Genomic DNA, 109,617 nt, shown 5'->3' on the forward strand with positions numbered 1-109,617 from the left:
GTCTCGCAGAGAGCTTTGCCCTGCTGTACTGCCCCACCCCCAACCCCTCCCCTGAAGGGGAGGGGCTTGAGACAGAAACACAAAAAAGGCCGGGGATCGCTCCCCGGCCTTTTTTGTATCCAACGCTGGCTGCCTTACCGCAGGTGCGGAGGGCTTACCGGTTCGCGGTCATCATCGTCGAGGCCCTTGGCAAGCCGCGAATTGTGCATGCCGTACGCGAAGTACAGAATGATCGCCGCCAGCGTGTACCAAGCGAAGAACACCAGCACGCGAGTCTCGACCGTGAAGATCAACGCGATGCACGCGACGATCCCGAAGGCCGGCACCACCGGGTAGAGCGGCACACGGAAGCCGCGCGGGATCTCAGGGTGCGTCCGCCGCAGCCAGATGACCGATAGGCAGACGATCGCGAAGGCCGCCAACGTCCCCACCGAGGTCATGTCCCCAAGCGTGTTGATGTCGAAGAACGCTGCTGCCACCGCAGTGATTAGGCCGACGAGCAACGTGTTGACCCACGGTGTCTTGAACTTGGCATGGACCGTCGCGAAAACGCGCGGAAGCAAGCCGTCGCGCGCCATCGTGTAGAAGATGCGCGTCTGGCCGTACATCAGCACGAGCACGACCGAGGTGAGGCCAACAATCGCGCCCGCCTTTACCAGCTTGGCGAACCACGCCCACTGCGGGCCAAGCGCATCGACCGCGACCGCAACGGGATCCGGCACGTCGAGCGTCTTGTAGTTAACGATCAACGTCATCACGATCGAGACCAGAATGTAGATCGCGGTGCAGACGAACAGCGATCCGAGCAGACCGATCGGCATGTCCTTCGCGGGGTTCTTGGCTTCCTGTCCCGCGGTCGAGACCGCCTCGAAGCCGATGTAGGCGAAGAACACGATCGACGCAGCGCGCAGGATGCCACCCCAGCCGAACTCGCCCTTGTCGCCGCTGGCGGGCGGGATGAAGGGCTGCCAGTTGGACTTGAGCGTGTCGAAGTGTGCGATCACGAACGCACCGCAAATGATGATGAAGGCGATGATCACGGTCAGCTTGATCGCGACGATCACGTTGTTGACCTTGGCACTCTCCGACACGCCGATGATCAGCAACGCAGTCATCGCCCCGCAGATCAGGAAGGCGGGCAGGTTGAACAGATAGGTCAGCGGCGCGCCGTTGACGATCACCGGGACAAGCTCGCCTCCCACTGCATGCTTGACGACATGGCCGGTCGGGCCGGTCAGCTCGACCGGAATGACGAGCCCGAAGTCACCGAGGAGGCTGACCACATAGCCCGCCCAGCCGACTGCAACGACCGAGGCGGCGAGACCATATTCGAGCAGCAGCAGCGCGCCCATGATCCACGCTGCGAACTCGCCGATAGTCGTGTAGCTATAGGTATAGGCCGAGCCAGAGACGGGCAGCGTCGAGGACAATTCGGCATAGCACAATCCGGCGAGCGCGCAGACGAAGCCCGCGATCAAGAACGAGATCAGCACCGCAGGACCGGCATGAAGCGCGGCGGCATTGCCGGTCCGGACGAAGATGCCCGCGCCAATGATGCAACCGATGCCGAGGAACACCAGGTTCCATGGGCCGAGCGTGCGCTTGAGTTGGCTGGTCTGCGTCTCGCGTTGTACTTGCTCCACGGTTTTTCGCAGAAGCATACGGTTGAGAATACCCGTAGTGGGCTGTGTCGCCATTCGAAAAGTCCCCGGGGGGCCGGTCAGCGCCGGCGTAAAAGATGGATCGACCGGAAACCTAACCGCAAATCAGCGACACGCAATCCCCCTTTAACGCAGCAGCATCGGCCCGAGCGCACAGCCGGCGAAGATGTGGACGTGCAGATGCGGAACTTCCTGCAGCGAATCGGGTCCGGCGTTCGCGAGCAGGCGGTAGCCGCTCGTCACCAGCCCCGCGTCGCGCGCGACGGTGCCGACCGCGCGGACGAAGCCCGCGATCTCCGCGTCGGTGCCGCGCGCGCTGAAATCGTCCCACGAGACATAGGCGCCCTTGGGGATCACCAGGATGTGCGTCGGCGCCTGCGGGTTGATGTCGGGAAAGGCGATCGCGAAAGCGTCCTCGTACAGGCGCTTCGCCGGAATCTCGCCGCGCAGGATCTTGGCGAAGATGTTCTGGTCGTCATAGGGTAGCGTTGCGTCGACGGGCATGATGCTCTCCTCAAGGATTGGCGCGCGCGGCCTTTTCGGCAATTCCGGACATGCCTTCGCGGCGCGCGATCTCGGCGCGGACGTCGTCGAGCGAGACGTCGCAATCCGCCAGCAGCACGAGCAGGTGGAACACGAGGTCGCTCGCCTCGCCGACCAGTGCCGCTCTGTCCTCGGTCAGCGCGGCGATGACGGTCTCGACCGCTTCCTCGCCGACCTTCTGCGCGATCTTCCTGCGGCCCTTGCCGAACAGGCTGGCGGTATAGGAGGTCGCGGGATCGGCACCCTTGCGGGCAAGGATCGTCGCGGCGAGCGTATCAATGGGGTCTTCGGCCATGCGGTCCGGGCTGGCGCAGTTGCGCTTTCGCGTCAATCCTTGGGCGGGCGCTTGGTGAAGCGTTTGCGCAAAGCGCGGCGGACGACGAACACGCCGAACGCCGCGAGCACGAACAGCGCGATGTCGGAAAGCGCAGGGCCGGTGCGCGGGGTGGCGACGCCGCTGTGCGGGGTGAAGGTCGCGTTCAGGCCCGATGGCATCGTCACGAGTAAAGCTACAAATGCCGCACCACCCCGGCGGAGGCCGCCGCCCAATAGCGCAGGTTCGTGAAACCAGGGACGCCACCCTGATACCAGCCGCTTGGCCGTCGGCCCCCGGCCTTCGCCGGGGTGGTTCCGCGACGGAGGCCTCACGCCACCGGCCGCCGCACCGGGATACCCGCCGCCGCGAGCGCGGCATGCGCGTCGGCGATGCTCGCCTCGCCGAAGTGGAAGATCGACGCCGCGAGCACCGCGCTCGCATGCCCTTCGGCAATCCCGGCGACGAGATCGCCAAGCCCGCCGACCCCACCGCTCGCTACCACCGGCACGCGGACCTGGTCCGCGATCGTGCGGATCAGCGCGAGATCATAGCCACCCCGCGTCCCGTCGCGATCCATCGAGGTGACGAGCAACTCCCCTGCCCCGAGCTCCGCCAGCCGCAGCGCATGTGCGACCGCGTCGATCCCGGTCGCGCGTCGGCCGCCGTGGGTGAACACCTCCCACCCGTCCGCGACGCGCCGCGCATCGACCGAGGCGACGACGCACTGGCTGCCGAACCGGTCCGCCATTTCGCCGACCAGCTCGGGCCGCGCGACCGCCGCGCTGTTGACCGCGACCTTGTCCGCACCCGCGAGCAGCAGCGCGCGCGCATCCTCGACCGAGCGCACCCCGCCGCCGACGGTGAGCGGCATGAAGCACACCTCCGCGGTGCGCCGCACGACGTCGAGGATCGTCCCGCGCGCCTCATGGCTCGCGGTGATGTCGAGGAAGCAGAGTTCGTCCGCGCCCGCCGCATCATAGGCGCGCGCCTGCTCGACCGGGTCGCCCGCATCGCGGAGTTCGACGAAGTTGACGCCCTTGACGACGCGGCCGTTCGCGACGTCGAGGCAGGGGATGACGCGTGCTCGGACGGTCATCTTCTCCCTCTCCCCGCTGGCGGGGAGAGGGCAAGCGAGCGAAGCGACGCGCGGGAGAGGGGCATACCAGCAGCGCTGCGCTCGATACTGCCCCTCTCCCCGGCCCTCTCCCCGCAAGCGGGGAGAGGGAGAAAACCCACCCCCCTCACGCCGCCTTCGCCACGGCCAGCGCCGCCGCCAGATCGAGCCGGCCGTCGTACAACGCCCGTCCCGTGATCACGCCCTCGACCCCATCCCGGTTATGCAGCGCAAGCACATGGATCTCGGCAATCCCCTTGACGCCCCCGCTCGCGATCACCGGGATCCGCACGTTCCGCGCGAGATCGACCGTCGCCTCGACGTTGCAGCCCTTGAGCATCCCGTCGCGCCCGACGTCGGTGAACAGCAACGCCGCGACGCCCGCATCCTCGAACCGTCGCGCCATGTCGATCACCTCGACGCTCGAGACATCCGCCCAGCCCTTGGTCGCGACGAACCCGTCGCGCGCATCGACCGCGACGACGATCCCGCCCGGGAAGTCGCGCGCGGCCTCGCGCACCAGCTCGGGGTTCTCGAGCGCCGCCGTCCCGATCACGACGCGCGACACGCCGAGGTCGAACCAGCGCTCGATCCCCGCCCGGTCGCGGATCCCGCCGCCCAGTTGCACATGCCCCGGAAATTGCGAAACGATCGCGCGCACAGCCTCGCCATTGACCGATTCCCCCGCGAACGCGCCGTCGAGGTCGACGACGTGGAGATGCTCCGCGCCGGCTTGCGCGAACACCATCGCCTGCGCGGCGGGGTCGTCGCCATAGACCGTCGCGCGGTCCATATCGCCCTCGGCGAGGCGGACGACCTGGCCGGCCTTGAGGTCGATGGCGGGGAAGACGATCAGGCTCATGGTTTCCAGCTCAAGAAGCGGGTGAGAAGGTCGAGCCCATAACGCTGGCTCTTTTCGGGGTGGAATTGCACGCCGAGCATATTGTCACGCCCGATCGCGGCGGTGACCGGCCCGGCATGGTCGGTCCCCGCGATCACATCCGCCCCGTCATACGCGAAGGAGTGGAGGAAATACGCCTCACCGGGGACGATCAGCGGATGCGCGACGCTCGGCACCACGTCGTTCCAGCCCATGTGCGGCACCTTGGCGGCGGGATCGGCGGGCGCGAGATGGCGGACCGTGCCGCGCATCCAGCCAAGCCCGGCATGAGTCCCGAGTTCCTCCCCGATCTCCGCCATCAACTGCATTCCGACGCAAATCCCGAGGAACGGCACGCCCTCCCCCCGCACGCGCCGTTCGAGCGCCTCGACCATCCCGTCCACCGCGCGGAGCGCCGCCGCGCATGTGCCGAACGCACCGACGCCCGGCAGGACGATCCGATCGGCCTTTGCCACCGCTGCCGGGTCGGCGGTGACGAGAATATCCAGCGCCCCTGCCGCCTTCAGCGCATTGGCGACCGAATGAAGGTTGCCCGCGCCATAATCGATCAGCGCGAGCGTCATGCCAGCAACGCCACGATCTCGGGCGCGGCGAAGCTCGCGTTGAACTGGATCACGCGCGTGGTCGCGACCCCGCTCGTAACGAACGGATCGGTCGCGGCGAGCGCCTCCGCCTCGGCCTTTTGCCCCCGCGCGACGATCACCCCGCCGGTACGCGGGTTTTGCCGTCCGGCGACGAGGAACACACCTTCCGCGAACCCCTTCTCCAGCCACGCGACGTGATGCGGCATCTGCGCATCGATCGCCTCGACCGATTCGCCATAATCGAGCAGGATCAGGCACAACGGACCGTCGGCGCGAAACCCGCCCGCCATCTCAGAGCGTTCCCTTGGTGCTGGGAATCGCATCCGCCTTGCGCGGGTCGATCTCGACTGCCTCGCGCAACGCGCGCGCAACGCCCTTGAACGCGGCCTCGGCGATGTGATGATTGTTGCTGCCGTACAGCGTCTCGATGTGCAGCGTGACCCCCGCGGTCTGCGCGAACGAATGGAAAAAATGTTCGAACATTTCCGTATCCATCTCGCCCAGGCGCTTCTGCGAGAATGCGGTCTTCCACACGAGATACGGCCGGCCCGAAATGTCGATCGCGACGCGCGTCAGCGTCTCGTCCATCGGCGACAGCGCGTCGGCATAGCGGCGGATCCCGCGCTTCTCGCCCAGCGCCTTGAGCACCGCCTCGCCGATCGCGAGCCCGGTATCCTCCACCGTATGATGTTGATCGATATGAAGATCGCCGACCGTCTTGATATCCATGTCGATCAGCGAATGGCGCGAGAGCTGTTCGAGCATGTGATCGAAGAAGCCGACCCCGGTGGAAACGGCGTAGCGACCAGTGCCATCGAGGTTGACGGTGACGTCAATCGAGGTTTCGCTGGTGCGGCGGGAGATCGTGGCGGTGCGCATCGCCTTCCCATAACGGTTCTTTACACCCGTGCAATCTTGACCCGAAAGCAAAGGGCGCTACCCAAGGGCAGATGAGTGATGGTCTTCCCGATAGCCTGATTCCCTATGACGATATCGTCCAGGAAGCGCTGCGTGCCGTGGTGGGCCGCGTCCTCGGTTCGGTTGCCGAAAGCGGCGGATTGCCGGGCGAGCACCATTTCTACATCACCTTCAAGACCCAGGCCCCCGGCGTCGACATTCCGACCCGGCTGATGGAGCGCTTCCCCGACGAGATGACGATCGTCATGCAGAACCGTTATTGGGATCTGCTGGTCGACGAGACGAAGTTCTCGGTGGGCTTGAGCTTCAACCAGGTGCCGTCGAAGCTGGTGATCCCCTATTCGGCGATCACCGGGTTCAGCGATCCCGCGGTCAATTTCGAGCTGCGCTTCCAGGCGGCGGAAGGCCCCGAAGGCCCCGAACCGCACGAGGAAGCCGAGAATGACGGCCCGACCGCAACCCCGATCGAGGACGGGTCGAACGTCGTCGCGGTGGATTTCAAGCGCAAGAAATAAGCCCTCCGGTCCCCGCTGATGGGAGCGGGGGCAATGGAGACTGGCGATGACCGACACCCGTACCGAAACCGATTCGCTCGGCCCCGTCGAGGTTCCGGCGAGCGCCTATTGGGGCGCGCAGACACAGCGCTCGATCGAGAATTTCCCCTTCCCCGCGACCGAGCGGATGCCGCTCGCGATCGTCCACGCGCTCGGAATCGTGAAACAGGCCGCCGCGCGGGTGAACCGCGCGCACGGGCTTCCCGCGGACATTGCCGAACAGATCGAATCGGCCGCCGCCGAAGTCGCGGCGGGTACGCTCGACGATCAGTTCCCGCTGGTCATCTGGCAGACCGGGTCGGGCACCCAGACCAACATGAACGTCAACGAGGTGATCACCGGGCGCGCCAACGAGCAACTGACCGGCACACGCGGCGGCAAGACACCGGTCCACCCCAATGATCACGTCAACAAGAGCCAGTCGTCGAACGACAGCTTCCCGACCGCGCTGCATATCGCCGCGTCGATCGGCGTGACCCAACGCCTCTTCCCCGCGCTCGACCGCCTGCATGCAGCACTCGACGCCAAGGCACGCGCCTGGAGCGGGATCGTCAAGATCGGGCGGACGCATCTGCAGGATGCGACGCCGGTCACGCTCGGGCAGGAATTCTCGGGCTACGCCAACCAATTGTACCGCTGCCGTCGGCGGATCGACCCGGCGGTGACGCATGGCACCAACCGGCTCGCGCAGGGCGGGACCGCGGTCGGCACCGGGCTCAACGCGCCGGAAGGGTTCGCGCGCGACATCTGCCTGGTGATTTCGGAGATCACCGGCCTGCCGTTCCACCCCGCGCAGAACCCGTTCGAGGCGCTCGCGTCGAACGATCCGATCGTGCAATTGTCGGGGACGCTCAATACGCTCGCGGTCGCGCTGACCAAGATCGCCAACGACATCCGCCTGCTGGGCTCCGGCCCGCGTTCGGGGCTAGGCGAGCTGCACCTGCCCGAGAACGAGCCGGGCAGCTCGATCATGCCGGGCAAGGTCAACCCGACCCAGTGCGAGATGCTGACGATGGTCGCCGCCCAAGTGATCGGCAACCATCAGGCGATCACGATCGGGGGCTTGCAGGGGCATCTCGAACTCAACGTGTTCAAGCCGATGCTCGGCGCGGCGCTGCTCCGCTCGATCGATCTGCTCGCAGTCGCGATGGAGAGCTTCGCGGAGCGCTGTGTCGAGGGGATCGAACCCGACGAGACGCGAATCGCCGAGCTGGTCGACCGCTCGCTGATGCTCGTCACCGCGCTCGCGCCCGAGATCGGCTATGACAATGCCGCGAAGATCGCCAAGCATGCGCATCACGAGGGGCTGACGCTGCGCGCGGCGGGGGTCGCGCTCGGGCTGGTGGACGAGGCGATGTTCGACCGGCTGGTGCGGCCCGAGACGATGGTCTGATCGCGCGGTGTTCCGGCGCAGGCCGGAACCCATTTGGAACCAACGTCGCGCCCGAACGCTACCGCTCCCGACAAAGGAGACTATCATGAGCGTAACGAGCCTCATCGGCGCCGCCATCGGCGCAGCCATCGACGGGTCCAGCGGCGACGACAGCAGCATCGACGGTGCGCTTGAGGGTGCAATCGCGGCCAAGGTGATCACCGCGATCATTCCGCTCGCGCTCACCTTCGCGACCGGCTGGTTCGTCCTGCGCGGCATCGGCAAGCTCAAGGATGGCGTGTTCGGCACGGATGCCGCGCAGCGCTGAACGTCGGATGGGTTGACGCATACCCCGTGCCCGCGCCACTAGCGGGCATGCCCGACCATCGTTCTTCCCAGCCCAAGAGCTTCAAACGCCGCGGACTGATGTTCGTCCTGTCCTCGCCTTCGGGCGCAGGCAAGTCGACGATCGCCAATCGCCTGCTCAGGGAAGAGCACAACAAGCTCAAGATGTCGGTGTCCTACACGACCCGCCCGATGCGAAAAGGCGAAGTCGAAGGCAAGGACTATCATTTCGTCGATAAGGAAACCTTCCGTCACATGGCGGAGGACGACCAGTTCCTCGAATGGGCGCGCGTGTTCGACGAGCGCTACGGCACCCCGCGCGACACCGTGTTCAAGGATCTCGAGAACGGACAGGACATTCTGTTCGACATCGACTGGCAGGGAGCGCAGCAATTGTTCCAGCTCGCGGGCGGCGACGTGGTGCGCGTGTTCATCCTGCCGCCCGGTCTGAAGACGCTGCGCGACCGGCTCGAGAAGCGCGCGACCGATTCGCAGGAGGTCATCGACCGCCGCATGGACCGCGCGCTCGCCGAGGTGAGCCATTGGGACGGCTATGATTACGTGCTGGTCAACGACGACCTCGATGACTGTTACGAGTGCGTCCAGACCATTTTGACCGCGGAACGGCTGAAGCGCTCGCGGCAGCGCGGGATGATCGGGTTTATTCGCCGACTGCCGGAAAAGTAAGAACGGTTTGGGCGAGGGGTATCCTCTCCCCCATCCCGTCATTCCCGCATAGGCGGGAATCCATTAGCACCGTCCGACGTATTCTGCGCCGTCAGCCAGGTATGGATCCCCGCCTCCGCGGGGATGACGGGCAAGGGGGCGGCGTAGCCAGCGGCGTCAGCCCCCCAGCAACTCCAGCATCTGCACGCCGCCACCGTAATCGCGCTGCCGCGCCGCGATCCCGGCCTCGGCGAGCGGATCGCGCCCCCAGCGTTCCGCCTGATACTCCTCGTCGAGCGTCACCGCGTCCCACACCTGTTCCGGAGTCGCGGCCTGCTCGGCCAGCGCCAGCGCCGCGATCAGCGAGCCCCCGATCGTCACCACCGGCGACAGCGCCGCCAGCGTGAACGCATCGCGTGCCGCAATCGCCTCCGCCAGCCGCGCCAGCGTCAGCGGCGGCTGCGCGCGGTGCAAGATTCCCGTCGCGACCTCGATATGCACGTCGTAGCGCGCACGCGCCCAGTCGAGCAGCGGATCCCATGCCGCCGCCTGTCGCGCGACCAGATCCGCGGGTGAATCTGCGCGGTAACAGAGCAGGTCGCTCTCGCCATACTGCGCGAGCCCCGCCGCGAAGAGCGCGGGGTCCGCGCCGACCCGGTCGATCGCGGCATTGCCCAGCCCGGTCAGCGGCATCGCGCGCGGGTCGATCTCCGCCCCCTCCTCGACCGAACGCCATTCTTCCGCAACGGCTTCCGCCAGTGCCGCGGTCGGCAGCGTCAGCGGCACGCGCCCCGGCGTGCGGAGCGGACGGTCGTCGAGTCGGATCCCGCGCTCGGCATCGACCGCGACCTCTTTCCAGAACCGCTTCATGGTTGCTCCGGGCTCCGCCAGCGCCGCGCGAGCGCGCGCGGGACGATCGCAATCAGCAACAGCGCGGAAATCACCAGCGCGGTGCCGATCGCCTTGGGCACGGTCGAATCGCCGCGCGCGATCAGGATCAGCCCGAGCAACGCGCCCGCCACCCCCAGCAGCCGCGTGCCGATCATCGTGAAATAGCGGTTGCGCGCGGTGGTATCGGGGTCGGTCATCGGGGCTCCATCAATCCGGGGAGCGACGCGACGGTCTGCGCGACCGCATGCGCGCCCGCGTCGGTGAGTTCCTCCGCCGGGTGATAGCCCCACGCCACCCCCAGCGCGCGAGTCCCCGCCGCGCGTGCCATCAACATGTCGTAGCTCGTATCGCCGATCATCACGGTCGTCTCGGGCACCGCGCCCGCATCCGCCATCGCGGTCTCGATCATCGAGGGATGCGGCTTGGACGGATGCCGGTCGGCGGTCTGGAGCGTGATGAAATGCGCGGCGATCCCGTGATGCGCGAGGATATGCGCAAGGCCCCGGTCGGACTTGCCGGTCGCGACGCCGAGCTTCCAGCCATCCGCCGCGAGCTGGTCGAGCACATCGAGGATGCCGTCGTACAGCGGCTCCGCGCTCATCGCGCCCGAGGTCCGCATCTTGAAGAACGCCGCCTTGTAATCGTCGGCCAGGCTGCGGTGCAGCGCAGCGTCGCCCTCGGGCAGCAGCATCTGCATCGCCTCGACCAGGCTCAGCCCCACGATCCGACGGATCGCCGTGCGATCGGGCGCGACGAGCTTTGCGCCGGTGAACGCTTCCTCGACTGATCGGCAGATATTGTCCTGGCTGTCGACCAGCGTGCCGTCGCAATCGAACAGCGCGAGGCGGGCGGGGGAGAATATTCTTGTCATGATAAGCTTCCTTCCCCGCCGAAGGGCGCAAGGGGATGCGACGCTAGGTGCATCATGCGTTCCGCATCCAATGCGCGATCCCGCGACGGCCCGCCGCCTCGATCCCGTCCGCCGCCGCCAAGCGCGCCGCTTCCGGCTTGTTCTGCCCGAGCTTCGTCGTGCCTCGCCACGCCTGCACGGTGAGCGTGAACCCGATGATCCCGCGCGTCATTCGGTCGAACAGCGCCGGGTCCATCTTCGCGCGGGTCCACGGCGTCTTGGGCGCGAGCCGATCCTCCTGCAGCGCCGACACCCGGTCGACCTGATCGACCAGCCCGTCGTGGTCGAGCCTTGCCATGCGGCCTTCCAGTTCGACCGCGACGTAATTCCACGTCGGCACCTGATCGGGGCCGAGGCCGTACCAGTCGGGGCTCACATAACCGTCCGGCCCCTGCACCACGAAAAGCCCCGTCGCGCCGTCGAGATGCCGCGCGATGCCGTTGCCGCGCGCGACGTGGAAGGCAAGCGTGTCGTCATCGCGCCAGACCACCGGAATATGCGCCACGCGCGGACCGTCCGGCGTTGCCGCGAACAGCGTGCCAAACCCGAGTTCGCCCACGAGCGCGCGCATCGCGGTGCGATCCTCCCAGCGAAAGGCCGGATCGGGATGCATCAGCCGAACGGTGCCTGCGCAGCCGCGCACACCATCCCGTCACCCCGGCCTCGTGCCGGGGTCCACCGTGCAGCTCGTCCAACGGCTCCGGCGAAAGGTTCAGCGGTGGCCCCCGGGACAAGCCCGGGGTGACGGTCGATCGTAACCCGTCCGATCCCGCTCACGTCGCCGAACCGCGCCGCCGCCGTTCGCCCTTGCGATCCTTGCGGTAGGTCTTGGCGTGCTGGCGCGCTTGCTGCTTCTTGACCTCGCGGCTCGGCGGCGGGGGCGATTCGAGCGGCATCATGTTGCCGAGCATCTCGTCGAACCCGAGCTGCTTGAGGCTCTCGGAGAAATGCGTCGGCAGTTCGGCCTGGACGTCGATCGCGCCGCCATCGGGGTGGTCGATCCGGATCCGGCGCGAGTGCAGATGCATCTTGCGCGAGATGTTGCCGGTCAGGAACGCAGCCTGCCCGCCGTACTTGCCGTCACCGACGATCGGATGCCCGATCGCTGCGAGATGGACGCGCAACTGGTGCGTGCGCCCGGTGTGCGGGATCAGCTCGAGCCACGCGGTGGTCGTCCCCGCCATCTCGATCACGCGGTAGCGCGTGCGGGCGGGGCTGCCCTCCTTCTCGTCGACGTGCATCTTCTCGCCGCCGGTGCCGGGCTGCTTGGCGATCGGCAGTTCGATCATCCCGTCCTCAATCGACGGCACGCCGACGACCAGCGCCCAATAGGTCTTCCGCGCAGTGCGCGAGGAGAAGGACTTGGAGAAATACGCCGCCGCGCGCGCGGTCCGCGCGATCAGCAGCGCGCCCGACGTGTCCTTGTCGAGCCGGTGGACCAGCTTGGGGCGGCCCTCCAAGTCGTCCTGCAACGCATCGAGCAGGCCGTCGACATGCTCGATCGTCTTGGTCCCGCCCTGCGTCGCGAGGCCGGGGGGCTTGTTGAGGACGATCGCCTGCGCATCGCGGTGGATCACCATTTCGCGCGCGAAGGTAATCTCGTCGTCGCTCAGCGGCGGACGCTCGCGCTTGACCGGGGCGTCGACGCGCACCGGCTCGGCCGGGGGCACGCGGATCGCCTGGCCGGCGACGACATGGTCGCCCGGCTTGGCGCGCGCGCCATCGACGCGGAGCTGCCCGGTGCGCGCCCATTTGGCGACCGTGGTATAGCTCGTGTCGGGCAGATGCCGCTTGAACCAGCGATCGAGCCGGATCCCGTCATCGTCGGCACCCACGCTGAACTGGCGGACGTCGCTGGTGGCCTTGCTGGGTTTTTCGGGAGTTTTCGTGGTCATGCTGCGATCCGGGTAAGCCAGAGGCCGGCGAACAGCGCCAGCACCGCGCCGAGGACCGACGCAAGGACATAGCCGAGCGCGGTCATCCACGCATCGCGCTCGACCATCGTCACGACCTCGAGCGAGAAGGAAGAAAAGGTTGTAAAGCCGCCGAGAACCCCGACGCCGAGCAACAGCCGCGTATTCTCGGTGCCGCCGACGCGCGCGAGCACGCCCATCAGCACGCCCATCGCGAACCCGCCGATGAGGTTGACCGCAAGCGTGCCGTACGGAAAGAGCGGGCCGAACGCGGCGACCGCGCCACGCCCGACGAGATAGCGCGCCGCGGTGCCGACAGCACCGCCCGCCATGACAAGAAATAGCTGAACCATTGCGGCTGCGTTAGCGCGGAATGACGCCTTCGTCACCCCGGCAGCGGAACGCGGGGTCAGGCGCCGTCTTTCGCGACCGGATCGCCGTCGATCCCGACCCGCGACCGGACGTTGCCCTTGCGCAACCATTCCCCATTCATCATGTTGCCGGGATGGGTATGATCGTAAATATCGTTTCGGTTCTGTGCGGGCTGTGCGCGCTGCCGGTCGCGCTCGTCGGACTGATCCCCTTCTTCGGGATCGCCAATTATCTCGCGATCCCGATCGCGGTCGTCGGCGTGGTGCTCGGCTTGCTGTCGGGGCACAGGAGCGGGCGCAACTTCAATATCTTCGTCCTGATCGTCGCGGTCGTCCGCCTGATGCTCGGCGGCGGGCTGATCTGACGCGACGGGACCGCAATTCCTGTCGCGGCGGATCTGCGCTAGACGCTGCCCATGTTGCGTGCCTTCCTCCTGTCGCTCGGCCAGCTTGGCGACCGCAAGATTCTTGCGGTGTTCGTCAAGTCGCTCCTCGTCACCGTCCTGCTGATCGCCGTGCTTGGCGCAGCGCTGTGGTATGTTGCAGCACGGCTTGCCGCGCGCTGGGGATGGGATTCGACCGCGGGCGGGCTGCTCGGCGCAGCGGCGTTGCTCGCGGCGTTCGGGCTGAGCTGGCTGCTGTTCCGCGCGATCGCGATCGGGGTGATGGGCGCGTTCGCGGATGACGTCGTGATCGCGGTCGAGGCGCGGCATTATCCCGCAGCCCTCGCGACCGCGCGCAACGTCTCGACCGCGCGCGGGATCGGGCTCGGGCTGCGCTCGGCGGGCCGCGCGATCCTCGTCAACCTCGCGCTCGCGCCGATCTATGTCGCACTGCTCGTCACCGGGGTGGGCACGTGGCTGCTGTTCTTCCTCGTCAACGGCTGGTTGCTCGGGCTCGACCTCGGGCAGATGGTCGCGGCGCGCCACATCCCGTCTGCGCTGATGCGAGACTGGCGCAAGACCGGTGCGGTCGAGCGGTTCGCGCTGGGGGTTGCGGGGACCGCGCTGTTCATGGTTCCGGTGCTCAACCTGTTCGCGCCGATCCTCGGCGCGGCGATGGCGACGCATCTGTTCCACGAAGGACGTTCCGCATGACAAAACTCGCCGGATCCGCGATTGCGCTGGCGCTGCTCGGCGGCTGCGTGTCGGCGACGCCCAGCGTCCAGACCTCGCGCGCGCCGCTGATCCCGATTCCCGCCGGGACCGGGCTCGGCCAGGTCGTCGGCGCGACCGCGGCGAGCCTGACGCGGATGTTCGGCACGCCGCTCGCCGACGTGCGCGAGGGCACCGCGCGCAAACTCCAGTTCAGCAACGCGACCTGCGTGTCGACACGTATCTCTACCCCAAGGGCAATGGCGAGCCGGTGGTGACCTATCTCGACACGCGCCAGACCGACGGCTCGCCGATCGACCGGGCGAGCTGCGTGGGGGCGTTGCAGATCGGGCGGCGGAAGTAGAGGGGGCGGAGGAAGCGTTTAGAGGGCGGCCTTCTTCTTGCCCCTCCCCTTCAGGGGAGGGGCTAAGTAAGGCGCTCCAGCGCCCATGCCGCTGCTTCCGCCACCACCGGATCCGGGTCATCGAGCAACGCCCGCACCGGCCCCGCCAGCCCGGCATCCCCGCTGTTCCCCGCCGCGATCAGGCAGTTGCGCATCATACTGTTGCGCCCGATCCGCTTGATCGGCGAGCCCGAGAAGACCTGCCGGAACCCCGCATCGTCGAGCGCGAGCAGATCCCCCAGCGCGGGCGCGACCAGCTCCGCGCGCGGCAGGAACGCGCGGTTCGCCGCCGCGCTTTCGGCGAACTTGTTCCACGGGCACACCGCGAGGCAATCGTCGCAGCCGTAGATCCGGTTGCCGATCGCGGCGCGGAATTCGTGCGGGATCGGCCCCGCATGTTCGATCGTCAGATACGAAATGCACCGCCGCGCATCGAGCCGATACGGCGCGGGGAAGGCATCGGTCGGGCAGGCGCGCTGGCACGCGTCGCACGATCCGCAACGGTCGATGACGCGGGCTGCGGCGCCAACTTCCCCCTCCTGCTTCCCCGGCGAAGGCCGGGGCCCAGTAGTGATGTCGCTGGATATCAAGCGCTGCGCTTCGCCATGATCGGCCCGCGACTGGGCCCCGGCCTTCGCCGGGGAAGCGAGAGAGGTGGCGAACACTTCCGCCTCGAGCGTCGTATAGATCGCCCCCAGGAACAGCCACGAGCCGTGCTCGCGGCTGACCAGATTGGTATGCTTCCCCTGCCACCCCAGCCCCGCCGCCGCCGACAGCGGTTTTTCCATCACCGGCGCGGTATCGACGAACACCTTGAGGTCGGTTCCCGGCACTTCCGCCACCAGCCAGCGCGCGAGCGCCTTGAGCGCGCGCTTGACCACGTCGTGATAATCGCCCCCCTGCGCATAGACCGAGATCCGCCCGATCCCGCCCTCCCCCGCCAGTGCGAGCGGGTCGGTCTTGGGCGCATAGCTCATCCCCAGCGCGATCACGCTGCGCACTTCGGGCCACAGCGACGCGGGCGTCTGGCGCTGATGCGCGCGCTCCTCCATCCAGATCATCCCGCCGTGCAGCCCGGCATCGAGCCATTCGCGCAGCCGCGCGGCAGTCTGCGGTGCGGCATCGGCGCGCGTGACCCCGCAGGCGACGAAGCCGAATTCGGCAGCCTTCGCCTGAAGCCTTTGCAACAGCGTCTTGTCTTCCTGCATCACACCCCGCTACCACGGGGACGGCTATCGGGGGAATTGGCGTTGGGGCAGGAACGCGCGGTAGACGCATCGGGGCTGGTCAAGCTGTTCGGCGGGCGACGCGTCGTCGACGGCGTCGACATCGTCGTGCCGAAGGGCGCGATCTACGGGGTGCTCGGGCCGAACGGCGCGGGCAAGACGACGACGCTGCGGATGCTGCTCGGGATCATCGAACCCGACGCGGGAAGCCGCACGCTGCTCGGGCATGATCGCCCGCGCGAGGTGAGCGACCGGGTCGGCTATCTCCCCGAGGAACGCGGGCTTTATCCCGCGATGCGCGCCAAGGATGCGATCGCTTTCATGGGCGCGCTGCGTGGGCTCGATCTCAAAACCGGGCGCAAGCGCGCGGTCGGGCTGCTCGAGGCGGCGGGGCTCGGCCATGCGGTCGACACGCGGATCCGCAAATTGTCCAAGGGGATGGCGCAACTCGTCCAGTTGCTCGGCTCGGTCGTCCACCAGCCCGACCTGCTCGTGCTCGACGAACCCTTTTCGGGGCTCGACCCGGTCAACCAGGAACGGCTCGAGGCGCTGATCCTCGCCGAACGCGACCGTGGCGCGACCGTGCTGTTCTCGACGCACGTAATGGCGCACGCCGAACGCCTGTGCGACCGGCTCGCGATCATCGCGGGGGGCAAGCGCCGGTTCGAGGGGACGGTCGCCGACGCGCGCGCGCTGCTCCCGATGCGCGCGCTCTACACGCCGACGCGCGACGACCCCGGCGTCGCCGCGCATCTTCCCGCCGATGCCGAGCATGTCGGCGATGGCTGGCGCTTCACCGTTCCCGACGACGGGGTCGAGCGCGTGCTCGCCACGCTGATCGCCGCGGGGCATGGCATCTCGGGCCTGTCGATCGAGCGGCCGTCGCTCCACGACGTGTTCGTCAAGGTCGTCGGCAAGGCCGCGCTGGAGGGCAAGCAATGAGCCGGTTCCGCATCCTGCTCCGCCAGATCTGGACGATCGCGCGGCGCGACTTCGTCGCAACGGTGTTCACGCCGACCTTCCTGATCTTCCTGCTCGCGCCGGTGGTGATGGGGTCGTTCGGCGCGATCGGCGGGCTTGGCGCGGATGCCGCGCAAAAGGGCGCGGACGCCAAGACGCGGATCGTCGCGATCGTCGACCCGGCACGCAGCGCCGATATCGCCGCGCTCGACCTGCGGTTGCGGCAGCTCTACCGCAACCCGGACGAGGCACCGCCGCTGCTCCAGACCGAAGCGCCGGGCGCCGACCCGGCCGCGCAGGCGCGCGCGCGGTTCGACGACACCCGAATCGATGTCGTGGCGGTGCTCTACGGCCCGCTCGCCACGCCGCAGGTGCTCCACACGCCGACGAGTGCCCGCGCGGGCGACTATCTCGCCGCGCTTGCCGAGCAGATGCTGCGCGCCGACCGCAGCGGCGTGGCTCCGCTCAGCACCGTAACCAAGACGATCGTCTCCCGGCGCACCTCGTCGCTGCGCGGCGCGAACGCCTCCGGCTTCTTCGCGGTGTTCGCCTTGTTCTTCCTCACGCTGCTGCTCGCGGGGCAGGTCGTCAGCGGGGTCGCGGAGGAGCGTGGCAACAAGGTGATCGAGGTGCTCGCCGCCGCGGTCCCGCTCGAATCGGTGTTCTTCGGCAAGCTGCTCGGCACGTTCGGGGTCGCGGTGCTGTTCCTGCTGTTCTGGGGCACGCTGCTCAGCCAGGCGACGCTGCTGCTGCCGCCGACCTTCGCGACGGGCCTTTCCGGGCTAACCCCGACGATCGGCCTGCCGCTGTTCACCCTGCTGTTCTTCGCCTATTTCACGATGGCGTACATGCTGCTCGGCGCGGTCTTCCTCGGGGTCGGCGCGCAGGCGGCGAGCGTCCGCGAAATCCAGTTGCTGTCGCTGCCGATCACGCTGATCCAGGTCGCGATGTTCGGGCTCGGCGCGGTCGCGGTGTCGAAGCCCGACAGCTGGATCAGCACCTTCGCCGCAATCTTCCCGCTCAGCTCGCCTTATTACATGGCGGGCCGCGCGGCGCAGTCGGCGAGCCTCGGCGTCCACGTGCTCGCCTTGCTGTGGCAGGCGCTGTGGGTCGCGATCTTCATCGCCATCGGGGTCCGCGCGTTCCGGCGTGGCGTGCTGCAATCGGGGAGCGGAAGCTTCCGCTGGAAGCGCCGCCGGGCCGTCCAAGAGAACGCTGTTGACATGGGTGTCAGTTAGAGGTTCTCTTCCCCAAAAAGGGAGAGAGCCTATGGCGACCGCAGCGATCGAGTCGGATTCCGTCAGCGTGATGCCGGTGGACCCTTTCGATGTCAGCCGACCCGAGCTGTACAGCGACGACCTGTGGCACGCGCCGTTCCGCGAACTCCGCGCGACCAGCCCGGTCCACCGTGTCGAACATTCGGACTTCGGGGCCTATTGGTCGGTGTCGAGCTACAAGCCGATCGTCGCGGTCGAATCGCTCCCCGATCTCTATTCCAGCCAGGCGGGTGGGATCACCATCGCCGATTTCATCGAGGATCGCGGCGACGTGAAGATGCCGATGTTCATCGCGATGGACCGGCCCAAGCACACCGGCCAGCGCCGCACGGTCGCCCCCGCCTTCACCCCTTCCGAAATGGTGCGGCTGACCGAAACCATCCGCGCGCGCACCGCCGAGATCCTCGACGGGCTCGACTGGAACACCCCGTTCGACTGGGTCGACCGCGTCGCGGTCGAGCTGACCACACAGATGCTCGCGATCCTGTTCGACTTTCCGTGGGCGGACCGGCGCAAGCTCACCTTCTGGTCGGACTGGGCGGGCGATGTCGAACTCGTCAAGACCGCCGAGCTGCGCGCGCAGCGGTTGCAGCACATGTATGAATGCGGCGGCTACTTCCAGAAACTGTGGAACGACAAGGTCGGCAAGGAACCGACGCCCGACCTGATCTCGATGATGATTCACTCCGACGCGATGGCGGAAATGGACCAGCTGGAGTTCCTCGGGAACCTGATCCTGCTGATCGTCGGCGGCAACGACACGACGCGCAACACGATGAGTGCGGTCGCCTACGGGCTCGACCAGTTTCCGGACTCGCGCGCAAAGCTGGAGGCCGACCCCGGCCTGATCCACAATGCGGTGCAGGAAATCATCCGCTGGCAGACCCCGCTCGCGCACATGCGCCGCACCGCCACCACCGATACCGAACTCGAAGGCCAGCGGATCGCCGCGGGGGACAAACTGATCCTCTGGTATATCTCCGCCAACCGCGACGAGAGCGTGTTCGAGGATGCCGACCGCATCCTGGTCGACCGGCCCAATGCGCGCCGTCACCTCGCCTTCGGGCACGGCATCCATCGCTGCGTCGGCGCGCGGCTGGCCGAGCTGCAGGTTTCGGTGCTGCTCGAGGAAATGGCGAAGCGGCGGATGCGGGTCAACATGCTCGGCGCGCCGGAGCGGGTCTCGGCATGCTTCGTCCATGGCTATCGCAAGCTGCCGGTGGAGATCACCCGCTATTGAGCTGCGTCCGCTTGGCGACGGGGCGCGTAGCTCCCACATGGGGTGTACCGGGCCCCGTTACCGAGCAGGACATTTTTCGATGCATGACCGCCGCCATTTCCTGACGCTTGCCGGATCGGGCGTCGCCGCCTTCGCGCTGTTCGGCTGCAAGGGCGCGACCGCGAGCCCGCCCGAGACGTTCGAAGTCACCCTCAGCGACGCCGCGTGGAAGAAAAAGCTGTCGCCCGCCGCCTATCAGATCCTCCGCCGCGAAGGGACCGAGACGCCCTATACGAGCCCGCTCAACAACGAGCATCGCGCGGGGACGTTTTCCTGCGGCGGCTGCGCACTGCCGGCATTTTCCGCCAAGACCAAGTTCGACAGCGGCACCGGCTGGCCGAGCTTCTGGGCACCGCTGCCGAACGCAGTACGGACCCGGGTCGACGGGTCGTTCGGCATGGCGCGGACCGAAGTCCATTGCCGCCGCTGCGGCGGGCATCTCGGGCATGTGTTCGACGACGGCCCGAAGCCGACCGGCAAGCGCTATTGCATGAACGGCGCAGGCATGACGTTCGCACCGGGCAAGGCATAACGGTCCAAACACACCGCTTGCCGACGGAGACGAGACTCCTGTGCCCTGCGAAGGCAGGCGCACAGGAGTCTTGCGAAACTGGAGACGGCATTTTGCTTGCCCCGGAGGGGGTAGTGCGGCGGCGTCCCCGGGGTCGGACTCCCCCGCCCCGGCGAAGCGCCGCAACCTTCAGGCGTCGATGCTCGTCCCGAGCGCGGCGTGGACCAGCCCGCCGTCGACCGTGATCGTGTCGCCGATCACATAGTCCCCCGCGCGGCTCGCGAGGTAGATCGCGGCACCCGCCATGTCCTCGTCGACGCCGATGCGCTTGGCGGGGATGCTCCGCGCGATCGCCTCGCCATGGTCGCGCGCGGCCTTGTTCATCTCGCTCGCGAACGCGCCCGGCGCGATCGAGGTGACGTTGATGTGGTCGGTCACAAGGCGCGCCGCCATCCGCTTGGTAAGATAGATCAGCGCCGCCTTCGACGCCTGATAGCTATAGGTCTCCCACGGGTTGAGCCGCTGTCCGTCGATCGAGGTGATGTTGATCACCTTGGCCGGGCGGCCTGCGCTCGCGGCGGCCTTGAGCGGTTCGTGGAGCGCCTGCGTCAGGAAGAAGGGCGACTTGACGTTGAGGTCCATCACCTTGTCCCAGCCCTTTTCCGGGAACGCCTCGAACGGCTCGCCCCACGCGGCACCCGCATTGTTGACGAGGACGTCGAGCCGGTCGGTATGTTCCGCCAGTTGCGCGGCGAGCGCCTTGCAGCCCGCGACGGTCGACACGTCCTGCGGCAGCGCGATGCAGTTTTCGCCCAGTTCCTTGGCGGTTTCGAAGCAGACTTCGGCCTTTCGCGCCGAAATATAGACGGTCGCGCCCTGCGCGATGAAGCCCGCCGCGATCATCTTGCCGATCCCGCGCGAGCCCCCGGTGACGAGTGCGATGCGGCCATCGAGCCGGAACAGGTTGGTCGTGTCCATTCTTCTTCTCCCTCTCCCGCTTGCGGGAGTTTTGTGGAACGGCGGGTCGGTCGGGTCCCCCGGACCCGACCTGCGGAATGCCGGGGGCATTCCGCTCCCGCCGTTCCACAAAACTGGCCGGGGAGAGGGCAGTCTCTCCACGACCCTATCGCTGGTTGTTGCCGGACTGCCCCTCTCCCCGACCCTCTCCCCGCAAGCGGGGAGAGGGAGATTTACCCCCCCCGCTTGATCGTCTCGCGCGCGATGATGATCTGCTGGATCTGGCTGGTGCCCTCGTAGATGCGGAACAGCCGGACGTCGCGGTACAGCCGCTCGATCCCGTAATCCGCGATATAGCCTGCACCGCCGAAGATCTGCACCGCGCGGTCGGCGACGCGGCCGACCATCTCGCTCGCATAATATTTAGCAACGGCGGATTCCATCACCACGTCCTTGCCCGCATCCTTCGCGGCGGCGGTCTCCAGCACCATCGCGCGCGCGACCAGCGCCTCGGTCTTCGAATCCGCGAGCATCCCCTGGATCAACTGATGCTCCGAAATCGGCTTGCCGAATTGCGTCCGGCTGGTCGCATAAGCGACGCAATCCGCGATCAGCCGCTCGGCGACGCCGACGCAGACCGCCGAAATGTGGAGCCGCCCGCGATCGAGCACGCGCATCGCGATCTTGAAGCCTTCGCCCTCCGCCCCGAGCCGGTTCTCCGCGGGCACGACGACATCGTCGAAATGGACGTCGGCGACCTTCGCGCCCTTCTGCCCCATCTTCTTCTCGGGCTCGCCGATGCTGACCCCGGCGAGATCGCGCGGGACGAGGAAGGCGGACACGCCGCGCGCGCCGGGCTGTTCGCCGGTGCGCGCCATCACGGTGAACAGGTCGGCCTTGTCAGCGTTGGTGATGTAGCGTTTCGTCCCCGACAGCCGATACGCCTGCCCGTCGAAGGTCGCGCGAGTCTTCACCGCGCCCGAATCGCTTCCGACTTCGGGCTCGGTCAACGCGAAGCTGGTGATGATCTCGCCGCTCGCGATGCGCGGGAGCCATGCCGCCTTCTGCTCGGGCGTTCCCGCCATCACGAGGCCCTGGCTGCCGATCCCGACGTTGGTCCCGAAGGTCGAGCGGAACGCGGGCGTAGTGCGACCGAGCTCGATCGCGACCTTTGCTTCCTCGAGCATCGTCAGCCCGAGCCCGCCATACGCTTCGTCGATCGACAGGCCGAACAGCCCCATCTCGCGCATGTCCTGCACGACGTCGGCGGGGATCGCGTCATCCGCCTCGACCTGCGCCTCGAGCGGGCGGAGCCGTTCGGCGACGAACCGGCGGACCGTGTCGATCAGCGCATCGAAGGTTTCGGGGTCGAGTGCCATGAATCCTCTCGCATCGTATCTGGGGGCGAAGTCGTGCCGACGGCGATGCCGCAAACCGCCGCCGCCCGCAAACCCGAAATTCCAAAATCATCATCAACGTGGCGCATTGACCAGCTAAACCCCCGTACTAGTATGACCAAAAGTACAGGAGAGCAGGATGCGTTTTGCGGGCAAGCGGGCCGTCGTCACCGGCGGGGCCTCGGGAATCGGCCGCGCAACCGCGCTTCGGCTGGCGCGCGAGGGTGCCGAGGTCTGGATCGGCGACATCGACGAGGCGGGCGGCGCGGAAGTCGCCGACACGTCGAACGGGCGAATCCACTTCCAGCGGACCGACGTGCTCCAGGCGGGTGAGATCGAGGCGCTGATGCACGCCGCCGATGCCGCGGGCGGGCTCGACGTGGTGTTCAACAATGCGGGCGCGGGCGGGTCGCGCGATTTGATCGATGCGATCTCGCCCGAGGATTGGGACCGGACGCAGGCGCTCTTGCTGCGCTCGGTCGCGCTCGGGATCCGCTATGCCGCGCCGTTGATGATCGCGCGCGGGCACGGCGGGGCGATCGTCAATACGGCGTCGGTGGCGGCGCTCCAGACCGGCGCGGCGCCGACCGCTTACTCGGTCGCCAAGGCGGGCGTGCTCCACCTCACCACGCTTGCCGCCGCCGATCTCGCGCAGCACCGGATCCGCGTCAATGCGGTGTGCCCGGGGTTCATCACGACCAACATCTTCACCTCCGCGCTCGGCATCGCAGGCGAGAAGCGCGATCTGGCGAACGGGATGATCGGCCAGGCGGCCGCGCAGGCGCAGCCGCTCCAGCGCGCGGGGACATCGGACGATATCGCGGCGGCGGTCGCCTATCTCGCAAGCGAGGATGCGTCGTTCGTCACGGGAACGCGGATCGTGGTCGATGGCGGGCTGACGATCGGCCCGCGGCACAGCTGGGACCCCAAGGCCCCCTCGATGTTCGCCGCGCTGGAGGCCTTCGCTTCGTGACGCCCCAGATCGTCGCGCCCCCCGCGCGACGCCTGTCGCTGCGCAGCCGCCTGTCGTTCGGGATCGGGTCGATCGCGTATGGCGTGAAGGACAATGGCTTCGCGACCTTCCTGCTGTTGTTCTACAATCAGGTGATCGGCCTGCCCGCCGCCTCGGTCGGGCTTGCGATCATGGCGGCGCTGGTGGTCGAGGCGTTCGTCGATCCGCTGGTCGGCTATCTCTCGGATCATACGCGCGGGCGGTGGGGCCGGCGGCATCCGTGGATGTACGCCTCGGCGCTGCCGGTCGCGATCGGCTGGCTGTTGCTGTGGAACCCGCCCGCTTTGTCGCAGGGCACGATGCTGCTGTACGTGTTCGGCAGCGCGTTGCTGGTGCGGGTCGCGCTGTCGATGTTCGAAATTCCGGGCGCGGCGCTGGGGCCCGAACTGACCGCGGATTATGACGAGCGGACGCGGTTGTTCTCCTACCGCTATCTGTTCGGCTGGGGTGGCGGGCTGGCGATGCTCGCGCTGGCGTATGGTGTGTTCCTTGTGCCCGATGCGACGCATCCGGTCGGGACGCTCAACGCGGATGGCTATTCCCGGATGGCGGTCGTGGCGGCGCTGGTGATGGCGACGTCGATCCTCGTCTCCTCGGTCGGGCTGCACCCGGAGATCCCGCGCCTGCCGCAGGTGCCGCGCTCGGACGAGACGTTCGCGGAGCATCTGCGCGATTTCGGGCGGACGGTGTGGAACCGCGGGTTCCTGTGGCTGATGGCGGCGGGGTTGTTCGCTTATACCGCGCAGGGGATCTCGTTCGCGCTCTCGCTGTACATGTACCAGTTCGTCTGGGTGTTCGCGCAAGGGGATTATAATTATCTGTCGATCGCGCTGATGGCGGGGGCGCTCGGCGCGTTCTTCCTCGCGCCCGCCTTGACGCGCGGCGGGGACAAGCCACGCAGCGCGATGGCGCTGTCCTTCTGCGCGGGGCTGTTGCTGACCGCGCCGTATCTGCTGCGGTTCGCAGGCGTGTTCCCCGAGCCCGGGTCGCCGCTGCTGCTCCCGGTGTTGCTGACGATCTTCGCCGCCAATACCGCGTGTGGGGTCTCGGCGTTCATCCTCGGTGCGGCGATGCTGTCCGACGTGGTCGAGGATTCGGAGGTCCGGACCGGCAAGCGCTCGGAGGGGGTGTTCTTCGCGGGCGGGTTCTTCGTGCAGAAGCTGGTCGGCGGGCTGGGCATCTTCGTCGCGGGGCGGATCCTGGCGTTCGCGGCGTTTCCGGCGGGGGCAAAGCCGGGGCTGGTGCCGGTCGCGACGATCGACCGGCTGACCGTGGTGTTCGTGGTGCTGGAGTTGGGGTTCTACGTCGCGGCGGGGCTATGCTACGCGCGCTTCCCGTTCGGGCGGGCGGAGCATGATGCGCGGTTGCGGGCGAGTTCGGCGGCGTAACCGCCGGGCACCCGCCGCGTTCTTACCGCCGGATAGCCCTAACCCGCAATCGGCCGGATGAACCCGGTCAGCGCCCAGCCCGACTTGCACGGCCCGGCATAAGGGCGGGGCGCGGCAATCGGGGCGGCGACGCCGCACTCCGATCCATCGGCGGGCACCACGACGACGCCCTGCCAGCGCTGGTCGAGCGAGCGCGTGCAGCGGAACACCCGCGTTCCCGCGCCGAGCCGCGCGACTTCGTCCGCCTCCGCGAAGGGGGCGGCGCGCAAGGGGAGATACGCCTCGCCGCCGGGCGACAGGTTGACGACCTCGCCCAGCCCCGCGCACGCCTGGAACGCGGAGCCGCCCTCGCCGATCTGGACCGGTTGTACGCCGGGCGCGGGCGCGGTGGTGTTGGTATCGTACAGGCCCGCATCGTTGCCGAATCCTCCGCCGGGCGAGCAGGCGGCAAGCAGCAGGCATAACGCCGTAGCGGTTCGGTTCATGGCAATGATTCCTAGCCCCGATCCAGCCGCTTGGCGAGCAGGATCGTGTTTCGCGGGGCTGTCGACAGGCCGCGAAATGGCAGTCACCGCGCGCCCAACTCGCTTCATCGGAAAAGGTTCCGTTCATCGGGGAGCAAGGGTTTTCATGCGGCCTGCGACCTGCTTTGACAGGATCAACGACGACCTAGACCAGTTTCAAGACCGTGGGGGTCCCATGAATTTCAAGGCTTTGACAGCGCGCTTTGCGCTGATGGTTGCGTGCGGCCTGATGACGGCGACCCCGGCGATGGCGCAGTTCTGGCAGTGCGCGCCCTACGCCCGGCAGATTTCGGGGATAGAGATCCGCGGCAATGCGAACACCTGGTGGTCGCAGGCCGCCGGCCATTATGCGCGCGGCCACGCCCCCAAGGTCGGCGCGGTCCTCGCCTTCACTGCAACCAACCGGATGCGCCTCGGCCATGTCGCGATGGTCAGCGAAGTCGTCAGCGACCGCGAAGTCCTGCTGACTCACGCCAACTGGTCGCACCGCGGCGGGATCGAGCGCGATGTCCGCGCGATCGACGTTTCGCCGGGCGGCGACTGGAGCATGGTCAAGGTCTGGTACGGTCCGCAGGGCGACCTCGGCACCTCGGCTTATCCGACCAGCGGCTTCATCTATTCCGATCATGCCCCGGCTGGCGACGATGCGGTCGAGCAGCAGACCAAGGCACCGATCGTGCTCGCGTCGCTCGACATGGGGACGACGGTCAGCTTCTAAGGCGACCCTCAGCAGCGGCCTTCGGCTCACCCCTGCGGGTGATGCGGCTGCAGGATCAGCACCCCGTCCTCGACCCGCCACGATTTCAGGCGCGACAGGAAATTCATCCCCACCACGTTCATGTCGCCAAAGGCGGGGGACACCACCACCGGCACGTCGCGCGCGACGACGTTGCCGATCCGAATCTCCGGCACGGTCGCGGTCTGCGCGGCGACGGTGCCATTGGCGGTCTGCATCATCACCGGCATCATCGCATCGCGCGGTTCGATCCCCGCCGCGGCGGCGGTATCGGCGCTGAGCGCAGTGACGGTCGCGCCGCTGTCGACGAGCATCCGCTTCTCGTAATCGCCGATCTTCACGCGCACCCAGAAATGCCCGTCGGGCGACATGTTGACCCGCGTTTCGCCACCGACCGCCTGTTGCTGCCCCATCTGGAAGCGCTGCGCCATCCGCGCGAACATCGGGTCGAACTGCGCGCGTTCGGACAGGATGACCAGCACCAGCACGATCGACCCGGCGGTGAACGCGAACGACACCAGCCGACCGATGAACGGCACCCGCCGCGCGACGATCATCACCGCGACGACACCGGCGATCAGGAGATACAGCGGCGCGTGGCCGCCAAGGTCAGGGAGCGCGTTCACGTCCGAAAGATAAGAACCCGCCCTGGCTTTCGAAAGACCGGGCCACCGCCCCTTCGCGCTATTCCATCGCCGCACGCGGCCGCTCGACCCCGGGGGTTGGCGATCCGGCGGAGGTGCCGACACGCCGGATCATGCCCCGATCCGCTATACCCCCGGTCAAACCATCGCGACGCTGCCGAGCGCGCGGGACAGGCCGGCCACCCGCTCGCACCGGGATCGACCACGTCCCGCGGCGGGGCAGGTTAGCGATCGGCCTTGAACGCCAACGGGATATTGCTGCGAACTCAACGGTCAGGCACCATCGCACGATCATCCCGTGGCAAAGGGGACACCACGACGTGCGCATGATTTCTCTTCTGGTTGTTCTGGCGGCGACGGCAAACATCGGTGTTGCCTGGGGACAACAGACAGATCCCCAGCCGCTCCCGAGCGACCAGTCTGCGCTGCCGGTGCTCGCTCAATATGGCACGGCGCCGAGTCAGGCGGCCGGTCTGGCCATCCTCGATCGCGCGCTGGCGTTGCTGCCACAACCGACCGCGTTTCGCGGTCAGGTGGTGTGCACGCGCGCGGCCCTGCTGGACGCGATGGAACGCCCGACGGAGTCGCGGGCGGGGTATGACCAATGCCGGCAATTGCGTCCGGACGACCCGAATGTCCTGATTCCGATCGCTCTCGACGAATCGACCCACCAGCGACCGGTCGAAGCCGCGCGGCTGTTGATGCACGCCGCCGCCCAGCATGCGTCCGGGCTCGATGCGGTCGACCCCGGAACAATGGGCACCATCGACCGGCGGCTCCGGTACATCGACCAAGGCAGCGTCGCGAACGACCTGATCGCCGGGCTGGTAGCCGCCGGATACCCGCGAAACGACCCTTCCACGCTCTCGAGATACACCACGATCGCCATCGTGAACCGGTTGCGCGCCGCCGATACGGCGGGCGCGACGCAACTCCTGCCGACGATCCTTTCGCCGAGCGACGGGATTGCCATGCTGATCGATCGCAAGTTCGCGCCGATCTGGCCCGCGATCGAACAATGGGCGGGCAGCGACCTGTCGGTCCAGCGGCGCGCGCTGCTGTCCGCGACCCGCGCCGCGTTCGAGATTTCGAACACGGACGAGGCGCGGCTGCGCTTTGCCGACGCATTGGTGGAGACGGGCCACGACCGGGAGGCGATCGATCTCATCGAAGAATGGCTGTTGACCCCGGCCACGCCGGATACTGCGTGGGACCGCAACATGGCGATCATGCATCAGGGGCGCTGGCTGGCCGAGCAGGGCAAGCACGCCGAGGCCATCAAGCGGATGCGCGCCGCCCTGAACGTTCCGGCTCCGCTCGCCGTCGGCAGCGAGAATATCACGCCGAACCTTGTCAGACACCTCCTGTTCGTGCGCGATTATGCTGGCGCGATCGACGTTCTCGATCACCATATGCCGACCAGTGACCACGTGGAGAGCCCGGCGACGATGGGCTATTTCGTCGCGTTGCGCGCGTGCGCGCTGGAGGGTCTGGGAAAGCACGCGAAGGCGGTTGCCGAACATCAACGGCTGGATGCGCTGTACCGGGGCAATCTCGGCGCCCAGAACCTCGCCGTCGCATGTCTGGGCTCGGTCGAGGAGCAGGCGCATTGGTGGCTGAAACGCGTGCAGCAGCAGGACCATACCGAAACGCTGGTCAGCCTGGCTGCGGCGCGATACGCCAAGGCGAACCATTTGCCGCCGGTGTCGCTCGAGGACGACATGTTGCGCCGGATCGAGAACCGGCCCGACATACGGCGGGTCTATCTGGAACTGGGCCGCGACCTGCCCGAACGCTACGCGCCCGGCCTGGACGATTTCAGGGCGGCCCCGCTCCCGCCCCGGCGGACACCCGCACCGGTGTCCGCCACCTGACGGAGTCGCTCAGCGCGCAATCCCGCCCGCCGCCAGCACCGCGAGCGTCACCAGTTCGCTCGCGGTCGAGGTCATCGGCGCGATCTGGACCGACTTTTCCATGCCGACGAGCATCGGCCCGATCACCGCGTCGCCGCCAAGCTCGCGCAGCAGCTTCGCCGAGATGTTGGCGGATTGCAGCCCCGGCATGATCAGCACGTTCGCTGGCCCCGACAGCCGCGCGAACGGATAATTCGCGAGCTGCTTCGGGTTAAGCGCGACGTCGGGGGCCATTTCGCCCTCATATTCGAACCCGACCTGCCGCGAATCGAGCACGCCAACCGCGGCGCGGATGTTCTCGAGCCAGTTGCCCTCCGGGTTACCGAAGGTCGAATAGCTGAGGAACGCGACCCGCGGTTCATGCCCCATGCGGCGTGCGACCAAGGCGGTCTGTTCGGCGATGTCGGCGAGTTCCTCGGCCGACGGACGCTCGTTGATCGTCGTGTCCGCCATGAACACGGTGTGGCTCTGCCCGACCATCAGATGGATCCCGAACGGGATCCGCCCCTCGGCGGGGTCGATCACGCGGCGCACCTCGCGCATCGTATGCGCGTACGTGCGGGTGATGCCGGTGATCATCGCATCCGCCTCACCGAGCTGGAGCAGCACCGCGCCGAAGATGTTGCGATCCTGGTTGATCATCCGCTCGCAGTCGCGGCGCAGATAACCGCGCCGCTGGAGGCGTTCGTACAGGAAATCGACCATCCGCGGGACGAGCGGCGAATTGCGGCTGTTGTGCAATTCGTAGCTGTCGGGATCGGCGACGCCGAGCGAGCGCAGCCGGTCCGGCACGTCGTCGCGCCCGACCAGCACCGGCGTGCCATAGCCGCCATCCTTGAACGCGATCGCCGCGCGCAGCACGACTTCCTCTTCGCCTTCGGCGAACAGCACGCGCTTGGGATGCGCCTTGGCGCCTTCATAGGCGAGCGTCAGCACCGACGTGGTCGGGTTGAGGCGGGCCTTCAGTTTATCGCGATACGCTTCGAGATCGAGGATCGGCTTGGTTGCAACACCCGAATCCATCGCCGCCTTGGCGACCGCGACGGGAATGATCTCCATCAGCCGCGGATCGAACGGCGTCGGGATGATATATTCGGGGCCGAAGGTGTGGTGCACGCCGTACGCGACCGCGACTTCCTCGGGCACCTGCTGCCGCGCGAGTGCCGCCAGCGCGCGGGCGGCGGCGAGCTTCATCTCGTCGTTGATCGTCGTCGCTCGCACGTCGAGCGCACCGCGGAAGATGAACGGGAAGCACAGAACATTGTTGACCTGATTGGGGAAATCCGAACGCCCGGTGCGATGATCGCATCGGGTCGCGCCGCCTTGGCCTCGGGCGGCGTGATCTCGGGATCGGGATTCGCCATCGCAAAGATGATCGGCTTGGGCGCCATCTTCATCAGCTCGTGCGCGGGCAATGCGCCCGCCGCCGAAACCCCGATGAACACGTCCGCTCCGTCGAGCGCCTCGGCGCGGGTCCGCTTGGTCGTGTTGACGGCATGCGCCGACTGCCACTGGTTGATGTCCTCGCGACCCTGATAGATCACCCCGCCCAGGTCGATCATCGTCAGATGGTCGCTCGGCAGGCCCATCGTCTTGATCAGCTCGGCGCAGGCGATCGCCGCCGCGCCCGCGCCGTTCATCACGACCCGGGTCGTCTTGATGTCGCGCCCGGTCAGGAACAGCGCGTTGATGAGGCCCGCCGCGCAAATGATCGCGGTGCCGTGCTGGTCGTCGTGGAACACCGGGATGTTCATCTTGGCGCGCAGCGACTGCTCGATGATGAAGCATTCGGGCGACTTGATGTCCTCGAGGTTGATGCCGCCGAAGCTCGGCTCCATCAGCTCGATCGCGTCGATCAGCCGGTCCGGGTCCTCGGTCTTCAATTCGATGTCGATCGCGTCGACGTCGGCGAAGCGTTTGAACAGGACGGCCTTGCCCTCCATCACCGGCTTGGACGCGAGCGCGCCGAGATTGCCCAGCCCGAGGATCGCGGTCCCGTTGGAGATGACCGCGACGAGATTGCCTTTTGCGGTATAATCATAGGCAAGGCTCGGATCGGCGGCGATCGCGAGCACCGGGACCGCGACCCCGGGCGAATAGGCCAACGCAAGATCGCGCTGCGTCGCCATCGGCTTGGACGCGATGATCTCGATCTTGCCGGGCCGCCCTTCCGAGTGGAACAACAGCGCCTCGCGCTCGGAAAACTGGACGTTTGATTCTTCGGACATGGGGGGCGCACTCCTGAATAGCGCTGCCTTAAGCAGAGTTTGCCCGGATGGGAACGCCTTCAGTCGACGCTACGGCGATCGAGGCTGGCGCGCGAGGCAGGCAGGTCGGCCTTGTGATAGACCATCCAGGCCATATCTGCAGCGCTATAGTCGCGCAGGAGACGCCGCATGAAGACGACCGGTAACACCCTTCTCATCACGGGCGGCGGCTCGGGGATCGGCCGTGCGCTTGCCGAACAGTTTCACGCGCGGGGAAATCGGGTGATCGTTGCCGGCCGCCGCGCGGAACCGCTCGCGGCGCTCGCCCGCGACCTGCCCGGAATCGCCACGGCCCTGCTCGACGTCGCGGACGCGGCGGACATCGCGCGTTTCGCGGCGCAGGTCGTCGCGGATCATCCCGCGCTCAACGCCGTGATCCACAACGCCGGGATCATGCGGCCCGAGAACATGGCGGCCGACCGCTATGACCTGACCGACGCCGAGGCGATGATCGCGACCAACCTGCTCGGCCCGATCCGGCTGACCGCGGCGCTGCTCCCGCACCTGCGCAAACAGGCGAATGCCGCTATCCTGACCGTCTCGTCCGGGCTGGCGTTCGTCCCGCTGGTCGTCACGCCGACCTATTCGGCAACCAAGGCGGCGATCCACAGCTGGTCGCAGTCGCTGCGATCGCAGGTGGCCGGGCTCGGGATCGACGTGATCGAGATCGCCCCGCCCGCGGTCGCGACCGACCTGATGCCGGGGCAGGCAACCAACCCCAATTCGATGCCGCTCGATGCCTATATCGCGGAGACGATGGCGTTGCTCGAGGCGAATCCAGAGGGGCCGGAGAATACGGTCGAACGCGTGAAGTTCCTGCGCGATGCCGAGCGCGAGGGGCGGTACGATTCGGTCTTCGCGATGCTCAACGGCGGGTGAGGCCAAGTCGGCGGGGACGGAAGTGGTCAATCGTCCCGCGCGACGGAAGGCGGGAGACCGGGTTTTCGCGAACCCCTCAACCGCCGTCCCCTTGAACTCGTTTCAGGGTCCACCCCGCAGCAAGTCCGGTCCTGGCCTGTTGCACGGTGGATGCTGAAACGAGTTCAGCATGACGGGAGGGGAGAAAGACCCTGTACAACCCGCCCGCCGACATCTGCCCCATGACGCGCGGCGGTTTCTTCGCTACCCAGCGGCAATGCCCGCCGCTTCTCCCGCCCCTGCCCCGACTACCGCCGCCCCCACGCCGATGATGGCGCAATATCTGACGCTCAAGGCGGAGGCGGCGGATTGCCTGTTGTTCTACCGGATGGGCGATTTCTTCGAGCTGTTCTTCGATGATGCGAAGATCGCCGCCGCCTGCCTCGACATCGCGCTGACCGCGCGCGGCGAGCATCACGGCGTGCCGATCCCGATGTGCGGCGTACCGGTCCATGCCGCCGACGGCTATCTCGCGCGGCTGATCAAGGCCGGACACCGCGTCGCGATCGCCGAGCAGACCGAAAGCCCCGCCGAGGCCAAGAAGCGCAGCGGCAAGACATTGGTTTCGCGGGCGATCGTCCGGGTCGTCACCGCCGGCACGCTGACCGAGGAAGCGCTGCTCGACGCGCGCAGCGCAAACTGGTGCGTCGCGATCGGCGAGGCAGGCGGCGCGGTGGCGATCGCCGCCGCCGACATTTCGACCGGGCGGTTCGAACTGATCGCGTGCGATCCCGCTGGGATCACCGCCGAACTCGCCCGCCTTGCGCCAGCCGAAACAATCACGTCGGACGCGAGCGACTTCGCCGAACTCGCGACGATGCTCCGCCCGCGCGCCGAGTTCGACAGTGGACGCGGCGAGGCGCGGCTCAAGGCGCTCTACGCGGTCGCGACGCTCGACGGGTTCGGGCAGTTCGACCGCGCCGCGCTGTCGGCCGCGGGCGGGCTGGTCGCCTATCTCGACCACACCGCGAAAGGCGCAATGCCGTTCCTGCGCCCGCCCCGGCTTGGTGCCAGCGCGCAGCACATGGCGATCGACGCGGCGACGCGCGAGAGCCTCGAACTGACCCAGACCACCACCGGCGCGCGCAAGGGCAGCCTGCTCGATTCGATCGACCGGACAGTGACCGCGGCGGGCGCGCGGCTGCTCGGCGCGGACATCGGCGCACCGCTGATGGAGCGCGGACTGATCGAAGCGCGGCTCGATCTCGTCGCGTTGCTGAGCGACGACAGCGGCCTGCGCGAGTCGCTCCGGGGCACGCTCCGCAGCATGGCGGATATCGGGCGCGCGCTCGGGCGGCTTGCGGCGGGGCGCGGTTCCCCGCGCGATCTCGGGCAGTTGCGCGACGGACTCGACGGCGCATGGCGGCTCGGCGAACGGCTCGGCACCATCGCCGCGCCGCCTGCGCTGCTCACCGAGCTCGCCCCCCGGCTGCGCGGACATGGCGCGCTGATCGACTTGCTGACGCGCGCGCTGGTTCCCGCGCCCCCGATCGATGCATCGGACGGCGGCTATATCGCGGCGGGCTATGACGCCGCGCTCGACGATCTGCGCGATGCGGGAGCGGGCGGGCGACGCGCGATCGCCGCGCTCGAGGCGGAGTTCCGCAGCCGGACCGGCGTGGCGCAGCTCAAGATCCGCCACAACGGCGTGCTCGGCTATCATATCGAAGTGCCGGCGCGCTCGGCGGACGGGCTGATGAAGCCCGACAGCGGGTTCATCCACCGCCAGACGATGGCGGGCGCGGTGCGCTTCAACGCGTCCGAACTCCACGAAGTCGCCGCCAAGGTGACGCAGGCGGGCGCGCATGCGCTCGCGGCGGAGGCGGCGCATCTCGAGGATCTGGTCGCCGCCGCCCTCGACCGGCGCGAGGCAATCGCAGCGACCGCCGATGCGCTCGCGCGGCTCGATGTTGCGGCAGCGCTTGCCGAGCGCGGTTGCGAAGGCGGATGGGCGCGGCCCGAGCTGGTCGACCACGCCTGTTTCGACATCACCGGCGGACGACACCCCGTAGTCGAGGATGCGCTCGCGAAACGCGGCGAGCGGTTCGTTGCCAATGACTGCCGGCTGTCGGAGGATTCACGGCTGTGGCTCGTCACTGGGCCCAACATGGGCGGCAAATCGACCTTCCTGCGCCAGAACGCCGCGATCGCGGTGCTCGCGCAGGCGGGGAGCTTCGTCCCCGCGACCGCCGCGACGCTCGGGCTGGTCGACCGCCTGTTCAGCCGCGTCGGCGCATCGGACAATCTCGCGCGCGGGCGCTCGACCTTCATGGTTGAGATGGTCGAGACCGCCGCGATCCTCGCGCAGGCGACGCCGCGCAGCTTCGTGATTCTTGATGAAGTCGGGCGCGGCACGTCGACCTATGACGGGCTCGCGATCGCCTGGGCGGTGGTCGAGGCGATCCACGACGACAATCGCTGCCGCTGCCTGTTCGCGACGCATTATCACGAGCTGACCCGGCTTGCGGAGCGCTGCGAGGCGCTGACGCTCCACCACGTCCGCGCGCGCGAGTGGAAGGGCGAGCTGGTGCTTCTGCACGAAGTGTCCGAGGGGCCGGCGGACCGGTCCTACGGGCTGGCGGTGGCGCGGCTCGCGGGGCTGCCGCCGGTGACGATCTCGCGCGCCAAGGCGGTGCTGGCGAAGCTCGAGGCGGGGCGCGCCAAGACCGGCGGGCTGGCGGCGGGGCTGGATGACCTTCCGCTGTTCGCCGCCGCGATCGAGGCGGAAGAAGAGGAATGCGACGCGATCCGCGCCGAGGTGGAGGCGCTGGACGTCGACGCGCTGACGCCGCGCGAGGCTTTGGAAACGCTGTACCGGTTGAAGGGGCTGGCGCGGGGGTAGCGGATCAGCTCCAAGCGCCCCCCCCAACCGTTCGTTTCGAGCGTAGTCGAGAAACCCGGCACCCGCGCAGGTTTCTCGACTTCGCTCGAAACGAACGGACAGGGACAATTCACCCCCGCGCCACCACGGTATAGGTCATCTCCCGCCGCACCTCGAACCCCAGCGCGCGATACAGCGCCACCGCGGGGTTGTCCGCGTAACTGTGCAGGAACACCCCTTCCCCGCGCTCCAGCAAAGGTGCCAGCACCGCTTCCATCAACGCCCGCGCGAAGCCCTGCCCGCGATAGTCGGGATGCGTGCACACCGCGCTGATCTCGCTGAACCCCGGCACCTTCATCCGCTCGCCCGCCATCGCGACCAGCCGGCCGCCGCGCCGCACGCCAATATAGCCGCCCTGCAGATGCGTCGCCACAAAGAACGGTCCCGGCGCGGTCAGCGTCGCGAGTGCCAGCATCTCGGCTGCGTCGGCATCCCCCAGCGGCACGATATCCAGCGCGTGCGACGTCCTATGGAGCCGGGTCGCGACCATCTGGTTCAGCCGCCGTTCCGACACCACGACCGTCCCCGGCAACGCCGCCGCCGCGCCGACCCCGAGCAGCCCGAGCGTCTCGCCGTCCTCGATCAATCCGACCAATGCGCGCAACGCTTCGGGCGAATCGTCCGCCGCCTCTCCGAACAGATTGACCTCGGGCCGGAACCGCACCGCGCGCGCATCGCCGAGCGCGAGGGCGGCCTGCCGTCCGGTCAGGCTATGCCAGATCGGGCGGTCGAGTGGGGTCGGGCTGGGTGTGTCGGTCATGCCATCTCCTCACCACGACCGGATGTCGCCCGCATCCCATGCCTTGCCGCCAAACCCCGCCGCCCGCTCACGCCGCATCGATCGTCAGCACCGCGTCCGCGATCGGCAAGGTCTCGTGCAGCAGCCGCAGGTCGAGGTGCGTCGTGCCATTCTCGTCGCTGATCACGTCGACGAATTCGTGATCGACACGCACCGTCTCGCGCGCATACCGCTTTCCGCCCAGCGACTGGCTGGCGAGCAAGGTGTCGATCCCGCTGAGCGACAAGGTCAGCATGAACCGGTCGCGATCGTCCGCGAGCGCGGCAAGGACCGGGCTGTCATCGTCGAGGATGTGTACCAGAGTCCATGCGAGCCCGAGCATCGGGTTCTGGTTGCGCACCAGCGGCAACTCGCTCAGCCGCCGGAAGGTGCGACCGTCGCCGACATGCACCAGCTCCAGCCAGCTCATCTGCGCGGTCACGTCGGCGAGCGGGCGCGAGCGTTTCGAGGCGACCCGCACCATCAGCGCACGCTTGCCCTGATACCGCCCGATCACCGCGACGTCGCTGAACAGCAGGCTTTCGCGCGGGCGGGCGAACCGCGCGAAGATCAGCCCGGTGATCGTCGCCGAAAAGAACAGCCCGGTCAGGATCTCGACCGCGGCGATCGCATGGCCAAGCCGCGTCACCGGCGCCATCACGCCGTACCCGACCGTCCCCAGCGTATCGACCGAAAAGAAGAAGCCGTCGATCACCGACCCCGGCTCCATCGTCCCGATCGCGCCCGGCAGCAACGCATAGAGTGTCCCGAACACGAGGTTGATCGCGACGAAGCTCGCCGAGACGAGTGCGATAAACCACGGCCAGCTCATCTCCATCACCCAGTAATAGAGATCGGCATAGGGCGACGGTGCCCCCGTCTTGACTGCGGGGAACCCGCCCATCTGGATGATCTGGCGCCGCGCGGGTCTGGTCATGGCAACAAGCCTTGGCCAAGCGCGCGAGTCCGTCAAGCCGCGTGACGTTCGATGACGCACATCCTATCTATCGAAAATGCCACCTCGCTTTGAATCCCTTCCGCAGCGCCGTTCGATCATCGACCGGCGCACCGTCGCCGACGCGCTCACCGCGCTCGAAGGGGACGCTAACACGCTGCGTGCCAGCGCGTTCGCGCTGCTCAAACAGGCGCTCGACGCGGGGCGCGCCGAGATCGGGCGACGATTGATCGAACATCCCTCGCGCGGGTTGGAAGCCGCGGCGGCACAGGCGTTTCTGGTCGATCAGTTGCTACGGCTGCTCTATGATTTCATGGTCCAGCGGATCTACCCCAACCCCAACCCCACCACCGGCGAACGCATTACGATCATCGCGGTGGGCGGCTATGGGCGCGGCGAGATGGCACCCTATTCGGACATTGACGTCGGCTTCCTCACCCCGGGCAAACAGCCGCCCTGGGCCGAGCAGGTGATCGAGGCGATGCTCTACACCATGTGGGACATGGGCCTGAAGATCGGCCACAGCAGCCGCTCGCTCGACGAGATGGTGCGACAGGCCAAGAGCGACGTGACGATCCGCACCGCCTTGCTCGAGGCCCGCTACGTGTGGGGCGATCAGACACTGTATGACGAGGCGGCACAGCGCTTCAAGACCGAGGTCCAGGCCGATACCGCGCGTCAGTTCATCGCCGACAAGCTCGCCGAGCGCGACGTGCGGCATCACAAGATGGGAGACACGCGCTACGTCGTCGAACCCAACGTCAAGGAGGCCAAGGGCGGCCTGCGCGACCTGCACACGCTCTTCTGGATCGGCAAGTACGCCTACAACGTTACCGAGCCGGGCGAGCTGGTCGAGGCGGGGCTGCTCAGCCGCGACGAATATCGCCAGTTCCACCGCGCCGAGAATTTCCTGTGGGCGGTGCGCTGCCACCTCCACGCGATTTCAGGCCGCGCCGAGGACCGCCTCACCTTCGACCTCCAGCGCGAGATCGCCGAGCGGATGCGCTTCGCCGACCGGCCCGGCAAATCCAAGGTCGAGCGGTTCATGCATTATTATTTCCTCCAGGCACGCACCGCGGGCGACCTGACGGGGGTGTTCCTCGCGCATCTCGACGAGAAGTTCGCAGCGCGCGGGCGGCGCTTCGGTTTTCCGGTGCTGCGGCGTTCGCCGCGCAAGCTCAACGGGTTCACGCTGGTGCGCGGGCGGCTCGCGCTACCCTCGGACGATTTCCTCGCGGAAAAACCGGTACGGCTGATCGAGCTGTTCGCGCTGGCCGACAAGCACGAGCTAGAGATCCACCCGCTCGCGATGCGCGCGGCGTCGCGCGATGCGAAGCTCGTCGACGAGATCCGGCAGGATCCGACCGCGAACGTCTTGTTCCTCGACGTGCTGACCAGCCACCGCGACCCAGAGACGGTGCTGCGCTGGATGAACGAGACGGGCGTATTCGGCCGCTTCGTTCCCGATTTCGGCCGCGTCGTCGCGCAGATGCAGTTCGACATGTACCACCATTATACCGTCGACGAGCATACGATCCGCGCGATCGGGCTGCTCGCGCGGATCGAACGCGGCATCCTCGCGGCGGACCATCCGTTGTGCACCGCGCTGCTCAAGCAGATCGTCTCGCGCCGCGCGCTGTATGTCGCGGTGCTGTGCCATGATATCGCCAAGGGGCGCGGTGGGGACCATTCCGTGCTGGGAGCCGAAGTTGCCGAGCGGCTTGCCCCGCGCCTGGGGTTGAGCCCGGCGGAAACCGAAACGGTTTCGTGGTTGGTGCGCTGGCATTTGCTGATGTCCGCGACCGCGTTCAAGCGCGACCTGTCGGACTTCAAGACGATCCTCGATTTTACCGCCGTGGTGCAAAGCCCCGAGCGGCTGCGCCTGCTGCTGGTGCTGACCGTGGTCGATATTCGCGCGGTCGGCCCCGGTGTGTGGAACGGGTGGAAGCGTCAGTTGCTCTCGGATCTGTACGAATCGGCCGAGGAAGTGCTTCGGCTCGGCCACAAGCAGAAGGGCCGGACCGAGCGGATCGCCGCCAAGCAGATCGCGCTCCGGGATGCGCTGCAGTGGAGCGATGCCACGTTCGACGCACTCGTCGCCAAATTGCCCGAACCCTATTGGGTCGCCGAACCCGAAGACGTCATCGCCGACAATGCCGCGCTGATCGCGCAGGCAGGCGAGACCGCGCTTTCGATCGCGGCGCGCGTTTATCCCGAACGCGGCGCGACGCTCGTCACCGTCTATGCGGCCGACCATCCCGGGCTGTTCTACCGGATCGCGGGCGCGATCAGCATTGCCGGGGGGAACATCATCGACGCGCGGATCCACACCACGCGCGACGGCATGGCGCTCGACAATTTCCTGGTGCAGGATCCGGTCGGACGGCCGTTCGACGAGGACGGCCAGCTCCTTCGCCTCAAGAAAGCGATCGAGGATGCGCTGGCGAACCGCGTCAAGCTGGTCGACCGGCTGCTGGCGAAGCCGTTGCCACGGACGCGCGCTGAAGCGTTTCCGATCGCGCCCAACGTGCTGATCGACAACAAGGCGTCGAACCGCTTTACCGTGATCGAGGTCAACGCGCGCGACCGGCCCGCATTGCTCCACCAATTGGCGCACGCGCTGTTTCAGTCGAAGGTGACGATCCACTCGGCGCATGTCGCGACCTATGGCGAGCGTGCGGTCGATACGTTTTATCTCACCGATCTGACGGGCGAGAAAATCGGGGCCGGCAGCCGCTTGCGCACGATCGAGCGCCGCCTGCTCAGCGCGGCGGCGGGGGAGCGGCTGGTGGAGGCGGCTTAGCCCACATCCTTCGTTTCCCCGGCAAGGGCCGGGGCCCAGTAGCGCAGGTTTCGGGAACGCGCGCTGCGCTTCGATCCCCCGCCCGTCTTGCTGGACCCCGGCCTTCGCCGGGGAAGCACATCGGTCGTTATTTCGGCGCGAGCACCATCAGCATCTGACGGCCTTCCATGCGCGGATAGGCCTCGACCTTGGCGGTCTCGGTCACATCGGCCTGGACACGCTGGAGCAGCGCCATGCCGAGCTGGCCGTGGCTGAGCTCGCGGCCGCGGAAGCGGAGCGTGATCTTGACCTTGTCGCCTTCGTCGATGAACTCGAGCACCTTCTTCATCTTGGTGTCGTAATCGTGGTCATCGATGTTCGGACGCATTTTGATCTCCTTGATCTCCTGCGTCTTCTGCGACTTGCGCGCGAGGTTCGCCTTTTTCTGGGCCTCGTACTTGAACTTGCCGACATCGAGGAACTTCGCGACGGGCGGATCGGCGTTGGGCGACACCTCGACCAGATCGAGACCGACCTTGCGCGCCTGCTCCATCGCCTCGCGCGTGTACATCACGCCAAGGTTCTCGCCGTCCTGGTCGATCACGCGGACCTTGGCGGACTGGATGAATTCATTGAAGCGAGGGCCATTCATCGGCGGCGCCTGGCGGTTCATCGGGGGTCGGATAGGTGTAGCTCCTCTGGTCGTTGACAGTCGTATATAGGGGTTTTCGGGGGAAAACGAAAGATGCGCTCGTGCACCAAGTGACGATCCGAGCGGGGGCAGGTTTCGTTGGGAGACTCCCCTCCCCTTCAGGGGAGGGGCTGGGGGTGGGGCCGTGTCTCACCGAGAGTTTGGCTCTGCTGCACGTCCCCCCCCCCAACCCCCCCCCCCCCGCCCGCCCGTCGCGTCGTCGCGCGCGCGCGCGCGCGCGCGCGCGCGCGCGCGCGCGCGCGCGCGCGCGCGCGCGCGCGCGCGCGCGCGCGCGCGCGCGCGCGCGCGCGCGCGCGCGCGCGCGTCGCGCGCGACGACGCGCGCGCGCGCGCGCGCGCGCGCGCGCGCGCGCGCGCGCGCGCGCGCGCGCGCGCGCGCCCCCCCCGTGTCTCACCGAGAGTTTGGCTCTGCTGCACGTCCCCACCCCAACCCCTCCCCTGAAGGGGAGGGGCTAAGGGCGAGTGGCGTTACAGGTCCGGCGCCTTGGCCGCTTCCGTGAGCATCGCGATCGCATCGTCGAGCGTCAGGAACTGCTGCCGATCGCTCCCCAACTGGCGCAGCGCGACCTTGCCTTCCTCAGCCTCGCGCTTGCCGACGACGAGCAGGTTGGGAACCTTCGCCAGCGAATGCTCGCGTACCTTGTAGTTGATCTTCTCGTTACGCAGATCGGTCTCGACCCGGATTCCCGCCCCCTTGAGCTTCTCGGCCACTTCGCGCGCATAGTCGTCGGCGTCGGACACGATCGTCGCAACGACCGCCTGCACCGGCGACAGCCAGAGCGGGAAGCGCCCGGCGTGATGCTCGATCAGGATGCCGATGAAGCGTTCGAACGTGCCCAGGATCGCGCGGTGGAGCATGATCGGGCGGTGGCGTTCACCGTCAGCGCCGACGTAGCTCGCATCGAGTCGCTCGGGCAGCACGCGGTCGGACTGGATCGTGCCGACCTGCCACGTCCGCCCGATCGCGTCGGTCAGATGGAATTCGAGCTTGGGTGCATAGAACGCGCCCTCGCCCGGCAGTTCCTCGAACTTCGCCTTGATCGACTCGCTTAGGCTCGACCCAAGCACTGCCTTGCGCAACTCCTCCTCGGACTGGTCCCACATCTCCTCGGTGCCGAACCGCTTCTCGGGCCGCAGCGCGAGCTTGACCGCATAATCCTCGAACCCGAGGTCGCGGTACACGCTGTCGAGCAGCTCGCAGAATTGCTGGACCTCGGCGACGAGCTGATCCTCGCGGACGAAGATGTGCGCGTCGTCCTGCGTGAACTGGCGGACGCGCATGATGCCGTGGAGCGCGCCGTGCGGCTCGTTGCGATGGCAGCAGCCGAATTCGGCCATGCGGATCGGCAGGTCGCGATACGATTTGATCCCCTGGCGGAAGATCAGCACGTGCGCCGGGCAGTTCATGGGTTTCAGCGCCATCAGGTCGGCGGTGCCGCTGAACACGGCGGCGTCGTCCTCGGTGTTGGGGATCTCGTCGGGCACCACGAACATGTTCTCGCGATACTTGCCCCAATGGCCCGACTGTTCCCACTGGCGTGCGTCCATCAGCTGCGGGGTCTTCACCTCGGCATAGCCCGCCGCGTCGAGCCGGCGACGCATATACGCCTCCAACTGCCGCCACAGGATGAAGCCCTTGGGGTGCCAGAAGACCGAGCCCTGCGCTTCGGACTGGAGATGGAACAGGTCCATTTCCTGCCCGATCTTGCGATGGTCGCGCTTGCCCGCTTCCTCGAGCATCGTGAGATGCGCATCGAGCTGCTTCTTGTTGAGCCAGCCGGTGCCGTAGATGCGGCTGAGCATCGCGTTCTTCTGGTCGCCGCGCCAGTACGCGCCCGACACGCGCGTCAGCTTGAACGCGTTCGGGTCGAGCTTGCCGGTCGAGACCATGTGCGGCCCGCGGCACATGTCAAGCCACTTGCCCTGGCGGTAGATCGTCAGTTCCTCGCCGTCGGGAAGCTCGGCGGCCCATTCGGCCTTGAACGTCTCGCCCTGCTGCTGCCAGGTCTCGATCAGCTGCTCGCGGCTCCACACTTCGCGGACGAACGGCTCGTTGCGGCCGATGATCGCGCGCATCTCGGCTTCGATCGCGGGCAGGTCGTCGTCGGTGAAGGGCCGGTCCTTGCCGTTGATCTTGGGGGGCGCGAAGTCGTAATAGAAGCCGTCGTCGGTCGCCGGGCCGAAGGTGATCTGCGTGCCGGGGAACAGGTGCTGCACCGCTTCCGCCATGACGTGCGCGAGATCGTGCCGCGCGAGTTCGAGCGCATCCGCCTCGTCGCGCGCGGTGACGAGCGCGAGCGCGCTGTCGCCATCGAACGGGCGCATGATGTCGCGCAACTCGCCATCGACGCGCGCGGCGATCGCCGCCTTGGCGAGACCCGGGCCGATCGCCGCGGCGATGTCTGCCGGCGTAGTCCCCGGGGCTACCTCGCGGACGGAACCGTCGGGTAGCGAGATGCGGAACAGCGCGGACATGAGGACAGGGTCTTTCCGTGGATGAAGGGAACCCGCGGCTTAAGCCGGGTGCGCCGATATAGGCAAGCGCGCGTGTTCCGTCACCCTGTCATGGGTCTGTCGCGGTGTGCCCGCAAACGAGGCCGTCCCCCCGGGACACGCCCGGGGTGCCCTGCCCCCTCAGGCGTAGGCGCGCCGCGCAGGCTCGACCTGGAACCGGTCGGCCTGTTCGGCAAGCTGGACGACCACTTCGGTCAGGTTGCGCGCCGCCGCCGAGGTCTGCTCGACCATCGCGGCATTCTGCTGGGTTGAGGTGTCCATTTCATGCACCGCGCTGCTGACTTCGCTGATCGCGCTCGCCTGTGCGGCATTGTCGTTGGCGATCTGCTCGGCCAGCCGCGCCGCCTGCTCGCCCGAGGTGAGGATCACGCCGAACGCGCTGTCGACTTCCTGCACCGCATCCACCGCCGCGCCGATGTCGAGCCGCGTCACGCTCAACTGGTCACGCGCGCGCTTCGCCTCTTCCTCGGCGCGCATCGCGAGCGCGCTGACGAGATCCGCGACGACCGCGAAGCCGCGCCCGGCATCGCCCGCGCGTCCGGCCTCGACCGCTGCGTTCATCGCGAGGACGCGGGTCTGGAACGCGATCTTGTCGAGCCCCTCGATCACGTCGTCGATGCCCTTCGCGCTGTCGAGCACCCGCGTCATCGCCTGAACCGCGACGTCGGTGCGCTCGCGCCCGGTCTGGACCGCGGTCTTCGCCTGTTCGGACGTCTCGACCGACTGCGTCGCGGCGCGCGCGGTCGCCTTGAGCCGCGCATCGACCTGCTGGATCGCGGCGGCGGTTTGCTCGAGGCTCGCCGCATTGCCTTCGGTGCGGCGCGCGAGGTCGCTCGCGGCCTGGGCGATTTCGGTCGAGCCGGTCTGGATATTGCCCGTGCTCGCCATGACCGAGCCGAGCAGCGTGCGCAAATTCTCGAGCGCGTCGTTGAACGCCGCCTTGAGCGGCTGATAGACCGGGGGATAGTCCTCGACGATATCGGCGGTCAGGTCGCAGTTCGACAGCCGATCGAAATTGCCCGACAGCCGCTGGATGATCTGAGAATTGACCTCGAATTCGGCGTTGAGCCGCTGCTGCTCCTGCGCGGTCGCGCGGAACGTGCCCATCGCCTTGGTCATGCGCCCGACGCAATCCTTGTAGTCGGTGAAGTCGATCGGCGTATCGAGGTCGCCCGCGGCGAGCCCCTCCATCCGCACCACCGTCGCGACATAGGGTACGCACACCGCTTCGCGGAACAGATGCGCCAGCACCACGCCGACCCCGGTCGCACCCAGTGCGACCCACACCGAAACCGATGGCGGGAACAGCGCGGTCGCCAGCGTCACCGCCCCCAGCAACGCCACGAACGTGCCGTACGATACCAACATCTTCAAACGGATAGGCGCATCGGCCCGAAACCAATTCATAGGATAACCCCGCGCTGTAGGACGGCGTGCGACGCCACGCTGCCCCCATCATAGAAAGCGGAGCTACCGCACGTTTCGCGCAGGGAATTTTTTTCGCGTCAGGCGACGCCGAACGGCACCACGCGATTGCCGCGATAATGGCCGATCTCGGCGCGCCCGAGATACGGCACGCGCATCTCGCCGCACCAGCGCGTAATCATCGTTTCGATCGTCTCGCCAAATTCGGGCTCGTTCGCCTGCACCTCGGTGATCTGCCCGAGCCGTACCCCGGCAATCCCTTTCAACTGTGTCGCATGCGCCATCGTGAACAGCATGCGGTCGATCCGGTACAAGGGCTCGGAGACCTCCTCGACGATCAGGACGTGGTCGGTCAGGTCGGGCAACCAGGGCGAGCCGATCAGCCCGGTCAGGATCGCGAGGTTGAACGCCGCCGCCGGGCGCCCGTCGAGCCCGGGCTCGAGCACCGACCGGTCCTTCTTCGTGAGCCACAGCAACGCGCGGGTGAACCCGACCCCGCCGTCACCGCTCCCCGCAGTCGACACCATCGGCCCGTGGACCGGCCGCCCGATCCGCGCGGCGTAGAGCGCGCCGAGCAGGAACCCCATGTCGGAAAAGCCGAGATACGTCTTGCGCCGCGCCGCCTCGCCGAGCGCGGGGATCACCGCCTGCAGGATCCGGTTCGACCCGTAGCCGCCCCGCGCGAACCACAAGGCGTCGATCGTCGGATCGTTCGCCATCTCGACGAACGCGGCGGCACGTGCCGCGTCCGAGCCTGCGAAATGCCCTTCGGACAGGAAACATTGCGGGTGGAACACCAGATCGACCTCGGGCGCGGCCACCGCCGCCAGCCCCTGCGCGCGCGCCGCGAGCGCCGCGTCGATCCCCCGCGCGGGGGCCACCACTCCGATCTTCATCACATTTCCCGTGGCGATTTCCGTTGACCCGCGATAGCCCCGCCTGATGACCAACGGCAAACCCTACTTCTTCGTCGGCATTGGTGGCAGCGGGATGATGCCGCTCGCAATGATCCTCGCCGGGCGCGGCGCCACCGTGGCGGGTTCGGACCGGACGCTCGACGCCGGGCGCCTGCCCGCCAAGTTCGACGACCTCGCCGCCAAGGGCGTCACGCTGTTCGCGCAGGACGGCTCGGGTGTCACCTCGGCCGAGCAGATCGTCGTCGCTTCGGCCGCGGTCGAGGCGAGCGTCGCGGACATCGTCGCGGCGGAGCGCGTCGGCGCGGCGCGGCTGAGCCGCCCCGAACTGCTCGCCTCGCTGTTCAACGCGAGCGCGCTGCCGATCGGCGTCGCGGGGACGAGCGGCAAATCGACCGTGACGGGGATGATCGGCTGGATCCTCCACGCCTGCGGGCGCGACCCGACCGTGATGAACGGCGCGGTGATGAAGAATTTTGTACGCGACGACGCCCCCTTCGCGAGCGCGCTGGTCGGCGACGGCGAAGCCTTCGTCAGCGAAGTCGACGAGAGCGACGGCTCGATCGCGCTGTACCAGCCGAAGATTGCGGTGCTCAACAACGTCAGCCTCGACCACAAGTCGCTCGAGGAACTGCGCGCGCTGTTCTCGGCATTCGCGGAGAAGGCGGAGACGACGATCCTCAACGTCGGCGATCCCGAAGCGGCGGCGCTGGCGCGCGGGCTCGACCCCGCGCGGCTGGTGACGTTCGCGATCGACCAGAGCGCGGATTTGCGCGCGACCAACCTCGTCCCCGCCCCGTCCGCGATCACCTTCGATCTTGTCGCGAAGGGGGAGACGCAGCGGGTGCGGCTGTCGGTGCCCGGCGCGCACAACGTCTCCAATGCGCTCGCGGCGCTCGGCGCGGCGCGCGCGGCGGGGGTGCCGCTCAAGGACGCGATCCGCGCGATCGAGGGGTTCACCGGGCTCAAACGCCGGTTCGAGCGGGTCGGCGAAGCGCTAGGCATCACCGTGATCGACGATTTCGGGCACAATCCCGACAAGATCGCCGCGACGCTGGCGACGCTCCACGCCTTCCCCGGCCGGTTGCTCGTGCTGTTCCAGCCGCATGGTTATGGCCCGCTCAAGGTGATGCGGCACGAACTGATCGCGATGTTCCGGGCGCAGCTCGGCGAAGACGACCGGCTCGTCTTGCCCGACCCGGTCTATCAGGGCGGCACCGTTTCGCGCGAAGTGACCAGCGCGGACATCGTCGCCGGGATCGGCCCGCGCGCGTGCCACATCCCCGATCGCGCCGATGCCGCAAGCTGGCTGGTCGAGCAGGCGTGCCCCGGCGACCGGATCGTGGTAATGGGGGCACGCGACGATACGCTCAGCCAGCTCGCCGTCGACCTGCTGGCGCGGATTGCCGCGAAACCCGGCGTGCCTGCCGCCTGAAGGAGATGCTCATGATCCGCCGCCTGTTCCTCGACCATCCCGCCACCGTCGGCGAAAGCTACACCGAGCATTTCGGTGTCGCCTCGCGCTTCGGGGTCACGATGATCGTCGGCGGCCTTGGCGCGATCGTCCATGCGTTCGTCCCGGCGTGGTGCAAGACCAGCGGGAGCAAGACAGTCGCCAAGCTTCACCGCCAGATGGTGGTGAAACGCGGCGAAGTCGCACAGGTGCGCAGCGTCGATTACGTGATCTGACGCGCCTTACTGTTCAACGCCCTAGTTCCCCGGCAAGGGCCGGGGCCCAGGGTTGCCAGGCACTACGCCCGTAACCCCGGACTCCCGCCTGCGCGGGAGAACGACGGTCGGCGAGACCACGCCTTTCCCCATCCGCGAGTACCCCGATGACCACCCCCACCGAACGCCCCCGCCTCGCCTTCCATCGCACCAAAGGCACTGGCCCGACGGTCGTCTTCCTCCCGGGCTACGGCTCGGACATGACCGGCAGCAAGGCGATGGCGCTCGAGGCGTGGGCGGTCGCGACCGGGCGCGGGTTCGTGCGGTTCGATTATGGCGGCTGCGGCAAGAGCGAAGGCGCGTTCGCGGACCAGACGCTCGCCGACTGGCGCGATGACGTGCTGACCGTGCTCGACCAACTTGTCACCGGTCCCGCGATCCTCGTCGGATCGTCGCTTGGCGGGTGGCTGATGCTGCTCGTCGCGCGCGATCATCCGGCGAAGGTCGCCGCGCTGGTCGGGGTCGCGCCAGCGCCCGACTTCACCGACTGGGGCTTCACCACCGAGGACAAGCTTGCGCTTCTGTCGGAAGGCAAGCTCGAACGCCCCTCGCCCTACGCGCCCGAGCCGACCGTCTATACCCGCGCCTTCTGGCAATCGGGCGAGGCGAACCGGCTGATGGCGGGCGGGATCGCGATCGATTGCCCGGTGCGTTTCCTGCAGGGGATGGCCGACGCCGAGGTCCCGTACAACCGCACCGTGCGGCTCGCCGAGCTGGTCCGTTCAGCCGATGTGCAGGTGACGTTGATCAAGGACGGCGACCACCGCCTGTCGCGCGATACCGATATCGCGCGGCTGATCCAGGCGATCGAGGATGTGACCCCCGCCGTATGATCCTGTTCCTCCTCGCCCAAGCTGCCGCCGTTCCGATGGGCCCTGCCCAGGTCGGCCCCGCCTCCACCGAACGAACACGCTACGAGCATTGCCTCGACCGCGCGAACAGCGACCCGGCGGGCGCGGAAGCCGAAGCGGGTCAGTGGAAGATCGCCGGCGGCGGCTTCCTGGCAAGCCAGTGCCTCGGCATGGCGTACAGCCGCGAACAACGCTGGCCCGCCGCCTCCGCAGCGTTCGAGTCCGCAGCGACCGCCGCTGAAAAGGCGAAGGACACGCGCAGTGCCAATTACTGGGCGCAGGCGGGCAACGCCTGGCTCGCAGCGGGCGACGCGACCAAGGCGCGTGCCGCACTCGACGCCGCGATCGCGAGCGGATCGCTGACCGGGATGCCACTCGGCGAAGCACATCTCGACCGCGCGCGCGCGCTGGTCGCCGCGAGCGACAGCGAAGGCGCGCGCGATGATCTCGACCGGGCACTGACCGAAGTCCCCGCCGACCCGCTCGCATGGCTGCTCTCGGCGACACTCGCCCGCCGCGAGGGCGACATGCCGCGCGCCAAGAAGGACATCGCCGAGGCACTCCGGCTTGGCGGCGACGACAGCGACGTCCAGCTCGAGGCGGGCAACATCGCGGCCAAGTCCGGCGACGCCGCCAATGCGCGCACCGCGTGGCAGCAGGCGGTCGACCTCCGCCCCGACAGCCCCTCGGGCAAGGCCGCGGCGATGGCGCTGCAACAGTTCAGCGGCGCGCGGTAACCTTTTGATCGGTATCGCTTCCCCGACGAAGGCCGGGGCCCAGGAGCGATGGCCAAGGTAACGAGGCGCAGTCCCCCGCCACGCCTGTCCCTCTCCCGGGCCCCGGCCTTCGCCGGGGAAGCGGATTCAATTGAACGCATCCCGAGGGTGGCAGACCAACCGCCGCGCCCCTATCTGACGAGGCAACCGCACGGGAGCCCCAGCACGATGAAATACCTCCACACCATGATCCGCGTCACCGATCCGGTCGCGACGATCGACTTCTTCAAGGTCCTTGGGCTCGAGGAAGTCCGCCGGATGGACAACGAAGCAGGCCGTTTCTCGCTGATTTTCCTCGCGGCACCCGGCGATCACGACGCGCAGGTCGAACTGACCCACAATTGGGATCCCGAACCCTATGAGGGCGGCCGCAATTTCGGCCATCTCGCGTACCGCGTCGATAACGTCTACGAGACCTGCCAGCGGCTGATGGATTCGGGCGTGACGATCAACCGCCCGCCGCGCGACGGCAACATGGCGTTCGTCCGCACCCCCGACAACATCTCGATCGAACTGCTCCAGGCCGGCGACCCGCTTCCGAAGGCCGAGCCGTGGGCATCGATGCCGAACACCGGCGTCTGGTGATGGCAACCGATCTGGAGATCGTCCGCGTCGCCGCGCTCAGCGATAATTATGTCTGGCTGATCCACGACCCCGTCTCGGACGAGACGGTCGTCGTTGACCCAAGCGAGGCCGCGCCGGTGATCGCCGCAGTAGCGCAGCGTGGCTGGACGATCTCGCAGATCTGGAACACGCACTGGCACTTCGATCACACCGACGGGAACGCCGAAATCAAGGCGATGGGCGCCAAGGTCAGCGGTCCAGCGGCGGAAGCCGAGCGGATCCCGACGCTCGATACCGGGCTGCGCGAAGGCGACAGCGTGCGGATCGGCAAGCATGTCGCTTCCGTGATTGAAACGCCCGGGCATACCGCGGGACATATCGTGTTCCACATGGCGGAGGATGCGCTGCTGTTCAGCGGCGACACGTTGTTTGCCATGGGTTGCGGACGGCTGACCGAAGGCAGTCCCGCGGAGATGTTCGGCAACATGCAACGGCTCGCCGCGCTGCCCGATGAGACGATCGTCTATTGCGCGCACGAATATACCGTGTCGAACGGGCGCTATGCGGTAATCGCCGAGCCCGACAATCGCGCGGTCGCCGACCGGCTGCATGTGGTCGAGGCACAGCGCGCCGCGGGCGAGGCGACCGTCCCGACGACGATCGGCACGGAACGCGCGACCAACCCGTTCCTCCGCGCGACCTCGGTGGAACAGTTCGCCGATCGGCGCGCCGCCAAGGATGCCTTTCGCGGCTGAAGCGTGATAGGATTGATGCGGGGGGAGAGTGTTGGAAGAGGATGACGACGATGGTTCGTTTTGCCGTACCGCTCCTGTTGCTTGTCGCTGGAAGCTCCAGCCTGTCCGCGGATGACGGCGGACGCCGCGCCCGCGACGCGGAAAAGGACCGCACTGAACTTGCCAAGCAGCTTTCCGGCCTGACCCCGGGCAAGCCGCAGCAATGCATGCCCCTTGGCCGGAGCAGTGACTCGGCGCGCGTGGGCGACACGATCCTCTACAAGCTCAACCGGAACGACATTTACCGGACCGATACGAGCGGAGGCTGCTTCGGCCTGCGACGGGGCGACGCGATCGTCACGCGGAGCTATACCGGACAGCTGTGTCGCGGCGACATTATCCAGACGGTCGATCTCGTCTCGCGCATGCCGAGCGGCAGTTGCACGTTCGGGGAGTTCGTGCGGTACAGGAAGCCATGATCCGCGTCGCGCTTGCCATGCTCGCAATGGGCGCGACAACGACGTCAGACACGCGTGATCTCGACAGGGCGCTCGCGGGCCGCAGTCCGGGCAAGCCGGAAACCTGCCTGTCCTCCAGCCGCCAACTGACACCGCAGGCGGTCAACGATCATGTCCTGCTATACCGCGACGGTCCGCGGATCTGGCGCAACAATTTGTCCGCGTCCTGCCCGGGGCTAGATGACGATGCCGTAATCGTGACCGAGATCCGGGGCGGGCAATTATGCCGCAACGACAGCTTCTATACGCTCCAGCGCGGCGGGATTGGCATTCCGGGGCCGCGTTGCCGGCTTGGCGTGTTCGTACCATGGAGCCGGGTCAGATCGTCGCGATAAGGCCGCTTGCCGTTTGAGGGCAACGCCGTCCGTCCGGTTGGATCGAACGGACGGGGGGCAGGTCCTGGGCGGCCGTGCGAGCGCCGGGGATCGCTACCCCCTCCCCCGCCACCCGTGCTCACGCCTGAGGTGACGGGATAGGGCATTTCCCTACAGCACGAACCGGCTGAGATCGGTGTTGCGCGCGATCCCCGCGAGATGCGTCTCGACATAGGCCGCATCCACCACAATCGTCTCGCCACCGCGGTCCTCGGCGTTGAAGCTGATGTCCTCGAGCAGCTTTTCCATCACCGTCTGCAACCGCCGCGCGCCGATGTTCTCGACATCGCCGTTGACCAGCGCCGCCATCTTCGCGATCGCGCGGATCCCGTCGTCGGTGAAGCTGATCGTGACGCCTTCGGTCGCGATCAGCGCCACATATTGCTGAGTCAGCGACGCCTTGGTGTCGCTCAGGATCGCGACGAAGTCGTCTTCGGTCAGCGCCTTCAACTCGACCCGGATCGGCAACCGCCCCTGCAGCTCGGGCAGCAGGTCGGACGGCTTGGCGACGTGGAACGCGCCGCTTGCGATGAACAGAACGTGGTCGGTCTTCATCGGTCCGTATTTCGTCGCGACCGTGGTGCCCTCGATCAGAGGAGCAGGTCACGCTGGACGCCTTCCCGACTGACCGAACCGCCGCGCACGTCGCTCACCGCGATCTTGTCGATCTCGTCGAGGAAGACGATCCCGTTCGCCTCGGCATCCGCGAGCGCGGCGCGGCCGACCTCATCCTGGTCGAGCCGCTTGTCGGCCTCTTCCTCGACCAGCTTGTCCCACGCCTGCGGCACGGTCAGCTTACGGCGCTTCAACTGCCCGCCGCCGCCGAACGCCTTGCCCATCATCTCGGACAGGTTGATCATCTGCGCGCCGCCGCCGGGCATTTCGAACGGCATGTTGGGCGCTGCCTCGAGCTCGATCTCGATCTCGGTCTCGCGCAGATGGCCGTCGTGCAGACGCTGGCGGAACGCTTCGCGCGTCGCTTCGCTCGCGCCCTTGCCGGTCAGCGCGTCGAGCAGCCGCGCGAGCGCGGCTTCCTCGGCCTTGTCCTTGACCGCGCTGCGGCGCCGCTCCTTCTCGAGGCGCACCGCTTCCTCAACCAGGTCGCGCGCGATCTGCTCGACGTCGCGACCGACATAGCCAACCTCGGTGAACTTGGTCGCCTCGACCTTGATGAACGGCGCATCGGCAAGCTTGGCCAGACGGCGGCTGATCTCGGTCTTGCCGCAGCCGGTCGGCCCGATCATCAGGATGTTCTTCGGCGACACCTCGTCGCGCAGGTCATCGCCCAGCCGCTGCCGGCGCCAGCGATTGCGCAGCGCGACCGCGACCGCGCGCTTGGCATCGGCCTGGCCGATGATATGCGCGTCGAGCGCGCGGACGATGGCCTTGGGGGTAAGGGAGTCGATCATGGGTCTCTCTCAAGCCCCTTCCCTTCGGGGAAGGGGTTGGGGTCTCTCTTAAGCCCCTCCGCTTCAGGGGAGGGGCTTTATGGCTCAGTTCGTTTCGAGGCTTTCCACGGTCAGCCGGTCGTTGGTGTAGACGCAGACCTCCGCCGCGATCGCCATTGCCTTGCGGCAGATCGTCTCGGCATCCGCCTCGTAATCGACCAGCGCACGCGCAGCGGCGAGCGCGTAATTGCCACCCGAGCCGATCGCGGCGACGCCCGCTTCGGGCTCGAGCACGTCGCCGTTACCGGTCAGGATCAGCGTCACCTCCTTGTCGGCGACGATCATCATCGCCTCGAGGTTGCGCAGGTATTTGTCCGTCCGCCAGTCCTTCGCCAGCTCGACCGCGGCGCGCAGCAGCTGCCCGTGATGCTGCTCGAGCTTGCGCTCCAACCGCTCGAACAGCGTGAAGGCATCCGCGGTTGCACCGGCAAAACCGGCGATGACCGAACCGTCGCCGAGGCGCCGGACCTTCTTCGCATTGGGTTTCATCACCGTCTGGCCCTGCGTCACCTGACCGTCCCCGGCGACGACGACACGACCATTACGACGCACGGACAGGATCGTGGTGCCGTGCCACACCGTTTCGTTTCCACTCATGCAGCGGGATATGGGGCGCAGGTCCGCACGGTGCAATCGGTCGCTTGCGCGGATTGCCTTCGCTCGTGGATAAGCGACGGGAACAGAGGGGCAAATCGAGAATGAACCAGGCCGGACACCAACCCGACCATCCGCTGGAACGGATGGTTTTCTTTTCCGACGCGGTGTTCGCCATCGCGATCACGCTGCTGATCATCGAGGTCCACCCGCCGCATCTGCCCTATGGGTCGCCGTGGCAGGACTATGTCGATGCGCTGGTGCAGCTGTTGCCGAACTTCATCGGCTTCTTCGTCAGCTTCTTCGTGATCGGTGCCTTCTGGGCGGGGCATCATCGCGCCTTCGGACTGGCCGGGCATTATTCCGACGCGCTGATCGGCCCCAATCTGGCGTTGCTGTGCGCGATCGTCTTCCTCCCCTTTTCGACCGCGTTCATGAGCGCCAATGCCGGGATGCTCGTGCCGTCGGTCGTCTATGCCGTGACGCTCATCGTCAGCGGGTTGCTAAGTCTGCGCCTGACGCGACTCGCGACCATGACGGGAGTGGTGCGGGAGGACATTCCGCGCGTCGACGTCGCGCTGGCACGAAATCGTAGTCTCGGGGTGGTCCTGGGGGCGCTGCTTTCGCTCGGGATCGCGTTTGTCGATGCGCGGTTCAGCCAGGCCGGCCTGCTGACGATCCCGTTGTTCCAGGCAGTAAGCCGAAGGATCGTGCGCCACCGGTTCGAACCTGGGCGCGGCGCGCGCGCCACGGCGACGGCGACCGCCGACGGTGGCGGCCGCCCTCAGGTTTAATTGGCAGCGCCAGTTTGCGCGTTCATCGTGCCGCGGTCGGACACCAGCGAGGGTGCAGGCCCGGTCGCCGGGCGTAACGCCTCGCGTTCCGCGGCGGTCATCGGCGCAGACATGTCGGGGCGGAAGTCCGCGACGGCGCGATCGTCCGCATTGCGGTTGGGATCCAGCAGATCGGTCGGGACATGGCCCTCTTCCGAAGGTTTCGACAGCAGCGCCGAGATCCGACCGCGCGACAGGAACGCCGCGATACCAGCACCAGCGGCGAGGGCGACGGCGCCGATCGACCAAGCGGTCGTCGCGTTCATCGGCTTCGGCGCGTGCTTCTTGGCAGGCTTTGCCTCAGGCGGGGTCTTTGGGTGATGCTTGTGGGTCTTTGGCATGGTTCGCACTCGTGTTAGAAGTCGACCGTCAACGGTTGACCACAGCGAGCGTTCCGACCCGGACGGTGGCGCGGCACCCGAAGGGCACCGCGCCGGTCGTCCGATCAGCGGCAGCGGTTGTCACTGCCGTTCTTGTCGATGGCCTTGCCCGCCAGCGCGCCGCCGGCGCCGCCGATCAGCGCGCCCAGAAGGCCCGAACCGCCCGGGGCGATCGCCGCGCCAAGCACGCCGCCTGCGATCCCGCCGACGACCAGACCGGTCGTACCATCGTTGCGACGGCAGTAATAACGGCCGTCACTGCCACGGTAGACGCGGTCGTTCTCGGCCAGGCGACGCTCCTGATAATGGCGGCGATCCTCGCGGTAATAGCGCGACGCGTCATAACCGTTGTACGACGGATCGGGCCGGTCGTAATCATATTGGGCGTAGCGGTTGTCGCCATAGCCGCCCGGACGCCCGCCATATTCGTCACAACCAGCGATCAAGGTCGATGCAGCCAATAGGCCGAGAGTGAGTGCGCGCATCCGAAAGCCTCCTGTTCGTTACGCTAGGGTAATGCGCGGATGCGCCATTGGTTGCTTTTCCCGACGAACGGATGATCCGATATGGCGTTCGGGCGGTTGCGGCCCCACATCGTCACAATGGCAAAGCTCGGCGACTGGATCGATCCGCAACCCCATGGCATTCATGTCAAACCCGCAGACGTGTGGGTCGACCCGTCGCAGCCGACGCCGCGTGCGCTGGTGACCCACGGCCATGCCGACCACGCGCGCGGCGGCCACGGTGCGGTGTGGGCCACCCCCGAGACGCTCGCGATCATGGACGCACGCTATGGCGCGCAGGCCGGGCATCCGGTGGCGTACGGCGAGTCTCACGATTTCGGTGACGTCCGCGCGACCTTCGTGCCCGCGGGGCACGTGCTTGGCTCGGCGCAAATCCTGCTTGAATATCGCGGCGAGCGGATCGTCGTATCGGGCGATTACAAGCGCCGCCCCGACCCGACGTGTACGCCGTTCGAGCCTGTCAAATGCGACGTGTTCATCACCGAGGCGACGTTCGGGCTGCCGGTGTTTCGCCACCCCGACACCGGCGACGAGATCGACAAGCTGATCGCCGCGCTCCACGCCAATCCGGATCGGTGCGTGCTGGTCGGCGCCTATGCGCTCGGCAAGGCGCAGCGCGTGATCGCCGAACTGCGCGTGCGCGGCCACGCTGCGCCAATCTATATCCATGGCGCGCTCGAGCGGTTGTGCGCGCTGTACCAGGCGCATGGTGTCGACCTGGGCGAGCTGCGTCCGGCAACCACCGCAGCCAAGGCCGAGATGATGGGGCATGTCGTGATCGCGCCGCCGGGGGCGCTGGCGGACCGCTGGTCGCGTCGCCTGCCCGACCCGATCACCGCGATGGCGTCGGGCTGGATGCGGGTGCGCCAACGCGCGGTCCAGCGCGGGGTCGAGCTGCCGTTGATCTTGAGCGATCACGCCGATTGGGACGAACTGACCGAGACGCTGACCGAGATCGCGCCCAAGGAAGTGTGGGTCACGCACGGGCGCGAGGATGCGCTGGTCCATTGGTGCGCCACGCGCCAGATGAAGGCGCGGGCGCTCGCTCTGGTGGGATATGAGGACGAGGACGACTAGGCCGCCCAAGGCTCCATGCCGGACGTGTTGCAACATCCACCGGGCAGCTGGCACGGACCGGATACGCGGCGCGGTGGCGCCTGAGACGAGCTTTGGGTGACGCCGGAGATACTAGGTGGGATCCGTCTCGAGCACATACCCTACCCCCGGGATCGGCAATACCACGTCGGTCGGCGTCAGCCGCCCATCCGCCGCGAGGGAAAGCACCGTGACGGTCTGTGCGCGCTCGTGCGCCACGACCATCACCCCCGCCGCCTCGAGCAACAGGAAGAAACGTGGCGACGCCCCACCGCTGGCGACATGCTCGAGCAGCGTCGGCCGGCCGTCCGAATCCAGCCCAAAGACCGCGATACTGTCATGCCCGCGGTTCGAGACGTAAAGCCGGGTGCACGCCGCGTTGATCGCGAGATGGGCGAGGATCGAATCGCCGTGCCACGCCGCAGGCAGGGTCGATAGCATCTCCGTCGCCCCGAACGTCCCGTCGTCATGCCGATCCAGCGTCGTCAGGTATTGGCCAGTTCGCTGGCGAGATACGCGCGATGCACGTGGCGGGGATGCAGCAGCAGGTGCCGCGGCCCCGATCCGGGCGGGGCGGCGAAGGCGACTCGCGGCGTCCCGAGCGTGTCGTCGGCGGCAATATCGAAGGCGAGCAAGTGATCGGTCCCGAGATCGGTCTGGTACAGCCAGCGCCGGTCGGGGCTGAACCCGACCCAATGCGCGTGCGGCGCGTCCTGCCGCACCGCGTTCGGGCCGGATCCCTGGTTGGCATGGACTTGCGGCTCCCCACGGGGAAGCCCGGTATCCGGATCGAGTCGGATCAGCGCGACGCTACCGCCCGCGTAATTGGCGACCGCGAGCAGGGTTCCCTCCGGATCGACCGCGATATGGCACGGCGCGCCCCCACCGGCTGGGACGACCGCGAGCGTTTCCCAGCCCTGGTCGCCATGGCGATGGACGCCGACCCGCCCGATCGCATCTTCCTCGACGATGTAATGAAGCCGGTGCCGGGGTGAAAACACACTGAACGAGGCGTTGGGGGCGGCGGTATAGGCCGGGCCAATGCGCCAGGTTCCGGCCGTATCGCGCTCTAGCGTGCAGAGACCACGCCCGCCACCGCCGCGATACGTTCCGGCAGCAAGGGATATCGTGCAAAGCGGTCCGGTCATATCGGCCCCATAGGGGATTGCCCCTCCCCACGCCAATCGGGGGGATCGCTTTGGAAACGGATCCTGATCGCCGCGTGCAGCCGCGCTGGTCGACCGTCCACTGTCTTTTCGCGCACCGCGGTCCGAAACAGCCGCCGAGACGTTTGCCCGGTGTGCGCCACAGCTTGAAGGAGCGCGACGAATGCCCCGCAAATCCCGTATTACCCCGCCGAGCAATCCCTGGCCCGCGATCGGTATCGAGGCGTGGACGCTTGGAATGGAAGCGTCCGCGGTCATCGGCCTGCGGGTCTATCAACACATGATGGCCGGACCAGCGGGCAATGCCGCCAGCCGGGCCGAAGCCCGTCTGATGGTGGAAGAGAAGGTTGCCGCCGCCGCGGAACTGCACCGCACGATGGTGTCGGGAGGGCTTGGCAGCACCCCCGCCACCGCGACCAAACGAATCATCCGCCACTATGCGAGCACCGTGCGCGCCAACCGCAAACGGCTGACGGGTTGATCTCGACGGATGAGACCCGCCGTGGTCCGGACGGATGTCTCGTATGACAAACGCAAAGGGCCACCGACCCGGTAAGGTCGGCGGCCCTGCGCGTAAGGTGTCCTTACGGCTTAGGCGTAGGTAACGCGAACCGACTGGTTCTTGCGCGAGCGGACGCCCGCACCGATCATCGCGAAACCTGCGAGCATCATTGCCCAGGTTGCCGTCTCCGGAACAGCGGCCGTAACTGCGGAAACCGTGAAGCTGCCGTTGTAGTCAAGCGGGTCACCGCCCGGCGTTGCGGTATAGCCCTGGACGAGGTCCGCACGGCCGCGATTGTAGAAGAAGTTGGTCAGCGAGTAGGTCGTGCTGCCCTCGGTGAACGCGTTGCCGCCCAGAAACGAGTTGGTTGCGACCGTGTAGAGACCAGTCAGCGTCTGGCCGCCGTCGAAGCGCAATGCGAGATTGTAGGTCGCGTCCGAGTTGATCGTCTCGCCTGCACGGTAGCCTTCGCCAACGAGCAACTGCATCATGCCGCCAGTGGCAGAAACCGGGAGGGCGATCGTCCGGCCGGGGTTGACGTACGTCGTCGTGTTGCTCCCCTGCAGGAACAGCGCATAGTAATTGTTCGCATCGGTGGTCCAGACAGTGCCCGACGGACCAGTAACGGTTGCACCGACGATGGTTGCTGCCTGTGCGGTACCCGAGAGCGCGGCCACGGATACTGCGGCTGCCAACATAAGCTTAACGTTACGCATACTCACTCCTATACACCCGGTGGTTACGACCCTATCGGTCGAACCCGGTGAACAGGATTTAGCAACGATTGTGCCAACCGCAGATTTGCGCAAAATTAACCAGAACGTTCAAATCCAGGTGTAAACGGTGGTGACAGCCATCGTGAAAAAACAACCGTTCACCCTCGCATCGTGGGGGTAGCCCGAGACCCCAACGGTCTTTCCCGCCGATCTTACCCCGCCCCCAGCGCCCGCGCACGACGGCGCTGGACCGAACTTCCGATCCCGAGCGCCTCGCGATATTTGGCGACCGTGCGTCGTGCGATGTCGAAGCCCTTCGCCTTCAACTGCTCGACCAGCGTATCGTCCGACAGGATCGCATCGCCCTCGCCCGCGATCAGCGCCCGGATCGCGGACTTCACCGCTTGCGCCGACACCGCATCACCGCCATCCGACGACTGGATCGCGGAGGTGAAAAAGTATTTCAACTCGAACAGCCCGCGCGCGCACGAGAGATATTTGTTGCTCGTCACGCGGCTGACGGTCGATTCGTGCATCTCGATCGCCTCCGCCACCTGACGCAGCGTCATGGGTTTCAGATGCGCGACGCCGTGGAGGAAGAACGCCTCCTGCTGCTTCACGATCTCGCTTGCGACCTTGATGATCGTGCGCTGCCGCTGGTCGAGCGCCTTGACCAGCCAGTTCGCGCTGGCGAGCATCTCGCCGAGCCACGCCTTGGACGCCTTGTCGCCGCGCGCCGCCGAGAGCTCGACATAATAGGTCCGGTTGACCAGCACGCGCGGGAGCGTCGCGGCGTTGATCTCGATACCCCAGCCGTCCTTGCGCTGCGCGACATACAGGTCGGGGACGACCGGCTGCGAGGGTTCTCCGCCGAACCGGCAGCCGGGCTTGGGATCGTAGCCGCGGAGTTCGCGGATCATGTCGGCAAGGTCTTCCTCGTCGACATGGCAGATCCGCCGCAACCGACCGAGATCGCCGCGCGCGAGCAGGTCGAGATGCTCGAGCAGCCGCGCCATGCACGGGTCGTAGCGATCCGCCTCGCGTGCCTGGAGCGCGAGACATTCGCCGAGATCGCGCGCGCCGACGCCGGTCGGGTCGAACGTCTGGATGGTCGCAAGCACTGCCTCGACCCGGGAGAGAGAGACGCCAAGCCGGGTCGCGATGTCGAGCAACGGCGCGGTCAGATAGCCGCAGTCATCGATCTGGTCGATCAGGTGCGCCGCGATGAAAAGATCGGCGCCGTCGACCGCGGTCCCCGCCTGCGCGAGCAGATGATCCGCCAGACTGAGCGTAGTGGTGGCGAAGGCATCGAGGTCGGGGCCGTCCTCGCTCCCCGTGCCGCCGCTGCTCGCGCCGTTGAGCCCAAGCGCACCATCCATCCCCGCGCCGCCGGGCTGGTCCGCAACGCTGTCGTGGTGGAAGCTCTCGGCGGTGAAATCGACATCGAGCCCAGCCTCACCCGAGTCGCCGCCCTGCATCAACAATTCGTCGGCGGGGGCGGGTTCGTCACGGGGCGCGCTCTCGACCTCGCGCTCTTGCGTCGGGCCGTCGTCGTTCGATTCGCCCGCCTCGAGCAACGGGTTGCGTTCGATCTCCTCGGCGAGGAACCCCTCAATCTCGAGGTTCGACAGCGCAAGCAGGCGAATCGCCTGCTGCAGCTGCGGCGTCATCACCAGCGATTGCGACTGACGCAGGTCGAGGCGTGGCGCGAGGCTCATCGCTGGCGGACGGCTCCGGTGGACATCACAGCGAGAAGCCCTCGCCCAGGTACAGCCGCCGCACATTGGCATCCGCGACCAGTTCCTCGGGCGAACCGGTAAACAGCACGCGGCCGTCATAGATGATATAGGCGCGGTCGACGATCTCGAGCGTCTCGCGGACGTTGTGATCGGTGATCAGCACGCCGATCCCGCGCTGCTTCAACTGGATGATCAGGTCGCGGATGTCCGCGATCGACAGCGGATCGATCCCGGCGAACGGCTCGTCGAGCAGCATGATCGACGGGTTGGCGGCCAGCGCGCGCGCGATTTCGGCGCGGCGGCGTTCGCCGCCAGACAGCGCCATCGCGGGGGACTCGCGCAGCCGCGTCAGCCCGAATTCCTCGAGCAGCGTATCGAGCCGCACCTTGCGCTCGGCCGCGTCGGGCACCGCGAGTTCGAGCACGCTCAGGATGTTCTGCTCGATCGTCATTCCGCGGAAGATCGAGGTTTCCTGCGGCAGATACCCGAGGCCGAGAATCGCGCGGCGATACATCGGCAGCCCGGTGATATCCTCGCCATCGAGCATGATCCGGCCCGAATCGGGCTTCACCAGCCCCATCACCGAATAGAAGCAGGTCGTCTTGCCCGCGCCATTGGGGCCGAGCAGCCCGACCACCTCGCCCTTGCCGATCGAGACCGACACGTCGGTCAGTACCGGGCGCTTGTCATAGGATTTGGCGATCGACACGACCGACAGGCCGTTCATCACCGGCGCTTCCGCGATCGGCGGCGCGGTGTCGAGCGTCAGGCCCGGGGTTGGCGTCAGCGTATCGGTCATTGCGGGTCCCTGCTCGCATTTCGATCTTACCGAAGCGTTACCGGGCGGCGACTGGCAAGCTTCGTGCATGCGCAATGCATGGCCTGCGCGGTATCTACGCCAATCGATGCAGACTGGAAAGCGCGACGGGGCCGATCGCGCGCAGGCTGCGCCGGATCAGTTGCGCTTGGGGACCGAGAACGTTCCAGACACGCGCCCGTTGCTGCTCGTCGTCGTCCCCGGAGCGCCCGACGAACCGCCGCCGCCGACCGAAGACCCGTCGATGATCGCGCGCCCGGTATCGAGGTTGATCGTCAGCCGCCCGCCGTTGACGGTGTTCCCCGCCTGGATCAGCGTCACCGCGCCGAGCATCGTGATGACGCCCTTCTTGAGATCATAGACCGCAAAATTGCTCCGCGCGGTCTGGGTCGGCCGGGTCACGACGACGCCGCCCGACGCATCGATCCGCTGCGCCTCGGGCGATGCACCGGTACTGATCTGCCCGGCGTAGCTCACCGTCATGCGCTGCGCGTTCAACGTCATCTCGGCCTGCTTGACCACCACGTTACCGGTGAACAGCGCGCGATTCGCCTTGTCCTGCAGCTCGATGTGATCGGCGTTGAGGTTGATCGGCGCCTGCGAGTTGCGGCCCTGCGCGAATGCCGGGCTTGCAAGCGCAAACGAAAGGGTCAGCAGGGTCAGGGTACGGCGCATGGAGGCTATCTCGTCCTTACCGGAACGATCCGCAAGCGCGCATTGCCGTCGAGCTTGACGACATGGCTCTCGAGATCGACGTTCATCTGGTTGGCACTGAACGTCCCCTGCGGCACCGTGCCGGTCACCGCGCCACCGCTTTTCAGCGTCTTGCTCTTGAGATCAAGCGTCGCGTCCTGCGTGGTGAGGTGATAGCCGCCGGTGCTGTCGACCTTGAGCGGGCCGTCGATCACCACCTGCTGGGCGTCCATGTCGTAATGCCCGCGATCCGCGACGACATTGGCGGGACCGTCGGTGAGCCCGATCTGCGCGGAAAGCTTGTTGAGCCGCAGGATCGGCTCGGCCGAACTCTTCTGGACCGCCGACCCGGCGTTGACCGCGAACGGCTGGCCCTTGTCGTCCTGCCCGCGATACGTCGCGGACTGGATACGGATCCGTTCGCGCGCGACCTCGACCTTGTTCTTGTCGAGCAGGAAGCTGACATCGCCCCCGGCATACAGCGGCAGCACGACGACGAACGCCGCCATGATCCCGATCGCGACCGGCAGCGCGACTCGCAGCACCGCGACCGTCCGGTCGTGGCTGCTCCCGGGCGCGGCCCAGCGCCGCCGGCTGTCGAGGATCGCGCCGGCGTCAGGCATGCGCGAAGATGTCGGTCTCGGGCCAGCCCGCCAGATCCAGCTCGGCGCGGGCGGGCAGGAACTCGAAACATGCCTGCGCGAGCGCGGTACGCCCTTCACGTGCGAGTCGCCGGTCGAGCTCCTCGCGCAGCGCATGGAGGAAGCGGACGTCCGAAGCGGCGTAATCCTTTTGCGCGTCGCTCAGCACCGGGCCACCCCAGTCGGACGATTGCTGCGCCTTGGAAATATCCTGCCCGAGCAGTTCGCGAACCAGTTCCTTCAGGCCGTGCCGGTCGGTGTAGGTCCGGATCAGCCGCGACGCGATCTTGGTGCAATAGACCGGGGACGCCTCGACCTGCAGGTAATGGCTGATCGCCGCGAGATCGAACCGCGCGAAGTGGAACAGCTTGGTCCGGTCCGGATCCTCGAGCAGCGCGCGCAGGTTGGGGGCTGCATAATTGCTTTCCGGGCCAAAGCGGACGAGATGTTCGTCCGGTCCACCGTCCGACAGCTGGACCAGGCAAAGCCGGTCGCGCGGGGTGATGAGACCCATCGTCTCGGTATCGACCGCAATGTCGGCGCCGGGCGCGAACAGGTCGGCGGGAATGTCTTCTTCGTGCAGGGTTACGCTCATCGTCCGGCCCTAGCGGCGAATGGCGCGATGCTCAATGCCTGCAACGCGTCCACCGGATCCGGAAAGCGACAGGATTTTTCAGGGCCCCGCAGGCAATCTCCTGCCAGTTTTCCGGCATTCCGTCGCGCCGAAGGAACGCCCCTACCCCCTTCAGGATCAAGGCAAACGTTCAAAAAGACGGCCCTTGCGTCGGGTCGGCTGTGCTGTGCGTGCAACGGTCGCGCAAGATCGGTACGAACTGTGCCCCATTTTGGACGAATTTGTTCGCAGCGCATCGAAAATTAAGCTAACACGAGTCGGTGGCACGATTGGTTTGGTGCACAGGGCCTTGCGTCTTTCGTCCGATGCAATGGTTGTTATAATGAGGTCGGACGAAGCGGGAAGACGAACAGGGCATGAGTTTCGATAAAGGACGCCGCGGCGATCGTGGCGGGCGCGGGCGCGACAAGCGCGACGGTTTCGGCGACAGCGGCGGCTTCGACAGCGGCTTCGGTGGCGGTGGCGGTGGCGGTGACCGTTTCGGCGGTGGCGGTGACCGGTTCGGCGGCGGCGGCGATCGTTTCGGCGGCGGCGGCGGTGGCGGCGGTGATCGCTTCGGCGGTGGCGGCGGCGGCGGTGGTGGTGGCTTCCGCAGCGGCGGTGGCGGCGGCTTCGGCGGTGGTGCCGGCGGCGGCGGCGGTCGCGGGATGCCCCCGCAGGTTGTCGGCGAAGGCACGGGCGTCGTTAAGTTCTTTAACGGCCAGAAGGGTTTCGGCTTCGTCGTTCGCGATGACGGCGGCGAGGACGTGTTCGTTCACATCTCGGCAGTCGAACAGGCTGGCCTGACCGGTCTGGCCGAAGGCCAGCCGCTTGGCTTCACGCTGGTCGATCGCGGTGGCCGTATCTCCGCAACCGATCTCAAGATCGACGGCGAGCCGATGGCCGTCACCGACCGCGGTCCCCCGCGTGAGCGTGATGCAGCGGCTCCTGGCGGTCGTCCCGCTCCCGGTGGCGCGCCGCAGCGCTCGCTGACCGGTGAAAAGGCGACCGGTACGGTCAAGTTCTTCAACGCGATGAAGGGCTTCGGCTTCATCCAGCGCGACGACGGACAGCCCGATGCGTTCGTTCACATCTCGGCTGTCGAGCGTGGTGGCATGACCTCGCTCAACGAGGGCGACCGACTCGAGTTCGAGCTCGAAGTCGACCGTCGTGGCAAGATGGCTGCGGTCAACCTGACGTCGATCGCGTAAGTCTTACGCAGCGATACGGGTTATGAAAAAACCCGGCAGGCCTTCCGCCTGCCGGGTTTTTCTTTGCTTGGTGGATGTGTGCCGTGGTTCGATGGCGCCGCCCCAACCCGTCGAGGACGACGCAGAAAAGTGCTGCACCCCAAGCGCTTCCCCGGCAAAGGCCGGGGTCCAGTAGCGGACCGTCGGGAAGCAAAGGACACCGCTCAGTTACCACGGGCCGCTCTACTTGGCCCCAGCCTTCGCCGGGGAAGCACCCGTTCCGAACGGCACCCCCTCCTCCGAACGCGCACCGACTGGCGGTATCGGCCCGTTACCCGTTGGCGAACCGGTCGGTCGCGCGGATCAACTGGTCGAGGATGCCCGGCTCGCTATAGGCATGCCCCGCCCCCTCGATCAGGTGGAACTCGGCCTCGGGCCACGCCTTGTGTAGCGCATAGGCGTAATACGAAGGGCACGGCATGTCGTACCGTCCATGGACGATCGTCCCCGGAATCCCCGCCAGCCGCCCGGCATCGCGCAGCAATTGCCCGTCCTCCAGCCAGCAGTCGTGAACGAAGAAATGCGTCTCGATCCGCGCGAAGGCGAGCGCGAAATGTCCCTCGCCGAACGCCGCCGACATCGCCGCGTCGGGGAGCAGGGTGATCGTCTCCCCCTCCCAGATCGTCCACGCCTTTGCCGCCTCGAGCTGGCGGACGGAATCATCGCCGGTGAGCAACCGGTGATAGGCGCGCAGCATGTCGCCGCGGTCCGCCGGCGCGATCGGGGCGAGGAAGCGCTCCCATTTCTCAGGAAACATCTGCGACACGCCGAATTGATAATACCAGCGCATCTCCGCGGGCGTCGCAGTGTAGATCCCGCGCAAAATCAACGCGCTGACCCGCTCGGGATGGGTCTGCGCATAGGCCAGCGACAGCGTCGATCCCCACGACCCGCCGAACACCAGCCATCGCTCGACCCCCACCATCTCGCGCAAGCGCTCGATATCGGCGACGAGGTGCCACGTCGTGTTCGCCTCGAGCGCCGCATGCGGCGTCGACTTCCCGCACCCGCGCTGGTCGAACAGCAGCACGTCGTAGCGTTCGGGATCGAACAGGCGGCGATGGCTGGGCGAAATCCCGCCGCCCGGGCCGCCGTGGAGGAATACGGCGGGGGTGGCGCCGGGGGTGCCACACCGTTCGAAATAAACGAGGTGCCCGTCGCCGACGTCGAGCATCCCGGTCGTATAGGGTTCGATTTCGGGGTAAAGTTCGCGAAGGTCGGTCATTGGCCAAGCGTAACGGGTGCGGTGGCCGCTGGCAAACGCCCCTGATGCTCCCCTACCGCATCGGCACCACGCGCCCCTCGGTCATCACATAGGCGACATGCGTCACTGCGGCCGGATCGACCAGTGGATCGCCCGTCACTGCGATCAGGTCCGCCGCCTTGCCCGGCTCGAGCGTCCCTGTTTCGCGCGCGAGCCCCAGCAGGTCCGCCCCGCCCTTGGTCGCCGCGATCAAGGCATCGCGCGGGGTCATGCCGCCCTTGCTGACCATCAGCCCGATTTCCTCGCCGTTGCGGCCATGCGGGAAGACCGCCGCATCGGTGCCGAGCGCGATCGGCACCCCCGCCTTGTACGCGCGGTTGAGCGCCTTGCCCCATACCAGCAGCGTCTGCCGCGCCTTCGCCTCGGTATTGGCGGTGTAGATGCCCTTGCCCAGATACAGTTGCAGCCCGCTGAACGCCATCAGCGTGCCGACATAATAGGTCCCGCGCGTCTTCATCAGCGCGACGTCGGCGTCGTCGGCGTAGGTGCCATGCTCGATCGAATCGACCCCGGCACGCACCGCTGCACCGATCCCCTTCGCACCATGCGCATGCGCCGCGACCTTGAGCCCGAGCTGGTGCGCGGTGTCGCAGATCGCCTTCATTTCCTCGTCGGTGAAATGCTGTTCGAGACCGATCTTGCCATCGTCGAGCACCCCGCCGGTCGCGTGGAACTTGATCACGTCGACGCCGTAAGCGGCGATCTTGCGGACCGCCTTCCCGCATTCGAGCGGGCCGGTGCAGACCCAGAATTGCTCGCCCGACGCCTCGATCGCCGCGCGAAGGTTGGGCGCGAGCCCGACGGTCGAATCGCCATGCCCGCCGATGATCGACAGCGCCGGGCCGGCGACCTGAATCCGCGGCCCCGGGAAGCCACCTTCCTTGATCGCGTCGCGCATCGCGACGCTCGCAAGCGGCGGTCCGCCGAGATCGCGCACGGTGGTGAACCCGGCGCGCGCGGTGACGAGTGCGTTGTGCAGGCCGACCGTCGCGGCATAGGGTTCGGAATATTTCGGGGTCAGCCCCTGATACCACGGCTCGCCCGAATTGCTGGTGAGATGCACGTGGACGTCGATCAGCCCGGGCAGCACGGTCTTGTCGCGCAGGTCGACCACGGTCGCCCCCGCAGGCGCGGTCGCCCCGTCCTCGATCCGGACGATCTTGCCGTCAGTGACGATCACGGTCAACGCACCCCGCGCGGGCTTGGCCGCATCGGTAATCACATGCCCCGCCTGGATCGCGAACGTCTCGGCATTGGCGGCCGTACTTGCCAACAGCGCGGCTATCGCCGCGATCACCGTCTTGCGCATCGTGTTCTCCCCTGGTGCGGGCAGACTATCAGCGCGCTGGCGGGTGTCGAGCGGTCACGTGATCAGCCGCTTGAGCCCCGCGAGCGTATCCGCCTCGGCGGCGGGCTTGTCGGTGCGGATCCGCGCGATCCGCGGGAACCGCATTGCCACCCCCGATTTGTGGCGCTTCGATTCATGGATCGAATCGAACGCGATCTCGAGCACGAGCGTCTTGTCGACTTCCCGCACGGGGCCGAACCGCCCGGTCGTATGGTTGCGGACGAAGCTGTCGAGCTGCTTCAATTCCTCATCGGTGATCCCCGAATAGGCCTTGCCGACCGGGAGCAGCGTGCCGTCTTCGGTCCAGCAGCCGAAGGTATAGTCGCTGTAGAAGGACGAACGTCGGCCGCTGCCGCGCTGTGCGTACATCATCACGCAATCGGCGGTCAGCGGGTCACGCTTCCATTTGTACCACAGCCCGGTCTTGCGCCCGCCGAGATAGGGCGAATCGCGCCGCTTGAGCATCACCCCCTCGATCGCGCCGTCGCGTGCGCCGGCGCGGATCGCTTCGAGCGCGGTGAAATCGTCCGCCGCGATCACGGTGCTGAGGTCGAACCGTTCGGGGTCGAGCCGTCCGGCGAACGCTTCCAGCCGCGCGCGCCGCTCGGTCCAGCCGAGCGGACGCAGATCCTCGTCGCCATCGAACAAGATGTCGTAGAGGCGCACGAACGCGGGCGAATCCGCCAGCATCTTGGCCGAAACCAGCTTGCGGCCGAGCCGCTGCTGGAGCGCGTTGAAGCTCGCCGCCCCGCCCTCTTCGGTCGCGGAACCCTGCGCGTCACCCTTGACCATCAGCTCGCCGTCGACCGCGCCAACGGTCGTGAAGTCGCGCGCCACCTCGGGGAAACTCGCGGTAATGTCGTCGCCGGTGCGGCTGTAGAGCCGGGTCTCGCCTGCGACATGGACGATCTGGACGCGGATCCCATCCCATTTCCATTCCGCCGCATAGTCCGCGAGATCGACCCGCCCGTCCTCGAGCGGATGCGCGAGCATGAACGGACGGAACACCGGCACGTCGGCGGCAGTCGGCTGCGCGCCGCGGCCCTCTGCCCAGTCGAACAGCGCGGTGTAAGGCGCGTCGATCCCGTGCCACACTTCCTCGACCGCCTCGACATCGAGGTCGAACGCCTGCGCCAGCGCGGTCTTGGCAAGCCGCGACGACACGCCGATCCGCAGCGCACCGGTCGCCATCTTGAGCAGCGCGAAGCGCTCGTCCGAATCGAGCTGGTCGAGCATCTTGCCGAGCACCGCGGGCGTATCCGAGCGGGACAGTTTCGCCAGTCGCTCGACCGCGTCCGCCATGCCGAGCGGCGCCTCGACCACCGTCCCAGGCGGGGTGGGCCACAGCAACGCGACCGTTTCGGCGGTATCGCCGACATAGTCGCGGCTCATCCGGAACAGCACCGGATCGACCCGCGCCTCGATCAGCGCGCGGATGACCGCGGGCTTCACGCCGGGCAGGTCGAGCTCCCCGGTCAGCGCCGCCATCGCCCAGCCGCGGTCCGGATCGGGCGTTACGCGCAGATAATCGACGATCAGCCGCAGCTTGGCGTTGCGCGACCGCGTATAGATCAACCGGTCGAGAAGGTCCGCAAAAGCCCGCATCGTGTCACAACATGATCTTCCGCCGGTTGTTCCGCCAGCGGTATCATCGGTGGCGGCAATGCCGGCATCCGGCTAGGCGCGCGGCATGGCATTCGTTCGATCCTGCCTCCTGCTGGGAATGATCGTCGCGGTCGCGCTGTTCGCGTGGGCGCATCACAATGCGCGGATCGATCCGATCGTGCGGCGCGGCCAGATCGGGTTCCGGGACTGGCCCCGCGGCACCGCCCCGGTCCGCGTCGCCGTGCTCAGCGACATCCATATCGGCAACGAGTCGATGGATGCCGCGCGGCTGCGGCGGATCGTGGAACAGGTCAATGCGCTGCAGCCGGATCTGGTGCTGCTCGCGGGCGACTATATCGCGGGGCATCGCGCCAGGACTGCGCGCATCTTCGCGCCGCATCTGGTCGCGCCGCTCGCGGCATTGCGCGCGCCGCTCGGCGTCGTCGCGGTGATGGGGAACCATGATTATGATACCGACCCCGCCATTATCCTTCGCGCACTTCGGGCGGCGGGAATCCGTGTTCTACTCAACGAAGCGGTCGCGCGTGGCGGATTGACGATCGCGGGGATCGACGACCTTCTGCACGGACGTCAGGATATCCCGAAGACGCTTGCGGCGGTGCGGCTCTTGCCCGGGATCCCGATTGCGCTGTCGCACAGCAGCAGCACCGCCTTGCTCGACGGCGGGATCACGCTCGAGCTGGTCGGCCATACGCATTGCGGTCAGGTCGATCTCGAACCGTTCGGGCTGACCAATGCCGTCGCCGCGTCGAATTACCGGTGCGGGATCTCCCGGACGTCGCGCGGCATCACGCTCGTCACCGCAGGCGTGGGCACGAGCATCGTCCCGTTTCGCGTCAACGCGCCCCCGGATCTCTGGTTGCTGACCCTCGGCCCGGCGACGCGCTGAGCGATCTCGTTCAGCTCTTGCGATCGCTGTCGATCAGCGCGCAATTGCCCTCGCGCAGCGTGGCAGTGCCAGCCTTCCGAACGCCCTCGCCGGGAAAGAGCGAGCCGCTAGATCAACCGTAGCGCCGAGAGCCCCTGGAACGTCCCGCTCAGCAGCAGCAAAGCCGCGGCCCCCAGCCGGATCGCCGTCAGTGGCAGGCGGCGGATCCTACGCTCTCCGAGCACCACCGCCGGAATGTTGACCGCCAGCGCCCCCAGCGTCGCGCCGATCGCCGGAAGCGCGGGCATGGGCGTCCGCGCGGCGAGCGCGGCGGTGACGAATTGGGTGCGATCCCCGATGGCGAGCAGACCGACCGCGAACAGTGCCGTCGCGAAGCCGCCGTAACGCCCCGGCAGCGCCCGCAGCCTGATCGGCCAGAGCGCGCTTGCCCCCGCCGAAACGATCGCCAGCGCGACGAGCAGGTCCGCAGCCTGGGGCGAAAGAAGCGGCGCGATCAGCCATCCGCCAACCGCCCCCGCCGCATTGCCCAGCGCGAGCGCAAGCGCCAGCCCAGCGAGAACGCCGCCCTTGCCGGCATAACGCGTCCCCAGCAGCGCACTGGTCAGCGCGGTGCGGTCGCTGGCCTGAACCATCAACGCCACGACCAGCGCAGCCATCAGTGCATCCATCGGGGGCGCGAATCAGCTAGCGAGTCGCATGCGCTGCACGGGGCGTCCGGGAAGAACCGCGTCGCGCAGGACACCCAGCCATGCATTCACGAGTGCGCCACGCTCGCCACGCTCCAGCGCGGCCGAGATGGCCTGCGCCACCGAAACGGCAGGGAAATGACCACAGGCCAGAGCCTCCGCGTGAATCGCCGCCACCTCGGCTTCGAGTACTGAAAACGGCAGATTTCCGGCACATGCCGCGACTCTCGTCACCCGCTCGACAAGCGCGGCGGGGTCGGGCGATTCGATGACGGACGCTGGCATCATGGCAGGATACTCCCTTGCACGGCCGGATGCGGCAGCGCCCGTAAAGGTCGCGTTAAAGACCGCGACCGTCACGCCTATATGCCATAGCCGACTTGACATCGGCCCCCGCATCCGCCATCGGACAGCGCTTAAGAGCGGCGACCGGTTCGCCGCTTTTGCATTTTCAGATCACAGGAATTCAGGTCATGGCAAAGCCGACCACGGTCAAGATCAAGCTCGTCAGCACGGCGGACACTGGCTTCTTCTACACCACGAAGAAGAACCCACGTACCAAGACCGAGAAGCTGAGCTTCAGCAAGTACGATCCCGTCGTGCGCAAGCACGTCGAGTTCAAGGAAGCCAAGATCAAGTAAACCGCTTTTGCGGTTTGCCTTTGCCGGGGGTTCTCCCCTGGCCGAAAGCCGCGGGCGTGAGCCTTGCGGCTTTTTTGCGTGGCCTGGCGGGATGGATCGTCTCGCGGGTTGGCGTCTCTCCCGAACGCCCCTCTACCCGTTCGTTTCGAGCGTAGTCGAGAAACCGGGCACAGCGCCGGTTTCTCGACTTCGCTCGAAACGAACGGATGGGGAGCAGTTAGAGCAACCCCGCCACCGCATCGACGAAGCGGATCAGCGAGATCGGCTTGGAGACATAGGCATCCGCCCCCGCCGCGCGGATCCGCTCCTCATCCTCGCGGCCGGCATAAGCGGTCACTGCCATCACCGGGATCGACCGGAGCACCGGGTCCGCCTTCAATTGCAGGATCAGGTCGTAGCCGCTGACATGCGGCAACTGGATATCCATCACGATCAGGTCGGGGCGGAACTCGCGCGCGCGGACCACCGCCTCGCGCCCGTCGCGCACGCCTTCGGTGGCGTATTCGTGCGCCTCCAGCAGGTCGCAGAAAAGTTTGAGGTTGAGTTCGTTGTCCTCGACAACGAGCACCCTTTTTGCCACGCCCGAGCTTTCATCGTCCATGGGACCCCCTCATACGCAATGCGCCCCTCCGTGACAAACAACGATCCGTCGGAGCTTGCGCTCCGTGCGCTGGTATGGACGCTGGCCGAGCCCGAGCGCGCACTGCGCTTGCTCGACGTGACCGGCCTGACCCCGTCCGACCTGCGCGCGCGCGCCAGCGACCCCGCAGTCCTGTCCGCGACGCTGGCCTTCCTGCTCGCGCATGAACCCGACCTGATCGCCTGCGCCGACGGCCTCGACGTGCGCCCCGAAGACCTGGCCCGGGCGCATGCCGCGCTCGATGGCCCGACCGATACCGGAGACTATGCGTGAAGGGCCTGTTGATCTGTGATTGCGACGAAGTGCTGCTCCATATGGTCCGGCATTTCGGCGTCTGGCTGCGCGAGGCGCACGATATCGATTTCGCGATCGAGGGCGGCGATTTCGCCAACAGCATGTCGCGCCGCAACGGCGCGCCGCCGCCGACGCGGGACGAGATGTGGGAATTGCTCGACGGGTTCTTCCCGAACGAAATGGGCCGCCAGACGCTTGTCCCGCACGCCCGCGAAGCGCTCGCCGCGCTGTCGCAAGTCGCCGATGTCGTGATCCTCACCAATCTGGGCGACCACAACCGCGAACCGCGCATCGCGCAGCTGCTCGGCCACGACGTGGCGTATCGGGTCGAGACCAACCAGGGCGGCAAGGGTGATCCGGTCGCGCGGCTGGTCGCCGAGTTCGGCGATCCGGTCACCGTCTTCGTCGACGATCTCGCGATGCACCACAGCTCGGTCGCCAAGCACGCGCCGGGCGTCCACCGCGTCCACATGGTTTCCGAGCCGAGCCTTGCGCCCAACGTCCCCCCCGCCCCCGATGCGCATATCCGCATCGACGACTGGCAGGTCGCGGAACGCTGGATCGCGGACCGTTTCGCTGCCGGCCAGCCGGCCTGACCCCGTTCATTCCCAGGAGCCTTCCATGACCGACCGTATCGACCACAAGCTTGCCGAGCTCGGCCTCACCCTCCCCGCCGCCGCCGCGCCGGTCGCCTCCTACGTGCCGACGGTCGAGGTCAACGGGCTGCTGCATATCTCTGGGCAGTTGCCGTTCAAGGACGGCGCGCTGATCACAGGTCGGCTGGGCGATTCGGTCGATCTCGACGGCGGAATGGAAGCCGCGCAGGCGTGCGCGCTGATGCTGGTTGCGCAGATCAAGGCGGCGCTCGGCGGGCTTCACCGGGTCGAGCGGATCGTCAAGCTCGGCGTGTTCGTCAATTCGACCGCGGAGTTCACTGATCAGCCCAAGGTCGCCAACGGCGCGTCGAACCTGATGGTCGAGCTGTTCGGCGAAGCCGGCAAGCATGCGCGCAGCGCGGTCGGTGTGTCGGCGCTGCCGCTTGGTGCCGCGGTCGAGATCGACGCGATCGTCCAGATCTCGATGCCGTAATTGTTTTGGCGCGACCCGCTCCTCCGGGAGCGAGCCGCGCCGACCCCCGTCAGGCCACTGACGGCTTGCGGGTGAAGATGCCGTAGCCTGCGATCACCAGATAGCAGAGCGCAGGCACCAGCAGTGCGAACTGCAGCGTCGAGTTATCCGCCAGCACCCCGGTCAGCGGCGGCACGATTGCCCCGCCGACGATCGCGGTCGCGATGATCCCCGACCCCTCCGCCGCGCGTGCGCCGAGCCCTTCGCTCGCCAGGCTGAAGATCGTCGGGAACATGATCGAGTTCATTAGCCCGATCGCGAGCAGTGACCAGCCGGCGATCGCGCCGGTGCTGTGCGTCGACAGCGCGATCAGCGCCATCGCGCCGATCGCGACGCCCGCCAGCACCTTGCCCGGCGAGACCACGCGCAGCACGAACGCGCCGATGAAGCGCCCGACCATCGCGCCGCCCCAGTAATAGGCAACGTGCTTGCCTGCGGTGACCGGATCGAACGCCATCGTGGTGGGCTGCTCGAGATAGCTGACGATCAGCGACCCGATCGCGACTTCGGCGCCGACATAGAGGAAGATGCACGCCGTCCCGAACGCGAAGCGCGGGCGCTTGAGCAACTCGAACGCCTGGAAGATGCTGCCATGCTGCTCGACCGTATGCGGCAATCGCTTGCGCCGCGACCACACGACGACCGCGACCAGCACCAGCGCAATCGCGAGCCCCAGATAGGTGTGGACGACGACCTGCGTCTCCGCGGTGCGATGCGCGTCGAGCGCGGCGCCGGTCAGCGTCTTCGAATCGACCTTGGCGAGATTGCCGAGGATCAGGATCGACCCGACGATCGGGAAGATCGTGGTGCCGAGCGAGTTGAAGAACTGCGCGAAGGTGAGCCGGCTCGATGCGGTCTTTGGCGCACCCAGCAGGCTGATCAGCGGGTTGGCGACGACCTGCACCGTGGTGATGCCGATCGCGAGAACGAACAGCGCCATCAGGAAGACGATGAACGTCCCCGACGACGACGCCGGGATGAACAGCACGCAGCCAAGCGTCATCAGCAACAGCCCGACCGACGCGGTCTGCATGTAGCCGAGCTTGCGCACGATCGCGGCGGCAGGCAGCGAGAAGACGAAATAGGCGGCGAAGAACGCCGACTGGACCAGCAGCGCCTGCCCGTAATTGAGCGTGAACAGGTCCTTGAGCTTGGGGATGATCACGTCGTTGAGACTGGTGATCCCGCCGAAGATGAAGAACAGCGCGAAGACGAAGACCTGCAGGTCGGGCGCATTGACGCCCTTGTCGGCATCCCCCGCGGCGGGTGCTTGGGCGGACGATCCGCCGGGATTCAAGGCCATCAGCTACTCCTGGTGCGGACCGATGCGGGTGGCGCATTGGTCGGAAGACGCGGCACCGTCTGCCATCGCTTCGCGCGCGGGTACAGCGGGTTTGCGTTTTGGGAGGGTGGTTGGGGCGTCGGCTCCCCGCCCGTTGATGGCAGAAGATGGTGAATAGCTGTAAGGCCAAATTTTATGCCATCATCGAGCATGCGTACCGCGACATTGCGCCTGCATATTACCTGTCAGTTATCCTAAATATTCGCCCAGCTCCCGACGACGCAATAGCGAGAGGGGTGGAAGTGAATAATACCCGACTAATTACCATGGTTTTTACAGGTTTTCCCGACCGATCCTTTTCGGCACGACCTTGCAACTTCGCCAGCATGTTGCAAGCCAAGGATTCATAAGGTAGATACAGCGATGCTTCGTTGGATGAGCAACTGCGCTGATTACCTTTGCTATCGATGATTTCTCTGACCTCCACCGGCAAAAGGCTGCCTGTAGGAAGCTTACTGACGGTCAGCACCATATCCGACGCGTTGATTTGCTCCTCAAGATGAGGATGGGACTCACCCCATTTGACTGTTGTGGGCCACACACTTGTGATTGGTGTTAATTCCTCGTCTCGTGCTGGAATGAAATGACCTCGTTTCAGAGAGGAAAGGCACGTAGTTTCATCAAGGTTTCGATTGCCACTTGAGATAATAATTTTGCACGAAATTGGTGAACCGTCCGCATCAATTGTGAGGGCAATACGCACCGTGTCTCTGTTCATACGTACTCCGGATACTGGTATATCTCCAACGCGGAACAATGAACCGGCACCCCCTATAGGCTTCGGTCCAATGCCATTATTTGCCTGCGGCAAAGGGGTGATCGCCAATTGCGAAACAATGAAAGCCAAAAGAAACATCTAAAATTGCCCCTCGCCAATATAATTGATTATATCCACGGTGCAGATGATCAGTTTTGTAACGTCCAGCTTTGTCGGAATCATGACGTTACCGAGCACCGGCTTCACATCCGATAACACCAAACCTTAATCCGATATATTTGACCCATCTACTAACAAACCTGAACCTTGTTTCAGGCAACGGAGACGAATCAACAGCGTTTCGCCCAATGAAAAACGTGTCATCCTCGTCGACCATCCCCATAATGCTATTTTGTGCGGTACCGCAGCGCTGTAACGCGGTGCGCGCTTCGCGGGCATCTTGAAGTTATGCGGCAGTGTCGTTCGGACAAGACTGCATCCGCTAAACAGCCACGCGAACCACCTAATTGCATGGTGACGGGTTATCATCGGACAAGACTAACCAACCGACCGATGTCCGTACGTGATCGCTTCCGATCGTTCCGCTTTGCTGCCCAGAAGCAAGCAGGGCAAGGAAGCGGTTGCCGCACCTGTAGTGTGTCAGCGTCGCGAGTTAGTGGGAATCACGTAACCGCTCGCGCGACGCCCCCGCCCTAATCCGCCTCCCGCACCCGCTCATGGTGCCGGATCACCTCGTCGATGATGAACCGCAGGAACTTCTCGCTGAAATCCGCATCCAACTGGGCATCGTGCGCAAGTCCGCGCAGCCGCGCGATCTGTGCGTCCTCGCGGCCCGGGTCGGCGGGGGGCAGTCCGGTCCGTGCCTTGTAGCTGCCGACCGCCTTGGTCACCTTGAACCGTTCGGCGAGCAGGAACACCAGAGCGGCGTCGATATTGTCGATGCTCTGGCGATATCCGCTGAGCGTTTCGTCGGACACCAGCGTGCTCCTATCCCGTGAGACGCCTTTTTGGTCGACCCCCACGCACAGCGCAACCCGCAAAGGGTTGCGTTTGGGCCGCAGCACGGCCACATCGCACCGCAGATGACCGCCACGATCCACCGCCTGGGCGACACACGGCCCACTCCATCGCTCGAACCGATGGTCCAGCTTGTCACGGGCGACATGAACATGGTCAACGCCGTGATCCTGTCGCGCATGCAGTCGCAGATCCCGCTGATCCCCGAGCTTGCCGGGCATCTGATCGCGGGCGGCGGCAAGCGCATGCGCCCGATGCTGACGCTCGCGAGTGCGCGGCTTCTGAGCTACACCGGCACGCGGCACCACCGCCTCGCCGCAGCGGTCGAGTTCATTCATACCGCCACGCTGCTTCATGACGACGTCGTTGACGGGTCGGACCTGCGCCGCGGCAAGCGCACCGCCAATCTCATCTGGGGCAACCCGGCGAGCGTGCTTGTCGGCGATTTCCTGTTCAGCCGCTCGTTCGAGCTGATGGTCGAAGACGGCTCGCTCAAGGTGCTCGGTATTCTCTCGGGTGCCAGCGCGATCATCGCCGAGGGCGAGGTCAACCAGCTCACCGCCGCGCGCCGGGTCGACACCCCCGAGGAACGCTATCTCGACATCATCGGCGCGAAGACCGCCGCGCTGTTCGCCGCCGCCTGCCGCGTCTCCGCGGTGGTCGCCGAGCGTCCCGAGGCGGAGGAGCTTGCGCTCGATTCCTACGGGCGCAACCTCGGCATCGCGTTCCAGCTGGTCGACGACGCGATCGACTATGTTTCCGACGCGGGGACGATGGGCAAGGATGCGGGCGACGACTTCCGCGAGGGCAAGGCGACGCTCCCCGTGATCCTCGCCTATGCGCGCGGCAACCCCGAGGATCGCGCCTTCTGGAAGGCCGCGATCGAGGGGCATCGCAACCGCGACGAGGACTTCGCACGCGCCATCGATCTCGTCCGCTCGACTCGAGCGGTTGAGGATACGCTAGCGCGCGCCCGGCATTACGGGCAGCGCGCAATCGATGCGCTTGGCGGTTTCGCCAACGGCCAGGCCAAGAATGCGATGATTGAAGCGGTCGAATTCGCGGTCGCGCGCGCGTATTGAGCGCCTGCCCCGGAACGCTACCGTAGTTTCCCGGGGGCGGCTGCTCACGATGCTTCAGGGGTTTCGCGTCATCCCTGTCAAGGCCAACCGCCTTGGGGGACAAGAGCATGAAACTCTGGACCAATTCTCGCGCCGCGACTGCAATCGAATATAGTCTGATCGCAGCGCTGATGGCGATCGCCGCGATTACCGGAATGCAGTCGCTGGGCGCCAAGGTGTCCAGCACGTTCCAGAACGTCTCGTCCGGGCTTGAACCGTAACCCCGCCGCGCTGACCAGCGCTTGCGGCCCGGTCTCTCAACGGGGTCAGTCGACGGGGTCAGTCGACGGGGCACCCCGCATGAGCGTCCGTATCGCTGGTCGCCAGCTCGACCTGCAACGTCGCGTGACCGATGCCGAAATGCTCCTTCAGCATGCCGCGCGCCGAGTCGAGAAAGGCGTCACCCGGATGCCCGCCGGGCATCACCAGATGCGCGGTCAGCACGGTCTCGGTCGTGCTCATCGGCCAGATATGGACGTGATGCACGCGCGCGACACCGGGAAGCTCCTGCAATTCCGCCCAGACCGCATCCGAATCGATCCCGCGGGGGACGGCTGCCAGAGACATCTCGACCGATTCGCGCAGCAGCCCCCAGGTCTGCAGGAAGATCAGCACCGCGATCACGATGCTGACCACGGGGTCGAGCCACATCGCCCCGGTCCACCAGATCAGCAGCCCCGAAACGACGACCCCCGCCGACACCATCGCGTCGCTCGCCATATGGAGATAGGCGCCGCGGATATTGAGGTCGCCCGCGCTGCCGCGGAGGAACATCAGCGCGGTGACGCCATTGACCAGGATCCCCGCACCCGCGACCCATGCCACCAGCGGCCCGTCGACCGGCGCTGGCACCGCAAGCCGCTGCACCGCCTCGAGCATGATCGCGCCGAGCGCGACGAGCAGCAGCAGCGCGTTGAGCAAGGCAGCGAGGATCGTCGAGCCCTTGAGCCCATAGGTAAACCGCTTCGACGGCGAGCGCCGCCCGAGCGCGATCGCCGCCCACGCCGCGCCAAGCCCGAGCACGTCGGACAGATTATGCCCCGCGTCCGCGAGCAGCGACACCGAATGCGCCATCAGCCCGAACACGACTTCGCCGACGATGAAGCTCAGGTTGAGCGCGATCCCGACCGCGAACGCACGGTCATGGCCGCTCGCGGGCGTGTGGCTGTGCCCGTGGCCGCCATGGCCGTGGCTGAGCCCCCCATGGCCGTGTCCGTGATCGTGCCCGCTATGCGAATGGCCGTGACCCGCCATGTCTTTACTCCGCGTCCAATTCCAGCCGCCTAGCATCGCGTGTTCGTGAGATACTAGGACGCCGGCGATGACAAAGACGTCATCGCAACGCCGCACGTTCCAAACCCGCGATCCTGCGGTAGGGAGGCAACGTGACCGTTGCCCTCCCCATCCATGCCGTCCTGCCGTCGCTGCTCGAGACGTTGCGCACCCGCGCCAACGCCGTGCTGGTGGCACCGCCCGGCGCGGGCAAGACCACCGCGGTCGCCCCGGCGCTGCTTGGTGAACCGTGGTGCACCGGCGAGATTTTGCTGCTCTCCCCCCGCCGCCTCGCCGCGCGCGCCGCGGCCGAGCGGATGGCGGCGCAGGCGGGCGAGCCGGTCGGCAAGACCTTCGGCTATGCCACGCGGATGGATTCGAAACGGTCGGCGGCGACCCGCGTCACGGTGGTGACCGAGGGGATTTTCGTCGCGCGGATCCAGAACGATCCCGAACTGGGCGGCGTGTCGGCGGTACTGTTCGACGAAGTCCACGAACGGAGTCTGCACAGCGACTTCGGCCTTGCGCTCGCGCTCGATGCGCAGGGCGGGTTGCGGCCCGATCTGCGGCTGCTCGCGATGTCGGCGACGCTCGACGGGTCGCGCTTCTCGGGACTGATGGGCGACGCGCCCGTGATGATGAGCGAAGGCCGGATGTTCCCGCTGACGCTGCGCCATCTCGGCCGCGCGGGCGAGCAGCGGATCGAGGACTCGGTCGCCGCCGCGATCCGGCTCGCGCTGCGCGAGGAAAGCGGCGGGGTGCTCGCCTTCCTGCCCGGCGTCGCGGAGATCGAACGCACCGCCGAACGGCTCGACGGACTTGGCGCGGGGATCATCCTGCACAAGCTCCACGGCAGCCTTGACCCCGCCGCGCAGCGCGCCGCGATCGCGCCCGACCGCGATGGCGCGCGCAAGGTCGTGCTCGCGACGTCGATCGCCGAGACCAGCCTGACGCTCGACGGCATCCGCGTCGTGGTGGATTCGGGGCTCGCGCGTCGCCCGCGCTACGATCGCGCGGCGGGGATGACCCGGCTCGTCACCGAGCGCGCGAGCCAGGCGGCGGTGACGCAGCGTGCCGGGCGGGCCGCGCGGCAGGGGCCGGGCGTCGCCTATCGCCTGTGGGAGGAAGCCGCGACCGCCGGTCTGCCGCGGTTCGACCCGCCCGAGATCCTGGAGGCGGATCTGTCCGCGCTGACGCTCGACTGCGCGTTGTGGGGGCTCGCCGATCCGCGTGTGCTGGCGTGGCTCGATCCGCCGAGCGAGGCGGCGGTGCAGGAAGCGCGCGCACGGCTGCTAGCGCTGGACGCAATCGACGCGGATGGCCGCCCGACACCGCACGGGACGGCAATCGCGCGCCTCCCGCTCGCGCCCCGATTGGGGCATATGCTGGTACGCGCCGGGGAACTCGGCCTCGCCACGACCGCGGCGGAAGTCGCCGTGCTGCTCGGCGAGCGCGGGCTCGGCGGCAACGACGTCGATCTCGCCACGCGGCGACGCCGCTGGCACACCGAGCGCGGCCAGCGCGCCGAAGCAGGCCGCAAACTGGCCAAGCGCTGGACGTCGCTTTCTCCCTCTCCCCCCCGGGGAGATGGTCGGGGAGAGGGGCCGCCGCAGACGCACCATTCCGAAACAGCCCCCTCCCCCACAGGCGACAGCGAACACGAAACCGCCATCGCGATCGCACTTGCCTTCCCCGACCGGATCGCGCGCCGCCGCGACGCGTCTGGCGAGACATGGGCCTCCGTCGGCGGTCGCGGGTTCAAGCTCGACCCGACCTCGAGCCTCGCCCGCGCCGAATGGCTCGCGGTCGCCGAAACGCAAGGGCTCGCCTCGGGCGCGCGTATCCTGTCCGCCGCCGTCATCGACCTGCCCACGATCGAGACGTTGTTCGGAGACCGGATTGCGGTCCACCGCGACGTGGCGTTCGATCCCGCGACCGGCGGCGTCGTGGCGAAGCGCGAGCGGCGGCTCGGCGCGTTGCGGCTATCGAGCGGCCCCGATTCGAACGCCGACCCCGAGGCCATTGCCGCGGCGCTGCTCGCTGGAATCACAACGCACGGGCTGGACCGCCTGCCGTGGAGCGACGCCGCGCAGGCGCTGAGGCATCGCGCCGCCTTTGCCGCGGCGCACGGCGGTGCGGCGCTTGCGCTCGACGACGCATCGCTGCTGGCGCGCGCGGACGAATGGCTGGTCCCGCTGCTCGAGGGCAAGCGACGTCTCGATGCGATCGACTCGGGCGCGCTGACCGATGCGCTCCGCGGGGTGATCGGCTGGGACGCGCTGACGCTGATCGACCGCCTGGCACCGACGCACTTCCACAGTCCCGCGGGAAGCGGCCATGCGATTGATTACGCCGCCGAGGGCGGCCCGCGCGTCGAGCTGCGGCCGCAGGCGCTGTTCGGGCTTGCGGTGCATCCGATGGTCGGCGGCGGGCGCGTGCCGCTGGTGCTGAGCCTCACCTCGCCCGCCGGACGTCCGATCCAGACGACGCGCGACTTGCCCGGTTTCTGGGCGGGGAGCTGGGCCGATGTCGCGCGCGAAATGCGTGGGCGCTATCCACGGCATCCGTGGCCCGACGACCCCGCCGCGGCATCCGCGACGCTCCGGACGAAAAACGCAGATGCGCGCGCGCGCGAAGCACGATAAGGAGACCCCATGTCGACCGCCCGAATCTATCAGCGCCCCAAGAACGCCATGTCCTCCGGGCGTGCCCGCACCACGATCTGGGTGCTCGATTTCGCGCCCGCCGAGCCCAAGCGGCCCGACCCGCTGACCGGCTGGGCCGGTTCGGGCGACACGCGCGACCAGCTTCGCCTGACCTTCCCGACGCAGGAAGCCGCGGTCGCCTATGCCGAGCGCGAGGGTCTTGCTTTCACGATCGCCGCCGCGCCCGAACGGACGTTGAAGCTGCAGAGCTACGCGGACAATTTCCGGTAAACGGCACGCTACTTCGGCAGTCGTACCGGGTGCTTCAGGACTTCGGACGTCCAGACGACCGATGCGGGACGACGTGTATGCCCGTCACTCCAAGGTCGGGTTAGGGCCAACGAACGCTAGCTCGCCAGCATCCCCGCGCCGAGCAGCAGCAACAGCTTAACGTCGATCGCCACCCCCGCCGCGCGCTTGGCCGCGACAAACGCCGCGATATTCGCGACCGGAACGCGGTGGACGGTGATGTTCTCGCCCTCGACCCCGCCGCCATCGCCAATCTGGCGAAGCCCGCGCGCGCGAACGAGCGTGAAGCCTTCCGACACCATCCCCGGCGACGAATGGAAAAACCCGAGCGAGTCGACGGTCTCGGCGCGATAGCCCGTTTCTTCCTCCAGCTCGCGTCCCGCTGAATCGAGCACGCTCTCGCCCGCCTCCTCGTCGCCGACCAGACCCGCCGGCAGTTCGAGACACGCCTTGCCGAGCGGCACGCGATATTGCTCGACCAGCAGGACATGCCCGTCGTCGATCGCGAGGATCACCGCCGCCTCGATCCCGCGCGCGCGCGAGACATATTCCCAGGTGCCGTCCTTGATGACCTTGATGTACTTGCCCGCCCAGACGGTCTCCGCGGTCATAATTCGATCAGCCTGTCGGGAAGTTCGTTGCGGTCGCTTTCCGTCTTGGGGAAGCTTTCGGCGAGGATCGCGCCGATCCGCTCAACCGCGGCGGCCATCCCCGCCCCCGGGTTCCCGGCGCGCGTCTCATGCACCAGCGCCGCCATCGCATCCCCCCAGCGCTCGGCCGGGACCGCACGGTGGATGCCTTCGTCGGCGACGATCTCCGCCATCCGCTCGTCGCGCGAAAGGTAGAGCAGGATGCCGACGCGTGCCTCGGTCCGCCGTTCCGCGCCGACCTTGAAATACTGGATCGCGCGCCGCCGCACGCGCCTGCGCCGTGTCGCCTTGGGCACCAGCGCGAGCCGCAACGGCCGGTAGGACAAGGCCCAGCGTACCAGCAGGAACACCAGCGTCTGGACCACCAGCAGCCCGGCGAGCAGCAATCGCGGGTCGGGCGCTGCGTCCCACCCCTGCGTGAAACCGCTGAGCCACAGTTCGATCCGCAGCGGGTCGACCGAAGCAAGCGCCACCACCAGCAGCATCGCGAGGAGCGCGACCTGCAATGCGGCATCGTCGTAGGAATCGGAGCGATCGGTAACGATCGTCACGATCTCGCCATCGGTGCCATGCTCGGCGTGCTGGACCGCCGCCAGCACCCGCGCATGGTCCTCGCGCGTGAGTTTCGGGGTCCGTGCCATCACCAATCCCCCGATGCGCCGCCGCCGCCGAACGACCCACCGCCGCCACCGGTAAAGCCGCCGCCGCCCCAGCTGCCGTCGGACCCGCCATCGGAGCCACCGTCGCCGCCGCCACCGCCCCAGCCGCCGCCGGATCCCGCACCGGAGCGGCCGCCCCAGTCGCTCAATGCCGCACCCCACAGGATCGCTGGCGCGATGCCGCTGCGATAGCGTTGCTCGCCACCGCCGACATCCCCGCCGCCGCCACCGCCGCCCCGCCGACGCATCGCGGTCAGCAGGACGAAGCCGATCACGAGGCCCCAGAACACCAGCCCGATCGGGAAGCCGCCGCCATTGCGCGCTCTTTGGTGAGTCTTGTCGAACGCCGCCGCTGCCGCGTCGGTTTCCGCCTTGGCTTCCTCTGGCGAGGCGCGCAGCTGCTTGATCAGCGCATCGGTGCCCGCTTCCATCGCGCCGGGGATATCCCCCGATTGCGAAAGCTTGGGGATCATCTGTTCACGGATCACGCGCCCGATAAAGGCATCGGTGAGGAACGGTTCGAGCCCGTAGCCGACCTCTATCCGGGGGCCGCGATGCCCCTTGGGCTCGTTGGGTGCGATGAACAGGATCGCGCCGTTGTTCGCGTCCTTCAACCCGACGCCCCACGCACGGCCCAGGCCGACGCCATATTCCTCGAGCTCGCGTCCTTCGAGGTTGGGGATCGTCGCGACCACCAGCTGGCGCTTGGTATCTTTCTGCAACGCCTCGAGCTTGGCGTTCAGGTCCGCCTCGGTCGCGGGCGGCAGGACGTTGGCCGCATCGACCACCAGCCCGGTGAATTTGGGATAGGTCTGCGCGTCCGCGGCGGCGGTGCCAAGCAGCACCGCCACCGCGAGCAGGAACGATTTCAGGATGGTCATCAAACGGGCCCTCTGAGCCCCACGATCAATTGCCGTTGCCGAAATTCACCGCCGGAGCAGCCTCGGCGCCCGGCGTCGTCGCCTTGAACGGCACCAGCGGCTTCGCGCCGTAGAACACCTTCGCGCCGATCGCATCGGGGAAGGTCCGGATCGTGGTGTTGTAGCTCTGCACTGCGCCATTGTAGTCGTGGCGCGCGGTCGAAATGCGGTTCTCGGTGCCCTCGAGCTGATCCATCAGCGTCGCGTAATTCGCCTGGCTCTTGAGCTCGGGATAGGCTTCCTGAAGCCGCTGGAGCGACAGCGTGACGTTGGACTGCGCCTTCTCATACGCCGCGACCTTCGCCGGATCGTTGAGCTGGTCGGCGCTCAGCTTGACCGCGTTGGCCCCGGCCCGCGCCTGCGTGACTTCGACCAGGATACTCTTCTCCTGCGCGCCAGCAGCCTTGACCGTCGCGACGAGGTTGGGGATCAGGTCGGCGCGACGCTGGTAGTAATTCTCGACATCGGCCCACTTCGCCTTGGCGTTTTCTTCCTGCGTGGGGACGCTGTTGAGCCCGCAGCCGGACAGCGAAGCCGACAGTGCCAGACCAGCCGATGCGACAAACAGGGTGCGGTAGTTCATTGTGGGGATCCCTCCAGATCTTGCATCGCCATGATAGCGGGGTACGGTGGCGACGCGAAATGAAATCGGTTGGGGACGTGTGATGTTCAAGGAGTTCAAGGCTTTCATCGCCCGGGGGAACGTGCTCGATCTCGCCGTCGCGGTGATCATCGGCGCGGCGTTCGGCAAGATCGTGACGTCGCTGACGGACGACGTGATCATGCCGATGATCGGGCGGCTGACCGGCGGGCTCGACTTCTCGAGCTATTTCCTCGTGCTCGGCAAGGTGCCCGCGGCGCTTGCGGGATCGTCGGACTATGCCGCGCTCAAGAAGGCGGGCGTACCGCTGTTCGGCTATGGCGCGTTCCTGACTGCGGCGGTCAATTTCGTGATCGTCGCGTTCATCATCTTCCTGGTCGTGCGCGCGGTGAACCGGCTGATGCCCAAGCCGCCCGAAGTTCCCGTCGAGCCGGTCGAACCCGCCGACGTGACGCTGCTGCGCGAAATCCGCGACGAATTGAAGCGGCGTTAAGGCGCCGGGTCGCCGTCGTCAGGCGGCGACCAGATCCTCGGCGATCGAATCCGCAAGGCTCGTTCCGTCGAGGATCCGCGCGGTCTCGTCGCGCACGCGCATCATCGCGTGGCGGATCGCGCACGTTGCCTCATCCTTGCAGTCGTTGCACGAGCGGTAGGCGGTGCGGCTGACGCACGGCACCAATGCGAGCGGTCCCTCGATCACGCGGATGATCTCGCCGAGCGAAATCAGATGCGTCGGGCGCGACAGGCAATAGCCGCCCATCTTGCCGCGATGGCTGTGGAGGAACCCCGCCTCGCGCAGATCCGCGAGGATCAGCTCGAGAAACTTGCGCGGGACATTTGCGCTCGCGGCGATGCGGTTCATCGGGATGGGCGGGCCGCCCTTGGGCGCTTCAGCGAGGAACATCATCGCACGCAGGGCATAGCGGGAACGTTGGGTCAGCATGATACACTACCCCATGCACCGCTTTTGTGGCGAGTCAAAGGCGCTGATCCAATTTTGTGCGCTTCCCATTCGCGACACAATGCCTATATCGGATCTGCCGGGTTCGCCCGGCTATGGCGATAAAGTGCGGCGTGCAATAGATACAACGGACCCGGGGGCAGTACCCGGCGGCTCCACCACAACCGGCCCGACGGCTTTCAGCCAGGACCGGTCATGACGGGGCCGAAGCAGGATCGACGTGTTTCGAAAAGCGCTGTTTTTTCCCGGGCTGAGTAACCTGCAAAAGGCTCAAAACCACAAGTGCAAACGATAACGAAGCACTCGCGATTGCAGCGTAACTCAAGGCCTCACGGTCTAGGTTACTAAGCTAAGCGCGGTTCGGGCCGCACCGGGCAACAGAAGCGGACACCGGCGGTACGGGGAGCACCGAGCAACAGAAGCTCCCCACCTTATTCATCGTCAAAAGCGACCGTCATCCCGGGCCTGTCCCTGGAGCGCTTAGTGCCGTGCTTCGGCTCCTCCTCCCGTTCGTTTCGAGAGTAGTCGAGAAACCGGGCACAGCGCAGGTTTCTCGACTACGCTCGAAACGAACGGTTGGTGTGTTGTCAGGCAGCAAACCCCGCAACCCCCGCCCCCGCGATCCGCAGATCCTCGACGAACCGCGCGAACTCGACCTCCGCCGCCGCGGGATCGGGCAAGCGCAACAGATAGCTCGGGTGCACCGTGATCCAGCACGTGCCGCCATCCGCCAGCGTGATCGCCCGCCCGCGTTCCTTCGAGATCGTCACCACCCGCCCGAGCAAACTGCGCGCCGCGGTAGCCCCCAGCGCGACCGTCACCTGCGGCTTGATCAGCAACCGCTCCTGCTCGACCCACCAGCGGCACGCGTCGATCTCGCCCGCGCCCGGCTTGGCGTGGATCCGCCGCTTGCCGCGCTGCTCGAACTTGAAGTGCTTGACCGCATTGGTGACATACGCACGGCTCCGGTCCACCCCCGCAGCCGCCAGTGCGCGGTCGAACAACTGTCCCGCCGGCCCGACGAACGGCCGCCCGGCGAGATCCTCCTGATCCCCCGGCTGCTCGCCGACGAACATCAGCGGCGCATCGACCGGGCCTTCGCCGAACACCGTCTGCGTCGCCGGCCCATAGAGCGGACAGCGCGTACACGCCGACGCCTCGTCACGCAGCGCATCCCACGCGATCGCACTATTGCCGCCGACCTCGTCCCTTGCCCTTGCAATCATCCCAGACTCCCGTGCCTGTGCCGAGGCGATCAGCCCGGGGACCAGCGCGGTCTCGGGCATGTTCTTCCAGTATTTCCTGGGCATCTCCTTCAACATCGCGCCGATCTTGACGCGCGCCGGGTTGAAGATCGACGCATAATAGGTCTTCCACACATCCTCGATCGGGTCGCCCGCGGGCGCATCCGCCTTGGACGCGCCCGGCCCCTCAGCGAGCGTCGTGCCGTCCCAGTGGATCGCGATTTCGGGGGTCAGGATCGACCAGTGCATGCTGGCGAAGCGGTCGAGGAAGAAGCCCGCATTGTAGCGGACGATATGATGCTCGGGTTCGAACCACGCGACGAACCGCGCCTGCCCCTCCTCCTCGACCTCGCGGAAGCGCACGAACGCGCGCATCTTGTGAATGTCCTTGCGCACCTCGCGCGCGAAGCCTTCGAGCTTGCGGACCAGCGGATCGGCCTTGTCCTCGACCGCGCCGGGCTGATCGCGCAGCCGCACCAACAGCGTGTACAGCAGCGCGAAGCGTTCGGGATCGCTGTGCAGCAGCGCCTTGCGCGCGAGATCGACGAAGCCACGCGACACGGAGAAAGTGGGCGCGTCGCTGTGCGGCAGCGGCAGATCCTCGCCGAACAAATCGACTGGCGCATCGCCGACCTGCCACGTCACGTCCGATGACGCGACACCCGCCACCGCGAGCCCACGCGCAGCCTCGCGCCAGCCGTCGAAATCGTCCGGCTCGGCCAGCGTCACCCTGTGCATCGTATCATCCTCCCGACCGGGCCGTTGCCCGTCAGGCGAACAACTCCAGTTGCTTTACCTTGGGTGCAACGATGGGTCGCAATTCCGCCTTGTCGCTCAAAGCAACCGGTCGCCAGTCCTCCGCGATCAGGAACGGGCGCAGCTTGGTGATCGACACCGTCAGCCGCGCGACGTCCGCGAGATGCAGCCGCCGCCAGCGTCGCGCCGCGAGGATGGAATTGACCGCCTTCACCCCCAGCCCCGGCACGCGCAGCAACCGCTCGCGCGGCGCGCGGTTGACGTCGACCGGGAAGATCGCGCGATGCTTGAGCGCCCAGGCAAGCTTAGGGTCGATATCGAGCGGGAGCATTCCCGTCGTCTCGTCCGCCGCTGCGACGACTTCCTTCGAGGTATAGCCATAGAAGCGCATCAGCCAGTCCGACTGGTACAGCCGATGCTCGCGCATCAGCGGCGGGCGTTGAAGCGGGAGCACGGTACTGGCATCCGGGATCGGGCTGAACGCCGAATAATAGACGCGGCGCAGATCGAAGCTGTTGTACAGAGACGAGGCGCGCATCACGATGTCGCCATCGGTCGCGGCATCCGCACCGACGATCATCTGGGTCGATTGCCCGGCGGGGGCGAAGCGCGGCGCGGACTTGAACTTCTTGCGCGCATCGGTCGCGTCGATGATCGAGGTCCTGGTCTCCGCCATCGCATCCTCGATCCGCACCGCGGACTTCTCGGGCGCGAGCCGCTTCAACCCCGAGACGGTCGGCAGCTCAACGTTGATCGACAGGCGATCGGCGTGGAGGCCCGCCTGCTCGACCAGCGCAGGATCGGCATCTGGGATCGTCTTGAGATGAATATAGCCGCGGAAATTATGATCCTCGCGCAAGCTCCGCGCGACCTCGACCATCTGCTCCATCGTGTAGTTGGACGATCCGATGATCCCAGAGGAGAGGAACAGCCCCTCGATGTAATTGCGCTTGTAGAAGGACAGCGTGAGGTTGACGACCTCCTGCGCGGTGAAGCGCGCACGGCGGACGTTCGAGCTCTTGCGGTTGATGCAGTAATGGCAGTCGAAGATGCAGCTGTTGGTCAGCAGGATCTTGAGCAGCGAGATGCAGCGCCCATCCGGCGCATAGGCATGGCAGATCCCCATCCCGCCATCGGTCGAACCGACCCCCTTGCCATCGCGCGACGTCCGTTTGACCGAACCCGAGGAAGCGCAGGAAGCATCGTATTTCGCCGCGTCCGCAAGGATCGCGAGCTTTTGCTGGACATCGAGTTGCGCCATGATGTTCTCCCTACGTTCTTTTGCGCCCCCTGTCGACGGTTTAATCCCGGCGGTATAAGGCGTTGACGGAAAATGGGCCCGCAAAGGGAGCGCTTATGAACGGCTGGGCGAAGCGGATCGATCCACGCTGGGTGCTCGCGCTCACCTGCCTTCTCGGCTGGGCGTTCAAGGGGCATTGCGGCGCCTATTGGGGCGGATCGATCCAGTACGTCACCGGCTGCTACAGCGATGCGGTGCCGTTCTGGGGATTGCGCGGGGTGTCGGCAGGGCAGATCCCCTATCTCGAGGCGCGGATGGAATATCCGGTGCTGACCGGGCTGCTGATCTGGGCGGAAGGCTTCGTGACTCGCACCGTCTTCGGCGCGAGTGCCACCGCCGCGCATTTCCTGTTCGTGGTGGCGGCGGTCAATGCTGCGCTCGCCTTTGTCGTGCTGGGGATGTTGCGGCGCGCGGGCGTCGATCGCGCGCGACAATTCGCCTGGGCGGCTGCACCCCCGTTGGTGCTGTATCTCGGGCATAATTGGGACATGCTTGCGGTCGCCTTCGCGGTTGCTGCGCTGCTCGCGGCACGGCGTGGCGGGACGCAGCTCGCGACCGCGCTTGCGGCGCTCGGGAGTGCGGCGAAACTGTTTCCGGTGCTGCTGCTGCCGTTGCTCGGGCTTGGTGCGCTCTTCTCGCGGGGCGGCGGCGGGGTCGGGCGGCGGATCGTCACGGCGGGCGTGCTGGTGATCATCGCCGTCGTGAGCTGGGGACTGGTCAATGCGCCCGTGGCCGTGCTCGCCTTTGCCAACTGGTCCGAATTCTACTCTTTCTCCTCCGCACGATCGGGGACCGCGGCGTCGGTGTGGGAGATCCTCGCGCAATCGGGCCGGTGGGCGACGACGATTCCCGAGCGTAACGTCTGGTCTGCCGCGATCTTCGCCGGTGGGGCGGGCGTGATCGTCGTGCTCGGCTGGTGGCGGCATGGCGCGCGACCGTGGGTGCTGTTCGCGCCGGTGCTTGCGTGGTTCCTGCTGACCAACAAGGTGTATTCGCCCCAATTCGACCTGTGGCTGTACCCGGTGCTGCTGCTCACCAGCTATCGGCTATGGCCGGTAGCGTGGTTCGCCTTGGGCGACATTGCCTGCTATTTTGCCGAATTCTGGTATTTCGCTGGGCTCGACGGGCACCATCCCGCGGCAACCCTGCACGATATCGCGCTCGCGGCTGGGTTCCGGGGGGCGGCGATGCTGTGGATCATCGGTTCCGCAGTGCTGCGTCCGGCCCCGGGCTGGACCGCGGCACCCGAACGATCCTGACGGACGTTCATCCTTCGTTGATGTTCTGGATCCTAATCCAGATCACAACGTTGCGGCTCTGCAACATGTTTCAGGGAATTGTTCATGCGTAAGCTCCTCCTCTCGCTCGCCGCCGCCTCGCTCGTCGTTCCGGTCAGCATGGCGCTCCCGACCACCAAGGCCGAAGCGAAGAAGCGGTATTACGGCCATTCGCGCCGCCACGTCCGCACCTGCCGCCATTCGAGCGGAACGACCGGCCTCGTCGCGGGCGGCGTCGGCGGTGCGTTGCTGGGCAATTCGGTGCTCGGTGGCGGGGCGCTCGGAACGATTGCTGGCGGTGTCGGCGGCGCGTTCGCCGGCCGTGCGATCGATCGCACGATCACCGCGAAGAACCGCTGCAGCTAAGGCACGCCGTGCGTCACCCTGGGCAATCCCCGGGGTGACGCCGTCGGCTCACTCGGCCGCGAGCAACGTTTCCGCCGCGCTGAGATCGACCGATACGAGCCGGCTTACCCCCTGCTCGATCATCGTCACGCCGAACAGCCGGTGCATCCGGCTCATCGTCACCGCATTGTGCGTGACGATCAGGTAGCGAGTCGCGGTTTCGCGCGTCATCACGTCGAGCAGGTCGCAGAACCGCTCGATATTGGCGTCGTCGAGCGGCGCATCGACCTCGTCGAGCACGCAGATCGGTGCCGGGTTGGTCAGGAACAGTCCGAAAATCAGCGCAACCGCGGTCAACGCCTGTTCGCCGCCCGATAGCAGGGTCAGCGATTGCAGCTTCTTCCCCGGCGGCTGCGCCATGATCTCGAGCCCCGCCTCGAGCGGATCGTCCGAATCGACCAAGGCGAGATGCGCCGCGCCGCCGTTGAACAGAGTCGTGAACAGCCGCCGAAAATGTCCGTCGACCGCCTCGAACGCCGCCAGCAGTCGCTGCCGCCCCTCGCGGTTGAGCGTCCCGATCGACCCACGCAGCCGGTTGACGGCCAGCCCGAGTTCCTCGCGCTCGGCGGCATTGCCCTGAGACGCGGATTCCAGCTCGGCGAGTTCGGTCTCGGCAACGAGATTGACCGGGCCGATCCGCTCGCGATCGACGTTGAGCTTCTCATGCGCCGCGGATTCCTCGGGGGGTGTGCGCACCGTCGCGCCGTCGAACCCGACCCGCTCGGGGAGCAGCACCGACGGGCATTGGAACCGCTCCCCCGACAGCCGGTTCATCTCGACCCGGCGCAACTCCTGGTTTTCAGCGCGCGCCGCCGCGCCCGCGCGCGCCTCGCGCGCCTGCGCCAGCGTTTCGGCGGCGGCGGCGGCGGTCGCCTCGGCGGCGCGCAAGGCAACGTCGGCGGCGCGTTCGGCACCCTGCGCCGCATCCGCATCGGCGCGCGCGGCGGCATGCTGCGCGTCGAGCGCGACGACCTCGGCCGCAAGCGCCTCGGGGTGACCCACCAGCGCCTCGGCTTCCAGCGCGAGCGCCGCGTCGCGCTTGTCCATCTCGGCGATCCGCTTTGCCGCCTCTCCCGCCCGCGCACGCCACCCCTTCGCCTCCGCCGCCATCGCCGCAACGCGTTCGCGCGCGCTGCCGAGATCGCGGTCGACCCCGCTGCGCTCGGCGCGCGCGCTGGCGATGTCGGCGCGACGATGCTCGGCTTCGCCCGAAAGGTCGGCAACGCGCGCGCGGGTGGCGCTGCCATCGGGGAGCGCGGCATGCGCGGCGGCCGCGCGCGTCACCTCGGCAGCGGCCTCGGCATGATCCGCCTCGACCCGCGCGCGCCGGCCTGCAAGATCGGTACGCTGCGCCTCGATCCGCTCGATCGCCGCGGTCGCGCGGTCCTCGGCGCGCGCCGCGTCGCGCGCGCGCGTCTCCGCGCTTTCGAGCAACCGCCGCGCCACCACCGCCGCGGTGCGCGCTTCGGCAATCGCCGAATCGATCCGCGCGAGTTCGGCATCCGCGGAGTCGACCGCGCGAACGGCGGCAGGGCGCTGATCCTCGATCGCGCGCAACCGGTTCATCCGTTCAAGCCGCTCGGCCGCCGCCGCGCCGCCCGACTTGGCGACATAGCCATCCCACCGCCGCAGGCTTCCGCGCAGCGTCACCAGCCGCTGCCCGACCGCAAGCGCGACGCCGTCGTCCTCGTCCACCACGAACACCTGTGCCAACCGTCGCGCCAACGCGGGCGGGGCGACGACATGCCTGCCGAGCGGGACCGTCCCCGTCGGTGCAGCCGGATCGTCGGGCAGCGCGTCGGCACCCGCCCAAAACCGCTCACCCGCCGGGTCGAGTCCCGCCTCCAGATCATCCCCCAGCGCCGCCGCAAGCGCGCGTTCGTAACCAGGGTCGGGCCGCATCCGGTCGAGCACGCGGTCGCGCCCGTCGCGCCTGGTCGCACGCGTCAGCGCCGCCGCTTCGCTGTCGAGCGCCGCCAGATCGGCGTGCGCCCCCGATCGCGCCGCCTGCGCACGGTCACGCTGGTCGCGCGCGCCGCGTTCGTCGGCGTCGGCGCGCGCAAGACCCGCGCGCGCGTCCTCACCGTGCTGCAACGCCTGCACGCGCGCTTCCTGTGCAGCGGTGCGATCCGCGAGGAGCGGCGCGGCGTCGCCCAATGCAGCCGCCTCCGCCGTCACCCGCGCCAGATCGCGCGTGCTGCGGTCCGCGCGGGCCCGCGCCGCCGCGAGCGCCGCCTCGGCCACCCGCGCATCCGCCGCCTCGGTCGCCTGCGCTGCGAGCCCTTGCGCCAGCGCGACCTCGGCATCGCGCCCGGCGCGCTCGGCTTCGGCCTGCCGCGCCTCCAACGTGGGGACACGCTTGGTCAGTGCGAGGACCCGGGCATCGAACGTCCGCGTGTCCTCGGCGAGCCGCGCGATCGCATCGGCGGCATCATGCGCGAGCGCGCCCTCGCGCGCGTGATCGTCCGCCAGCCGCGCGCGCGCCGTGGCAAGCTCATCGCGCCGCCGCACCGCCGCCGCTCGTTCGCTGCGCACCGTCGCCAGCCGATGCGCGGTCTCGCTCGCCGCATCGCGCAGCGCTTGCGCCGCCGCTCGGGCGGTTGCGAGCGCCTCGGTCGCCGCCAGCGCGTAAGCCGCCGCCGCGCGCTGTGCCTCGGCGGCATCGCTCACGCGCGTCTCGCACGTTGCCGCTTCCGCCTTCGCCGCATCCGCCGCCGCCTGCGCATCGCGCCAGCGCGCGTAGATCATGCGTGCTTCGGCCACACGGATCTGGTCGGACAGCATCCGATAGCGTTCGGCCTGTTTCGCCTGCCGCCGGAGTGACGCGGCGCGCGTGTCCTGCTCGGTGATCAGTTCGTCGAGCCGTGCGAGATTGGCCTCGGTCGCGCGCAGTTTCTGCTCGGCATCGCGGCGGCGGACATGGAGCCCCGCGATCCCGGCGGCTTCCTCGAGCATCGCGCGCCGCTCGGCGGGCTTGGCCGCGATGATCGCGCCGATCCGCCCCTGGCTGACCAGCGCGGGCGAATGCGCGCCGGTCGCCGAATCCGCGAACAGCAGCGCGACGTCCTTCGCGCGGACGTCGCGCCCGTCGATCCGGTAGGCGGAACCCGTGCCGCGCTCGATCCGGCGGACGACCTCGCTTTCCTGCTCCCCCGCCGGCCCGGGGGTCTCGATCAGCATCGACACTTCGGCGAAATCACGCGCGGGGCGCGTCGACGTGCCCGCGAAGATCACGTCGTCCATCCCCGCCCCGCGGAGCGACCGCGCGGAGGTTTCCCCCATCGTCCAGCGCAACGCTTCGAGCAGGTTGGACTTGCCGCAGCCGTTGGGGCCGACGATTCCGGTCAGCCCGGGTTCGATCCGCAGATCGGCGGCGTCGACGAAGCTCTTGAACCCCGACAGCCTCAGCCGCTTGATCTGCATCCCCCCGGGCCTCCCGCCCCCTGCCGGATCAGCCGCCGGCGCGCTTGAGCGCCTGTTCGAGCTGCGGCCAGGCCGCCCCGGTCGGCTGGAGTTCGACCGGCTCGTTGTTGATCAGGAAGGTCGGCGTGCTCTGCACGTTGTGATCCGCATTGGCCTTGGCAGTCGCCTTGGTCAGCGCATCGAGCTGCGCCGAATCCGCAAGGCAGGCGCGCGCCTTGGCATCGGGCACGCCGCGCTGCTTGACGAAGTCGAGATACCCGAGGTCCTGCGCGAAGGTCGTCGCGATCGTCTGCGGCGAGGCGCCCTGCATCGCCTGGATCTTCTGGCCGACTTCCTGTTCCTTGGCGAGCAGCGTCTGCTGGTTCGCCATCATCGCCTCGAGCAACGGGAAGAAGGCGCTCTCATCGACGCAGTGGCCGAGCAGGATCGGCGCGATGTCGAGCGCGCCGTGGATCGGGTAATCGCGGAATTCGTACGAAACCTTGCCGCTCGCGATATATTGCGCCTTGAGGAGCGGGAAGCCTTCGGCCTCGAACTGCGCGCAGAACGGGCAGGCGCGCGAGCCGTACTCGACCAGCTTGATCGGCGCATCGGGGTTGCCCATGCGATAGCCGTAGTCGCCGGTCTTGGTGACGGTCTCGGTCCAGCTCTTGCCCGCCAGCGCGGCCTTGCCCGCGACCGGCGCGCTCGCGGCGGTGGTGGTGTTGCCCGCACCCTTGTTGTCGCCGCCGCACGAAGCGAGCAGCAGGGCCGGAAGCGCGAGCGCCAGAATACGGGTGGTCATCGTAATTTAGCTCCTGGGGTATCGAGGTTAGCGCGCGGCGAGCGCGGTCTTGAGCACGGGTTCGAGCGCGTCCCAGCTGTACACGTTGGGCAACACCTTCCCGTCGAGGATAAAGCTCGGCGTTCCGCTGATCTTGTAGCTGGTCTGCCCGACATTGGCGCGCGCGACGATCGTATCGACCGCCTTCGCATCCGCCAGACAGGCGGCGGCGCGCGGCCGGGGCAGGCCCATCTTCACGACCAGATCGGTATAGCCATAGAAATCGGCGAGATAAGCGGCGACGACGTTGGGGGTCGCCTTTTCGAGCTCCTTGCCCTTGGCGTCGGGGATCTGCGCGGGGCGGCCGACCAGCGCCTTCTGCTGCGCCATCATCGCCTGCATCACCGAAAAGAAGCGCGGCAGGGGCACGCAGTCGCCGAGCAGGATCGGCCCGAGATCGAGCGCGCCGTGCACCGGGTAATCGCGATACTCGTAGCTGACCCGCCCGCCCGCGACATAACCCGCGACCAGCTTGGGCTCGCCCTCGACCGCGAAGGTCGCGCAGGTCGGGCAGGTCCGCGCGCCATATTCGATCAGTTTGACCCTGGCGTCGGGGTTGCCCATCCGCACCCCGCCGTCGGGCGTGCGGACGACGGTCCGGCTCCAGTCGACCGCCGCCGGACGCACCGGCTTGCCCTGCGCCGCGACGAGCGGCGATCCGATCGACGCAGCCGCGATCCCCGCGACCAACCCCAGGCTTCGCATTCGTCTTATTCCCCAATCACCGGCGCGCCGCGCGACGCCGCCACCCCTGCCGCAAGCGATTCGAGCACCGCGCGCAATTCCGGATCCGCGATCGTCCGCAGGCTCGCGCCGAGTTCGGGCGGCGCGGGCGGGAGGACGGGCGCGGGCATGCGCTTCGGGCGGCTGATCACGTCGCCCTGCCGGATCTGCACCTTGGCGATCGCGGCATAGCCGAAGAAGCGATTGACCCGCTCGATGATCTCGGGCGCGATATGCTGCATCATCGTCGCATGCGCGCCGCGCACGACGAGGTTGAGCGTCCCGCCGGTCCGCTCGCCGTGCGGGAACTTGATCGATTCGGGCGCGGAGACGTTGGCATAGCGCGGCCCGACGATCTCGCCCCAGCGCGTGACGACCGCGCTCTGGACGAAGCCGAAACGGCGGAAGGCGGCGCGTCCCGCATCGGGCAGCAGCTCGGCGACCGAACGCGCGCGGCCGCCGCGGCGATGCTCGGGCTGCGCGGGCGGAAGCTTTGTCTTGGTGGGGGCTTTGGTGCCGCTGGTGCTCATTGCGCCGTCCATGCCATAGCGGGGCCGTGTCCGCCAAGCGTCCTTCCCTCATCGCCCGTCATTTGCTCACCTGGTACGATGCGCACGCGCGCACGCTGCCGTGGCGCGCCGCGCCCGGGAGCAACGCGCCCGATCCGTATCGCGTGTGGCTGTCCGAGATCATGCTCCAGCAGACGACGGTCGCCGCGGTCACGCCGCGCTTCGCCGAATTCGTCGCGCGCTGGCCAAGCGTCGAGGCGCTCGCCGCCGCGCCCGAGGCGGACCTTATGGCGGCGTGGGCGGGGCTTGGCTATTATGCGCGCGCGCGCAACCTGCACGCCTGCGCGCGCGCCGTGGTGGCGGCGGGCGGGTTTCCGGCGACCGAGGAGGGCCTGCGCGCGCTGCCCGGGGTAGGCGCCTATACCGCCGCCGCGATCGCGGCGATCGCGTTCGGCGAGCGCGCGGTGGTTATCGATGCGAACGTTGCACGTGTCGTCGCACGGCTGTTTGCGATAGAAGCGCCTCTTCCCAAAGGGTTAGCCGAAATACGCGCGGCGACCGACACGATCACGCCGGACACGCGCGCGGGCGATTTCGCGCAGGCGATGATGGACCTCGGGTCGAGCGTCTGCACCCCGCGCACCCCGCGCTGCCTCGCCTGCCCGCTGTCGGCGGATTGCGCCGCCTACGCGCAGGGCAATCCCGAGGGTTTCCCGATCAAGCAACTCAAGGCGGTCAAGCCGCAGCGCCACGGCACGATCTTCTGGCTCGAGCAGGACGACCGCGTGCTGCTCGTCCGCCGCCCGCCGCGCGGGTTGCTCGGCGGGATGCGCGCGTTGCCGACGGGACCATGGGCGGATGCACCGCCCGGCCTCGCCGATCCGCCGGTGGCCGCCCCTTGGACGCTGCTTCCCGATACGGTGGCGCATGTTTTCACGCACTTCCGGCTGGAACTGTCGCTTGCCGTGGCGCGCGGGCATGGGCATGGCGATTCGGGTGAATGGTGGCCCATCGCCGAGCTCGACTCGGCCGGGCTGCCGACGGTCTTCGCCAAGGCGGCGACGACGATACGGGCGGCAAACAGGAGAGCTTGATGATTCGGTATCTGGTTTCAGGAACCACCCTTGCCGCGCTGCTGACGGGCACCGCGCTCGCGCAGCAGCCCGCTCCTACCATGGCCCCGCGCCCCGCCCCGCAGACCGAAGCGCGCGGCCCGACCACCCCGGCGCTGCCGTCGACGGAGAAGCTGTTCGCCGACTATATCGCAGCCAACAAGATGCCCGGCATCGTCGGCGTAATCGGGCGCGGCGATGCGCCCCCCGCGGTCATCGCGGACGGCAAGCTCGGCGACGAACCCGGTGCCGCCATGACCGACGCGAACAGCCTGTGGCGCGTCTATTCGATGACCAAGCCGATCACCGCGATGGCGGCGATGATCCTGATCGAAGAAGGCAAGATCAAGCTCGACCAGCCGGTCAGCGATTTCATCCCCGCGTTCAAGTATATGAAGGTCCAGGTCAGCCCCGATACGCTGACCTCGCTCCCCGCCACGCACGCGATCACGATCCGCCAGTTGCTCACCCACACCGCGGGGCTCGGCTATACGATCATCACCAAGGGCCCGCTGCTCAAGGCGTATGAGGAGGCGGGCATCACCCCGTTCACCTCGGACGCCAAAAGCGAGGCGCAGATGCGGCTCAAGCGCCCCGCGACGCTGGAGGCGTTCGCCAACAAGGTCGCGACGCTGCCGCTGATCGCGGAGCCGGGCACGCGCTGGAGCTATTCGATCGGACTCGACGTGATGGGCCGCGTGATCGAGGTCGCGAGCAAGATGCCGTTCGACCGCTTCCTCGAGACGCGGATCTTCAAGCCGCTCAAGATGACCTCGACCTATTTCACCGTACCGCAAGCCGATGCGCGGCGGCTCGCGACTGGCTATGCGATCCTCGGCGCGAACCGCGTCCCGCTCGATCCGGCCGCGACCTCGGTCTACCTGCAGAAGCCGAGCTTCCCTTATGGCGGCGCGGGGCTGGTGATGTCGGCGGGCGATTACGACCGCTTCCTTCACATGCTCCAGAACGGCGGCACGCTCGACGGCAAGCGGATCCTCAAGCCAGCGACCGTCCAACTTGCGATGTCCAACCTGCTCCCGCTCGGCGTGGTCTATCCGGGTGCCGTCTCGGCGACGGGGGGCACGACCAACCCGCAGGGCTTCGGCGCGGGCGGTTCGGTCACGCTGTACGACGCGCCCGGTGGTCCGGCGAAGGGAACATACGGCTGGGGCGGCGCTGCGGGGACGATCGCCTGGGTCGACCCGGTCAACAAGGTCCGCGCGACGGTGATGGTCAATTACCTGCCGAGCGACCGCTATCCGCTCCGCGCGGATGCGACGAAGGCGATCTACGCCGACCTCGCACCGGTCCTGGCCAAGCGGTGATCGCTCCGGGGTTTACGGGCGGGACGCTCGACCGGGCGGACGCGCTGCGCCACGACGAAGCGGGGCTTGCCGCGCTGACCGGCGACTGGCGCTCGCGGCTGCTCCGGCTCGACGGGTTCGATCCCGTCCTGATGGGCGACGGGACGCTGGGCTGGACGACGCTCGCCGACGTGCCCGACGGGGCCGAGCTCGTACTGCTCGGGCTCGACGAGTCCGGGCGCGGGCATTTCGCAGCGTACATCCCCGGCATGCGTGCGCCGCCGGGGCGCTCGCCCCGGCTGTTCGGGCTGCTCGGGCAATTCGCGCCGGGCGAGGCGGCGACCTATGCCGCCGCGCGCAGCGTGCTCGACTGGCACAGCCGCCACCAATATTGCGCGAATTGCGGAACGCAGACCGCGCTGTTCCGCGCGGGCTGGGGCCGCCGCTGCCCGAATTGCAACGCCGAGCATTTCCCGCGCGTCGACCCGGTCGTCATCATGATCGCGGAGCATGACGGGCGCGCGCTGCTGGGGCGCCAGCCCGCCTTCCCGCCGGGGCGTTATTCGGCGCTCGCGGGGTTCCTCGAACCCGGCGAATCGATCGAGGAAGCGGTCGCGCGCGAGATCATGGAGGAAGCGGGCGTTCGGGTGCGCGACGTGCGGTATATCGCGAGCCAGCCGTGGCCGTTCCCGTCGTCGCTGATGGTGGCGTGCGTCGGCATGGCCGAGAACGATACGATCACGCTCGATACCAACGAGCTGGAAGACGCAATCTGGGTCTCGCGCGAGGATGTGCGCACGGTGCTCGCCGGGGGCGACGGGCCGTTCCTGCCGCCGCCTGCCTATGCGATCGCGTTCACGCTGCTGACGGCGTGGGCGGAGGGGTAACGGCTTTTCCCTCCCCTCCCTGGAAGGGAGGGGCCCGGGGGTGGGTTGGCCCGTTATTCGGATGTTGCCAGCCCCGGAGAGCGACCCACCCCCAACCCCTCCCTTCCAGGGAGGGGAGCTACGCACGCCCCTACCCCCGCACCCGCGCCTGTCGATACGTCCCCAGCCCGCGCACTCATGGTGCGCGACGTGCGGGATATCGCGAGCCAGCCGTGGCCGTTCCCGTCGTCGCCGATGGTGGCGTGCGTCGGGATCGCTGAGAACGACACGATCACGCTCGACACCAATGAGCTGGAAGACGCGATCTGGGTCTCGCGCGAGGATGTGCGGACGGTGCTCGCCGGGGGCGACGGACCGTTCCTGCCGCCGCCTGCCTATGCGATCGCGTTCACGCTGCTTACGGCGTGAGCGGAGGCCACGTAAAGGGCTGGCTCCGGCAAGGTAAACATGGCTTGTTTGCCAGAAGCGCACCGTCGTGGCGCGCTTTGGAAACGAGGGGGCTGTCATGTTTATTTCCTGGGGATCATCGCATAAAGCGGCATATGTCGGCGATGCGGGCGTACGGCATTGTAGTGCTTGCGACGAAGACTCTACGTTCGCGCACTTCGTCGATTATACTGTGCGGCACCAGTACTGGGTCTTCCGCTGGACGACGGGGCGCAACCCGGTGCTGGTATGCGAAAATTGCAACACTACCTACTCCGCCGGTGCCGAAGATTTCGATTCCGCCGAAACCGGCAAGGCGATCCCGCTGTGGGATCGCCGGGGCTGGATGGTTGGCGTAGGCGGTATCGCCGCATTGATCGCCGCGCTGCCGTTCGCGCGCGTGGCGGACACCGCCATCGACAAGCTCTTTGTCGCGGACCCGCGCGCGGGCGACCTTTACGAAACCAACCTTGCCAAGCTGATGCCCGATCCCGATGCGCCGCGGATGTACGGGGCGATGCGCGTCGTCCGCGCCGACTCCCGCACCGTAGAGGTCGAGATACCAAAGGCCTATTACGGAGACCTTCTGAGCGTGCAACGCGATGTCAGCGTCGGCAAGACCGACGATGCTTCCTATTATGCTCCGGAACACCTGACGTTCTCGCGAGACAGCATCAGGAAGCTGTATGCCGACGGCGTTGTCGAAAACGTGAGGCGATAGGCAAACGGGACGGAGCAAGCTCGTAACGCTAGGGGAATAAAGTCGCTTGCGGACGGTTTCTGGTGTAGGATCGGCGCAGTGTTGGGGGAGACCGTCGATGCTGCGCCGATCGCTTCTGTCCGTCCCCGCGCTCGCGGTGTTCGCGCCGATCCTCTCCCAGGCGCGTTCGGCCGTCCGTGCGGCGATCCCCGGCAAGGTTGCCGCCGACGCGGACCGCGAGGGCAAGATGCGCGCGATCGGGCTCAGCAGCACGCGCTACAAGGTGCTGACCGACGATACCGCGGGCGCGCTGTTCGTGCTCGAGCAGGCGAACGACCGCAAAGGCGGGCCGCCACGGCATCTTCATCACGGCGAGGACGAATTGTTCTTCGTGCTCGAGGGCGATTATGTCGTCGAGGTCGGGGATACGCGCCATTGGCTCACCCCCGGCGATTGCGTGCTCGGCCCGCGCGGGATTCCGCATGCCTGGGCGTTTGCGGGCACGACACCCGGGCGATTGCTCATCTCCTTCGCCCCCGCGGGCAAGATGGAGGCGTTCTTCGCGCAGCGCGGCAAGACGCTCAAACCCGGGCAGTATGGCAGCACCGCACAGGACGCCGCAGTGATGCGCGCGTTCGGGATGGAGATGACCGGCCCGGGGGTGTTGCCCGAGCATCTCGTCCGGCCCGCCTGAGCGCCGGACGCAGGAGTCAACCGCGCACGCGCGCCTGTCGATACGTCCCCAGCACGCGCACCCATTTCGAATGGAACGTGAGTTCCGCCAGCGCGCGGCCCAACCCCGGGTCGCCGGGCCGTCCCGCGACGTCGGCGTAGAATTCGGTTGCCGCGAAGCTGCCGCCGCGCTGGTAGCTTTCGAGCTTGGTCATGTTGACGCCATTGGTCGCGAACCCGCCCATCGCCTTGTAGAGTGCGGCGGGGACGTTGTTGACCTCGAAGATCAGCGTCGTCATCCATTCGCCGTCGCCGAGCGGCTCATGCCCCTCGCGCGCGAGCACGACGAAGCGCGTGGTGTTGTGCTCGGCGTCCGCGATGTCGCTTGCGAGCGTCTCGAGCCCGTACAGTGCCGCCGCGCCGGGGGGTGCGAGCGCCGCCAGCGCGGGGTCGCCGCGCTCCGCCACCACCGCCGCCGCGCCGGCGGTGTCGGGATATGAGGCGGGCAGGATCCCGCGCTCGCGCAGCCACAGCCGGCATTGCCCGAGCGCCTGCGGATGGCTCATCGCCTCGCGCACGCCCGACAGCGGGCCGGTCCCCTCAGCGCGTAGCGAATCGCGAGGAAATGCTCGCCGGTGATGACCAGACCCGATTCGGGGAGCAGGAAATGCATGTCGGCGACCCGCCCGTGGAGCGAATTCTCGATCGGGATGATCGCGCAATCCGCGCGAAAATCGCGCACCGCCTCGATCGCATCGGCGAAATCGAAGCAGGGCAGCGGGAGGCCGTCCGGGAACGCCTCAAGCGCGGCGATATGCGAATTTGCGCCCGGCGCGCCCTGAAACGCGACCGCGCGGCTCGGGTCGGCGGCGGCGGCGGCGGTCATCTCCGCGACGATCGCGCGGGCGGGGGCGGCGAAATTTTCCATATCGGCTCGGCGCGTACCGTTCCCGGGTCCGGACGGCAAGCGGGTGCAACCCCGGTACACGCACGGCTTGCGGTCAGCCCCATGCGAATCTATGCACGAAAGTATCATAGCGGCCCCGGTGAGGGCCGGACATCGGCAGGGGCAGCGGCAACCATATGGATAATCGCACCAATACGATCGCAGGCTGGGTGCTTGGCACCATGGGTCTCGCGCTCGCACTGACGATCGGCGGCAACATGCTGGTCAAGCCGATCAAGGCCGAAAAGGCCGGTTATCCGATCGAAGCCCCCGCCGACGACGCTGCTGGCGGCGGTGCCGCCGCCCCCGACGAACCGATTGCCGCGCTGCTCGCCAAGGCCGATGCCGCGCATGGCGCCGAAGTCTTCAAGAAGTGCACCGCCTGCCATTCGATCGCGCAGGGCGGCGCGAACGGGATCGGGCCGAACCTGTATGCGACGGTCGGCGAGGGAATCGCGCAGGGCAAGGGCGGTTATGCCTTCTCGGACGCGCTCAAGACCGCGGGTGCGGGCAAGAAGTGGACCTTCGACGAGCTCAACACATGGCTCACCTCGCCGCGCGGCTATGCGGCGGGCACCAAGATGACGTTCGCCGGGCTGACCGCGGGCAAGGACCGCGCCGACGTGATCCTGTATCTCAACCAGCAGGGCTCGAACGTCCCGCTCCCGCCACCCCCGGCAGGCGCACCGACCGCGACCGACGCCAAGGCACCGCCTGCGGCGGGCGCGGCCGATCCGGGCGGCAAGGCGTCGCCGAGCGTCGAGGGGCTTGGCAACACGACGGTTCCGGCGGCGGCGGGTAAGTAGCTCCTGCGCCCCGGCGAAGGCCGGGGCCCAGGGTTACCGGTGCAGCGCCCGCTACCCTGGGCTCCTGCCTGCGCAGGAGTCTGGATTAGTCGCGGTCGCGATAGAAGTCTTGCACCACGTCCCAGCCCTCCTGCGCGGTCTCGACGAAGGTGAAGATCGACAGGTCCTTGGCGCTGACGACACCTTCCTCGACCAGCGCGTCGAAATTGACGACGCGGTTCCAGAATTCGCGACCGTAGAGCAGCACCGGGATCGGCGCGATCTTGCCGGTCTGGATCAGCGTCAGCAGCTCGAACAGTTCGTCGAACGTGCCGAACCCGCCCGGGAACGCTGCCAGCGCGCGCGCGTGGAGCAGGAAGTGCATCTTGCGCAGCGCAAAATAGTGGAACTGCATCGACAGCGACGGGGTGACATAGGGATTGGGCGCCTGCTCATGCGGGAGCACGATGTTGAGCCCGATCGATTCATGGCCGACATCCGCCGCGCCGCGATTGGCGGCTTCCATGATCGACGGCCCGCCGCCCGAGCAGACGACGAAGTGGCGCTTGCCCTCGGTATCGACCGGGAAGCCGCTCGCAAGCTGCCCCAGCTCGCGCGCGACGTCGTAATATCTGGACTTGGCGACGAGATTCTCGGCGATGCGGATCGCCTGCTCGCGGTCGCCCTCGGCGGCGTGCGCGAGGTCGAGCAAAGCCTGCGCCTTGGCGGGCTCGGGGATGCGCGCGGAGCCGTACATCACGAAGGTCGAGGCGATGTTCGCCTCGTCCATGATCAGCTGGGGCTTGAGCAGTTCGAGCTGGAAGCGGATCGGGCGGAGATCCTCGCGCAGCAGGAAATCCATGTCCTGGAAGGCGAGGCGATACGCCGGGGTTTCGGTCTGGGGGGTGCTGACACCGGTCTTGGCCTGTTCGGCATCGGTACGGGCGGCGGGGAATACGCGCGAAGGAACGTGCGTGTCGTGCTTGGGGGACTGGCTCATCCGCGCCAGATAGGCGTTTCGGCGGCGGATTTGAAGGCGGGACGTGCCCCCGTCACCGGCAGAACCCCGCCCGATCATCCTCGATATGCAGGTGGTTGTAATGGACCGCATTGTAGTCCGGGCTCAGCACCGTCCCGAACCGCCGGCACGCCGACGCGCGGATCGTCCGCAGGAAGGCGCGGATATTGGGGTCGGGGTTGTTCCACCCGCCCTGGATCGTGATCCGCCGCCCGTCCTGTAGAACGAAGCCCGCGACATCGACCGCATTGGCGGTGGCATGCCCCGAGCGCCGCCCGGCATAGGCCGGCTTGGTGCCGACGACGTTGCGGCAGGCATAGGTCCCCATGCTCTCGATCCGCACCAGGTCGCTCCCAAGCATCTGGTGCGCCGCGGGAACGACCGCATGCTCGACCCAGCCCGAGAAGCTGCGAGCGAGGCCGCAGCGCATTGCGCGGAGATTGGTGACGGGGATCCCGATGTCGAGCAACTGCAGCGCGCCGACGATCTGGCACCCGCCGCCGAAATCGCGGTCGGGAAGCGGGGAATAGCGCACATCCTCGCGCGACAGGTCGGCGTAGCAGGCCTTGGTCTCGCGGCTGGTCGGCAGGTTGAGCGTCACCGGCCGCGCCCCGGCGGGGCGCTGCGGCGGCTGCTTGTCGCGCCCGCCCCCCGATGCGCAGGCGGCGAGCAAGAGCGTCAGCAGAACGACGGAAAGGCTACGGACCATGCGGGCCTGTTAGCGCGATTGCGTGCCCGAACCGCTACTCAAAAACGCGGCGGTCGACGAGCCCGCGCTGATTTGCGCCGAGTCGCCGGATCAGGACGATCAGCGACACCGCCATCGGCACGTCGACCGCGATGATGTCGAGCCATCCACCGACCGCGATATCCTGAATCGTCTTGGCATTGGCGGTCAGCCGATAGTTCACGTTTCCGAGCACCGAGCTGGTCAACCACAGACCCCACCAAATGCGCAGGGTTAGCGGCACGGGGACGGTGTGGAGTGCGCCGGGAGCGATGCTCGCCTGCCACGTCTCCCGCATCGCCCGATACGGCTTGAACAGGTTCATCACGGGCACGAAAAAGAAGCCGACGCTCCAGCGCGGAGAGATCGTCAGGTCATCCGATACCGCATGCGCATTGGCGCTTGCCCGGTAGATCCAGAGCCCGACGCAAACAGCGGACAGAACGAAAGCGGCCAAGGCGATGATGGCGACAACCGACGTATAGCGTTCCACGGCGTCCAGTGCCGCCGTCGACCAGATTGCGCCGGTGCCGCCCAAGCCCGCGACGAGCAATCCGCCGGACACCGCCACGGCAAAACTGGCGACCAGCCAGAAGACGATCGTATAGATCGCTGCGCTTTCGCGCGCCCTGATGTTCTGCATGGGATTACCCCCCGGTAAGGATCGCATCCTGAACGATCGTTGCGCGCGTGTCGACCGAAACGACTTGACGTTGCGCGGCAGACCTCTAGGAGCGGCGACGGGCCACGCGGTCCCAACGCCGCGCGTGCTCTCTGTAAGGAGAGACTACATGACTGAACTGCCTGCGCGTCCTGCGCACCTGCCTGCACGCCCGTATTTTTCCTCGGGCCCGTGCGCCAAGCCTCCGGGCTGGTCCGCCGCCAATCTCGCGACCGACTCGCTGGGGCGCTCGCACCGCTCGAAGATCGGCAAGACGCGGCTGCAATATTCCATCGACCTGATGCGCGAGCTGCTGAAGCTCCCCGATACGCATCGCATCGGGATCGTCCCCGGCTCCGACACCGGCGCCTACGAAATGGCGATGTGGACGATGCTGGGTGCCAAGCCCGTAACCGCGCTCGCCTGGGAAAGCTTCGGCGAAGGCTGGGTCACCGACGCGGTCAAGCAGCTCAAGATCGATCCCACCGTCGTACGCGCCGATTATGGCCAGATGCCCGATTTGGGCGCGGTCGACTGGTCGAATGACGTGCTGTTCACCTGGAACGGCACCACCTCGGGCGTCCGCGTCCCCAACGCCGACTGGATCCCCGCCGACCGCGAGGGGCTTTCCTTCGCGGACGCGACCAGCGCGGTGTTCGCCTATGACATCGACTGGGACAAGATCGACGTCGCGACCTTCTCCTGGCAGAAAGTGCTCGGCGGCGAAGGCGGGCACGGCGTGCTGATCCTGGGGCCCCGCGCCGTTGAGCGCCTCGAAAGCTATACGCCTGCCTGGCCGCTGCCAAAGGTGTTCCGCCTCGTGTCCAAGGGAAAGCTGACCGAAGGCGTGTTCAAGGGCGAGACGATCAACACGCCCTCGATGCTCGCGGTCGAGGACTGTATCGCAGCACTCGAATGGGCGAAGACGGTCGGCGGCGCGGACGGGCTGATCGCGCGCAGCGACGCCAATGCGGCGGCACTCGACCAGATCGTCGCGGACCGGCCGTGGCTCGGGCATCTCGCCGTGGACGAAGCGACGCGCTCGAAGACCAGCGTCTGCCTGACGGTCGAGGGTGCGGACGAGGCGTTCATCAAGGCGTTCGCCGGGCTGCTCGAGAAGGAAAAAGCGGCGTATGACATCGCGGGCTACCGCGATGCACCGCCGGGCCTGCGCATCTGGTGCGGCGCGACCGTCGACACTGCCGACATCGTCGCGCTCGGGCCGTGGCTCGACTGGGCCTATGCGAGCGTGAAGGCCGCGTAACCGCGTCTCCCTCTCCCCGCTTGCGGGGAGAGGGCCGGGGAGAGGGGCAGTCCAGCACGCCACCTCTCCCGAATTTTCCACTTCCCCTCTCCCCGACCCTCTCCCCTGAAGGGGAGAGGGAGCAGAAGGAAAAATCATGCCAAAAGTCCTCATTTCCGACAAAATGGACCCCAAAGCCGCGCAGATCTTCCGCGAGCGCGGCGTCGAAGTCGACGAGATTACCGGCAAGACCCCGGAAGAAGTCATCGCGATCATCGGCCAATATGACGGCCTCGCGATCCGCAGCTCGACCAAGGTGACCAAGGCGATCCTTGCCGCCGCGACCAACCTCAAGGTCATCGGCCGCGCCGGGATCGGCGTCGACAATGTCGATATCCCCGCTGCGTCGGCGCAGGGCGTCGTCGTGATGAACACGCCGTTCGGCAATTCGATCACCACCGCCGAGCACGCCATCGCGCTGATGTTCGCACTCGCGCGCCAGCTTCCCGAAGCGGATGCCAGCACGCAGGCCGGCAAGTGGGAGAAGAACCGCTTCATGGGGGTCGAGCTGACCGCCAAGACGCTCGGCCTGATCGGTGCGGGCAACATCGGCGGGATCGTCGCGGATCGCGCGCTCGGCCTGCGGATGAAGGTCGTCGCTTATGATCCGTTCCTTTCGCCCGAACGCGCGGTCGAACTCGGCGTGGAAAAGGTCGAGCTCGACGATCTGCTCGCGCGCGCCGACTTCATCACGCTCCACACCCCGCTCACCGACCAGACGCGCAACATCCTGTCGGCCGAGAATCTCGCCAAGACCAAGAAGGGCGTGCGCATCATCAACTGCGCGCGCGGCGGCCTGATCGACGAGGCGGCGCTCAAGGCCGGGCTCGATTCGGGCCATATCGGCGGTGCCGCGCTCGACGTGTTCGTGACCGAGCCCGCCAAGGACTCGCCGCTGTTCGGCACGCCCAACTTCGTCTCGACGCCACATCTCGGTGCCTCGACCGACGAAGCACAGGTCAATGTCGCGATCCAGGTCGCCGAGCAGATGTCGGATTATCTGATGTCGGGCGGGATCACCAACGCGCTCAACGTGCCGTCGCTCTCGGCCGAGGAAGCGCCGCGCCTCAAGCCGTACATGGCGCTCGCCGAGAAGCTCGGCTCGCTGGTCGGCCAGCTGACGCACGGCGCAATCGCGCGGATCTCGATCCATAGCGAAGGTGCTGCGGCCGAGCTCAACCAGAAGCCGATGGTGTCGGCGGTGCTGGCGGGGTTCCTGCGGACGCAGACCGACACGGTCAACATGGTCAACGCGCCGTTGCTCGCCAAGGAGCGCGGGATGGAAGTCCGCGAAGTCCGCACCGAGCGCGAGGGCGATTACCACACGCTGCTGCGCGTCTCGGTCAAGACCGATGCGGGCGAGCGCTCGGTCGCGGGGACGCTGTTCGGCGATGCCGCGCCGCGGCTCGTCGAGCTGTTCGGGATCAAGGTCGAGGCCGATCTCGCCGGGCACATGCTGTATGTCGTCAACGAGGATGCGCCGGGGTTCATCGGTCGGCTGGGGACGTTGCTCGGTACGGGCGGGGTCAACATCGGGACGTTCCACCTTGGTCGCCGCTCGGCGGGTGGCGAGGCGGTGCTGCTGCTGTCGATCGACGAGGCGCTCACGCCGGAGCTGCTCGCGCAGGTCCGCGCGCTGCCGGGCGTCGTGACCGCGATGGGTCTGGCGTTCTAAGCGACCGCGAGTAGGCTCCTCTTCTCCCTCTCCCCCTTGGGGAGAGGGCCGGGGAGAGGGGCCGCGCCACAAACCGACAAGTTGTTGCTAGCGCATGCCAAACACATGCGCAGCAACCCCACCCCCGCCGAAGCGCGCCTCTGGTACAACCTCCGCGCCAAACGATTCGCGGCGGTCAAGTTCACCCATCAGGTCGTGATCGGCCCGTTCATCGCCGACTTCGTCGCGCGTTCCCGAAAATTCGTGATCGAGCTTGACGGCGACACCCACGCCGACGACGAGAGCGCCGACGCCCGCCGCACCGCGTGGCTCGAACGACAAGGGTATCGCGTGATCCGCTTCGACAACGCCGACGTTATGGGAAATCTCGACGGCGTGCTCGGGACGATCAGCGCTGCGCTTGCGTCTGCCCCTCTCCCCGACCCTCTCCCCGCAGGGGAGAGGGAGAAGGACATTTGATGACCACCGCCCTCCTCCCGACCGGCTTCCGTGACCGGCTCCCCCCCTTCGCCGATGCCGCCGCCCGGCTCGAGGCCGCCGCGCTCGCCGCCGCCTACGCGTACGGCTACGAACGCGCCGACCCCGCGCTCGCTGAATTCGAGGCGGGCCTCGCCGGTCGCCTCAAGTCCGCGCGCGCGCAGGATGCGGTGCGCTTCGTCGATCCGGTCAGCCAGGCGACGCTCGCGATTCGCCCCGACATGACCGCGCAGATCGGCCGGATCGCCGCCACCCGCATGGCGCATCACCCGCGCCCGGTGCGGCTGTCCTATGCCGGCCCGGTGCTAAAACTCCGCGCCTCGCAACTCGCGCCCGAGCGCGAACTCCGCCAGATCGGGTGCGAGCTGATCGGGCTCGATACCGTGGCGGCGGCGCGCGAAGTGGTCGAGGTCGCGGTCGAGGCACTCGAGGCGGCGGGCGTTACCGACATCTCGATTGATTTCACGCTCCCCGACCTGATCGACGTGCTCGCAGGCGGGCCGTTCCCGATCGACGCGGCGCAGATCGACGCGCTCCGCGACCGGCTCGATGCGAAGGACGCGGGCGGGGTCGCGGGGATCGCGCCCGCCTATCTCCCGCTGATCGAGGCTGCCGGTCCGTTCGAGACCGCGCACGACCGGCTGTGCGCATTCGATGCGCGCGGCGCGCTGACCTCGCGGCTCGATGCCTTGTGGAAGATCGCGGAAGGCCTCAAGAGCCGCGTCGCATTGACGCTCGACCCGACCGAGCGCCACGGTTCGAATATCAGAGCTGGCTCGGCTTCTCGATCTTCGCGGGCGGCGTGCGCGGCGAGATCGGGCGCGGCGGCACCTATACGATCATGCACGAAGGCGGCGCAGAAGAGACCGCGGTCGGCTTCTCGCTCTACGCCGATGCGATCGTCGCGGCGGGGCTCGCCGAGGTCGACCGGCGGCGGCTGTTCGTGCCGCTCGGCACCCCGCCCGAAACCGCGGCAGCGATGCGCGCGGCGGGCTGGGTCACGGTTGCGGCACTTGAGGCTGGCGATACGCCCGAGGCGCAGCTTTGCACGCACGTGCTCGCGGAAGGTGAAGCGCGCGCGGTCTAGCCGGCTTTGGGGGGGGGGCGGGACGCCCTCCCGACAACCGTCATTCCCGCGAAGGCGGGAATCCATTGGCGCTGTCTCACGGCACCTTCCACCGTCCGCCAGTATGGATCCCCGCCTTCGCGAGGATGACGGAAAGTTGGGGTTGCCACTCCGGGCCTAACACGGACCCAACGCCAACGTGGCGGCATGCTCGAGCGGCCCGCCGTCCCCCGCGGACACATAGAACCGCCCCTCCAGAATCGGTCCAAGGACCCTGGGCCGCGAAACGACCGTCCCGGTCACGCGGAGTGCGAGCAGGTCTCCGGTCCGGCGGCGCGTTATCGCCTCAAGCGCGGCGGCGGCGGTGGGCCGCAAGGTGATCGACAGATACCAGTCGCCTTCCTTCTCGCGGCGAACCACTTCGGCGCGAAGCACGCTCGCCCGACAGAGTTGCAAGGGTCCGAACCACGCACCGGAACGAAGGGCGATGGTTGCCTGCTCAAACGTCTGCTCGGCCCGCTGCAAGGCGACGTCGGCCTCCTGCAGCGCGGCGGATAGGTTGGTCATGGTACATGCCCTGCGGCGACGCGGCGGCGGGTCATGGAGCGCGTCCTCTTCGGATCGCGCCCAAATTTCGCCGATAGCCCGATTCAGTCTCATCGAGCGCTGCTCGCGCGTCGCGAGCGCTGCGTCGGCATCAAGGCGTGGATATCGGTCGAGGCATTCGCCAACAGCGTTCAGCGGGGCGTCGATGCCGTCCAGCGTGAACGCAAGCGCGCGCGGGATCTCTCGCCCGAGATCGCCATACATCTCGCTCGTCGCGGCCCGCCCGGCAGCCAACAGGATCGCAAGCAGCATGTCGATGGGCCTCCCCCCGTCTGGTCTATATCGGAAAGCCTCCCCCGTTACCCCGGTGAAGACCGGGGGCGGCCCGGTTTTGTGCTGGTCGCCGGTCCGCCTGCATCGGGGCGGCCCCGGCCTCCGCTTGGGAGACGGCGCAGACGCAATAGGCATGGACCCCCCGCCCCCCGCGCATTAGGGCTGCACGCTTTGTCACAGACGATGTGTGGAACAGACCGTGGGAAACGTAGCAGTGATCGGCGCCCAGTGGGGCGATGAAGGCAAGGGCAAGATCGTCGACTGGCTCGCCGAGCGCGCCGATGTCGTCGTGCGCTTCCAGGGCGGGCACAATGCGGGCCATACGCTCGTCGTGGGCGAGAGCGTCTACAAGCTGTCGCTGCTCCCTTCGGGGATCGTGCGCGGCACGCCGTCCGTGATCGGCAATGGCGTGGTGCTTGATCCGTGGGCGCTGAAGGCCGAGGTCGAGAAGCTGCGCGGCCAGGGCGTGACGATCACCCCCGACACGCTGATGCTCGCGGACACCTGCGCGCTGATCCTGCCGTTCCACCGTGATCTCGACGCGCTGCGCGAGGATGCGAGTGGTGCTGGCAAGATCGGCACGACGCGGCGCGGGATCGGCCCGGCGTATGAGGACAAGGTCGGCCGCCGCGCGATCCGCGTGTGCGACCTCGCGCACCTCGATTCGCTGGGTGCACAGCTCGACCGGCTGACCGCGCATCACGACG

General features: G+C 67.4%; 116 protein-coding genes, 1 other RNA gene and 5 pseudogenes (1 of these 122 only partly in view). 55 read left to right on the forward strand and 67 right to left on the reverse strand.

The features are described 5' to 3' along the window. Positions 1–134 precede the first annotated feature (134 nt). From RI03_RS15360 to hisB, 9 genes are all read right to left on the reverse strand, one after another. Entirely contained in the window at positions 135–1,643 is a 1,509-nt protein-coding gene (locus tag RI03_RS15360) for an amino acid permease (protein ID WP_238542401.1), read from the reverse strand. 144 nt (positions 1,644–1,787) lie between these two features. Continuing rightward, positions 1,788–2,165: a histidine triad nucleotide-binding protein gene (locus tag RI03_RS15365; protein ID WP_010218423.1), complete on the reverse strand. Its 378-nt coding sequence runs from the start codon at positions 2,163–2,165 to the stop codon at positions 1,788–1,790. Between the two features lie 10 nt (positions 2,166–2,175). Then, on the reverse strand, positions 2,176–2,499 hold the full coding sequence (locus RI03_RS15370) for a phosphoribosyl-ATP diphosphatase (protein ID WP_010162268.1): 324 nt from the start codon (positions 2,497–2,499) through the stop codon (positions 2,176–2,178). Between the two features lie 32 nt (positions 2,500–2,531). Further along, the gene (locus RI03_RS24105; protein WP_170318383.1) at positions 2,532–2,705 is read right to left on the reverse strand and encodes a hypothetical protein; all 174 of its coding nucleotides are present in this window, start codon (positions 2,703–2,705) and stop codon (positions 2,532–2,534) included. A gap of 143 nt (positions 2,706–2,848) precedes the next feature. Then, positions 2,849–3,616 carry an imidazole glycerol phosphate synthase subunit HisF gene (gene hisF / locus RI03_RS15375; RefSeq protein ID WP_010218427.1) on the reverse strand — a complete coding sequence of 256 codons (768 nt, stop codon included), beginning with the start codon at positions 3,614–3,616 and terminating at the stop codon, positions 2,849–2,851. Between the two features lie 145 nt (positions 3,617–3,761). Continuing rightward, on the reverse strand, positions 3,762–4,496 hold the full coding sequence (gene hisA / locus RI03_RS15380) for a 1-(5-phosphoribosyl)-5-[(5-phosphoribosylamino)methylideneamino]imidazole-4-carboxamide isomerase (RefSeq protein ID WP_010218429.1): 735 nt from the start codon (positions 4,494–4,496) through the stop codon (positions 3,762–3,764). Continuing rightward, complete coding sequence (hisH, locus tag RI03_RS15385; protein ID WP_010218431.1) at positions 4,493–5,098, reverse strand: imidazole glycerol phosphate synthase subunit HisH; 606 nt, start codon at positions 5,096–5,098, stop codon at positions 4,493–4,495. The genes hisA and hisH overlap by 4 nt, the downstream gene beginning before the upstream one ends. Then, positions 5,095–5,409, reverse strand: coding sequence for a YciI family protein (locus tag RI03_RS15390; RefSeq protein ID WP_010218434.1), 315 nt, complete (start codon positions 5,407–5,409; stop codon positions 5,095–5,097). The genes hisH and RI03_RS15390 overlap by 4 nt, the downstream gene beginning before the upstream one ends. Position 5,410: 1 nt before the next feature. Then, positions 5,411–5,998, reverse strand: a complete 588-nt coding sequence (hisB, locus tag RI03_RS15395) for an imidazoleglycerol-phosphate dehydratase HisB (RefSeq protein WP_010218437.1) — start codon at positions 5,996–5,998, stop codon at positions 5,411–5,413. 71 nt (positions 5,999–6,069) lie between these two features. On the opposite strand from hisB, the gene RI03_RS15400 reads away from it, so the two are divergent. The 4 genes from RI03_RS15400 to gmk all read left to right on the forward strand — a co-directional run bounded on the left by RI03_RS15400 (position 6,070) and on the right by gmk (position 8,995). Beyond that, positions 6,070–6,552 (forward strand): SspB family protein, encoded by a 483-nt coding sequence (locus RI03_RS15400; RefSeq protein WP_010162262.1) that lies wholly within the window; start codon positions 6,070–6,072, stop codon positions 6,550–6,552. Between the two features lie 46 nt (positions 6,553–6,598). Then, positions 6,599–7,984: a class II fumarate hydratase gene (gene fumC, locus RI03_RS15405; protein ID WP_010218438.1), complete on the forward strand. Its 1,386-nt coding sequence runs from the start codon at positions 6,599–6,601 to the stop codon at positions 7,982–7,984. 85 nt (positions 7,985–8,069) lie between these two features. Next, positions 8,070–8,291, forward strand: coding sequence for a hypothetical protein (locus RI03_RS15410; protein ID WP_010218439.1), 222 nt, complete (start codon positions 8,070–8,072; stop codon positions 8,289–8,291). Between the two features lie 47 nt (positions 8,292–8,338). Next, positions 8,339–8,995 (forward strand): guanylate kinase, encoded by a 657-nt coding sequence (gmk, locus tag RI03_RS15415; RefSeq protein ID WP_026046762.1) that lies wholly within the window; start codon positions 8,339–8,341, stop codon positions 8,993–8,995. A 156-nt stretch (positions 8,996–9,151) separates the two neighbouring features. On the opposite strand, the gene RI03_RS15420 is transcribed toward gmk, so the two are convergent. The 6 genes from RI03_RS15420 to crcB all read right to left on the reverse strand — a co-directional run bounded on the left by RI03_RS15420 (position 9,152) and on the right by crcB (position 13,041). Continuing rightward, positions 9,152–9,844, reverse strand: a complete 693-nt coding sequence (locus tag RI03_RS15420; protein ID WP_010218441.1) for an ATP12 family chaperone protein — start codon at positions 9,842–9,844, stop codon at positions 9,152–9,154. Beyond that, positions 9,841–10,062, reverse strand: coding sequence for a hypothetical protein (locus RI03_RS15425; RefSeq protein WP_010162256.1), 222 nt, complete (start codon positions 10,060–10,062; stop codon positions 9,841–9,843). The genes RI03_RS15420 and RI03_RS15425 overlap by 4 nt, the downstream gene beginning before the upstream one ends. Further along, positions 10,059–10,736, reverse strand: a complete 678-nt coding sequence (locus RI03_RS15430; RefSeq protein ID WP_010218442.1) for an HAD-IA family hydrolase — start codon at positions 10,734–10,736, stop codon at positions 10,059–10,061. The genes RI03_RS15425 and RI03_RS15430 overlap by 4 nt, the downstream gene beginning before the upstream one ends. Before the next feature lie 52 nt (positions 10,737–10,788). After that, positions 10,789–11,388: an FMN-binding negative transcriptional regulator gene (locus RI03_RS15435; protein WP_010218443.1), complete on the reverse strand. Its 600-nt coding sequence runs from the start codon at positions 11,386–11,388 to the stop codon at positions 10,789–10,791. Between the two features lie 160 nt (positions 11,389–11,548). Then, positions 11,549–12,670, reverse strand: a complete 1,122-nt coding sequence (locus tag RI03_RS15440; protein WP_010218445.1) for an RluA family pseudouridine synthase — start codon at positions 12,668–12,670, stop codon at positions 11,549–11,551. Continuing rightward, positions 12,667–13,041 carry a fluoride efflux transporter CrcB gene (crcB, locus tag RI03_RS15445; protein ID WP_026046763.1) on the reverse strand — a complete coding sequence of 125 codons (375 nt, stop codon included), beginning with the start codon at positions 13,039–13,041 and terminating at the stop codon, positions 12,667–12,669. Before crcB ends, RI03_RS15440 begins: the two co-directional genes overlap by 4 nt. 158 nt (positions 13,042–13,199) lie before the next feature. Here crcB and RI03_RS15450 point away from each other — a divergent pair, with 158 nt between their 5' ends. Genes RI03_RS15450 through RI03_RS15460 form a run of 3 tightly spaced genes read left to right on the forward strand, consistent with a single transcriptional unit; the run spans position 13,200 to position 14,431 of the window. Further along, positions 13,200–13,424: a hypothetical protein gene (locus RI03_RS15450; RefSeq protein WP_010162250.1), complete on the forward strand. Its 225-nt coding sequence runs from the start codon at positions 13,200–13,202 to the stop codon at positions 13,422–13,424. 51 nt (positions 13,425–13,475) lie between these two features. Further along, positions 13,476–14,156, forward strand: a complete 681-nt coding sequence (locus RI03_RS15455; RefSeq protein ID WP_010218446.1) for an EI24 domain-containing protein — start codon at positions 13,476–13,478, stop codon at positions 14,154–14,156. Continuing rightward, complete coding sequence (locus RI03_RS15460) at positions 14,153–14,431, forward strand: hypothetical protein (RefSeq protein WP_010218447.1); 279 nt, start codon at positions 14,153–14,155, stop codon at positions 14,429–14,431. The genes RI03_RS15455 and RI03_RS15460 overlap by 4 nt, the downstream gene beginning before the upstream one ends. A 148-nt stretch (positions 14,432–14,579) precedes the next feature. Here RI03_RS15460 and queG read toward each other — a convergent pair whose 3' ends face one another. Further along, a complete protein-coding gene (gene queG, locus RI03_RS15465) occupies positions 14,580–15,764 on the reverse strand; it encodes a tRNA epoxyqueuosine(34) reductase QueG (RefSeq protein WP_010218448.1) in 1,185 nt (394 codons plus the stop codon). Between the two features lie 36 nt (positions 15,765–15,800). Here queG and RI03_RS15470 point away from each other — a divergent pair, with 36 nt between their 5' ends. The 4 genes from RI03_RS15470 (at position 15,801) to msrB (ending at position 19,830) form a co-directional block, all read left to right on the forward strand. Beyond that, entirely contained in the window at positions 15,801–16,724 is a 924-nt protein-coding gene (locus tag RI03_RS15470; protein ID WP_010218449.1) for an ABC transporter ATP-binding protein, read from the forward strand. Continuing rightward, positions 16,721–17,980, forward strand: a complete 1,260-nt coding sequence (locus tag RI03_RS15475) for an ABC transporter permease (protein ID WP_010218450.1) — start codon at positions 16,721–16,723, stop codon at positions 17,978–17,980. Before RI03_RS15470 ends, RI03_RS15475 begins: the two co-directional genes overlap by 4 nt. A 31-nt stretch (positions 17,981–18,011) precedes the next feature. Then, a complete protein-coding gene (locus RI03_RS15480) occupies positions 18,012–19,259 on the forward strand; it encodes a cytochrome P450 (protein ID WP_010218451.1) in 1,248 nt (415 codons plus the stop codon). Between the two features lie 79 nt (positions 19,260–19,338). Beyond that, positions 19,339–19,830 carry a peptide-methionine (R)-S-oxide reductase MsrB gene (gene msrB, locus RI03_RS15485; RefSeq protein WP_010218452.1) on the forward strand — a complete coding sequence of 164 codons (492 nt, stop codon included), beginning with the start codon at positions 19,339–19,341 and terminating at the stop codon, positions 19,828–19,830. A gap of 168 nt (positions 19,831–19,998) precedes the next feature. On the opposite strand, the gene RI03_RS15490 is transcribed toward msrB, so the two are convergent. Together RI03_RS15490 and RI03_RS15495 are read right to left on the reverse strand one after the other, a co-directional pair. Then, positions 19,999–20,787 (reverse strand): SDR family oxidoreductase, encoded by a 789-nt coding sequence (locus RI03_RS15490; protein WP_010218453.1) that lies wholly within the window; start codon positions 20,785–20,787, stop codon positions 19,999–20,001. Between the two features lie 212 nt (positions 20,788–20,999). Then, entirely contained in the window at positions 21,000–22,145 is a 1,146-nt protein-coding gene (locus RI03_RS15495) for an acyl-CoA dehydrogenase family protein (RefSeq protein ID WP_010218454.1), read from the reverse strand. 157 nt (positions 22,146–22,302) lie between these two features. Between RI03_RS15495 and RI03_RS15500 the strand changes: the two genes are divergently transcribed. Both RI03_RS15500 and RI03_RS15505 read left to right on the forward strand, forming a co-directional pair. Continuing rightward, a complete protein-coding gene (locus RI03_RS15500) occupies positions 22,303–23,136 on the forward strand; it encodes an SDR family NAD(P)-dependent oxidoreductase (protein ID WP_010218456.1) in 834 nt (277 codons plus the stop codon). Beyond that, on the forward strand, positions 23,133–24,563 hold the full coding sequence (locus RI03_RS15505; RefSeq protein WP_010218457.1) for an MFS transporter: 1,431 nt from the start codon (positions 23,133–23,135) through the stop codon (positions 24,561–24,563). Before RI03_RS15500 ends, RI03_RS15505 begins: the two co-directional genes overlap by 4 nt. Positions 24,564–24,601: 38 nt before the next feature. On the opposite strand, the gene RI03_RS15510 is transcribed toward RI03_RS15505, so the two are convergent. After that, positions 24,602–25,048 (reverse strand): hypothetical protein, encoded by a 447-nt coding sequence (locus RI03_RS15510; protein ID WP_010218458.1) that lies wholly within the window; start codon positions 25,046–25,048, stop codon positions 24,602–24,604. Between the two features lie 214 nt (positions 25,049–25,262). Between RI03_RS15510 and RI03_RS15515 the strand changes: the two genes are divergently transcribed. Further along, positions 25,263–25,805, forward strand: a complete 543-nt coding sequence (locus RI03_RS15515; RefSeq protein ID WP_010218460.1) for a CHAP domain-containing protein — start codon at positions 25,263–25,265, stop codon at positions 25,803–25,805. Between the two features lie 26 nt (positions 25,806–25,831). Here the strand turns inward: RI03_RS15515 and RI03_RS15520 are convergent, their stop codons facing one another. Further along, positions 25,832–26,449, reverse strand: a complete 618-nt coding sequence (locus RI03_RS15520) for a retropepsin-like aspartic protease family protein (RefSeq protein WP_010162235.1) — start codon at positions 26,447–26,449, stop codon at positions 25,832–25,834. Between the two features lie 113 nt (positions 26,450–26,562). On the opposite strand from RI03_RS15520, the gene RI03_RS15525 reads away from it, so the two are divergent. After that, positions 26,563–28,341, forward strand: coding sequence for a hypothetical protein (locus tag RI03_RS15525; protein ID WP_238542403.1), 1,779 nt, complete (start codon positions 26,563–26,565; stop codon positions 28,339–28,341). A gap of 9 nt (positions 28,342–28,350) precedes the next feature. On the opposite strand, the gene RI03_RS24730 is transcribed toward RI03_RS15525, so the two are convergent. Both RI03_RS24730 and RI03_RS24735 read right to left on the reverse strand, forming a co-directional pair. Then, entirely contained in the window at positions 28,351–29,574 is a 1,224-nt protein-coding gene (locus tag RI03_RS24730; RefSeq protein ID WP_338009640.1) for a phosphate acyltransferase, read from the reverse strand. Continuing rightward, a pseudogene (locus RI03_RS24735) lies at positions 29,572–30,608 on the reverse strand (malic enzyme-like NAD(P)-binding protein); the annotation flags it as partial. The gene RI03_RS24730 and the pseudogene RI03_RS24735, both read right to left, overlap by 3 nt. Positions 30,609–30,776: 168 nt before the next feature. On the opposite strand from RI03_RS24735, the gene RI03_RS15535 reads away from it, so the two are divergent. Both RI03_RS15535 and mutS read left to right on the forward strand, forming a co-directional pair. Continuing rightward, on the forward strand, positions 30,777–31,526 hold the full coding sequence (locus tag RI03_RS15535) for an SDR family oxidoreductase (protein WP_010218463.1): 750 nt from the start codon (positions 30,777–30,779) through the stop codon (positions 31,524–31,526). A 307-nt stretch (positions 31,527–31,833) separates the two neighbouring features. Next, the gene (gene mutS, locus RI03_RS15540; RefSeq protein WP_010218464.1) at positions 31,834–34,407 is read left to right on the forward strand and encodes a DNA mismatch repair protein MutS; all 2,574 of its coding nucleotides are present in this window, start codon (positions 31,834–31,836) and stop codon (positions 34,405–34,407) included. Between the two features lie 109 nt (positions 34,408–34,516). On the opposite strand, the gene RI03_RS15545 is transcribed toward mutS, so the two are convergent. Both RI03_RS15545 and RI03_RS15550 read right to left on the reverse strand, forming a co-directional pair. Next, positions 34,517–35,206, reverse strand: a complete 690-nt coding sequence (locus tag RI03_RS15545) for a GNAT family N-acetyltransferase (protein WP_010218465.1) — start codon at positions 35,204–35,206, stop codon at positions 34,517–34,519. Between the two features lie 67 nt (positions 35,207–35,273). After that, the gene (locus RI03_RS15550; protein WP_010218466.1) at positions 35,274–36,161 is read right to left on the reverse strand and encodes an ion channel; all 888 of its coding nucleotides are present in this window, start codon (positions 36,159–36,161) and stop codon (positions 35,274–35,276) included. Positions 36,162–36,237: 76 nt separating this feature from the next. On the opposite strand from RI03_RS15550, the gene RI03_RS15555 reads away from it, so the two are divergent. Further along, the gene (locus tag RI03_RS15555) at positions 36,238–38,982 is read left to right on the forward strand and encodes a [protein-PII] uridylyltransferase (protein ID WP_010218467.1); all 2,745 of its coding nucleotides are present in this window, start codon (positions 36,238–36,240) and stop codon (positions 38,980–38,982) included. 127 nt (positions 38,983–39,109) lie between these two features. Here RI03_RS15555 and infC read toward each other — a convergent pair whose 3' ends face one another. The 5 genes from infC to RI03_RS15580 form a co-directional block, all read right to left on the reverse strand. Further along, positions 39,110–39,613, reverse strand: coding sequence for a translation initiation factor IF-3 (gene infC, locus RI03_RS15560; RefSeq protein ID WP_238542404.1), 504 nt, complete (start codon positions 39,611–39,613; stop codon positions 39,110–39,112). Between the two features lie 158 nt (positions 39,614–39,771). Then, on the reverse strand, positions 39,772–40,089 hold the full coding sequence (locus RI03_RS24110) for a hypothetical protein (protein ID WP_010218469.1): 318 nt from the start codon (positions 40,087–40,089) through the stop codon (positions 39,772–39,774). A gap of 51 nt (positions 40,090–40,140) precedes the next feature. Then, positions 40,141–42,147 carry a threonine--tRNA ligase gene (gene thrS / locus RI03_RS15570; protein ID WP_010218470.1) on the reverse strand — a complete coding sequence of 669 codons (2,007 nt, stop codon included), beginning with the start codon at positions 42,145–42,147 and terminating at the stop codon, positions 40,141–40,143. A 159-nt stretch (positions 42,148–42,306) separates the two neighbouring features. Continuing rightward, positions 42,307–43,554, reverse strand: a complete 1,248-nt coding sequence (locus RI03_RS15575; protein WP_010162224.1) for a methyl-accepting chemotaxis protein — start codon at positions 43,552–43,554, stop codon at positions 42,307–42,309. Between the two features lie 137 nt (positions 43,555–43,691). Next, positions 43,692–44,507, reverse strand: a complete 816-nt coding sequence (locus tag RI03_RS15580; protein ID WP_010162223.1) for an LD-carboxypeptidase — start codon at positions 44,505–44,507, stop codon at positions 43,692–43,694. 46 nt (positions 44,508–44,553) lie between these two features. Between RI03_RS15580 and RI03_RS15585 the strand changes: the two genes are divergently transcribed. The 8 genes from RI03_RS15585 (at position 44,554) to RI03_RS15620 (ending at position 50,031) form a co-directional block, all read left to right on the forward strand. Further along, positions 44,554–45,960, forward strand: coding sequence for a glutamate ligase domain-containing protein (locus RI03_RS15585; protein ID WP_010218472.1), 1,407 nt, complete (start codon positions 44,554–44,556; stop codon positions 45,958–45,960). A gap of 11 nt (positions 45,961–45,971) precedes the next feature. Beyond that, positions 45,972–46,214, forward strand: coding sequence for a DUF6356 family protein (locus tag RI03_RS15590; protein WP_010218474.1), 243 nt, complete (start codon positions 45,972–45,974; stop codon positions 46,212–46,214). A gap of 146 nt (positions 46,215–46,360) precedes the next feature. Further along, positions 46,361–47,086, forward strand: coding sequence for an alpha/beta fold hydrolase (locus RI03_RS15595; RefSeq protein ID WP_010218476.1), 726 nt, complete (start codon positions 46,361–46,363; stop codon positions 47,084–47,086). Further along, positions 47,083–47,841, forward strand: a complete 759-nt coding sequence (locus RI03_RS15600; RefSeq protein ID WP_010218477.1) for a tetratricopeptide repeat protein — start codon at positions 47,083–47,085, stop codon at positions 47,839–47,841. Before RI03_RS15595 ends, RI03_RS15600 begins: the two co-directional genes overlap by 4 nt. A gap of 207 nt (positions 47,842–48,048) precedes the next feature. Continuing rightward, positions 48,049–48,465, forward strand: coding sequence for a VOC family protein (locus RI03_RS15605; protein WP_010218478.1), 417 nt, complete (start codon positions 48,049–48,051; stop codon positions 48,463–48,465). Then, positions 48,465–49,199, forward strand: a complete 735-nt coding sequence (gloB, locus tag RI03_RS15610) for a hydroxyacylglutathione hydrolase (RefSeq protein WP_010218479.1) — start codon at positions 48,465–48,467, stop codon at positions 49,197–49,199. The genes RI03_RS15605 and gloB overlap by 1 nt, the downstream gene beginning before the upstream one ends. A 50-nt stretch (positions 49,200–49,249) precedes the next feature. Further along, positions 49,250–49,657 carry a hypothetical protein gene (locus RI03_RS15615; protein WP_238542405.1) on the forward strand — a complete coding sequence of 136 codons (408 nt, stop codon included), beginning with the start codon at positions 49,250–49,252 and terminating at the stop codon, positions 49,655–49,657. Continuing rightward, on the forward strand, positions 49,654–50,031 hold the full coding sequence (locus RI03_RS15620) for a hypothetical protein (protein ID WP_010218482.1): 378 nt from the start codon (positions 49,654–49,656) through the stop codon (positions 50,029–50,031). Before RI03_RS15615 ends, RI03_RS15620 begins: the two co-directional genes overlap by 4 nt. Positions 50,032–50,181: 150 nt before the next feature. On the opposite strand, the pseudogene hslU reads toward RI03_RS15620, so the two are convergent. Then, positions 50,182–51,479 (reverse strand): annotated as a pseudogene (gene hslU, locus RI03_RS15625) (ATP-dependent protease ATPase subunit HslU). A gap of 84 nt (positions 51,480–51,563) precedes the next feature. Next, positions 51,564–52,115 (reverse strand): ATP-dependent protease subunit HslV, encoded by a 552-nt coding sequence (hslV, locus tag RI03_RS15630; protein WP_010218484.1) that lies wholly within the window; start codon positions 52,113–52,115, stop codon positions 51,564–51,566. 101 nt (positions 52,116–52,216) lie between these two features. Here hslV and RI03_RS15635 point away from each other — a divergent pair, with 101 nt between their 5' ends. Further along, the gene (locus tag RI03_RS15635; RefSeq protein WP_010218485.1) at positions 52,217–52,906 is read left to right on the forward strand and encodes a TMEM175 family protein; all 690 of its coding nucleotides are present in this window, start codon (positions 52,217–52,219) and stop codon (positions 52,904–52,906) included. Here the strand turns inward: RI03_RS15635 and RI03_RS15640 are convergent. Both RI03_RS15640 and RI03_RS15645 read right to left on the reverse strand, forming a co-directional pair. After that, positions 52,903–53,286 carry a hypothetical protein gene (locus RI03_RS15640; protein WP_238542406.1) on the reverse strand — a complete coding sequence of 128 codons (384 nt, stop codon included), beginning with the start codon at positions 53,284–53,286 and terminating at the stop codon, positions 52,903–52,905. The two genes, RI03_RS15635 and RI03_RS15640, sit on opposite strands and share 4 nt — an antisense overlap. Before the next feature lie 104 nt (positions 53,287–53,390). After that, positions 53,391–53,810, reverse strand: a complete 420-nt coding sequence (locus RI03_RS15645; protein WP_010162209.1) for a hypothetical protein — start codon at positions 53,808–53,810, stop codon at positions 53,391–53,393. 117 nt (positions 53,811–53,927) lie between these two features. Between RI03_RS15645 and RI03_RS15650 the strand changes: the two genes are divergently transcribed. Further along, positions 53,928–54,926 carry a ligase-associated DNA damage response exonuclease gene (locus tag RI03_RS15650; RefSeq protein ID WP_026046766.1) on the forward strand — a complete coding sequence of 333 codons (999 nt, stop codon included), beginning with the start codon at positions 53,928–53,930 and terminating at the stop codon, positions 54,924–54,926. Between the two features lie 111 nt (positions 54,927–55,037). On the opposite strand, the gene RI03_RS25110 is transcribed toward RI03_RS15650, so the two are convergent. Then, complete coding sequence (locus RI03_RS25110) at positions 55,038–55,385, reverse strand: lactonase family protein (RefSeq protein ID WP_010218490.1); 348 nt, start codon at positions 55,383–55,385, stop codon at positions 55,038–55,040. A gap of 44 nt (positions 55,386–55,429) precedes the next feature. Further along, entirely contained in the window at positions 55,430–56,092 is a 663-nt protein-coding gene (locus tag RI03_RS25115; RefSeq protein ID WP_274517564.1) for a lactonase family protein, read from the reverse strand. Positions 56,093–56,273: 181 nt separating this feature from the next. Here RI03_RS25115 and RI03_RS15660 point away from each other — a divergent pair, with 181 nt between their 5' ends. Then, positions 56,274–56,591: a hypothetical protein gene (locus RI03_RS15660; protein WP_238542407.1), complete on the forward strand. Its 318-nt coding sequence runs from the start codon at positions 56,274–56,276 to the stop codon at positions 56,589–56,591. A gap of 110 nt (positions 56,592–56,701) precedes the next feature. On the opposite strand, the gene RI03_RS15665 is transcribed toward RI03_RS15660, so the two are convergent. From RI03_RS15665 to RI03_RS15690, 6 genes are all read right to left on the reverse strand, one after another. Continuing rightward, complete coding sequence (locus tag RI03_RS15665) at positions 56,702–57,310, reverse strand: PEP-CTERM domain protein (protein ID WP_026046768.1); 609 nt, start codon at positions 57,308–57,310, stop codon at positions 56,702–56,704. Between the two features lie 230 nt (positions 57,311–57,540). Further along, positions 57,541–59,046: an RNA polymerase factor sigma-54 gene (gene rpoN, locus RI03_RS15670; RefSeq protein ID WP_010162203.1), complete on the reverse strand. Its 1,506-nt coding sequence runs from the start codon at positions 59,044–59,046 to the stop codon at positions 57,541–57,543. Positions 59,047–59,071: 25 nt separating this feature from the next. Continuing rightward, a complete protein-coding gene (gene lptB, locus RI03_RS15675) occupies positions 59,072–59,794 on the reverse strand; it encodes an LPS export ABC transporter ATP-binding protein (protein WP_010218494.1) in 723 nt (240 codons plus the stop codon). A gap of 228 nt (positions 59,795–60,022) precedes the next feature. Beyond that, positions 60,023–60,559: an LptA/OstA family protein gene (locus RI03_RS15680; RefSeq protein ID WP_010162200.1), complete on the reverse strand. Its 537-nt coding sequence runs from the start codon at positions 60,557–60,559 to the stop codon at positions 60,023–60,025. Between the two features lie 5 nt (positions 60,560–60,564). Then, the gene (gene lptC, locus RI03_RS15685; protein ID WP_010218495.1) at positions 60,565–61,200 is read right to left on the reverse strand and encodes an LPS export ABC transporter periplasmic protein LptC; all 636 of its coding nucleotides are present in this window, start codon (positions 61,198–61,200) and stop codon (positions 60,565–60,567) included. Continuing rightward, complete coding sequence (locus RI03_RS15690; RefSeq protein WP_010162198.1) at positions 61,193–61,813, reverse strand: ribonuclease D; 621 nt, start codon at positions 61,811–61,813, stop codon at positions 61,193–61,195. The genes lptC and RI03_RS15690 overlap by 8 nt, the downstream gene beginning before the upstream one ends. 395 nt (positions 61,814–62,208) lie before the next feature. Here RI03_RS15690 and RI03_RS25120 point away from each other — a divergent pair, with 395 nt between their 5' ends. Next, positions 62,209–63,042: a cold-shock protein gene (locus RI03_RS25120; RefSeq protein ID WP_010218496.1), complete on the forward strand. Its 834-nt coding sequence runs from the start codon at positions 62,209–62,211 to the stop codon at positions 63,040–63,042. 310 nt (positions 63,043–63,352) lie between these two features. Here the strand turns inward: RI03_RS25120 and pip are convergent, their stop codons facing one another. From pip to RI03_RS15710, 3 genes are read right to left on the reverse strand one after another with little or no spacing between them, the layout of a single operon-like run. After that, complete coding sequence (gene pip, locus RI03_RS15700; RefSeq protein ID WP_010218497.1) at positions 63,353–64,306, reverse strand: prolyl aminopeptidase; 954 nt, start codon at positions 64,304–64,306, stop codon at positions 63,353–63,355. Between the two features lie 52 nt (positions 64,307–64,358). Then, positions 64,359–65,654 (reverse strand): metal-dependent hydrolase family protein, encoded by a 1,296-nt coding sequence (locus RI03_RS15705; RefSeq protein WP_010218499.1) that lies wholly within the window; start codon positions 65,652–65,654, stop codon positions 64,359–64,361. 54 nt (positions 65,655–65,708) lie between these two features. Further along, positions 65,709–67,298, reverse strand: coding sequence for a cisplatin damage response ATP-dependent DNA ligase (locus RI03_RS15710; RefSeq protein ID WP_010218500.1), 1,590 nt, complete (start codon positions 67,296–67,298; stop codon positions 65,709–65,711). Between the two features lie 85 nt (positions 67,299–67,383). Between RI03_RS15710 and RI03_RS15715 the strand changes: the two genes are divergently transcribed. After that, positions 67,384–68,208, forward strand: a complete 825-nt coding sequence (locus RI03_RS15715) for a metallophosphoesterase (protein ID WP_026046770.1) — start codon at positions 67,384–67,386, stop codon at positions 68,206–68,208. Positions 68,209–68,315: 107 nt separating this feature from the next. Here RI03_RS15715 and RI03_RS15720 read toward each other — a convergent pair whose 3' ends face one another. After that, positions 68,316–68,864, reverse strand: a complete 549-nt coding sequence (locus RI03_RS15720; protein ID WP_238542408.1) for a TMEM165/GDT1 family protein — start codon at positions 68,862–68,864, stop codon at positions 68,316–68,318. Between the two features lie 24 nt (positions 68,865–68,888). Beyond that, positions 68,889–69,254, reverse strand: a complete 366-nt coding sequence (locus RI03_RS15725) for a hypothetical protein (protein WP_010218504.1) — start codon at positions 69,252–69,254, stop codon at positions 68,889–68,891. A 113-nt stretch (positions 69,255–69,367) separates the two neighbouring features. Here RI03_RS15725 and rpmG point away from each other — a divergent pair, with 113 nt between their 5' ends. Beyond that, a complete protein-coding gene (rpmG, locus tag RI03_RS15730; RefSeq protein WP_010162189.1) occupies positions 69,368–69,535 on the forward strand; it encodes a 50S ribosomal protein L33 in 168 nt (55 codons plus the stop codon). Positions 69,536–69,752: 217 nt separating this feature from the next. Here the strand turns inward: rpmG and RI03_RS15735 are convergent, their stop codons facing one another. Then, a complete protein-coding gene (locus RI03_RS15735; RefSeq protein WP_010218505.1) occupies positions 69,753–70,115 on the reverse strand; it encodes a response regulator in 363 nt (120 codons plus the stop codon). 39 nt (positions 70,116–70,154) lie between these two features. On the opposite strand from RI03_RS15735, the gene RI03_RS15740 reads away from it, so the two are divergent. From RI03_RS15740 to RI03_RS15750, 3 genes are read left to right on the forward strand one after another with little or no spacing between them, the layout of a single operon-like run. Beyond that, positions 70,155–70,448 carry a DUF3572 domain-containing protein gene (locus RI03_RS15740; RefSeq protein WP_010162187.1) on the forward strand — a complete coding sequence of 98 codons (294 nt, stop codon included), beginning with the start codon at positions 70,155–70,157 and terminating at the stop codon, positions 70,446–70,448. Next, a complete protein-coding gene (locus RI03_RS15745) occupies positions 70,445–71,065 on the forward strand; it encodes a hypothetical protein (protein WP_010218506.1) in 621 nt (206 codons plus the stop codon). The genes RI03_RS15740 and RI03_RS15745 overlap by 4 nt, the downstream gene beginning before the upstream one ends. Positions 71,066–71,090: 25 nt before the next feature. Beyond that, positions 71,091–71,558, forward strand: coding sequence for a RidA family protein (locus RI03_RS15750; RefSeq protein WP_010218507.1), 468 nt, complete (start codon positions 71,091–71,093; stop codon positions 71,556–71,558). 49 nt (positions 71,559–71,607) lie between these two features. On the opposite strand, the gene RI03_RS15755 is transcribed toward RI03_RS15750, so the two are convergent. The 3 genes from RI03_RS15755 to RI03_RS15760 form a co-directional block, all read right to left on the reverse strand. Next, positions 71,608–72,900 carry a sugar MFS transporter gene (locus RI03_RS15755; RefSeq protein WP_010218508.1) on the reverse strand — a complete coding sequence of 431 codons (1,293 nt, stop codon included), beginning with the start codon at positions 72,898–72,900 and terminating at the stop codon, positions 71,608–71,610. A 217-nt stretch (positions 72,901–73,117) separates the two neighbouring features. Further along, positions 73,118–73,795, reverse strand: coding sequence for an energy transducer TonB family protein (locus tag RI03_RS23595; protein WP_138995676.1), 678 nt, complete (start codon positions 73,793–73,795; stop codon positions 73,118–73,120). A 554-nt stretch (positions 73,796–74,349) separates the two neighbouring features. After that, positions 74,350–74,634 (reverse strand): chorismate mutase, encoded by a 285-nt coding sequence (locus tag RI03_RS15760; RefSeq protein WP_010162183.1) that lies wholly within the window; start codon positions 74,632–74,634, stop codon positions 74,350–74,352. Positions 74,635–74,739: 105 nt separating this feature from the next. Here RI03_RS15760 and RI03_RS15765 point away from each other — a divergent pair, with 105 nt between their 5' ends. Both RI03_RS15765 and RI03_RS15770 read left to right on the forward strand, forming a co-directional pair. Then, positions 74,740–75,756: a polyprenyl synthetase family protein gene (locus RI03_RS15765; protein ID WP_010162182.1), complete on the forward strand. Its 1,017-nt coding sequence runs from the start codon at positions 74,740–74,742 to the stop codon at positions 75,754–75,756. Positions 75,757–75,863: 107 nt separating this feature from the next. After that, the gene (locus RI03_RS15770) at positions 75,864–76,016 is read left to right on the forward strand and encodes a Flp family type IVb pilin (RefSeq protein ID WP_010162181.1); all 153 of its coding nucleotides are present in this window, start codon (positions 75,864–75,866) and stop codon (positions 76,014–76,016) included. A 58-nt stretch (positions 76,017–76,074) separates the two neighbouring features. Here RI03_RS15770 and RI03_RS15775 read toward each other — a convergent pair whose 3' ends face one another. Continuing rightward, a complete protein-coding gene (locus RI03_RS15775; RefSeq protein WP_010218509.1) occupies positions 76,075–77,049 on the reverse strand; it encodes a cation diffusion facilitator family transporter in 975 nt (324 codons plus the stop codon). A 131-nt stretch (positions 77,050–77,180) separates the two neighbouring features. On the opposite strand from RI03_RS15775, the gene hrpB reads away from it, so the two are divergent. Both hrpB and RI03_RS15785 read left to right on the forward strand, forming a co-directional pair. Next, the gene (hrpB, locus tag RI03_RS15780) at positions 77,181–79,712 is read left to right on the forward strand and encodes an ATP-dependent helicase HrpB (protein WP_010218510.1); all 2,532 of its coding nucleotides are present in this window, start codon (positions 77,181–77,183) and stop codon (positions 79,710–79,712) included. Positions 79,713–79,721: 9 nt separating this feature from the next. Beyond that, positions 79,722–80,003 (forward strand): ETC complex I subunit, encoded by a 282-nt coding sequence (locus RI03_RS15785; protein WP_010162178.1) that lies wholly within the window; start codon positions 79,722–79,724, stop codon positions 80,001–80,003. A gap of 116 nt (positions 80,004–80,119) precedes the next feature. Here RI03_RS15785 and RI03_RS15790 read toward each other — a convergent pair whose 3' ends face one another. The 4 genes from RI03_RS15790 to RI03_RS15805 are packed head-to-tail and all read right to left on the reverse strand — an operon-like array spanning position 80,120 to position 82,833. Further along, the gene (locus RI03_RS15790) at positions 80,120–80,632 is read right to left on the reverse strand and encodes an NUDIX hydrolase (RefSeq protein ID WP_010218511.1); all 513 of its coding nucleotides are present in this window, start codon (positions 80,630–80,632) and stop codon (positions 80,120–80,122) included. Beyond that, positions 80,629–81,312 (reverse strand): TPM domain-containing protein, encoded by a 684-nt coding sequence (locus RI03_RS15795; RefSeq protein ID WP_010218512.1) that lies wholly within the window; start codon positions 81,310–81,312, stop codon positions 80,629–80,631. Before RI03_RS15795 ends, RI03_RS15790 begins: the two co-directional genes overlap by 4 nt. Next, complete coding sequence (locus RI03_RS15800; RefSeq protein ID WP_010218513.1) at positions 81,312–82,211, reverse strand: TPM domain-containing protein; 900 nt, start codon at positions 82,209–82,211, stop codon at positions 81,312–81,314. Before RI03_RS15800 ends, RI03_RS15795 begins: the two co-directional genes overlap by 1 nt. Before the next feature lie 25 nt (positions 82,212–82,236). After that, complete coding sequence (locus tag RI03_RS15805) at positions 82,237–82,833, reverse strand: LemA family protein (protein ID WP_010218514.1); 597 nt, start codon at positions 82,831–82,833, stop codon at positions 82,237–82,239. Between the two features lie 82 nt (positions 82,834–82,915). Here RI03_RS15805 and mscL point away from each other — a divergent pair, with 82 nt between their 5' ends. After that, positions 82,916–83,344 (forward strand): large conductance mechanosensitive channel protein MscL, encoded by a 429-nt coding sequence (mscL, locus tag RI03_RS15810; RefSeq protein WP_010162172.1) that lies wholly within the window; start codon positions 82,916–82,918, stop codon positions 83,342–83,344. Positions 83,345–83,362: 18 nt separating this feature from the next. On the opposite strand, the gene RI03_RS15815 is transcribed toward mscL, so the two are convergent. After that, a complete protein-coding gene (locus tag RI03_RS15815) occupies positions 83,363–83,794 on the reverse strand; it encodes an RrF2 family transcriptional regulator (protein ID WP_010162171.1) in 432 nt (143 codons plus the stop codon). 58 nt (positions 83,795–83,852) lie between these two features. On the opposite strand from RI03_RS15815, the gene ssrA reads away from it, so the two are divergent. Beyond that, positions 83,853–84,204: a transfer-messenger RNA gene (gene ssrA / locus RI03_RS22745) on the forward strand. 195 nt (positions 84,205–84,399) lie between these two features. On the opposite strand, the gene RI03_RS15820 is transcribed toward ssrA, so the two are convergent. Both RI03_RS15820 and RI03_RS15825 read right to left on the reverse strand, forming a co-directional pair. Then, the gene (locus tag RI03_RS15820; protein ID WP_026046772.1) at positions 84,400–85,794 is read right to left on the reverse strand and encodes a UdgX family uracil-DNA binding protein; all 1,395 of its coding nucleotides are present in this window, start codon (positions 85,792–85,794) and stop codon (positions 84,400–84,402) included. A 31-nt stretch (positions 85,795–85,825) separates the two neighbouring features. Next, positions 85,826–87,073: a putative DNA modification/repair radical SAM protein gene (locus RI03_RS15825; RefSeq protein WP_010218516.1), complete on the reverse strand. Its 1,248-nt coding sequence runs from the start codon at positions 87,071–87,073 to the stop codon at positions 85,826–85,828. Positions 87,074–87,168: 95 nt separating this feature from the next. On the opposite strand from RI03_RS15825, the gene RI03_RS15830 reads away from it, so the two are divergent. Together RI03_RS15830 and RI03_RS15835 are read left to right on the forward strand one after the other, a co-directional pair. Continuing rightward, entirely contained in the window at positions 87,169–88,371 is a 1,203-nt protein-coding gene (locus RI03_RS15830; protein ID WP_010218517.1) for a hypothetical protein, read from the forward strand. Between the two features lie 84 nt (positions 88,372–88,455). Continuing rightward, complete coding sequence (locus RI03_RS15835) at positions 88,456–88,755, forward strand: hypothetical protein (protein ID WP_010218518.1); 300 nt, start codon at positions 88,456–88,458, stop codon at positions 88,753–88,755. A 48-nt stretch (positions 88,756–88,803) separates the two neighbouring features. Here the strand turns inward: RI03_RS15835 and smc are convergent, their stop codons facing one another. From smc to RI03_RS15855, 4 genes are read right to left on the reverse strand one after another with little or no spacing between them, the layout of a single operon-like run. Continuing rightward, positions 88,804–92,217 carry a chromosome segregation protein SMC gene (gene smc, locus RI03_RS15840; RefSeq protein WP_010218519.1) on the reverse strand — a complete coding sequence of 1,138 codons (3,414 nt, stop codon included), beginning with the start codon at positions 92,215–92,217 and terminating at the stop codon, positions 88,804–88,806. 28 nt (positions 92,218–92,245) lie between these two features. Beyond that, a complete protein-coding gene (locus RI03_RS15845) occupies positions 92,246–93,001 on the reverse strand; it encodes a thioredoxin domain-containing protein (RefSeq protein WP_010218520.1) in 756 nt (251 codons plus the stop codon). A 27-nt stretch (positions 93,002–93,028) separates the two neighbouring features. Further along, positions 93,029–93,745 carry a thioredoxin domain-containing protein gene (locus RI03_RS15850; protein WP_010218521.1) on the reverse strand — a complete coding sequence of 239 codons (717 nt, stop codon included), beginning with the start codon at positions 93,743–93,745 and terminating at the stop codon, positions 93,029–93,031. A 5-nt stretch (positions 93,746–93,750) separates the two neighbouring features. Beyond that, positions 93,751–94,305, reverse strand: a complete 555-nt coding sequence (locus RI03_RS15855) for a DUF721 domain-containing protein (RefSeq protein ID WP_010162163.1) — start codon at positions 94,303–94,305, stop codon at positions 93,751–93,753. A gap of 50 nt (positions 94,306–94,355) precedes the next feature. Between RI03_RS15855 and RI03_RS15860 the strand changes: the two genes are divergently transcribed. From RI03_RS15860 to RI03_RS15885, 6 genes and pseudogenes are all read left to right on the forward strand, one after another. Next, complete coding sequence (locus tag RI03_RS15860) at positions 94,356–95,366, forward strand: A/G-specific adenine glycosylase (RefSeq protein ID WP_010218522.1); 1,011 nt, start codon at positions 94,356–94,358, stop codon at positions 95,364–95,366. Then, a complete protein-coding gene (locus RI03_RS15865) occupies positions 95,366–96,709 on the forward strand; it encodes a serine hydrolase domain-containing protein (protein ID WP_010218523.1) in 1,344 nt (447 codons plus the stop codon). Before RI03_RS15860 ends, RI03_RS15865 begins: the two co-directional genes overlap by 1 nt. Next, complete coding sequence (gene nudC / locus RI03_RS15870) at positions 96,706–97,575, forward strand: NAD(+) diphosphatase (RefSeq protein ID WP_010218524.1); 870 nt, start codon at positions 96,706–96,708, stop codon at positions 97,573–97,575. The genes RI03_RS15865 and nudC overlap by 4 nt, the downstream gene beginning before the upstream one ends. 180 nt (positions 97,576–97,755) lie before the next feature. Beyond that, positions 97,756–97,983 (forward strand): annotated as a pseudogene (locus RI03_RS15875) (NUDIX hydrolase); the annotation flags it as partial. A gap of 67 nt (positions 97,984–98,050) precedes the next feature. Then, the gene (locus RI03_RS15880) at positions 98,051–98,722 is read left to right on the forward strand and encodes a hypothetical protein (protein WP_238542409.1); all 672 of its coding nucleotides are present in this window, start codon (positions 98,051–98,053) and stop codon (positions 98,720–98,722) included. A 97-nt stretch (positions 98,723–98,819) separates the two neighbouring features. Further along, positions 98,820–99,395, forward strand: coding sequence for a cupin domain-containing protein (locus RI03_RS15885; RefSeq protein WP_010218528.1), 576 nt, complete (start codon positions 98,820–98,822; stop codon positions 99,393–99,395). A gap of 16 nt (positions 99,396–99,411) precedes the next feature. Here RI03_RS15885 and RI03_RS15890 read toward each other — a convergent pair. Then, a pseudogene (locus RI03_RS15890) lies at positions 99,412–100,301 on the reverse strand (prephenate dehydratase). Between the two features lie 155 nt (positions 100,302–100,456). Here RI03_RS15890 and RI03_RS15895 point away from each other — a divergent pair. After that, complete coding sequence (locus RI03_RS15895; protein ID WP_010218529.1) at positions 100,457–101,125, forward strand: c-type cytochrome; 669 nt, start codon at positions 100,457–100,459, stop codon at positions 101,123–101,125. An 85-nt stretch (positions 101,126–101,210) separates the two neighbouring features. Here the strand turns inward: RI03_RS15895 and RI03_RS15900 are convergent, their stop codons facing one another. The 3 genes from RI03_RS15900 to RI03_RS15910 are packed head-to-tail and all read right to left on the reverse strand — an operon-like array spanning position 101,211 to position 103,492. Next, the gene (locus RI03_RS15900; RefSeq protein ID WP_026046774.1) at positions 101,211–102,104 is read right to left on the reverse strand and encodes a TIGR00730 family Rossman fold protein; all 894 of its coding nucleotides are present in this window, start codon (positions 102,102–102,104) and stop codon (positions 101,211–101,213) included. A 52-nt stretch (positions 102,105–102,156) separates the two neighbouring features. Beyond that, positions 102,157–102,831 carry an extensin family protein gene (locus RI03_RS15905; protein ID WP_010218531.1) on the reverse strand — a complete coding sequence of 225 codons (675 nt, stop codon included), beginning with the start codon at positions 102,829–102,831 and terminating at the stop codon, positions 102,157–102,159. A gap of 34 nt (positions 102,832–102,865) precedes the next feature. Beyond that, complete coding sequence (locus RI03_RS15910) at positions 102,866–103,492, reverse strand: DUF4328 domain-containing protein (RefSeq protein WP_010218532.1); 627 nt, start codon at positions 103,490–103,492, stop codon at positions 102,866–102,868. 148 nt (positions 103,493–103,640) lie between these two features. Here RI03_RS15910 and RI03_RS15915 point away from each other — a divergent pair, with 148 nt between their 5' ends. The 4 genes and pseudogenes from RI03_RS15915 (at position 103,641) to RI03_RS15930 (ending at position 108,052) form a co-directional block, all read left to right on the forward strand. Next, positions 103,641–104,774 (forward strand): phosphoserine transaminase, encoded by a 1,134-nt coding sequence (locus tag RI03_RS15915; RefSeq protein ID WP_010218533.1) that lies wholly within the window; start codon positions 103,641–103,643, stop codon positions 104,772–104,774. Between the two features lie 136 nt (positions 104,775–104,910). Next, entirely contained in the window at positions 104,911–106,488 is a 1,578-nt protein-coding gene (serA, locus tag RI03_RS15920) for a phosphoglycerate dehydrogenase (protein ID WP_010218535.1), read from the forward strand. A 105-nt stretch (positions 106,489–106,593) separates the two neighbouring features. After that, positions 106,594–106,947 carry an endonuclease domain-containing protein gene (locus RI03_RS15925; protein ID WP_010218536.1) on the forward strand — a complete coding sequence of 118 codons (354 nt, stop codon included), beginning with the start codon at positions 106,594–106,596 and terminating at the stop codon, positions 106,945–106,947. Continuing rightward, positions 106,947–108,052: pseudogene (locus RI03_RS15930) on the forward strand (ATP phosphoribosyltransferase regulatory subunit). The gene RI03_RS15925 and the pseudogene RI03_RS15930 overlap by 1 nt, the downstream one beginning before the upstream one ends. Before the next feature lie 156 nt (positions 108,053–108,208). On the opposite strand, the gene RI03_RS15935 reads toward RI03_RS15930, so the two are convergent. Next, positions 108,209–108,889 carry a hypothetical protein gene (locus RI03_RS15935; RefSeq protein ID WP_010218537.1) on the reverse strand — a complete coding sequence of 227 codons (681 nt, stop codon included), beginning with the start codon at positions 108,887–108,889 and terminating at the stop codon, positions 108,209–108,211. 220 nt (positions 108,890–109,109) lie between these two features. Between RI03_RS15935 and RI03_RS15940 the strand changes: the two genes are divergently transcribed. Next, positions 109,110–109,617, forward strand: partial view of an adenylosuccinate synthase gene (locus RI03_RS15940; RefSeq protein ID WP_010162144.1) — the beginning only. It continues 782 nt past the right edge of the window; only the first 508 of its 1,290 coding nucleotides appear in the window; its start codon is at positions 109,110–109,112; the stop codon falls past the right edge of the window.

This window comes from Sphingomonas sp. PAMC 26621 (assembly GCF_000251145.1).
Taxonomy (GTDB): Bacteria; Pseudomonadota; Alphaproteobacteria; order Sphingomonadales; family Sphingomonadaceae; genus Sphingomonas.

Excerpts from the sequence above, each read along its gene's own strand:
- RI03_RS15915 (WP_010218533.1), top strand. The coding sequence starts at position 103,641 with ATGACTGAACTGCCTGCGCGTCCTGCGCACCTGCCTGCACGCCCGTAT.
- RI03_RS15620 (WP_010218482.1), top strand. The coding sequence starts at position 49,654 with ATGATCCGCGTCGCGCTTGCCATGCTCGCAATGGGCGCGACAACGACG.
- RI03_RS15835 (WP_010218518.1), top strand. The coding sequence starts at position 88,456 with ATGCGTAAGCTCCTCCTCTCGCTCGCCGCCGCCTCGCTCGTCGTTCCG.
- crcB (WP_026046763.1), bottom strand. The coding sequence starts at position 13,041 with ATGGTTCAGCTATTTCTTGTCATGGCGGGCGGTGCTGTCGGCACCGCG.
- RI03_RS15420 (WP_010218441.1), bottom strand. The coding sequence starts at position 9,844 with ATGAAGCGGTTCTGGAAAGAGGTCGCGGTCGATGCCGAGCGCGGGATC.
- RI03_RS15740 (WP_010162187.1), top strand. The coding sequence starts at position 70,155 with ATGCGCCCCTCCGTGACAAACAACGATCCGTCGGAGCTTGCGCTCCGT.
- infC (WP_238542404.1), bottom strand. The coding sequence starts at position 39,613 with ATGAATGGCCCTCGCTTCAATGAATTCATCCAGTCCGCCAAGGTCCGC.
- thrS (WP_010218470.1), bottom strand. The coding sequence starts at position 42,147 with ATGTCCGCGCTGTTCCGCATCTCGCTACCCGACGGTTCCGTCCGCGAG.
- RI03_RS15500 (WP_010218456.1), top strand. The coding sequence starts at position 22,303 with ATGCGTTTTGCGGGCAAGCGGGCCGTCGTCACCGGCGGGGCCTCGGGA.
- RI03_RS15715 (WP_026046770.1), top strand. The coding sequence starts at position 67,384 with ATGGCATTCGTTCGATCCTGCCTCCTGCTGGGAATGATCGTCGCGGTC.
- RI03_RS15440 (WP_010218445.1), bottom strand. The coding sequence starts at position 12,670 with ATGACCACGAAAACTCCCGAAAAACCCAGCAAGGCCACCAGCGACGTC.
- RI03_RS15665 (WP_026046768.1), bottom strand. The coding sequence starts at position 57,310 with ATGTTGGCAGCCGCAGTATCCGTGGCCGCGCTCTCGGGTACCGCACAG.
- msrB (WP_010218452.1), top strand. The coding sequence starts at position 19,339 with ATGCATGACCGCCGCCATTTCCTGACGCTTGCCGGATCGGGCGTCGCC.
- RI03_RS15905 (WP_010218531.1), bottom strand. The coding sequence starts at position 102,831 with ATGGTCCGTAGCCTTTCCGTCGTTCTGCTGACGCTCTTGCTCGCCGCC.
- RI03_RS15575 (WP_010162224.1), bottom strand. The coding sequence starts at position 43,554 with ATGTTGGTATCGTACGGCACGTTCGTGGCGTTGCTGGGGGCGGTGACG.
- RI03_RS15705 (WP_010218499.1), bottom strand. The coding sequence starts at position 65,654 with ATGCGCAAGACGGTGATCGCGGCGATAGCCGCGCTGTTGGCAAGTACG.
- serA (WP_010218535.1), top strand. The coding sequence starts at position 104,911 with ATGCCAAAAGTCCTCATTTCCGACAAAATGGACCCCAAAGCCGCGCAG.
- RI03_RS15855 (WP_010162163.1), bottom strand. The coding sequence starts at position 94,305 with ATGGACGGCGCAATGAGCACCAGCGGCACCAAAGCCCCCACCAAGACA.
- RI03_RS15590 (WP_010218474.1), top strand. The coding sequence starts at position 45,972 with ATGATCCGCCGCCTGTTCCTCGACCATCCCGCCACCGTCGGCGAAAGC.
- RI03_RS15640 (WP_238542406.1), bottom strand. The coding sequence starts at position 53,286 with ATGCCAAAGACCCACAAGCATCACCCAAAGACCCCGCCTGAGGCAAAG.
- RI03_RS15900 (WP_026046774.1), bottom strand. The coding sequence starts at position 102,104 with ATGAGCCAGTCCCCCAAGCACGACACGCACGTTCCTTCGCGCGTATTC.
- hisH (WP_010218431.1), bottom strand. The coding sequence starts at position 5,098 with ATGACGCTCGCGCTGATCGATTATGGCGCGGGCAACCTTCATTCGGTC.
- RI03_RS15790 (WP_010218511.1), bottom strand. The coding sequence starts at position 80,632 with ATGACCGCGGAGACCGTCTGGGCGGGCAAGTACATCAAGGTCATCAAG.
- RI03_RS15820 (WP_026046772.1), bottom strand. The coding sequence starts at position 85,794 with ATGCACAGGGTGACGCTGGCCGAGCCGGACGATTTCGACGGCTGGCGC.
- RI03_RS15555 (WP_010218467.1), top strand. The coding sequence starts at position 36,238 with ATGCCACCTCGCTTTGAATCCCTTCCGCAGCGCCGTTCGATCATCGAC.
- RI03_RS15935 (WP_010218537.1), bottom strand. The coding sequence starts at position 108,889 with ATGCTGCTTGCGATCCTGTTGGCTGCCGGGCGGGCCGCGACGAGCGAG.
- rpmG (WP_010162189.1), top strand. The coding sequence starts at position 69,368 with ATGGCAAAGCCGACCACGGTCAAGATCAAGCTCGTCAGCACGGCGGAC.
- lptB (WP_010218494.1), bottom strand. The coding sequence starts at position 59,794 with ATGAACGGCCTGTCGGTCGTGTCGATCGCCAAATCCTATGACAAGCGC.
- RI03_RS15615 (WP_238542405.1), top strand. The coding sequence starts at position 49,250 with ATGGTTCGTTTTGCCGTACCGCTCCTGTTGCTTGTCGCTGGAAGCTCC.
- RI03_RS15450 (WP_010162250.1), top strand. The coding sequence starts at position 13,200 with ATGATCGTAAATATCGTTTCGGTTCTGTGCGGGCTGTGCGCGCTGCCG.
- RI03_RS15750 (WP_010218507.1), top strand. The coding sequence starts at position 71,091 with ATGACCGACCGTATCGACCACAAGCTTGCCGAGCTCGGCCTCACCCTC.
- RI03_RS15650 (WP_026046766.1), top strand. The coding sequence starts at position 53,928 with ATGGCAAAGCTCGGCGACTGGATCGATCCGCAACCCCATGGCATTCAT.
- RI03_RS25115 (WP_274517564.1), bottom strand. The coding sequence starts at position 56,092 with ATGACCGGACCGCTTTGCACGATATCCCTTGCTGCCGGAACGTATCGC.
- smc (WP_010218519.1), bottom strand. The coding sequence starts at position 92,217 with ATGCAGATCAAGCGGCTGAGGCTGTCGGGGTTCAAGAGCTTCGTCGAC.
- RI03_RS15865 (WP_010218523.1), top strand. The coding sequence starts at position 95,366 with ATGATTCGGTATCTGGTTTCAGGAACCACCCTTGCCGCGCTGCTGACG.
- mscL (WP_010162172.1), top strand. The coding sequence starts at position 82,916 with ATGTTCAAGGAGTTCAAGGCTTTCATCGCCCGGGGGAACGTGCTCGAT.
- hisA (WP_010218429.1), bottom strand. The coding sequence starts at position 4,496 with ATGAGCCTGATCGTCTTCCCCGCCATCGACCTCAAGGCCGGCCAGGTC.
- RI03_RS15550 (WP_010218466.1), bottom strand. The coding sequence starts at position 36,161 with ATGACCAGACCCGCGCGGCGCCAGATCATCCAGATGGGCGGGTTCCCC.
- RI03_RS15515 (WP_010218460.1), top strand. The coding sequence starts at position 25,263 with ATGAATTTCAAGGCTTTGACAGCGCGCTTTGCGCTGATGGTTGCGTGC.
- RI03_RS15765 (WP_010162182.1), top strand. The coding sequence starts at position 74,740 with ATGACCGCCACGATCCACCGCCTGGGCGACACACGGCCCACTCCATCG.
- RI03_RS15460 (WP_010218447.1), top strand. The coding sequence starts at position 14,153 with ATGACAAAACTCGCCGGATCCGCGATTGCGCTGGCGCTGCTCGGCGGC.
- RI03_RS15800 (WP_010218513.1), bottom strand. The coding sequence starts at position 82,211 with ATGACCATCCTGAAATCGTTCCTGCTCGCGGTGGCGGTGCTGCTTGGC.
- RI03_RS23595 (WP_138995676.1), bottom strand. The coding sequence starts at position 73,795 with ATGTTTCTTTTGGCTTTCATTGTTTCGCAATTGGCGATCACCCCTTTG.
- RI03_RS15455 (WP_010218446.1), top strand. The coding sequence starts at position 13,476 with ATGTTGCGTGCCTTCCTCCTGTCGCTCGGCCAGCTTGGCGACCGCAAG.
- RI03_RS15495 (WP_010218454.1), bottom strand. The coding sequence starts at position 22,145 with ATGGCACTCGACCCCGAAACCTTCGATGCGCTGATCGACACGGTCCGC.
- RI03_RS15825 (WP_010218516.1), bottom strand. The coding sequence starts at position 87,073 with ATGGCGCAACTCGATGTCCAGCAAAAGCTCGCGATCCTTGCGGACGCG.
- RI03_RS15370 (WP_010162268.1), bottom strand. The coding sequence starts at position 2,499 with ATGGCCGAAGACCCCATTGATACGCTCGCCGCGACGATCCTTGCCCGC.
- RI03_RS15910 (WP_010218532.1), bottom strand. The coding sequence starts at position 103,492 with ATGCAGAACATCAGGGCGCGCGAAAGCGCAGCGATCTATACGATCGTC.
- RI03_RS15585 (WP_010218472.1), top strand. The coding sequence starts at position 44,554 with ATGACCAACGGCAAACCCTACTTCTTCGTCGGCATTGGTGGCAGCGGG.
- RI03_RS15830 (WP_010218517.1), top strand. The coding sequence starts at position 87,169 with ATGAACGGCTGGGCGAAGCGGATCGATCCACGCTGGGTGCTCGCGCTC.
- RI03_RS15365 (WP_010218423.1), bottom strand. The coding sequence starts at position 2,165 with ATGCCCGTCGACGCAACGCTACCCTATGACGACCAGAACATCTTCGCC.
- RI03_RS15770 (WP_010162181.1), top strand. The coding sequence starts at position 75,864 with ATGAAACTCTGGACCAATTCTCGCGCCGCGACTGCAATCGAATATAGT.
- queG (WP_010218448.1), bottom strand. The coding sequence starts at position 15,764 with ATGCAGGAAGACAAGACGCTGTTGCAAAGGCTTCAGGCGAAGGCTGCC.
- RI03_RS24730 (WP_338009640.1), bottom strand. The coding sequence starts at position 29,574 with ATGAAGCTCGCCGCCGCCCGCGCGCTGGCGGCACTCGCGCGGCAGCAG.
- RI03_RS15635 (WP_010218485.1), top strand. The coding sequence starts at position 52,217 with ATGAACCAGGCCGGACACCAACCCGACCATCCGCTGGAACGGATGGTT.
- RI03_RS15710 (WP_010218500.1), bottom strand. The coding sequence starts at position 67,298 with ATGCGGGCTTTTGCGGACCTTCTCGACCGGTTGATCTATACGCGGTCG.
- hisF (WP_010218427.1), bottom strand. The coding sequence starts at position 3,616 with ATGACCGTCCGAGCACGCGTCATCCCCTGCCTCGACGTCGCGAACGGC.
- fumC (WP_010218438.1), top strand. The coding sequence starts at position 6,599 with ATGACCGACACCCGTACCGAAACCGATTCGCTCGGCCCCGTCGAGGTT.
- mutS (WP_010218464.1), top strand. The coding sequence starts at position 31,834 with ATGATGGCGCAATATCTGACGCTCAAGGCGGAGGCGGCGGATTGCCTG.
- RI03_RS15595 (WP_010218476.1), top strand. The coding sequence starts at position 46,361 with ATGACCACCCCCACCGAACGCCCCCGCCTCGCCTTCCATCGCACCAAA.
- RI03_RS15785 (WP_010162178.1), top strand. The coding sequence starts at position 79,722 with ATGTCGACCGCCCGAATCTATCAGCGCCCCAAGAACGCCATGTCCTCC.
- RI03_RS15600 (WP_010218477.1), top strand. The coding sequence starts at position 47,083 with ATGATCCTGTTCCTCCTCGCCCAAGCTGCCGCCGTTCCGATGGGCCCT.
- RI03_RS15845 (WP_010218520.1), bottom strand. The coding sequence starts at position 93,001 with ATGACCACCCGTATTCTGGCGCTCGCGCTTCCGGCCCTGCTGCTCGCT.
- rpoN (WP_010162203.1), bottom strand. The coding sequence starts at position 59,046 with ATGAGCCTCGCGCCACGCCTCGACCTGCGTCAGTCGCAATCGCTGGTG.
- RI03_RS15755 (WP_010218508.1), bottom strand. The coding sequence starts at position 72,900 with ATGGCCTTGAATCCCGGCGGATCGTCCGCCCAAGCACCCGCCGCGGGG.
- RI03_RS15430 (WP_010218442.1), bottom strand. The coding sequence starts at position 10,736 with ATGACAAGAATATTCTCCCCCGCCCGCCTCGCGCTGTTCGATTGCGAC.
- RI03_RS15895 (WP_010218529.1), top strand. The coding sequence starts at position 100,457 with ATGGATAATCGCACCAATACGATCGCAGGCTGGGTGCTTGGCACCATG.
- RI03_RS15545 (WP_010218465.1), bottom strand. The coding sequence starts at position 35,206 with ATGACCGACACACCCAGCCCGACCCCACTCGACCGCCCGATCTGGCAT.
- RI03_RS15475 (WP_010218450.1), top strand. The coding sequence starts at position 16,721 with ATGAGCCGGTTCCGCATCCTGCTCCGCCAGATCTGGACGATCGCGCGG.
- RI03_RS25120 (WP_010218496.1), top strand. The coding sequence starts at position 62,209 with ATGAGTTTCGATAAAGGACGCCGCGGCGATCGTGGCGGGCGCGGGCGC.
- RI03_RS15425 (WP_010162256.1), bottom strand. The coding sequence starts at position 10,062 with ATGACCGACCCCGATACCACCGCGCGCAACCGCTATTTCACGATGATC.
- RI03_RS15645 (WP_010162209.1), bottom strand. The coding sequence starts at position 53,810 with ATGCGCGCACTCACTCTCGGCCTATTGGCTGCATCGACCTTGATCGCT.
- pip (WP_010218497.1), bottom strand. The coding sequence starts at position 64,306 with ATGACCGACCTTCGCGAACTTTACCCCGAAATCGAACCCTATACGACC.
- RI03_RS15535 (WP_010218463.1), top strand. The coding sequence starts at position 30,777 with ATGAAGACGACCGGTAACACCCTTCTCATCACGGGCGGCGGCTCGGGG.
- gloB (WP_010218479.1), top strand. The coding sequence starts at position 48,465 with ATGGCAACCGATCTGGAGATCGTCCGCGTCGCCGCGCTCAGCGATAAT.
- RI03_RS15850 (WP_010218521.1), bottom strand. The coding sequence starts at position 93,745 with ATGCGAAGCCTGGGGTTGGTCGCGGGGATCGCGGCTGCGTCGATCGGA.
- RI03_RS15400 (WP_010162262.1), top strand. The coding sequence starts at position 6,070 with ATGAGTGATGGTCTTCCCGATAGCCTGATTCCCTATGACGATATCGTC.
- RI03_RS15925 (WP_010218536.1), top strand. The coding sequence starts at position 106,594 with ATGCGCAGCAACCCCACCCCCGCCGAAGCGCGCCTCTGGTACAACCTC.
- RI03_RS15720 (WP_238542408.1), bottom strand. The coding sequence starts at position 68,864 with ATGGCTGCGCTGGTCGTGGCGTTGATGGTTCAGGCCAGCGACCGCACC.
- RI03_RS15605 (WP_010218478.1), top strand. The coding sequence starts at position 48,049 with ATGAAATACCTCCACACCATGATCCGCGTCACCGATCCGGTCGCGACG.
- RI03_RS15580 (WP_010162223.1), bottom strand. The coding sequence starts at position 44,507 with ATGAAGATCGGAGTGGTGGCCCCCGCGCGGGGGATCGACGCGGCGCTC.
- RI03_RS15680 (WP_010162200.1), bottom strand. The coding sequence starts at position 60,559 with ATGCGCCGTACCCTGACCCTGCTGACCCTTTCGTTTGCGCTTGCAAGC.
- hslV (WP_010218484.1), bottom strand. The coding sequence starts at position 52,115 with ATGAGTGGAAACGAAACGGTGTGGCACGGCACCACGATCCTGTCCGTG.
- RI03_RS15435 (WP_010218443.1), bottom strand. The coding sequence starts at position 11,388 with ATGCATCCCGATCCGGCCTTTCGCTGGGAGGATCGCACCGCGATGCGC.
- RI03_RS15805 (WP_010218514.1), bottom strand. The coding sequence starts at position 82,833 with ATGAACTACCGCACCCTGTTTGTCGCATCGGCTGGTCTGGCACTGTCG.
- RI03_RS15795 (WP_010218512.1), bottom strand. The coding sequence starts at position 81,312 with ATGGCACGGACCCCGAAACTCACGCGCGAGGACCATGCGCGGGTGCTG.
- RI03_RS15660 (WP_238542407.1), top strand. The coding sequence starts at position 56,274 with ATGCCCCGCAAATCCCGTATTACCCCGCCGAGCAATCCCTGGCCCGCG.
- RI03_RS15410 (WP_010218439.1), top strand. The coding sequence starts at position 8,070 with ATGAGCGTAACGAGCCTCATCGGCGCCGCCATCGGCGCAGCCATCGAC.
- RI03_RS15480 (WP_010218451.1), top strand. The coding sequence starts at position 18,012 with ATGGCGACCGCAGCGATCGAGTCGGATTCCGTCAGCGTGATGCCGGTG.
- RI03_RS15815 (WP_010162171.1), bottom strand. The coding sequence starts at position 83,794 with ATGCTGACCCAACGTTCCCGCTATGCCCTGCGTGCGATGATGTTCCTC.
- RI03_RS15690 (WP_010162198.1), bottom strand. The coding sequence starts at position 61,813 with ATGAGCGTAACCCTGCACGAAGAAGACATTCCCGCCGACCTGTTCGCG.
- RI03_RS15490 (WP_010218453.1), bottom strand. The coding sequence starts at position 20,787 with ATGGACACGACCAACCTGTTCCGGCTCGATGGCCGCATCGCACTCGTC.
- RI03_RS15885 (WP_010218528.1), top strand. The coding sequence starts at position 98,820 with ATGCTGCGCCGATCGCTTCTGTCCGTCCCCGCGCTCGCGGTGTTCGCG.
- RI03_RS15775 (WP_010218509.1), bottom strand. The coding sequence starts at position 77,049 with ATGGCGGGTCACGGCCATTCGCATAGCGGGCACGATCACGGACACGGC.
- gmk (WP_026046762.1), top strand. The coding sequence starts at position 8,339 with ATGCCCGACCATCGTTCTTCCCAGCCCAAGAGCTTCAAACGCCGCGGA.
- lptC (WP_010218495.1), bottom strand. The coding sequence starts at position 61,200 with ATGCCTGACGCCGGCGCGATCCTCGACAGCCGGCGGCGCTGGGCCGCG.
- RI03_RS15510 (WP_010218458.1), bottom strand. The coding sequence starts at position 25,048 with ATGAACCGAACCGCTACGGCGTTATGCCTGCTGCTTGCCGCCTGCTCG.
- RI03_RS25110 (WP_010218490.1), bottom strand. The coding sequence starts at position 55,385 with ATGCTATCGACCCTGCCTGCGGCGTGGCACGGCGATTCGATCCTCGCC.
- RI03_RS15390 (WP_010218434.1), bottom strand. The coding sequence starts at position 5,409 with ATGGCGGGCGGGTTTCGCGCCGACGGTCCGTTGTGCCTGATCCTGCTC.
- hisB (WP_010218437.1), bottom strand. The coding sequence starts at position 5,998 with ATGCGCACCGCCACGATCTCCCGCCGCACCAGCGAAACCTCGATTGAC.